The organism is Vagococcus hydrophili (assembly GCF_011304195.1).
Lineage (GTDB): Bacteria > Bacillota > Bacilli > Lactobacillales > Vagococcaceae > Vagococcus > Vagococcus hydrophili.
In genome coordinates, this window is sequence record NZ_CP049887.1 from 692,055 (window position 1) to 807,397 (window position 115,343).

Here is a 115,343-nt window from a genome sequence, read left to right on the forward strand (position 1 = left end):
TGACAACGACTCAAAAACTTACACGTTTATTCCTTTCTAGGGATAAAACTGTTATGAATCATAAGGCCTCACCCCTTCTTCAAGAGATTAGCCACCATCTTTTCACTTCTTTATTCTACAAGGAAAGTATAACATAAAACGTAGGATATAATTAAGATACTGTCATCATTTATTCCGCTTTAACATCTCAGTCAAAATCACAGGCTGTATCAAAGGATAGGTATATTCCTCTGGTTCTCCTTTTAAACACATGACTTCTTCTATTTCATGGGTCAATTGAGTATCAAATTCTTCAACCTCTGCCAAAAATACTTGTCCGAAATCTTCTTTTCTATTTTTTTCAACACCGTAAATAAACTTTGCCACAATAGTATATTTTTTAGCACCAGTCTCTTCTTCTAACTCCCTTTTAGCACAAGCTTCAATCGTCTCATTTAACTCTCGATGTCCACCTGGAATTTCAAATGTTGTTCTTTCTTTATGCCGAACATAAACATTCTTATTTTTGTACCTAGTAAAGATGACTGCAAAATCAAGAAAGTTATCCTCAATTTCTCCTAATTCATAAATATTGACTTTTATCATTTTGACACCTCGGGATACATATAAAAGGTTAATTCTTCTGGCGTATATGCTCTATCTTTCCTTGGACCAGAAAAGGAAGTATCAGCCAAATCAAATCCCAATAATTGAGCAACTTTCACTGCAAATTCACGATAAGCAAATCCAATAGCTGTCACTACTCCAGCAGATTCATCATAAACAAGAGGTTGTCTAACTATCTTTTCCTTTTCAAAGAAAGAAAATTCATTTAAGGTTTCTTCAAAAAGACCTGATGTGAAGGCAACACCTTTCAAAATACCAGCTTTTGCGAGGAGCATAGGAGCAGATGATATCGCTGCAATCAATGGTCGAGTTTCCATCTCTACAAGAGGTTTTAAGAAATTAATTAGTGCCTCATCCTCTGCAATAGGATACGGATTCATAATTCCTGTTAAGATGATCACTTGATATTCAGAAAAAACAACCTCTTCATATTCTTTGTTAGGTAAGATCAAAAAACTATCTTCTGTTTTTATCGGAACCTTTTTGTTGGCTCCTACCATATCAATTGTCCACCACTCACCACATGGCTGAAAAACAGTCAAATAATCCGTTAATAACGTAACCTCGCTTAGAGACATCCCTTCATACAGTAAAACTAGTGCTTTCTTGTTCATCATTTCAGCTCCTTTTTCTGATTAGTTAAACTCTTCTTTAAATCCTCTACATATTTTTTTTGAATCTCTTTTAAGTGTAATTTAAAAAAAGACATTAAATATACCAAAGGGTTCCTAAAATAAATTTTTTCAAAAAAGATAATTTTAGTAGATTGATCTCCTAGTTGAATAAATTCACCATACCAATAACCTTTAAAAAAAGAACTTTCCATATCAAAAGCATAATACTGGTTTTCCATTATTTTTGTAATTTTAAATGTCGTCTTAGCTCCTAATACGCTATATTCTTTAAAAGTATGCTCGCTTAAAATTTCAGTTCTAATTAAATCGCTTCGCCAACTTGTTTCTTCCTGATTAATGACAATATTCCAAATTTCTTCAACATTAAAATTTAATATTTCTTGATAAATCGATTGCCTCTTCATCTTCTTCACCCTAACTAACCTTTCCTCAACGCCACATATGTTTCAAAAAAATAAAAACAAAGAATAATCCCTACAATAACAAGAACAATACTTAGATACGCCCAAATAGCAGGTCGAATGGTTCGATTAGAACTGAGTCTCGTGAATTTCGTTTGGATAGACAAACCTAGAAAAATCAAGATTGTTCCAAATAAACTTCCGAATAGATTTGCCATATCATCACTCCTTCACTTTGATAACATTATTATATCATGTGTCTATAAAACTCCGAACAAAAAGATTTAAAACGCTACATATGTTATAATTTACTATAATCTAATTTAAGGAGTGAACACCTCATGATGGAAGAAGACTTTATTATGCGTCAAATAAAATTAGTAGGGGAAGGCATTGCTGTTCTGCTGAAAAAAGATATCTCACAAGATACTTTAGGTGAAATTCAAAGAGAAGATGGTTCTTTCACGTCTCGATACGACCTTGTTTTAGATTATTTAAATGAAGGTAGAATAAACGAGGCTTTTTTACTCATCAACTCTCTAAAATATAAAATGTCCTACTATGACTTTGAACAAACATCTAGTTGGTTTTGCCGATTATTAAGAGAGTATCAAACACGTAATCCTGAACAACTCACAGAAAAAACTTATCTATCCTATAAAGAAAAATTAAATGATTTACTATAATAATTTCCATCATTCGGTTTAAACAAATAAAATTTAAGCTATTTTTCAGCTAAACTTCTTAATATTCCTTTAGAATTCAAACATTCTGCACTTTTTCATGCTATTATAACAATAGTTTAATTTCCAAAGGAGCCTTATTTATGTCAAAAAAGAAAATTGTTGCACCCTTTTTAAAACCTATCGCTATCCTGAGTATTTCTACAGGGATTGGGGCAACAACTGTTGTTTTGGATAGTAATAATTACAAAAGTCCAAAACCAGAAAAAATAGAACAAACTACCCCTTCCACAAAAGAAGAAACAAAGAAACAGAAAAAAATCACTGAAGAAACAACCTCGGAAGATAATACTAAAAAAACAAAAAATAGTTTTAAAGAAGAAGTCACCGCGTCTACTGATATGGAAAAAAATCAGACAAACGATAACAACAATAATAATGAAAACACTAAACGCGAAACGAATCCTAGCAAAAAGAAAGAAGAACCAAAAACAGAACAAACAACACCACCGTCTAGTGAAGAACCTACGCAAGATTCAAACGTTGTGAATAATAACAATAACCAACCTCCCCAATCACCAACTAAACCAGATGAAGGAGGGAACAAATAATGGAAGCACTAACCGCCATACTCTTAGCCAATATTGGTAAGTTTTTAAATTACTTGAACATTAATCCAAGACTACAAAATAAAATTATGACAATCGTAAGTATTTTCCCAACACTTTACATTTTACGTATCGTTCGTGGGTATTTCTCAAATGACAACTATGTTAAAGGATCCATCTATTTAATTATTTTCATTGTATTAACTTACTTTATTATCATCAATTTCGTTTACTATTTTAAAAATCGAAAAGTGAAGTGGGATGTGACAAATTTAATTGAAGACATTGTTCCAGAAGATTTAACCTTTGATAATCCTGATAATATTTTAAAAACGACTGCTACTAGTGGTTTACAAGGAAAAAAATTACCTTTAATCTTTAATGAGGATAGTCCTATTCTTATTGAACAAGTTATCGAAGAATTAATTCGTGACGGAAAAATCCAAAAACAAGATTTAGAAGTCAATGATTACTTAATCGGAAAATACGAATTGATCCCTTTTTACAAAATAAGAAATCAAGCGCTTTGGATTGGTAGTAGTTACCGTGATATGAAGGAAGTTGCTAAAATTAAGCTCTCTAGTGACGCTGACACGCTTATTCCTCTTGGTGTCTTTATCTTAGGAGGAACCTATCAAATTGATGGTATCACCTATAAAGAACCTTATACAGTCCAATTACGAGTTAAAGGCGAGGAAGATAGTCTTGAAGGAATGACGCGCTCCTCTCGAAGTAAAAAATAGTCTGGAATTCAGACTATTTTTTTGCGTAAATATAAGGTATTCTATAAGTAACTAATATAGTTGAAAAGCTATATTAAACATAGTAAAAAAAGGAGCTTCTCACCCATGAAAGATTTTACACATCCTAAGTTTCCAACGATCCATATTAAACTATTAACAACTGATGCTCATTTAAGCCAATTAAACGATTTATTAAACAATTCAGACGCTGTATCAGAATTCATTCCAGAAGGCACTTCATCTGATAACAAATATCTTTATGGTATTTTTGATGACGCTAAACTAGTTGGCGTGATTGATTTAATTGAAGATTATCCGACTAAACAAGCCGCTTATATTCACCGATTTATTTTAGAAGAAGATTATGTAGGAAATGATTTACCAAGCATCCTTTACCTATCTCTTGAAAAAACAGCTCAAGAAACTGGCATAAAAGAAATGATTTTAGATGAAGAATTAGCTAAAGAAAACACTTGGACTGACTTTGGTTTTGTGAACAATAAAAAAGAGATTTAATTCAGAGTTGTGAAAAATCATTTATTCAAAGTAAGTAGAGGAAACAGTTAAACAACTTTTCCCCTCCATACCATCGTGCATATGATTCACTATTTGAAGTGTATAAACTGGTATTGTTTGGTTATAAAGATATAGCCAAACAATACCAGTTCTTTATTTGTTAAAGATCTATTTAGAATACTCTTTACGTTACACGTTATTTCTTTGGCAACAGATTTCTTCCCTTGTTTTCTGAGATTGTCGTACTTTCCACTCCTCCTGAAATTCTTAAAATTACTGTTTTTCAGTCCTTCGTAGTTTATCAAGATAGCTTCTTACGATTCATCTAAATTTCTCCATGCAGATTCATTACTATTCATTCACATTTGATACTCTTAATACCTTTCCCAATAAGAGATACAACTTTCATTCCATGTAACTACTAAATTTACTGTATAATTTTCGGATGATATTGATTTTTTTGCAAACACATCCTATTTATGACAATAACAAAAAAATGACTAACAAATCGACAGTTGATTTATTAGTCATACAAATTATAGATTCATTTTTACCTCAGGGGTATCTTTTTAATTTACGTCACCTATTTTTTTATAAACAATTGTTTCTGTCATTCCACCTGCTACCATTTTTCCAATTCTACCTTTGTAGTCTATTTCTTTATATCCAACAATATCAATTGGGTATGTTACGTATGTATACCCAATTTTCACATCTTCTTTTTTAGATTCATGAATTTCATTTCCAGCTTCATCAACATATTTAGTTGTTAAAACTGCCATTCCTTCTAATGGATCAATTCTCTTATACTTGAAAGTAACCGTTGTCCCTACTTCTGTTGTAACTTCTTTCGTTGCTTCATCATCTAAGATATAACCTTTTTCTGTAAAGTCTTTAGCTTCGACCTTAAATGGTTTACCTTTTTCGACCATTTTATTTTCATCTTCTATAAGGAATCCATCATTAACTACATATTTTATCCAAACATTTACAGTTTCTGCTACTGGTTTAGTCTCTATTTTTTTGTATTTAAAGGTAATCGTTGTATTTTTATCTGCTTTGATTGTTTGATTTGATTCTCCTACTAATTCATAACCTCTGTCAGAAAAATCTAAAGATTTCTCCGTAACTGTAGAACCCTTTTCTACCGATTTAGATTCTTGATTTAAAACTACTCCATCAGTTCCTATATGTTCAACTGATATATTTACTTTTTCTACTGGTACAACTATTTTCTTACGGTAAGTAAATTCAATTATATTCTTAGCATTGTCTGTATCAACTGTTATAGTTTTTTCTTTTGTCCCAACAACTTCATAGCCCTCATATTCACCAGCAGTATAAGAGATTTTTTCACCTACTAAAATATCAAAATCAGTCTCAGTAAATTCGCCTAGAACTTTTCCATCTTCTGTTATATCTCTAACAGTAACTTCTCTAGCATCCTTATGAACATAATCAAAAATAATTTCTGCATTGTTCTCAGCTGTTACAGTTACAGAAGACTCACTAATTAAATTCATGTTGTCAAACTCTTTGGCTTTAATAGTGATTTTTTCACCTTTCTTTGCTTTAACTGTTTCTTCTTTTAACACTACTGCTTCCTCTAAGTTATCTTTAGAAGCTACTTGTAAATAGTAAATTTTCATAGACACTTCTTTAACATCTGGTTTCACTGGTGGTTTTGGTTTGTTTGGGTCAGGTTTTATTGGTTTAACCGGTTTAGTTACTGTCCCTGTTCCATCCCCATTATCATTTACTATTATCTTAGAATCTTTATTTTTTTTAGAATTTATTTTAGTTGCACGATTAACTTTTTGAGCATCAGCTTTTTTAATTCCTTCTTTATCAGCTGGAGTCAATGGAGTTTTTGCTATTATGTTTCCTTTAGAATCTTTAACCACAGCATTCACACCATCACCAAAGAAAATAATATTTCCTTCATAAATAAGGTTAGCATCAATAATAGAATCGTTTAATTTCATCAAAGTTCCAATTGTTAATCCCGAGTCTCTAGAAATTAATTCTAAATAATCTCCCCACTTAATTGTATATTGTTTATCACCTTGTTTAATTGTTGTTGAAGTGTTCGGTGCCCACTCTTTATCCTCTGCTTTAACAGTTGTTGAATTAGCAAGCACTACGCCTAATCCTAAACTTGTTAAAACAGTAATTCTTGCATAGTTTTTATGACGTTTCTTTTGTTGCATCAATTTTTTATGATCAAACCTATTCATACACTTCTCTCCTTTTATACACATTTTTATTTTAATTATACATAAAAAGTAGATATTAATATTTTGGAGATTGAACGTTAATTTCTTTGATACCGTTTAATCATGGGTATTTTTTTATTTCTTTCTAAAAATTATTGCTCCTATTGAAGACATTAAAGTTCCTATAGCTACAAAAATAATAGAATTATTTTTCTCACCTGTTTTTGGCAACTCAGTAGGTAAGATACTTGCTTTATTAACTTCTATATCTTTCACTTCTCTAGAAACTTGATCTACTTTTATTTCTGATTGTGTTATCTTTTTAGGAGGTGCAACCTTTTCCGGAACCCATTTGGCAAATAAAGTGAGATCTTCCGTTATTTTTGACAAAAAGTCCCATTTCAATGTCAGCTCCTTATCCTTATACCAATCTGAAAATATAAATCCTTGTTTTATCGGGATTACTGGATATATTGCCACTCCTCCCTTTTCAATAGTCTGACCTTCTATAATTGTCCCACCATTTGAGTTAAACGTAACAACAATATCATCTAATGCATTTAAATTTGTAAAGAAGGTCCACTTAGAAGGATTACCATCATTATCTTTCCCTGCAGTAAAAATTGACTTCACTTCACCTGCGGGTATAATCAATATGTTTGTTTTTGTATCAAATCCAGATTGTTTATTTTTTTTAAACACACTTAAAAGATTAGCTGAAATGATATCTTCCATATTGACTATTTTATTTCCATTCTTATCTAATGTGTAATGTCCGTTCAGATCAATAACAATATTACCTGTATGATCTTTAACATTGTAACATCCTATATAATTAAGCATTCCCGCAGAAATATAAACTACTTCTTGATTAATAGAATGCCAAGCAGAAATTAAGTTAGGAGTATTTCTTAAATCTAATGTTTTTAAGTCCTTATTCCCTAAAAATGAAATAGATGTTAAATTTTTCATACCGTTAACATCTATTGCTGATAAGCCTGTTTTTTTTACGTCTAATGTTTCTAGACTCGTTAAATATTTAACCCCTTCCATAGTTTTTGTGCCATAAGGTAAATACAATGTTTTTATTTTAGATAATTCCTTTTCTGATAATTTGCCATCACCATCTTTATCAAAATAAGTTGATATATACTTTCTAAGTGTATCATCCTTAAAAACATCTAATGCAACAAAATCATTAGTCTGAACACTTTCTTTCTCTGACCGAACTTGTTTTGAAGTGTCACTATTCATTGTCGATTTTTCAGTTGGTATTTTTTCTTTTGTCGATGATGTTTCTTTTGAAGCTACATCTCCATCATTTTTTATCGTTTTTTCTGAACTAGTTAGTTCTTTTTTTTCACTGCTTGACACTTCAGTTTTTTCATTGCTCGATACTTCAGTTTTTTCTTCTGATTTAGGTTGTTCTACTACTTCTTCTTTTGCTGTTGACGTAGACGTGGTAGAATCCATAGTTTTTCCAGCTTCTTCTTTATTATCTATTTGTTCTACTTTAACTTCTGATTCAACACTTTTTTCTTTCACTAATTCCTCCGCGTGAACATTAATTACTGGCATCAGTAATAAAACCGATGAACACAGCAATATTTTTAAATGCGACTTATAAACCATTTCTCTCTCCTCGTTTCTTAAAATATACATTTCACAATAAAACAGACTCTAAAAACTCTTCACATATACCATACTATACCTAATAAATCTGTTCTGTCAATAAAAAATAAAACATAAAAAAAACAAATGACTATAAAACTGTTTGTAACACAACATATAAAAGCCTTACATCGTCAACATATACATTTTTTATACATCATCCGCATTATTAAATGGGTATTTTTTTCTAATTTATATTTTTTAAAATCCCCTTAAAACCATAAAAAAACATCTTATAAAAATCGATAAGATGCTCTTTTTTTATTCTGTTCGTTATTTAACAATTATTTATTTTCAAATTGAGAATTATAAAGATTAGCATAATGACCCTTAGTTTGTAACAGCTCTTCGTGTGAGCCTTTTTCTTTTACTCTACCACCATCAATGACTAGTATCTGATCACAATTTTTAATCGTTGATAAGCGGTGAGCTATAATGAAAGACGTTCTATTTTTTAACAACTCATTTAACCCAATTTGCAGAAGTTCTTCTGTTGCTGTATCAATATTCGCTGTAGCTTCATCCAAAATTAAAATCTTCGGATCAGCTAGTAAGACTCTCGCGAATGAAATTAACTGTTGCTGTCCACTAGATAAAGTACTTCCTCTTTCTTCGACGATTGTATCGTAGCCATTAGGTAGTTTTTCGATAAAGTCATGCGCTCTAACTAGACGGCTTGCTTCGATTATTTCATCTCTTGTAGCATCTAATTTTCCATAGCGGATGTTTTCTAATATCGTACCTGAGAAGATAAATGTGTCTTGTAACATAACACCAATTTGTTTTCTTAACGATAATAGTTGGACATCTTCCACATTAATGCCATCAATCATAACTGACCCATCTGTCACATCATAAAAACGATTAATCAAATTAATGACTGTCGTTTTTCCTGCACCAGTCGGACCGACTAAAGCAATACTCTTTCCTGCTTCCACTTTAAAATCTAAACCATTTAAAATTTTAGCACCCTCTGTTTCATACTGGAATACTACCTGATTGAAGACAACATCTCCTTTGATTGGTGGTAATTCAATAGCATTTTCCTTATCTTTAATCAAAGGTTCTTCATCCAATGTCTCAAAAATACGTTCTAAATACGCAGTAGCAGTCACCAGTTGATTGTAAAAATTACCAATATTAATAATTGGGTTCCAAAAATTAGTCATGTACGCCATAAACGCAATTAACGTTCCTGTTGTCACTTCAATCCCAATTTGTTTGGCTCCTATATAGTAGAGAAAACAAATCGTAAAGACCGAAGTCAGCTCAACTGCTGGCCATAGTAACCTCATAATCTGAACAGCCTTCATCCAAGAAGTACGGTATTGATTCGATAAGTCTTCAAAAATTTCTTGTTTCTTTTCCTCTTTCGTAAATGATTGTGTAATCCGAACCCCTGCAATGCTTTCATGAATATAGGCTGTTAAATTAGATTGCTTATTGCTTAGGGTTTGATAAGCGACTCGTTGAAATCGTTGAATGACAAAGGTCGCAATAATTAATAATGGTAAAAATATCAAACTATATAGTGCTAATTTCACATCAATCATAAACATCACTACTAGCGTAATCAGCATATTAATAATGTCTGATAAAAAATTAATTAAGCCATTACTCAATAAATCGCTTAATGTATTAATGTAATTCACCACACGAATCAAGATTTTCCCATGAGGTTTTGAATCATAATACGAAAAAGGTAATTTCTGAATATGAGTAAAAATATCTGCACGCATGTCTTTTAATATTTTTTGTCCCAATTCAGTGATTTTTAAAATGCGATATCTCATGCACCATGAAATGATTAATAGAGAAACTAAATAAACTGCTCCCATTTGTAGTAACTTTACTTTTTCTTTATTAGGAATAAACTCATCGATGGTTAGTTTCATAAAGTAAGGTCCTAACATCCCCACTAAATTAGCAATAACTATAATCAGAAGAATTCCAATAACAGCTTTTTTGTATGGTTTAATATACGTTCCCAATCGTTTATAGTCCTGCCAACTAAATGATTTACTTAACTCTTCGTCTGTTTGATATGTGTTTCTTTTTGCCATGTCTACTCACCTACTTCAGTCCTAATTGTTTTTCGTACAGTGTGTGATAAATACAATGTTCATCTGCCATTAACGTTTCATGATTGCCTCTTTCCACAATCTCACCCTCATCTAAAACCAAAATAATATCGGCTTCTTTTACAGAGCTAATTCGGTGCGCAATGATAAAAGTTGTTGTTCCATCAATCGCTTCTTTTAGTCCTTCTTGAATTTTAGTTTCTGTGGTCATATCCACAGCTGAGGTCGTGTCATCTAAAATCAAAATAGCTGGCTTAGTCATAAGCGATCTAGCAAGTGATATCCGTTGTTTTTGACCGCCAGACAACCCGACTCCTCTTTCACCAACAATGGTTTGATATCCTTCAGGAAGTCTTTCAATAAACTGGTGGGCATCCGCAATACTAGACATTCGTTCCATATACCCCATATCTATTTGATCCACACCAAATGACAAATTTTCTTCAATTGAATCTGAGAATAAAAACGCGTCTTGCATCACAAGGGAAATATTTTCCCGAAGTTGTTTTAATGACCACTCATTAATATCTTTTCCACCAATTTGAATGGATCCTGATGTTGCTTCATAGAAACGTCCAATCAAATGAACTAAGGTTGTTTTTCCTGAACCTGTTTTACCTAAAATCCCCACAACTTGTCCTGGTTCAATCTTAAAATTAACATCTTTTAGAATAGGTATTGTACTATTATCCGGAAATGAAAAATTAACTGAATCAAAAATAACTTCCCCTGTAAACTGATTTTTTTCTTGGTCTCCTTTTGATTTTATCTGAACTGGCTCATCTAACAGAGCACGAATTTTAACGGAACTTGCAAAGAATCGCTGTGTATCACTAATAATCCATCCACTATTTCTAAGTGGATTATTTAACATCCACAAGTAGTTGGTAAATGTCACGAGTGCTCCAATGGATAAGGTAGAATTAATCGCTAAAAAACCACCTAAAACTAAAGTAATAACAGATAACACACCTGAAAAAAATTCTAACCATGGTAAATACGTGCTTAAAACTTGTGCGGACGCCATATTTTTCTCCATGTAATCATCATTTACTTTGTTAAATTTTTCAATCTCATACTCTTCTCTGGCAAATGCTTTAACTACTCGATTTCCACCTATATTTTCTTCCACCATCGAATTTAAACGTGAGAAAGATTCCCGAATTTCATAAAATTTTGGATAAATCCCTTTTGACAATTTGCTCTGAAGAATATAAATAAATGGTGTGATGAGCATCATCGCTAGTGCTAACATTGGATCAATCTTAAACATGACAATAATCGCTAAAACAAACCACAACACATTTTCCACAATCGTCGAAGCTAGCCACGACACAAAATGGCGCACCGCATCAATATCTCCTGTCATATGAGCTAAAATATCCCCCACACGTGTATGATTAAAATAATCAAAATCTAAAACATGTATCTTTCGGTACATATCATTCCTTAAGTCAAACAACACATTTTGCCCAACTTGCTCAAACATATTTTGATAAGCGTAACGTGTAATAATTTTTAAAACGGTTACACCAATTAAAATACTTAAGTACAAAACTAAATTTTCATCTCCCTTACCCGAAACAATATTGTTAACAATCAAACCAATGACAATTGGATTAATGACTTGAAGTCCTGAGCTGATAATTAAAATAATACTTGCGATAATTTCTGTTTTTAGATAGGGCTTAATGTAGCCAGATATCCATTTTAAATGATCCATTTTCTTCACTCCCTTAATGAAATACTTGTCTTATAATACCTGTAAACCACTCGCTTAAACATGGCATATCTTACCCTTTTGATGTACTATATTATTATAGTTACTTTGTTGTTTAGTCTATAGAAAGAAGGTGCAGCGTATGAATCAAGAGAAGTTTATTAAATACTTAAGTTGGGTGGCAACTGCCATGTCGATTATGATGTATGTCTCTTATATCCCTCAAATTATAGATAACTTAAACGGCGCCAAAGGAAATCCTATTCAGCCACTTGTTGCAGCACTTAATTGCTCTTTGTGGGTTCTTTACGGACTAGGGAAAAAACCACGTGATTTCCCGATTGCTATTGCTAATTTACCAGGGATCATTTTTGGTTTAATTGCTTTTTTAACTGCTTTATAAATTCAAAATTAACCACTTAATTAAGGAGCTTTTCCATGTTAGAATCTGCTAAATCGACTTTTAGCCCTGATATTCTTTATGTTGCTGATGGCTATTTCAAAAAAGGGGAAAAAGCCCCTCTTCATTATCACGATACTATCGAAATTAGTATTGTTTTAAAGGGACCTAGTCATTATTATATTAATCACCAACATTATTTAGTTAATACAGGGGATATTATTATTTTAAATCCTTATACCTTACACTATGAAGAAGAGACAGAAGATGTCAGTCATCACATGCACTTAGGGATTGATAATTTTCAATTTCTAGGCTATGACAAAAATGTTATTCCTATTCAAACTCCGATTATTCGACCTCAACATTCAAATTACTTGAAACAACTCGTTGAGAGATTATTGGACGAAAAAAAAGAAGCTCGTTTATATCAAGAAACCACGATTCAACTTCTAACAACGGATTTTCTCATTTTAATCTTAAGAGAAATCGACAAACAACAATTACCCATTCATCCAATGAACCAAAAAGAAAAAGATAAAACAATCTTAGCCAACTCAATTAAACACTATCTTGAAACTCATCATTCTGAGGATATTAGTTTAGAAAGTTTATCTAGTTCTATGTATATTAGCCCCACTTATATGTCTAAATTATTCAAACAAGAAACGGGAGAAAGTCCAATTAACTACCTCATTAAAGTCCGAATGGAAAAAGCCAAAGAACTACTTAAACAAAATCAATATAGTATTAAAGAAATTGCTAATTTAGTTGGTTATCAAGACGCGTATCACTTTAGTAAACTCTTCAAAAAATCTACTGGCATCTCACCAAGCGAATATATGAAAGGATTACCATTAATTTCATAACTTAATTTTTAAAAGGAGGATTTATAATGATTAGAAAAGAATTACCTTTAGGCTGGACGCTACGACTACCTTCAGATAAACTAATTGTTCTTACAGATGGAATAACTCATGTTGGTGTTTTATATGATGGGAAAGAGTTTGGTGATCCACAAACCTTACTACTCGAATTATCAGAGAATAGCGTCCAAGTAAAATCACTCCCTCATTATATTCATGGTGTGGAGACTACCACTGAAAAAGAAATTATTATCCATCTTAATGAGTTCTTCTCAAACATAGAAAACACAGAAGAGTAAGATAAAAGCAGATTGACTCAACTCGTCAATCTGCTTTTATGTTTTTTCTAACTTTACTCTTATCATAAAAACTAAAATACAAACTACCATTAATGTATTCACCCAAATACACATTCGAAAGGTCTGTCCCTTGTTTTTCCAACTCTTTATTTAGCCACTCCCGGTCTTTATCGAAGGTATCTAACAAATCATCATCTACAAAGCCATTCGTTATAATTGGATATCTCACTAATTCTTCTCCGTAGAGAATAATAGTTAACTGGCCATTTTGTTCTTGGATCGCTCGTTTCACTTGTCTTGTATCATACACATTAGCCGAACGTAATTTAAACATTAAATCACTGGCTGAAATCCCTTTTTTTGCACAACTTTCGACTAACACTTCACCATTTTTTATTAAAATTACTGGCTGTCCATCGATTAAACGTTTCACGAGGCTCACATTTTCCTTTAGATATTTAAACAATGTCACTAAAAAAGTCCAAACAATCAAGACTAAGAAAAATTGTAAAATGGAGACTTGGCTATTATAAATCATCCCACCAATAATTCCCCCAAGGACAAAATTTTGTAATTGATCTAAGGAAGACGTTGGGGCTAAATTGCTTTTTCCTAGTAAATTCATTTGAAATATTAATGAAATCAAACCTATCGCTAATTTTATACCTATTTCTAAGTACTCTTTCATCTAACTCACTCCTCCACTAATTTGACTTGGCTTGCATTCATTAAGTAGGTTTCCTCTAATTTAAAAGAAGACAAATCTGCATTCATATTGATTTGATAATACACATCATCTAACTTGATTAACATCTCATCTTTCACATATTTAGAATTAACCGAAATTTCCTTTGGGTTTTTATTTTGATTCTCACTGATATTTTCAATAAAATTAACCATCTGAGTAGAATTATTTTGATTGGTTTTCCCTACTTCGTATTCATTAATTTGGATCCCGGCCGTAAAAACAATGGCCAAAGAAACTAAAATAATTAAATCTCGATACTTCATTTTATCTTTGCTACGAAATTCCTTTAAAATCACCCAAAGTAATAAACCGAGTAAACCAATAAATAAAACATATTTCCACATATGGCTCTGTGATGACTGATTAACAAAATACTCATATGTATAAAACTCCATTATCCAACACTCCCCTCATAAATTACCTTCCCTTAATTACTTTTATTGTAACACCTGAGTTATTTGAATAACAATTTTAGATTAATTTATTCAGATCAGCTTTTTATGATCATTTCATGGTAAAATAAACCTACTTTGTTAGTGGAGGTTATTATGAAAAAGCGAAAGAAGCAACCTAAGAAAAAAATACGCCAAAGTATTTATAAATACAGTTTTATTTTTACCCTTATTTATTTCACTTTAATTTATTTTCAAAAAAGAATTCTATCTGGGCTTTTTCAAACCCAACTCTCCTTTTCTATTCCAGATACCATCGCCATCTTAACTAGTAGTCATGCTTTAGATGAGCTCACTACAAGAGGTACCAATGGCGCAATACTAGTCGGTGTCTTTCTTATTATTGAAGTTCTCATTTTCGTTAGTGCGATTATCTATTTTCTAATCAAACTTTGGAAAGTTCATTCCTCAAAATATTGGAAAAAATATGATTATGTTCTTGTTTTAGGACTATTCATTTTGTTAATTGGCAGTTTCTATTATGCTTTTGTGACAGCCAACACTTCCCTTGAAACCTTTACAACTGTCCAAAATGCCTTGAATCACTTAGGACCAAAACAACTGGGACAACTAGGTGACAAATGGAAAAACTTTATTTATCATTATGAGTTCTCCTTAGGTTATTTACCTAGAGATATTTCAATTGTTATCGATCAAGTCAAAACGATCGTCTCAAGTGTCAAAGAGATTGCCCAACTACCTGATGTGATTAACGGATGGCTAAACCAGTTAAGTTTATTTAAATTCCATTACTTCCTTGTCATTTGTTCAGGTTCATTTTTAGTGATTCTAGCACAATTATTTGAAAGTCGAAAAATTTGGAATAGATATTTTAAGTTTAATTTCAAAAAGAAAGAACCTAAAGTAAAAACAGAGGATTTAATTAAAGACATGAAGGAAGAACAACAACTCTTAATCAGTCAAATTTACACCTACCAAGAGGACGCTTCTAAAGAAGAACAAAAAAAAGCTCGCAGTAAAAACTATCATCGAAAAAGATAATAAAAAGAGGAAATTGACAGCAAAAGCGTCAATTCCCTCTTTTTATTCTTTAATCATCATTGGAACTAAGCGCCTTTTTCATCACTCTGATTTAGTCCGGGTTCAAAAGGCAGATCCTACGGCAACTTCGCAAATACTAATCAACCCCAAAAGCACGGATTGTTTAGTATTCGCTCCAGTTGCTTGGACCTAAACGCCTTTTTCACCACTCTGATTTACTACTGCTTGTATTTCTTTATAAATTTCTGCGACTTCTTCTAAATCTTGAGCATTGGCACCACTTGCTAATGGGTGACCGCCACCGTGATGACGCTTAGCGATTGTATTAATCACAGGTCCTTTAGAGCGTAAACGGACACGGTAAGTGCCATTTGGTTGTGCCACAAAAATTCCCCAAGCATTAATATCTTTAATTCGTCCTGGCACTGAAATGATGGCTGGTGTTTCTGAATCCACTACATCAAATTTATCTAAAACCTCTTGTGTTAAAAGGACCATCGCAGCTCCCTTTTCATCCACCTGAATATTTTCAGTAACATATCCAGATAAACGAGCGATTTTCACGGTAATTTCATCAATTTGACGATTTAACTTGGCTGCATCAAAAGGAAATTCTCTTAACTTACTTGCCACGTACAGTGTATGACTCGTTGTTGCTGGGTACATGAAACGACCAGTATCCCCAACAATCCCCGCATAAAGAAGACGAGCGGCTTCTGGCGTCATCGTTAATTCTTCTTGATGGGCTTCATAGAAATCATAAATCATCTCACTCGTACTACTTGCTTCCGTATTAATCCATGACAAATCTCCATATGGCTCATCGTTTGGATGATGATCAATCTTAAGTAAGTAATCACCGAGATTGTACTGATCACCACTAATTCTTGGCGCATTTGCTGTATCCGTTGAAATCACCAAAGCACCTTGATACATCTCATCTTCCACTTGATCCATTGTAATCAGATAGTCTAAGTCGTTGACTGAACCACCGATAACATAAATTTCTTTTTCCGGGAAAGTTGTTCTCAAAATTTCTGCCAATCCACCTTGAGAGCCTAATGCATCTGGATCCGGACTTTGATGACGATGAATCATGATTTTTTGATATGCTTTAATTTTTTCTAGAATTTGCTGTGTTATTTCCATTAGAATCTCCCTTTTTATGTCTGTTCCATTAATTGACAGACAATCATTGCTTTTGCCACAATCACATTATCAATATAAACTTCCACATCCATTTTAGCTGAGCGTCGCCCCACTTCAATAATTCGTGGCTTAAGTTCAATCTCGCTATCAATCTGAATCAATTTAAAATAATACAAGCTCATTTGTTCAATCACCGAATTATGATGATAAGTTACCATCATAGTTCTTTGAGCCACAGTTGAAATAATTTGATTTAACACACCAAAGGATAGGGTTCCCATATTATTCACCATTTGTGGTGTCACAACAAATGAAAAATCAGGAATCAAACCATTGTCCTTACTTTCTTTTTCAATTACTTCATCTGTAATTTGATCAGATAATGTATTCGAAACTTGTGGTTGTCTTTGAGCTAACTGCATAGCTTTCATAACATCTCGTCTTGAAACAATTCCTGTTAATGTTAAATCATCTTCGACTACTGGAATAATCTCTAACCCATCCCAAATCATTTGATGCCCAATACTTGCTACACTCATATGATTTTTAGCTCGTCTTGGGTCTTTGGTCATGATTTTTTCAATCGGTTGGGTCGCTTGTTTATTGACCACATCTTTTGATGTAATAATCCCGACTAACCGGTTAGATTTATTCACCACTGGAAAACGAGTAAAGCCACTTGTTTCAGATAGTCGATGATACTCTTCAATCGTATCCTTCACATTTAAATACACCGTTCTCTCAAAAGGCGTCTGAATATCTTCTACGGTCATAATATCTTTTTTAATCATTTGATCACTGATTGCTCGGTTAATCGTTGTCGCTACGGTAAAAGTATCATACGTTGTTCGAATAATCGGCATCTCCATCTCGTCTGCTAAAGATAGAATATCCTCTGATACATCAAATCCCCCAGTTAAAAGGACCGCTGCCCCGTTTTCAAGTGCTAAACGCTGAACACCTTTACGGTCGCCCACAATCATCAGAGAACCTGACGTAATATAGCGCAACATATTTTCTTCTGTCATCGCACCAATGATAAATTTTTTCAATATTTTATCTAAGCCTTTGCGCCCCGCTAAAATATCTCCTTCAATAATTTTAGATACTTCACCAAAGGTTAGTTTTTCAAAATTTTCTTTAATTTTTCTTTCAATTCTTATCGTACCCACTCGTTGAATGGTTGAAACTAAACCAACTGTCTCGGCTTCTTTAATTGCTCGGTAGGCAGTTCCTTCACTTACAGATAACTCTTTAGCTATCCCACGTACAGAAATCTTCTCCCCCACTGGTAAGGTCTCTATGTATTCAAGAATTTGATCATGTTTGGTTACACTCACTGGATTCACCTAATTCTTTCATATTTGTGTTGTTATAGTTGTAAGAATAATCTGTTTCAATTCTCCAATCTACTAATCTTATCCATTTTATCATGATTTTTCATAAAAATGAATTACAACGATTGTAACAGTTTTTTCTATTTTTTTGAAAAATTAAAAAAATATGAAAAAAAGAAAAGTTTGTGTTTCCAATAATGATATGTTAAATTATTGTCACCTTCTTTTTTTATGAAGGTGACAATTTTAGGAGGATTTTTATGCACAATAATATTTATTCAACTCGAAACACACAGACAATAACTAAAATGGGACTTTTTTTAGCAATAATTATCGCGACTGGTTTTTTCTCCATTCCCTTACCCTTTATTGGTGTCCCTATCGTTATACAAAATATGAGTATTATGCTCTCTGGAGGATTTTTAGGTAAAAAATATGGGTTTATAACTAATGCTATCTTTTTATTCTTAGTCTTTATTGGGTTTCCTTTATTAGCTGGAGGTCGTGGTGGTGCCGCTGTCTTTTTAAGTCCTAGTTTTGGTTTTTTTATTGGCTACTTACTTTGCCCAATAGTTATTGGCTTTATTCTCGAAAGAAATACAAAGAAAAGTTTTGTAGTAACCTTCTTAGCTTACTTAATAGGTGGAGCACTTTTTATCAATATCATGGGTAGTTTCTCGATTGCTTATTATAGTCATACATCTCTAATAAACGGACTTAAATCAATCACTGTTTTTCTGCCTTTAGATATCGTTAAAGCGATTATTGCAGCGATCATTCACCAACGTTTGCAACACCTAACACTAAACGGCATAAAAAATGATTAATTTTCCAGATAATAAAATAGATACAGCTGCTATTTTATTTAAAAAACAAACTATTTCTTATCGTGACTTAAAAAATAGCGCTCAGTATTACCAACAAACCATCGACTCTTTAACAGAAGAATTCATTTTTATACCCATGTTTGAAACACCTGAAACAATCTATAAAATAGTGGCTTGTATTTTTTCAAAAAAAGTCTTTATCCCAATCAATCCACTAGATATTTCAGATCAGGTGAGCAAACTATCAAAAAATTTCCCCTCATCTTTCTTATGGGAAACAAAAGATGAGGGGAAATTTTATAAAACCTCACACCCACCCTTGAATTTATCAAAAAACACCTTATTTATTGGGTTCACTTCTGGTTCGACTGGTGAGCCGAAAGGTTTTATTAGAGATAAAAAGAGTTGGCAAAATAGTTTTGATATCTTTCATTCCGTTTTTCCAACAAAAAAATATGTCACTTGCTTAACGCCTTTACACTATTCTTTAGGATTGTATGTTCTTATGCAAACTTTATCTTCTAATCAAACTTTTTTGATGGGAATAAAAAAACTTGACCACCCCTTACTAACAACATCAGTTAGAAATAATCTACAAATCTTTTCAGTTCCAACTGTATTTACTCATTGTTTAACAGCACTCAATAAACAGGTAGATGGCACTTTTGACGTTATTTTAGGTGGAGAACAAACGAATCAACAACATTTAAATTTATTTTCAAAAAAATGTCCTGAAGCAACGCTCTCAGATTTCTACGGAACATCTGAGACGAGTTTTATTTCTTATCATCAAGGACTAACTAGATTAGAAAATAGCGTTGGAACTCTTTTCCCCAATGTTAAAGTGACCATTGATAATCCAACTAATGGAATTGGTGAAATCAACGTCTTTAGTCCCATGATCTTTCAAGGATACTTACAACAGGGAAAAATTGAACCACCTCAACATTTCTTCAAAACAGGTGATTTAGGCAAATTCAAAGATAAACTTTATTACTACGGGAGGAAAGATTCTCGTATCAATCGAAAAGGTGTTAAACTTTTTCCACAGCTTTTAGAAAATATCCTCAGAAGCCATCATAAAATTAAAGATTGTTTTATCTATGGAGAACAAGATACTGATTTTGGAGAACGCGTTGAAGTTCAGATAATTTTTAAAGACACTCAAATTTCTTTACTCGAGTTAAATAGATATTTAAAAAAATTTAATCCTAGTTATAAAATAGATCGACTATACACCGTTACAAAACTAAATATGCATCAAAGCGGAAAGCGAAAAAAATAATTATAAATAGAGGAGTATTATATGGAATCTGTCATGATCATTGATAGCTCACGTTTACCTATTGGAAAATATGGTGGTGCTTTATCACAGTTTCTTCCTGAGCAATTAGGAGGATATTTACTAAATAAGATGATTAATAATATTAACGTTAACCTTCATGATATCGATGAACTTATTGTCGGAAATATTATTGGCGGAGGTGGAAATATCGCTAGAAGAATTGGTCTAACGTCAGGTTTACCCTTGGAAATACCTGCTTTCACGATTGATCGGCAGTGTGCTTCTGGATTAGAGAGTGTCATTACCGCAACAGCAAAAATAAAAAGCGGAATGGCACAATGTATCATCTGTGGAGGTGTTGAAAGTTCCAGTCGAGCACCTTGGTTAATTGAGCGACCTCAACAACTTTTTGGTAAAACTCCTAAAATTTTGGAAAGAGCGCCTTTAAGTGTTGAGCCTTACGGAGATCCTTCAATGGGAGAAGCTTGTGAGTTACTAGCCAAAAAATACGATATCTCTAGACATGATCAAGATCACTATGCTTTTAATAGTCAATTGAAATACCAGAGCGCACTGACTGAAGGGCGATTTACTGAGGAGATAACACCTATCGATCATATCAGCCAAGACGAAAGTCCTCGTTCAAATACAACCCTCGACAAACTAAATTCATTACCCTCTGTATTTAGTAAAAACGGCACCCTTACAGCTGGTAATAGTTGTCCTATCAACGACGGTGCCTCTTTTATGATTTTAGCTAGTAAAGAATTCTGCCGTTTAAATAATATTCAACCTATAGCTGAAATCATTGATGGCGTGTCTTGTGGTGTAGAACCTATCTCTTTTGGTATCGGACCAGTTAGTGCTACTGATAAATTACTTAATAAAAATAATCTAACTATTAGCGACATCCATCGTATTGAATTAAATGAAGCTTTTGCTGCTCAAACCCTCTCTTGTATAAAACTAGGGCAATGGCCCATTGATAAAATTAACGTTTCAGGAGGGGCTTTAGCTTTTGGTCATCCTTTCGGCGCAACTGGGGCAATACTTGTTAGACGATTAATCACTGAACTCCATAGACAAAACAATCTAGAGTTAGGACTTGTCTCAATGTGTGTCGGTGGTGGACAAGGAACGTCGCTTCTTATCAGAAAGGTATCATATGGCAACTAAAGAAATTTTTATTAATTCAAAAGAAATCAATAGCTTCAATCAGTTAGTCCATTATTCTGGATCAACTTTTTCTAAAGCTTACTTTTTAACTCTTTGGCGGTATTTTACTGTTGATGACCTAAAGGATACGCAACATCTACTAGTTGAACAGCATATTGACGACTTCATCCCGATTATTTTAGACGAATATTACTCAGTTACCCTTAATAAAATTGATGTACTAACCAAAAATGACATAAGTTTTTGGACATATGAACTCTTAATAAAAAAAGGAGAAAAAAACTATGCCAGATGTCTCTCAAAGATCTACATTAAAGAAAATAGCTAGTTTTTCTTTTACCCAGGAGGATATTTTAGCCTATAGAAATTTCTCTATGGATCTAAATCCTATTCACTTAGAAGGCGTTGTTTTTGGCATACAATTAATGGCTACCATAGAGAATCACCTACTTAATTATCTAAGATGTCCTATTTTTAATAACTTATCTTACTACTATTTGGATAAAGTTTACGCAAATGACACCATCGATCTCTATTTGGATGAATATTCTCATGATTTTACAGTTTGTAGTTTAGACAAAACAATTGGGAAAGGAAAGATTTCTATTGAATAAAGTAATTGTTATAACAGGAGGTACAAAAGGGATTGGTCGTGCCTTAGTTGATTGGTATTTAAAAAAAGGATTTTGTGTGGCAACTTTTTCTAGCCAAGAAAAAAATACCCAGCATCTACAAAGTTGCTATCCGGAGCACCCGAATCTGCTCATTGAGACTTTTGATATTAGGCATCAATCGGCTGCTATTCAATTTGTAGAAACAGTTATTCAAAAATTCCACCAGATTGATACGTATATTTTTAATAGTGGCATTTGCGAAGATAAGACTTTTCTTAAAATGACTTATGAACAATGGAAAGATGTCATAGAGATTAACCTCACTGCTCATTTTTCTATAACTCAAGCTATTTTTAGACAAATGACACTACAGGACGGGCAAAAAAATATCTTCTTTATGACTTCTCAAGCTGGGATAACAGGATCTTTTGGACAATCCAACTATGCTGCTAGTAAGGCTGGATTAATTGGATTATCACACACATTAGCATTAGAAGGGAAAGCTCATAATATTAAAGTAAATGCTATTTCTCCTGCCGCTGTTACTGACATGACTTTACCTGTTATTGAAATGATTGAACAAAAATGCCAACAAACTCACCAACCTTTTCCTAAAGAGTGGCAGATTGGTTCTGCAAGAGATATCGCAGCTGGAATCTATGAGTTAACCTTGTTAAATCCTGCTCCATCAGGTGAAATTTATTCGATTAACGGGAACGCTATTCAAGTATATTCAAAAAATGAGAAAAAAAGAGATTCCAAAAATTACTTATAATTTTTGGAATCTCTCTTTTATGCTATTTTTTTGCTTGTCTAAAACGTCTTATCGTTACGACAGTTGCCAAAAGACAAATGATAAATGAAACAATATAAGTAATATGCATCCCGTAAACAAAGATATCTGGTCTACCTTCTACATACCCTACTACTTTTTCACCTAAATTAGAACTCATGGATTGATATAGAATAGTTGTTGATAAAGAAATACCAATAACCATTCCTAAATTTCGAGCCAGTGAATTCAAACTACCCGCAATCCCGTACTCTGATTTATCCACACTAGACATGATGATTGTGTTATTAGGCGCTTGGAACATGGCATTTCCTGCACCCACAAGTGCCATAATTACTACAAATAAAAAGACTGGTGAACCTTCACCTAAAACTAAATAACCAATCTGACCTAAAGTTAGTAACACCAGCCCAACTAGAGTAATCATATGTGGCCCTTTTTTATCTGTTAAGTAACCACTTAAAGGTGCGCCAACAATCATCACTAAAGGAAAGACCATCATTAAGAATCCTGCTGTTTTAGCTTCTAACCCTAACACATTTTGTAAATAAAAAGGATTAATCACATTCGCAAAAAAGTTAGTAATAAAAATTAGAGTAGCTGTAAATAAGCTAACTGAGAACATTTTATTTTTAAATAATTTCAACTGAACAAGAGGCTTCTCATGATTTGACTCATGACGATAAAATAGATACAAAGTGAGTAAAGATACGACAATCATCCCTAAAATCAATGGGTTTAGAAAGCCTTTTTCTTGCCCTAAGAAGATACCACCAAAGAATAACATGATGAAGAGAGCAAATAAGATAAAGCCTAGATAATCAATACTTTCACCACTTTTTTCTTCTTCTTTAGGTAAAAAGTACCAACCGAATAGTAAGGTAATAATTCCAACTGGAACATTGATCCAAAAAATATATGACCAATTAAAGTGAGATAAAATGACGCCACCAACACCCGGTCCTGCAATGGCACCTAATGAAACAAAAGAACCAATTAAACCAAGAGCACGTCCTCTTTCACTTGCTGGGAATATTTCAGTAATAATCCCTGTTCCTGTCGCCATTGTCATACTAGCGCCTATCGCTTGAACGATTCTTGAAACTAAAAGTAAACTCAGACTTCCTGGAATCCCACATAAAAAAGATCCAATCACAAAAACAATCGTGCCGATTTTAAAGACTTTAATCTTACCAAAACTATCGCCGATTTTACCAAAAAACAACAGAAACACACAAATGGCCATCAAGTAAACTGAAACAACCCATTCCGATTGATTCATAGGTACTCCAATACTTTCTGAGATGGTTGGTAAGGCAATATTAACAATACTACCATCTAATGTTGACATAAATGTAAATAAACCAATCGCCGCTAAACTAAACCAACGATACTTTAATGTTTTTTCTTGATTCACTCTATAACTCCCCCTACAAATTGAAGAGGCTGACAAATTAATAGCGTCAGCCCCTAATGATTAATTATTTATTTTCTTTTTTGACTTGATTCCATGATAACTGGTAAAATAACCGGTCTTCTCTTTGTTTGTTCATACAAATGACGACTTAGTTGATCTCTGATTTCTTGTTTTAAAACGCCCCAGTCAAAATCTTGTTTTTCTAAGTTTTCTAAAACAACTGTCTCAACAATCGCTTCACTTTCTTTCATCAAGTCAGTGCTTGTCTTAACATAAACAAAGCCACGCGAGGTAATTCTTGGTTTTGAAATAATTTTCTTAGCGCGACGATTAATCGTTACTACTGCGATAAAAATGCCATCCTCAGATAAAATCTTACGATCTCTTAAGACAATATTACCAATATCACCCACACCTAAACCATCGATTAAGACATTATCAGCATCTGTTGAACCTGTCATTCTTAAACGACCTTTTTCAAATTCAAGAATATCTCCTCGACCTGTAATGAAAATATCTTGGTAAGACATGCCTAGTTCATGAGCCAAATCAGCATGAGCTGCAAGTAATCGGTACTCACCTTGAACGGGTACAAAGTATTTTGGTTTCATTAAGTTAAGCATTAATTTTAAATCATTTTGATTCCCATGACCTGAAACATATAAGTTATCTGAAATTGTTTTAACCGTTCCACCAGCACGGTAAATCATATCTTCCGTCTTAGCCACTGTTGTTTCCACAGAAATAGCTGGTGTTGTCGTGATGTAAACTAAATCACCTTCTTGAATCTTGATACTACGGTGACGTTTACTTGCCATTTTTTGTAGTGAGTGAAGAGGCTCACCCATACGACCTGTTTCTAAAATCAAAATGTTTTCTGGATTTTTGTTTTTCATTTCTTTTTCAGTAATAATTAAATCTTCATTAGGTAATTTCAATTTGCCTAATTTAATCGCTGTTTTAACGATTTGTTCCGCATCTTTCCCAGTTAAGACAACTTGACGCTCTGACTTAGCCGCTGCATTCAATACTTGTTGCACGCGTTTAATGTTACTAGCAACACTTGCCACAATAATACGGCCTTCCCAGTAGCGAATCGTATCATAAACTTCTTCTGCCGTTTGATTTTCAGATGCAATCAATTGGGCACTCTCTGCATTAGATGAGTCACTTAGAAGCGCAAATACGCCTTCTTTACCAATTTCTGCTAATCTTGAAAAATCTGTTTTGTAATCATCTGTGGCACTTTGATCGAATTTAAAATCACCTGTGTAGACAATGCTACCTTCTTCTGTCTTAATCGAAATTCCAATTGAATCTGGAATAGTATGTGTCGTGCTAAAGAAACTGATAACCGCATGACCAAAATCAATTTCAGTAAACTCATCTACCACATGGAAATCTTTGAAATCCTTGGTATTCGGGTAATTTTTAACATTTATTTTAGCTAGTTCTGTTGTTAACTCTGTTCCAAAAACGGGCACTTTTATATTTTCTAATAAATAAGGTAATGCACCGATAGCATCCGCGTGTCCATGACTCAAAAAGACACCCGCAATTTTATCTTTGTTCTCAATCAAATAAGAAAAATCTGGTATTACCATATCAATTCCTAATTGTTCATTCTCTGGATATTTCAGTCCGCAGTCTAACACAAAAATTTCGTTCTCTACTTCGATAACATAGATACTTTTCCCATTTTCTCTAACTCCGCCAAGAGGGACTATTTTAATTTGACTCACTCTTTTTTCACCTCATCAATTTTTGATTAATCTCACTTAATCAAAAGTTCTTTCTTTTATTATTAAGAGATACTTTTTTCTATCTCTATTGTTTACTAATTATTTACTCTCACAAGAGACATCGCATGTAATCTTTCAGCGATTTGAACCGAATTCCAGGCAGCACCCTTGAGTAAGTTATCTGATACTACCCACAGATGGAAACCAGTCGTCACATCTAAATCACGACGAACTCGTCCTACAAAGACTTCTTTTTTGTCTACTGAAGTTAAGGCTTGAGGATAAATTTGTTCTTTTGGCTCATCCTCTAAAATGATTCCTTCAGATTGACTTAAAATATTTTTGATATCATCTGGCGTCACTTGATCTGTTTTAATCTCAATATAAACAGATTCCGAATGCCCCGTCATGACAGGAATCCGGACACAGGTTGCTGACACTTTAATTGTGTCATCTTCCATAATCTTTTTCGTTTCATTAACCATTTTCCACTCTTCATTTGTATAATCATCCTCTGAAAACACATCAATTTGTGGTAAGGCATTGAAGGCTAACGGGTAGTGTTTCTCATCTCCAGAACAAGGTAAAATATTTGCTTCGACTTTTGTTTCTCCCGCTAACATTTGACTCGTTTGTGTTTTCAGTTCATTAATTGCTGACATACCCGCACCACTAACCGCTTGATACGTTGAGACAATAATTCTATCCAACCCATAAGCTTGACGAATCGGCTCTAGTGCGACCATCATTTGAATAGTTGAACAATTTGGATTAGCGATAATGCCTTGATGATTTTTTAACGCTTCTGAATTCACTTCTGGTACAACAAGCGGGATATCTTTTTCCATTCTAAAGGCACTTGTATTATCAATGACTACGCAACCACGTCTGACTGCTTCATTGGCATATTGTTTAGAGATAGAGCCTCCTGCACTAAATAAGGCAATATCGACACCTTCAAAAGAATCATTTACTAACTCTTCAATCAGATATGTTACACCTTTAAACGAAATTTCTTTACCCGCTGAGCGTTTTGAAGCTAAAAACTTAATACTTTCAATTGGTAATGAACTATTTTCAAGCATTTCTTTCATCTTCGTACCCACAGCTCCAGTTGCTCCAACAATTGCTACGCTGTATTTACCCAATAAAAACTCCTCCTTCATTTTTACATAATTCTCCCGATTTTACTTATCCTCTATTTTAGCATAAATTTTAAAAAAATTCTTTATCTAATATTTTACGAACTTAAAGAAAAAAAGAAACGAAAAAGTCGCTAAACTTTTTCGTTTCTTTTAATCAATTTAGTTAGTTTCTTTCTTGTAATAAATTTTACCAAATAGCATTAACATCAACATACCTAAAACGGCAGCCATGATATTTTCTTCTTCACCTGTTGCAGGTAAAGCACTATTTGATTTAAGAACAATCGGTTTTGTTGCTGATTTGTTCGTGCTAGTAGTAACAAATTTGATTTTTTCTTTAGGAACGACTACTGGATCTACTTTAATTCCAGGTTTAGGTTTAACAATTGTTGGTTCTATCGGCTTCACTGGATCTACCGGTTTAATTGGGTCAACCGGATCTACTGGTTTCAATCCATCAATAATAGCTCTAAGTTCCTGCATGATTGCTTCCATCTCTTCTAATGAATCCACTGAGTTTAAATAATATAACCATTCAGTTTCTTCTTCAGCTGAAATTAAACCACTCGTTACCCAACTTGTAATTTCATCTTCATACCCTTTAACAACTGCTTCGTCTTCTTGTTGTTTAGGTACAACGACTTCATCATAAAATTTAGTGAACAACGCATCAATATCAGCTGCGTTATCTAACACACTAATTAAAAGCATTAGTGAAATATACTCTTCATATGAAGCATAACCATCAACCATCCAGCCGAATGCAGTCGCATCAATCGCTGCAATTTGTTCACTTAACTCAGGATGAGGTGTTGCTTCGTCCATTGCTGCTCGTAACATCTCCATAATAACGTCTAATTCTTCAAGTGAAGTTGCGCTGTTTAAAAAATGTAAGTAAACAACTTCACTTTGTCCATTAATTAACCCTTGCGCTACCCACGAAGCAATTTCATCTTCATAACCTTTGATTAACTCTTCAATAGGGAAATTTTTTGGTACAACAACTGTATCATAGAAATTAGTAAAAATTTCATCAATTTCAGTTTGTGTTTTAGCATTATTAATTAATGCCATCACAGCATTGTACTCTTCTACTGTTGCATACTTACTATTCACATAACCTTTAATTGTTGCATCTAAATCTGCTTTTTGTTGTTTCAATGCTTCTTCTTCAGCTTTTATATCTGGCTTTACTTCTTCCGGTTTTGTCTCCGGCTTCACTTCTTCCGGTTTCGTTTCCGGCTTCACTTCTTCCGGTTTTGTTTCCGGCTTAGCTTCTTCCGGTTTTGTTTCCGGCTTCACTTCTTCTGATTTTTTAGAATCAACTTTAACCAGGTTAACCACTTTTTCATCGTTAACTTTTGTTTCCGTTGTATTTTCTGCCATTGTTGTTACTGTACCTAACATAAAAGCGCTAGATAATAAAACAATTGAACTCATAAATTTATTTCCCTTCATAAAATCTCCTCCTAAAATACATGTTACCTTATAAAACGTTCCATTTCTACAGAAAACAGATAAAAAACACCTTAAATATATTTTTAAAACATAAAAAAACGACATCATAAAGACATCGTTAGTTAAATTGAGCATTATATAATTTTTCATAGACTCCTTTTTGATTTATCAGAGCTTCATGTGTGCCATCCTCCACAATTCCTGCTTCATCCACTACAATAATCCGTGTTGCATGCTTAATCGTAGCTAATCGATGAGCGATCATTAACGTGGTTCTTCCTTCAGATAACGACATCAATGATTCTTGAATAACTTTTTCCGTTTCCGTATCTAACGCTGAGGTCGCTTCATCTAAAATTAAAATAGGCGGATTCTTTAGAAACATTCGCGCGATAGCTACACGCTGTTTTTGACCACCGGATAATTTAACCCCTCGTTCTCCAATAATGGTTTCCAACCCATCTGGCATATCTGAAACAACTTTACTTAAATGAGCCAGTTCAACCGCTCTTTCTATTTCTTCTTCTGTTGCCCCTAATTTTCCGTATGCCACATTCTCTTTAATACTACCTGGAAACAAGAAAACATCCTGTTGCACAATCCCTATTTGCTGGCGTAATGAGGACATTTTTATATCTTGAATACTGTGACCATCAATCTGAATACTCCCAGAATCTATCTCATAAAATCGTGGCAACAAATGACATAAGGTTGTTTTCCCGGCGCCACTTGGACCAACAAAGGCTATGGTTTCACCACGCTTAATTTCTAAATTGAGCTGATTAAACACTTCTGTTCCATCATCATATGAAAAAGAAACATTTTGATAGCTAATATCACCTGCTAAATAATCAACTTCTTTAGCCTCTTTTTTGTCCTCAATGGCAGGCTTTTTATCTAATTCTTCTGTAAAACGTTTAAATCCAGCAAAACCTTTTGGATAGCTTTCTAACATCGCATTTATCTTCTCAATTGGGCGAGCAAATACATTCGATAAAAGGATGAATCCTACGAAATTCCCATTCGTAATTTCTCCTTGAATCACGTAGTAAGAACCAAATAATAAAGCAAATAAACTAATCAAACGAATCAAGAAATAATTATAGGAAGAACTCACTGCCATCGTTTTATAAAAGGCTAATTTTGATTGACGATACAGTTGATTAAGTTTTGAAAAACGTTGTTGCTCATACTCTTCATTAGCAAAGGCTTGCGTTACTCGAATCCCACTCACACTCGCTTCGATGCCTGCGTTAAACTCTCCTAAATTTTCATAAATCTGTGTATTAACTCGTGTCATTTTTTTATTAAAAAAGGCTAATGCTAACGTGATAAACGGAACTATCACCGCAGTTGCAAGAGCTAAACTACTATGAATGTTATACATCAAGGTAAATGAACCAACTAGCGTCATAATAGTTATAAAAATATCTTCTGGTCCATGATGGGCCACTTCTGAAATTTCAAATAAATCAGTTGTCAGACGACTCATTAGTTTACCTGTCTTTTGATTATCATAGAACGAAAATGGTTGTTTTTGAAAATGACGAAACAATTCATTACGCATATCTGTTTCAATGTTTGTCCCCAATTTATGTCCAAAATAAACAACAATATACTGAAACACAGTATTAATAATGTAGAAAAATAATAGCATGGCACTGACCATAAAAATCAATCGTAAATTCCCTGTAGGCATTATTTTATCAATCACTTGATTCACAATCACCGGAAAACTTAACTCTAAAATAGCTGCAATAATGGCACAACTAAAATCTAGTATAAAAAGCGCCCTATATGGTTTGTAATATGAAATAAATCTTTTTAACACCCTAATTCCCCCTTATTTCCTTAATAACTTTCTATTCTATCAAAGAATCTTTAAAAAAACTCATTAAATAACTCGTTGTTTTTTTATAGACTCTTTTTTATAACAAGTAACAAAATAAGTTACTTATTTATTGTAAGACTCTTTGTTATATGGTTTAATTAAAAAATCTTATTGAAGGGAGTTTTTTTATTATGACACAATCACAACGCATCAATATAAGTTTTATTATTTTACGAGTTTTCTTAGGAGGGACGATGGCTATTCATGGTCTGCAAAAAGTGATGAATCTTGCTGATACAACTGATTTCTTTGTTAGCTTAGGGTTACCTAGTTTCATGCCTTTAATTATCGCTGCTATTGAAATTTTTGGTGGTATTTTTATGATCATTGGTTTGTTAGTTCCTCTTGTTTCACTTGGATTCATCGCTATCTTAGTTAGTGCTACTTTCATGCTAAAAGCAGGAGCAGGTTTTGTAAACGGCTATGAATTAGAAGTTTTATTAATTGCTATGAGTCTTGTTGCTGGACTTTCACATTGGAGCAAAAAAATATTTTTACCTTTTTCAATCAGTGAATAGAAAATAAGAGGTTGTGACAGAAGTGTTCAGCTTCAAGAAATAAGAAGGAAATCACGAAAATTGCTTTTCAAATTTTTGTGATTTTCGGCTTATTTCCGAAGAAGCTACTTCTGTGACACCGCTTTATTTGTAAAAAGAGGGACTGTGACGTACTTATGTCACAGTCCCATTTTTTTATTCTATCCCCACATCCAAGATATCTTTAATATCTTCCATGGTCATTTTACCTAAATCTTTGGCACTTTCTGAGTTTAGAACTTGTTGGAACAATTCTTTTTTCTCAGCTTGAAGTCGGTTCATTTTCTCCTCAACCGTTCCTTCTGAAATCAAGCGCCAGACTTCAACTTTTTTCTTTTGACCCATACGGTGAGCACGCCCAGTTGCTTGATCCTCTACTGCTGGGTTCCACCATAAATCGTAAAGAATAACAGTATCCGCACCGGTTAAGTTCAGGCCTGTTCCACCTGCTTTTAGCGAAATCAAGAAGACATCTTTGGCCCCACGATTGAAACTATCAACCATCTCTTGTCTCTTAGCTAAAGGTGTACTACCTCGTAAATAAAACGTCTCAATATCTAATTTAGCTAATTCTTCTTCTAAAATACTTAGCATACCTGTAAATTGAGAGAACAGTAAAATTCGACGTCCATTAGCTTTTGCCGTTTGAATCATATCAAGTGCTTGATTCATTTTACCAGAATCACCTTCATAGTCTTCAATAAACAACTGTGGGTGACAACAAATTTGTCTTAATCTCGTTAAACCAGAAAGAATTGAAATCCGGTTCTGATTTAATTCTTGTTTCGTCATACCAGCGACACTTTTTTGCATTTGTCTTAGATGTGCCACGTAGACTGTTTTTTGTTCTTCAGTTAAATGACTGTATAAATCAGTCTCCACTTTATCTGGTAAATCATCTAGAACTTCTTTTTTCTCACGTCTCAAGACAAATGGTTTAATCATCATCGCAATTGTTTCAGTCGTTAATTGTTTGTAACGTCTGAGTGGTGGGAAAAATCCTGGCATTAGAATTCTAAACAACGCCCATAACTCTTCAATTTTATTCTCAATTGGTGTCCCACTTAAAGCAAAATAATGTTCTGCTTTTAGCGTTTCAATCGTTTGGAACGTTTTGGTTGCTGCGTTTTTAATCATCTGAGCTTCATCTAAAATTAAACTATGGAAGGTCATTTTTTCGTAAACATCATAATCTTGTCTTAACGTCGTGTATGATGTCACTAAGATATCTGTTTCAGTATAATTCTCAATAATCTCGGTTCTTTCTAACTTACTTCCGATAACCACTTTAACCTTTAAATCTGGGGCAAATTTTTGAATTTCAACTTGCCAATTGTACAACAGACTGGCTGGTGCGACGATTAAAACAGGTTCAGTTAATTTACCTTCTTCTTTTTCAGACAATAAATAAGTAATGGTTTGAACTGTTTTACCAAGTCCCATATCATCGGCTAAAATACCACCAAATTGATAATGACTCAACATTTTCAACCATTTAAAACCGGTCACCTGATAATCTCGTAAGGAAGCATTTAAGCCCTTAGGTAGTGCCACCTCATAGTTACTCGGATGAGTTAAATTCGTCACCATCTCTGTAAATAGATCCGTCGTCTCAACGTCTTTCATCTCTGATAATGCCTGATTAACCATTAAACCACGGTAACGAGGAACTTCTAGTTTTCCTTTACGAACTCTAATATCGCCTCTTAATTGTTGTAAGACTGAGCTGGTCTCTTTAAACCCTTGTTCGTCTAAGAACAGGATTTGCCCACTCTTAAGCTGATGGTAATCTTGTTGTTTCATCAAACTTACTAATACGTCATTGATTTCATTTTCTTCAATGTTTGAAATATCGAACTGAATATCTAACCATGAACCATCTTCAATCACTTTGACTTTTGGTTGATGCTCTGTAGAATTTAAGAAAAGTTGCGCCACATTTGGAGCAATCCCCACTTCAGCATAACGTCGAATCGTTGGTACTTCTTCACGAATAAAGGCATATAATTCTTGCTCTTTTGGTAATTGTTTCAGGTAAGCATTTTTTCTTTTAGCATACCCAAAATGTTGTAATAACTTCTCGATTCTTTTCTCTTGGACTTGATTTCTAATCACTTGTGATTCTTTACCAAGTGACGTTGAGTGCTCTTTATGACTAGAGAAAACAAACTCTCCGTAAACATAATCCACTCGTGCTTCAAGTTGACCTTGTACTTCTTCAATCCAAATTTTCGACCTTAAGGGTACTCGAATCATCTCACTTTGTAAATCATCAGAGACATACACTTTCGCGACAGAATCTAAGTTGGGTAAGATATAAGAAAATAGATCTCCTACATTATCTTTTGTAAAGACAATCTCAGGTTCTTCTAAACGTTTTAATAATTGAAGGAGTAATTCATAGCGCTCCGATTGCTCATTGGTCAATTCATAAATTGAATGATTGCCAATCGCCCATTGGTATTTTTCTAAATACATCTCAATTGGGTCTTTAATTTCCATTTTATAATCCGTTGTCCCAACAGGTGAAATACACACATCAATAGGTAACTTACCCTCTTTGAAGTAAATCGTTTGTTTTTTATCTTCTGGTGTATTAAAAATTAACCTCTCCGTTTTAGTTAATTCTTCAACGAAAAACTTAACTGTTTCACTACCTAATATCAAATAGCGACGATTGATTTTCCCTTTTTGTTGGACGCTTGTTTGATCCAATAAATCTTGTGCTTCACGTATTTCAAGAAGCTTATCTAATAGCGTGATATCTCGTTGTGAAAATGAGTTTTCACCAATCACAAATGATTTTTCATTTAACTTGTAAGTCGCTTTTTTTTCATAACAATCTAAAAATTCTTGGATATTTTTCACCACGTAAGTTTTGCTACCTGGAAAACGACTGCCTAATTTTAAAGAAACAGCAATAACTGACTGTTCTGGATGAAAAGATAAGGTTTCTACCACATCCATAACAAACTCCATTTTTAATGGATCGCTTGTTAGTAGTGTTTTCTCCGTCTCGGCTTCTTGTAATCTTTCAAAACTTTTTGAAAAAATATCTGCGTGTGATGGTGGTGTGTATATTTTTTGTGTGTTAACTTGTTTCTTAATGTATCTGTTCAAGCCTTTTTCTCTTAAAGCAAGTTCGGTTGCTACGGTGTGCTTACAAAAGCCATGCTGTTGCCAGTACTGACATTGACACACATCTTCTTCTCTTGCTGTTCCATCTAATTCAATGTGAAACACTTCTGACCCTACAACATCAGCATACCAAACTTGTTGTTCTTCATTTTTACTGATCGATACGACACGCCCATCTTTGGCGTACTCTCGACCTTCTTCAACTACTTTTTCAGGGATGGACCATTTCATACGTATCACTTCCTATTCAAATTCTAGTCGCTCTTCTACATAACTCTTACCGTCTAGTGTTGATTTTATTTGTAATTGTTGCGGAATTCGTTCTTTTAATTCTCTAACATGAGAGATAATTCCGATTAATCGGCCATCCCCTTCAATACTCTCTAATGACCTAATTGCCATCTCTAAAGCATCTTCATCTAAAGAGCCAAACCCTTCATCAATAAACATGGCATCAATTTTTATTCCCCCGGCTTCTTCTTGAATCACTTCTGCAAGGGACAAAGCCAGAGATAATGCTGCGATAAAACTTTCTCCACCTGATAATGTATTAACACCTCTTAAAGAGCCTACATTATCATCAAAAATATTAATTTCTAAGCCCGTTTTTTTCTTAAAAGAACCTTGCTCTTCTTTCAGTTCAAATTGATAGCGCCCATGAGTCAGTAAGACTAGTTTTTCATTGGCTCTCTCCAAAATTCGCTTTAAATAAGTTTGCAGAACAAAACGCTCCATACTTAGTTTATTGCCACCGTCTCCCGTTAACACATTCGTTAACTCGCTTAATTCTTCTAGTTCCTCTAAATCTGTTTTCATTTCTTGTTCTTTGGTTGAAATAGTGCTTAGTATTTTCTGATTTTGTTTCATACGGTACTCTAATTTAGTTAACCGTTCCTGTTGTTCTTTTTCAATCGTTGTTATCTTTTCTTGTTCCTTTAGTAATTCCTTAATATCAGGTTCTTCTTTGTTTTCTAACTGACTAACTACTTCTTTTAAGTTAACTTCCAAAACATAGGTCTCTTGCTCATAAGCTTTAACTTGGTTTTCCATTGTTGGTAATTTTTCTAAATTTTGAATCAACTCATTTAAGGTTTCCTCATCTAAGTTGCTGTCTTTTAAAAACGTTTTAACTTTTTCTGCTTCTTTTTGAACTTTTGCTTCTCGTTCATTTTTTTGAACAAGAGTATTTTCTAAATTAGTTTTATCAATTAGTGCTTGTTTGGTTTGATTGCTGATTGTTTCATTAAGCGTTGAAACTGCTTCTTCCCACGTATTCACTTGGTTCTGCAATTTAAATACTTCTTGTTTCATTTCACTAACACTTTGCCATGTTTTAGGAAGCCTTGTCAATAACTCTTCATAAGAAACATTTAGCTGTAAAATTTTGTTCTCATCATCCCTCATTCGACTTTCTTGTGAGCTGATTGTCTCCACTAGCTTGATGTGCTCTTTAGTTAACTCCTCTAATTGTTTTTCTTCTGTTTCAATTTTAAGTAGCAACTTTCTTTGCGCTTCTAGTTGTTTACCTACTTCTTCTTGGAGTTGATTTAAACTGGATAGCCACATGGTTTCTTTTTCTGTTATTTCAAAATAAGCCTGAACTTTTCCCTTCGTTTCTGCTACTGATTTTTCAGAAGATACTAATTCTTCTTGTTTAAACGCTATCTCTTTTTCTAAGATAATTAGTTGTTCCTTACAGGCTACCGCGTCATTTTCAGCTGTTTCTAATGATGACTCCAGTGCACTCATTTCTTCTTTTGATATTTCTTGTCCATGGAAAGGTTTTGGGTGGTCTAAAGAGCCACAAACAACACATGCCTCGCCCTCAATTAAATCTAAACTTAATTTGGCTATTTGAGCTCTGGCTACATCGCTTTTCAATTGTCTCTGTTGTTCTTGTTTCTTTTGCCAAGTTGACATAAGCTCAATCTTCTCAGTTTCAAATGTTGCTAATTTTTCAGATAAAAGAGTCACTTTCTGACATTCCTTTAAATAACCGTGCACTTCTTCTTGCTTTCTAATTAACTCTGCTTCTTGTTTTTCAAGGCTGAAACGCTCTTCAATAACCACTGTTTTAGTTTTTATGAACTCTTTGGAATCTGATATTTTTTTTTCTAAATCCAGTAAGTTTTTCTGCAGAATTTCTTTTTCTTTTGTTAAGAGACTTAACTGTTCCACTGTTGCTTTTTTCTGAACATCAATGAGTTGTTTTTTCTCAAATAAGGGAATACTATCTTGAATTTCTTGCAAGTTTTTACTAGCTATTTTAACTTGCTCTTCTTCCAACGTTAACTGTTCTAATTCAATGTGCTTTTCTTTTAAATCAGCTTCATTGGTTTCAATCCTGTTTCGTAACTCTATCTCTTGTCTTCTAGTTACTTCTAATTGTTCCTTCGATTCACTTAAAGTTTTTATCGTCTCTTCGATTTTTGTTACTTTATTTAGTGTTTCAATATATGTTTTAAGCTCGTTAATTTCTGGTCTTTGCTCATTCAACTTATCTAATTTAACCATTAATTCTTGCTGTTCTTTAAACAACTCAGATAATTTAGTCGCTACTTGGATTTTCAGTTGTATCTTTTTAACCAGCTCATTACTTGTCTCTAATTCTTTAGCCAATTCTGCTGTTTCACTTTTGTACACACTCGCCTGTTCTTCATACAAGGCTAAAATATCTTGGTAGTACATTTCTGCTGTTTTTTGTTCTTCAAATACTTTTTGCCATTCTAACTGTGCGGTTAAAACGATCAGTTCTTGTTTAATATCTTTCAAGTTTGCTTCTTGCTGTTTTTTCTTTTGCCTTAAAATATCTGCTATATTTTGATAAAAATACGTATTAAATAATTTTCTTAACACTTTTTCTTTACTGTCACTGTCTGCATTTAAAAAGCGTCTAAACTCCCCTTGTGGTAACATGACGATTTGTGAGAACTGCTGCTCATTTAATTGAATTAAATCACTTAGAAAAGGTCCCACATCTTTTTGCTTCGTTAGTTGGTTGATTTCTTCTTTATTTTCATCAAAGACAGTCAGATTAACGACGGCACCTTGTTCTCTAAACCCTTCACCTCTTTGCTTTTTCACAAGTTGTTCTGGCTCTCGCATCACTTCATAGGTTTTCTGACCTTGTTTAAAGGTAAAAATGACTTTGGTTTTCTTTCCCATTTCAGCAAAATTTGAGCGCATTTCTTTTCCTTGGCGTAAGCCCCCGACGTACTCCCGTAAAGGGCATAGCACATACCGTCAAAAATTGTTGTTTTCCCTGCCCCTGTTTTTCCAGTAATCAGAAATAAAGACTGAGCATAGAAATTAGAGAAATCAATTAAACTATTTTCATATGGCCCAAAGTTTTCTAATTTTAAGCTAATTGGTTGCATGACTTCCTCCTATTTTTCAGCCCCAGTTTCAATCATGGCTGCTTCCAACCACTGAACCTGTTTTTTGGTTAATTCTTTATCTGTCACTTCTTGATAGTATTTTTTTAATAACTCTTCTGGTTTTAGTTGAACAAAATCCGCTTCTTTTTTGGCTTTTTCTCCTCTAATTCGTTCATTTTGAGTTCTCTCTAAACTAATTAAATGAGGATAAATATGCCTCAACTCATGAATCGCATTAGAAATAACCGTCGTATCTGTTAAAGTTATTGCTAAGTAGTCCTCTCTTTCAACTTGATCGTAAAAGTTAGGATCTGTTAACTCTTTAAAAGATGCTTCTAATCGTTTCACATCTCTTAAAGGTTTTATTTCAACAAAGGTATTCTTTAATTTTTTTTCAGATAGTTCAATAATCCGAACACCTTTTTCTTGTTTCTCCTCAGATAAAGAATACTTCAAAAGTGCCCCACTGTATTGAACCTTTTCAGTTTTGGTAATAGCATTTTTATAATGTAAATGACCGAGTGCAACATAATCAAAATCAAGTAACATATCAATCGGTACGCTGTCTAATCCACCGACTTCAAGGGTTGTTTCTGACTCACTCTTAGTGGCTCCAGCTGCAAAAAAATGACTGACTAATACCTGTTGTTTTTTAGGATTAAAACTTTCTTTCATTTTCTGAATAACTAATTTCATACTAGATTGAATATCGCGAAGACTATCATCTCCAAAATACTGTCTAGCATGAAAAGGTTCAAAATAAGGCAGTAGATAGAATTGAGTGTCTAATATTTCCACAGGTTCAAAGGCCTGACTTAATTGTGTATGTAAATGGAAATCTTGTGTCTTTAACCACGGACTTCCTGTTTCTAAACGTGTAGCACTGTCATGATTACCTGAGATTGCTAAAATTGGATAATTTGCTTTTAAATTCATCTCAACCATCATCTCATTAAACAAAGCAACGGCTTCTACTGAAGGAATGGAGCGATCATATAAATCTCCCGCAATAACAATCCCGTCTACTTGTTCTTTTTTGGCAATTGCCATAATTTCTAAAAAGGCAGCTTGTTGTTCTTCCAATAAAGAAAAGCCATTTAATTTTCTACCAATATGCCAATCTGCTGTATGTAAAAATTTCATCTTGTCCCTCCTAAAAAAGGTCTTCTTACTATTATATCAAATTTATGAACAAATTAACGGAATAATAGACTAAATAAAAAAACTTTCCACAATTACATGTAGAAAGTTCGTTGTTATTTTAAAAAACCAGTTTCTAGGATACGCAATTGTTTTTTCCCATCCACCAACATCTGATCAAAAAAGTGAAGATCAACCACCTTTTGATTCATCATTTTAAGTTTAGCATTTTGTTCAATTTGATTAAAAACCATTAACACTAAACTAACCACATCAGCTACTTGGATCTCTTCTTTAATCGGCATCTTACGAATAATTTGAGCTGTGACTTCATAACTGCTCTCTCTAACCGTCTCAATGTACGTCATAATTTCTTCCTTTAAGTCCAAAGGCAGATGGTCTAAATCGCTGTAAATATCTAACATCAGTTGCATCTCTGCTTGGTATTCTTCCGCTATTTCAAATTTTTTTTTGATAGAATAATCAAATAAGTTAATCAAACTGTCGACCGGAAACTCATTGAAATCAAAGGTCTTTTCTAATCGTCTAATCGCTTCTCTAATTGCCTCGACATATAAATTCTTCTTTGATTTATAGTAGTGAAAAACTAACCCTTTAGACACATCAGCTTTTTCGGCAATGATTTCCATTTTCGTTTTATAGTAACCATTTGTCGCAAACTCTTTTATAGCAACACTCAGCATTTCTTGTTGTCTTTCTTCCATTAAATTTCTAGATCCTTTCTTTGGTAAATTAGAGTCGCTACAGCAAAACAAACCAAACTAATCAACAATAGTATCCCTACTAAACCAAACATAGTATCTTTTTCTAAAATAGCTGCTGGATTGGCTTGTGACATAGGCGAAATGTCTTTTAAAAAGGAAAATTTGTCTTCTAAATCTCCCACAATACCAAACAAATAAAAGATAAACACCAACCCCATACTAATCCCTTGATTCACTTGTTTCAAAAAACTTGAAAGTAAAAAACCAATACTTAGGAAGAATAGTAAAACAAAAAATTCTGTGATAAATATTTGAGAAATTCCTGAGATTATCTCATTTGATGTCATGACACCATGATTAAAAAATAAAGAAGCTCCTATACTAACTAAGAAAGTCACACCCCAAAAGACAATCAGCATACTAATCGTTGCCGCTATTTTTTCTAAAATAATTTTTCTACGACTAACTGGTTGCGCGTATAGAAACTCAATCGTTCCTTCAGTCTCTTCTTTAACCAACATTTTATTGCCTAACATAATAGAAAAAATACTGGCAGCAATAAAAATATACTGAAAAACATAAGCAAAAAAGCCAGTCGTTTCAACCAAACTAGGTCCACTATTCAAATGAAAAGCTTTCAACATATTTTGTGGCAATGTTTCTAACTTCGTGGTCATCATTTCTTTCATGCCTGAGGTTTCCATTGAAGGAAAGATACTCATAAACACCGTAATAATCACAGATAAAGCAATAGTCCAAACCAAGATATTCTTTTTATTATTTTGCCATTCGATTTTAAATATTGTCATCTTCCTCACCCCTACTCATACATTGATAGAAATTTATCTTCTAAATCAAGTGGTTTTATTTCTAAGTCTTCCACATGATGTTTAGCTAAAAGCTGAATCAATTGATCTAGCTCTTGATTAAAAATAAATTGCCATTTGTCTTCCTCTTGCTTAATTTGAATCGCTCCAATTCCAATCAAATGAGCTTCTTCTAACGTATGCGAGGTCAACGTCACTTTTTTCTCAATATCTTTACCTTTATTAATCTCTTCAATCGAAATAATTTCACCATTTTTTATAAAGGCTGCTCGGTCACAATGAGTTTGAATTTCATGCAAATCATGACTTGAAAGAAAAATCGTCATTCCTGCATGGCTTTTTTCTTCCAATACTTCAAACAAACGGTGTTGTATCATAGGATCAAGCCCATTGGTTGGTTCATCTAAAATAAGTAGCTTAGGATTTTGAAGTAACGCTGACACAATGGCTACTTTCTTTTTATTTCCTAAAGATAAATCAGCGATTTTTTTACTGGGTTCAATTTCAAAATACTCCAAATAATGTTGAATCACTTCTTGGCTATTTTTTATCCCGTGAAATTCTGCTGTGTAGTTAAAAATATCCAGGGAAGTCATTTCGTGGTAGTAACGCACATCACTAGAAACATAACCGACTTGTTTTTTTATCTCGATGCTTTGTTTCACACAATCCATCCCCAAGATACTCGCTGTACCACTGGTTGGAAAAATAAAATTGAGTAGCATTTTAATCGTTGTTGATTTTCCAGCCCCATTAGGACCAATAAATCCATAAATCTCTCCTTCTTCTATTTCAAGAGAAATATTATTCACTGCTTTCATGTTTTTATATTTTTTAGTTAAGCCTTTGATTTCAATAATTGATGCCATAAAAAACACCCGCTTTCTTCAATTGACTTTCTAGTCAACAACAGAATAAACCTAATTGACCGGAAAGTCAATTAGGTTTATTATTTAAAATTTTACGTTTTTATTCGTCTAAACAATTGTCTAATTTTTAAAATACTGATTATAATTTGCTAAAACTAAATTTTCATTCAAACCATCAAAAACAGAATTATTGGTTAAAAAGCTCGTAACACTTCCACAATAACCTAATTGCACTATTTCTTTTCTTGTATACCTATTTTGCAATTTCGCCCATATCATAGCACTAGTTAAGACAGCTGTTGAGCCATTTCTATTATAGGCAGGGACTACATCACCTTTAATCTCGTAGGAATCCTCCTTTGAAAAGTAAAGCACATTTCCATTTCCTTTTATCACTATGACTTGCCCAACTCCCTGACTAATTAAATTCATTGCTTTTGGCTTTATTTCGCCTCCATCCTTTTGAGTTAACTCTTTTAATTCTGATTCGGATAAAACCAACAATTCAATTTTAGGCAATAAACACATTAATCGCTTTACTTTATTAACTGAAACAGATTTTGCAATGATGGGTACATTCACATTATTTTCAATATATTGGATTGTTTCTATTGGTAAATTATCATCAATCACACAGTATTTAGATTGGTTAATGCGTTGAAGATAACGATTAATAAATTCAGGAGTGATATTTTCTAAAATTTGCATATCATCCACTCCAACTCGAAAATGATTTTCCTGATCTTCTAAATACATAAAAGAAGACGTGCTATATCCATTAATTCGTTCGCAACATTCAATATTGAACCCTATTTTTCTTGATTCTGCGACAAAGCGTTCTCCGTTAACATCTGACCCATAAACAGACATCAAATTCGTATTAATTTTTAGTTTCGATAAGGCAAGTGCCATGTTACGACCTGCGCCACCAACATAATAATTAATTTTCCCAGGATTGGAGTTATTGCTGATTAATCCTTCGTTTGGTGTTCCCACAATATCAATGTTAATACCACCAATCACACTAATAAATTCAGGAACTTTAACAATATAACCTTTCCCTTGAATATAGCCTTTTTTCATCAAATTATGAATATGAGCCGCCACACCTGACCTTGATATTCCTAACTCAAAGGCAAGCTCTTCTTGAGATATTGTAGGATTATTTCTAATTAATTCAAGAATCTCGATTTCTCTTTCAGTCATTTTATCCACCTCTAAATATAAACATTTGTTTATTCACTATACATTAGTTTGATTTATTATGAAAGCGGATACTATAATTAACTTACAAATAAAATTACGAGGTGATTTTAGTGGAGGAGAAGTACATTGTCGTCATTGGCGGTTTAAATATGGACATCGCTGGCTTATCTGGAAAAAATTATCACGAGCAAGATTCAAATATTGGAGAAATCAATTTGAGTATTGGTGGCGTTGGTCAAAATATTGCTCAAAATCTTACCCGTTTAGAGGCGCCTACTTATTTAATAACCGTTTATGGAGATGATAGTTTCGGGGGTATTCTAGAAGATGAGTGTCTTAAAAATCAGATTAATCTTGATTATGCTAAAAAAATTCCTGGTGCTCATAGTTCTACCTATCTATACGTTGCCAACAATCAAGGCGACATGGTGACCGCAATTAATGACATGAGCATTGTTAAGCAAATGACCCCTGATTTTTTAGCTGAACGTTTAGATTTTATTAACCAAGCTGAGATTGTTGTGATTGACGGCAATGTTTCTAAAGAATCCGTTGAATTTTTAGCAAGTCACGTCACTCCACCTATTTTTGTTGATCCTGTTTCAATCGCTAAAGTCGACCGTTTTGAAAATGTCTTAGCTAACATTGATACCATTAAGCCCAATGTTTTAGAAGCTGAATTGTTAACAGGGATTCAAGTGACAGATATTGAAACTGGTAAAAAAGCTGCCCTTTGTCTCAATCAACGTGGAGTAAAAAATGTCTTTATTTCATTAGGAGAAAAAGGAATTCTTTGCTCTAGACATGATGAAGAGCCAACTCTTATCTCACCCATTGCTGATCAAATTATTAGTACCAATGGAGCTGGTGATTGTACTATGGCGACGATTGCTTGGGCGAGATTTTATTACGGTGACTGCCTAGCGCTGAAAGAGATTGGACAAATATCCCAAGCTGCCGCGAGCATTACGATGGCATCACCTCTTGCTGTTTCACCAGAGCTTAATATTAAAAACGTGATTCATCGCACAACCCAATACATGGAATTCATTTAAAGGAGAAGATTACTATGGTAAAAAAACAAATTTATTCAATCGTTAATTATAATGAGGCTGTTCAAACAATGGATGCTGGAGCAGATCATATTGGTTTAGTTCCAATGCAAACAGGGGGTATCCCCGCTCACCGTGTTCCTTTTGATGTGGTAGATAAAATTTACGCTGAATGTAAACGTCGTGGAGTAAAATCGATTGCCATCATGTTAAATAAAGACGTGGAAGAAATGTTCTTTATTATTAAAAGAGTTCAGCCTGATATCGTTCACATTGCGGGAATGGATTACACAGCAAACCAATCTTTCGCTGATCGTCTTCATGAAGAATGTCCCGGTGTTGAGTTAATGCAAGCTGTTTTAGTGGATGATGAATCTGCGATTGATCGCGCCTTAGGTTACGCTAAATTCTGTGATTACATTTTAACTGATTCTGGACTAGCAAAAGACACTGGAATCGGAGCAAGCGGGTTAACTCATGATTGGAGTATTGACCGTAGAATCGTGGAAACTGTTGGCATTCCTGTTATTATTGCTGGTGGTTTAGGTGCTGAAAATGTTGCTGAATGTATCAAACAAATCCAACCATTTGGCGTGGATTCTTTAACAAAAACTTCTTATAAATTTGAAGACGGTGTTACTGAAAAAAATATTCCAGAAGTCAAAAAATTCTGTGAGCGCGCGGATCAAGCAGCGATGGAAATTGGCTTAAAATAAACTTAAAGGAGCATGACCCTTGGATTATAAATTAGAACAATCAGTGAAGGTTTTAGTAGCTGATCATTTAGCGGAAACAACTTTAGATGTTTTAAACAATTTAGGTTATTCACACCCAATGATTGTGATTGATTCATTTTTACTACAATCCACACCTATTAATGACTTATTAACAGCTTTTAAAGAAAACAAAAAACAATTTACGCTTTATGACAAAGTTATCCCCAACCCACCTATTGAATTAATTAACAAAGGTGCTCAGATTTTTACTGAGAATCACTGTGATTCGATTATCGCCATTGGTGGTGGGAGTGTGATAGATGCAGCCCGTGGTATTAATATTGTTCGTCATCTTGGTGGCAGTATTGCTGATTACGCTTACGATAAAGAAATAACCGCATTTTGTTCAGGTCTAATTGCGATTCCCACAACTTCTGGAACTGGTAGCGAGTTATCCAACGCTTTGATTGTTACTGATACTGAAAAAAATGAGAAAATTGCGGTTTTATCTAACGAAGCCGTTAGCGAAGTCGCTATCTTATGTCCAGATTTATTAGTGTCTTTACCTGAACAACTAACTATTTCAACTGGACTGGATGCTTTTTCTCATGCAGCAGAAGCTTACACTTCGACTTTATCCACACCTGTTGTGGATGCCATTTGCGAGAAAATTATGTTTTTAATTTATAAGTACCTTCCTCTTGCTACTCAAAATGGACAAAATAAAGAAGCTCGTGAACGAATGATGGTCGCTGCGGCTCTTGGCGGTTGGGTATTAAACAACGGTGGCACTCATATTGGTCATTCTCAAGCTCATATTATTGGAGCAAAACTTAATATTCCTCATGGACAAGCCTGTGCTTACGCTTTACCTGGCACTTTAAAAGCAACTGCTTCAGTGAAACCTAAAAAAATTAAAGAAATCGGCTATATTTTAGAGGCTTCTTTTCCTGAAAATGCTACAAATGAGCAAATTGGTGAAATAACAGCTGCTCGTTACCGCGATTTTAGAGACAGTATTTTAGGTTTAACTCCCTTTGAAACCTTAAACATTTCTCGCGAAGATATCACAGCTCTTTCAAAAGAGGTTCAAACTGAACGATTCTCTGGAAACACTCCGTTTGAATTAACAGATGAAATTGTTTTACAATTAATGAAAGAATTTGGTTAAATAAAAAAGTTATCCACTTCTATTTTTTAGATAGTGGATAACTTTTTAGTTTAAAAGCCAAAATAAGCAGATCCTATAAACATAATGGGAAAAAATAAAATAATTACGGTGTGGCAACTTAATAATAGAGGTTTAAATTTACTAGATTTTATGGCAATTAATAAACCAATCACCCCAATAAAAGAATTAATCATTAAATATTTTGCGCCAATTTCAGGCTGATAATTGATAAAATAAGACATCAAAATAATTACTTCTAAAATCAAAAGAGACACACTTAAATTCGAATAAAGATTTTTAGTTTTATTCACTTCCATCCACTCCTTTTACGGGCCAAAAAGCAACGTGCCAACTAGAAATACTAAACCAAAACTCAAAGTAACAGTCAAATTCATGAACATTAGAATCCCTTTAACTACTTCTTTCTTTTCCTTTAGGGCAAGTACGATTCCCACACCACCTATTATTGGCGTTAAAAGAATAAATATTGGCGGGTTATCTGAATGGTAGAAAAACAGATTAGGAATCCAACACGAAATACCTAGAAAAAAACAGATAATACTAAGTTTAGACCACCATGTCATCTTCATGACCAACACCTTTTCTTAGATATACCAATTTTATCATAATTATTAATAAAACTGAAATATAAACCTATTCTAGACAAAATAAAAAAAGACCAACGATTAAGTTGATCTTTCATATACTTATTTTTTCTCTTTTTTGACTGGTTTATGGTAGACAAAATCTGGGTTAATTTGTGTATCTAACTCTTTAAACGCTTTTTGCATACGTCGTTCAACTTCTGCAATACCTTCTTTGTCTAATTTCTTAATATCTGAAATATCAATAGGTTCACCAAAAGCCATTGTGACACGTTTTTTTGTAAATAAACCACCAAATGTTAAAGGTCCTTGATAAACAGCAGGGACAATCTTCACTTTTGCCATCTTCGCAATTACCGCTGCCCCACCTTTTAAATCATCGGAGTAGCGACTGCCACTTGGAAACACCATAACGCTTAAATCAGTATTTTTAAGGGCTCTCACTGGAGTTTTAATGGCGCTTGGTCCAGGATTTTCACGGTCAACTGGGAACACATGGCATTTTTTCAAAATAAAACCTAAAAATTTATTATTAAATAATTCTTTCTTAGCCATAAAAGAAAATTTTCTTGGCCAAGCTCCCATAGCAAAATAAAGAGGTTCAAACCACGTTCTGTGTGGTCCTACTAGCACATAATTTTCGTCTTTTGGTAAATTATTACGACCAATATAACGGGCATTTGTATTAATTAAAAACGTTAAGACGCGTACAACGCCTAATAAAAATCGATACATGAATGTCATGTCCTTTCCTTTTAAATTCCTTATTAGTATGCCGAAATTTTTAAAAACATGCAAGCTTTTCTTATCTAAACTTATTTTTACATGCTATAATAAATGCACTGATTTGAAAGGAAGTTTTCAATGGATCATTTATTACAAGAGGGAGAAAGAATTGACCAACTGGTGTCTCAAGGCGTTCAAATTATCCAAAGCCCTGATGTCTTTTCTTTTTCACTAGATGCTGTTCTTTTAGCCCACTTTGCTTCTATTCCTAAAAGAGGAACGATTGTGGATTTTTGTTCTGGGAACGGAGCTGTGGCACTTTTTATGTCCCCAAGAACACAGGCTAAGATTATTGGTATTGAGCTTCAAGAACGCTTAGCTGATATGGGTAAACGAAGCATCATTCTTAACCAATTAGAAGAACAATTAGAAATGAAACAACTAGATATTAAAGAAATTACACCTGAAATAAAAAGTGATTCGGTAGATTTTATTACATGTAATCCGCCTTATTTTAAAGAGCAACCTAATAGTAAGAAAAATCCAAATCCCTATTATGCGATTGCCCGTCACGAAATTCACCTGCAATTAGATGACGTCTTTTCATCTGCTTCTAAGATTTTAAAAATGAATGGGAAAATTGCTATGGTTCACAGGCCAGATCGCTTAATGGATATTTTGGATAGTATGAGACGGCATAGAATCGCGCCTAAACGAATTCAATTCATTTACCCTAAAGAACATAAAGAAGCCAACACGATATTGATTGAAGGAATTAAAGACGGGAAAACAGATGGCTTAAAAATATTACCCCCTTTATATGTTTATGGTGAAGATAATGAGTACCTACCAACTATTAAGGAAATGCTTCATGGCAGTCGCTAAAGAGCATTACTTCTATGTTTTAGAATGTAAAGACCTTACTTACTACGGAGGCTATACCACAGACTTAGCTCGTCGACTAGAGGAACATAACAGTGGTAAAGGCGCTAAATACACCAGATTAGCTAAAAGACGGCCTGCACAGATGATTTATCACGAAACTTTTACGACTAAAAGTGATGCCATGAAAGCAGAGTATGCCTTTAAGCAATTGACCCGACCACAAAAAGAAAAATATATACAAGAAAACAGCTAAATCTATGATGACTTAGCTGTTTTTTTGTATACTTTCCCATATTTATCTCGTTCTAAAAAATGATAATCCACTAAATAGCGACGAATAATTGAATAATCATCATAAAATGCCATAATCACTTCGTTAATTTCGACTTCAGAGTACTCTTTATCTTCTTCAAAAAAACTGGCACAATAACTAAAAACTTCTAATTTATTCTTTTCTTTCTTTGGAATCACAGTGAGACGGTTATCTTTAAAATATTTCTTTTTGATTTCATCCATTTTCTCGTACTCCTTACTTAATTTCTTGCAAAAAAAGTAATTAACGACGCAGTATTATTTTTCTCATAACCTACTCTATAAGAAATATCAACAAAACCAACGCGTCTAAGTAATTCTTCAAATTCTTTTATTCCATACCAGTACAACGTAAAATTAGAAATTTCAGTTTCCTTAACGATTCCTTTTTCAATTAGCTCGTATCGATGAATATATGATACTTTTTGCTCATGCCAATCCATTTCTTGTGCAGTACTAGTAAATAATAAACCCTCATCATCTGATAAAGGAAATTCCGAAACAGTAACTTCTCCTGGATTAAACCATGCTGGTAATTCAATATCTAAAATCAATGTTCCTTTATCCTTTAAATGATTTCTTAATGAGGTTAAAACATCTTTTATAATCACTCTAGGTAATAAACAAAAACTTCCTGTTGGCATAATTATCGCTTCATACTGCTTTTCTAAATCCAGCTTGGTTAAATCACCTTGGTAGATGTTGCCAGAAACGTCTGCTTTATCCATATTCAACTGACATTGATTTAACATTTCTCTAGATAAATCAACCCCTTCTACTTGCAATCCTTTTTGAATAAAAGGAATCATCATACGCCCAGTTCCTACACCAGCTTCCAAAATCAACCCTTGCACGTTTTTAAGTTGTTCATAATAATACTCAATATCGCCATCAATTGAATGGCCAACAGGTTTTGTTATCTCATACATTTTAGTGCTTAATTTTCCGTACTCAACAAACATATTATTCCTCCTCATCCTACTAAATTCATCTTAACATAGGAAAATAAAAAACCAAGACCGAATTATTTTTTTCGGCTCTTGGTTTATCCTTAATCTAAAGGTTCATAAAAATTACCCATAATCGTGACATTCTCAGAGATACTCACAAATGCTTTTGGATCAGATTTTCTCATAGCTACTTGGAGTACTGGAATTTGATCACGAGTAATAATAGTAATAAGTATTGTTTGTTGATTATGATTAAACGCTCCTTCCGCGTTGTTTAGAATCGTAATCCCACGACGGATTCTTTTTTGCACCTCATTAACAACTGCATCTGGTTTTGTTGTTACAATCATAATTTGCATTTTCTTTTGTCTTGTAAAAACCATATCAACAACTTTTCCATTAACAAAAATAGAAAAAGCACTGTAAAACGCATATGGCCAACCAAAAAGAAAACCAGAAGTCATAATAATACACGCATTAAAAATAATATTTAAAGAACCAACATTTCGACCAGTCATTTTTCTAATCGTTACACTCACTATGTCTAGTCCACCAGATGATAGACCGCCTCTTAAAGCAAGTCCCACACCCAATCCACAGATTGCCCCACCAAAAATGGCGCAAATAATTGGGTCATCAGATAAAGCCGTAACAGGGATAATCTGAATGAAAAACGACGTCATAAAAACAGATATCATTGTAAAAACGGTAAATTTCTTACTGATTTTAAACCACGCTAGAATAAATAACGGGATATTCAAACAATATAAAACCACTGACATAGGTAATTGAATCTGAGCTAAATCTTCTGACAAAGTAACAATAATTTGCCCTAAACCAGTGACACCACTTGCATAAATATGCCCTGGTTGCCAGAACATATTTAAAGCAACAGCTTGCAGCATACCATTAATAACAGCCATCGAAATTTTTTCTGTGTACTCATTTTCAATAAATAGGTCTTTAATTTCCTTTATTTTTAACATTTCCTTATGAACTCCTTCAAGTAAAAGAACATTAATAACTTCTTAAAAATCCACTATTTTTCGTCCGTTGCAATATTCAAATGTAACTCTTCTAATTGAATCTCTGACACAGTACCTGGTGCATTTGTCATTAAATCCACCCCTCGATTATTTTTAGGGAAGGCAATGACTTCACGAATGTTATCTTTTTTAGCAAGCAACATGATTAAACGGTCTAATCCTAAAGCGATTCCTCCATGTGGTGGGAAACCATATTCTAAAGCATCCATTAAGAAACCAAACTGTTCTTGAGCTGATTCTTTTGTGAATCCTAGCGCTTTAAACATATCTTCTTGAACGTCACGTTGGTAAATTCTTAAAGATCCCCCACCTAGTTCATAACCATTTAATACGATATCATAGGCTTCTGCATATACTTTTTCAGGATTTGTTTTAAGTAATTCAACATCACTTGCTTTTGGCATAGTGAATGGATGGTGAGCTGCTGTGTAACGACCAGCTTCTTCATCGTACTCTAATAATGGCCAATCAACGACCCATAGGAAATTAAAGGTATCATTATCAATTAAGCCTAACTCTTGACCTAAACGATTTCTTAACGCACCTAATGAAGCTGCGACGACTTCTTTTTTATCAGCCACAAACATTAATAAATCGCCAACTTCAGCATTTGTTGCCTCAATAATTTTATCTGAATGATCCACTAAGAATTTAGCGATTGGACCTTTCAAGCCATCTTCTTCAACTTTGACCCAAGCAAGACCTTTAGCACCAAATTGTGCTAACCATTGACCTAATTGATCCATGTCTTTTCTTGAATAATTTCCAGCAACACCTTTAGCATTTAAGGCTTTGACAGCACCACCGTTTTCTAAAGCTGATTGAAACACTTTAAATTCGATGTCAGAAACGGCTTCTTTCATTTCAATTAATTCCATCTCAAAACGAGTATCAGGTTTATCCACACCAAAACGTGCCATCGCGTCATCATAACTCATACGTGGGAATGGTAAAACCACTTCTTGCCCCATAACTTCTTTCATAACTTTTGCTAACATATTTTCTGTGTATGTTTGAATTTCTTCAGCTGATAAGAAACTTGTTTCAATATCGACTTGCGTAAATTCTGGCTGACGGTCACCACGTAAATCTTCATCTCTAAAACAACGAACGATTTGGTAGTATTTATCAATCCCTGCACCCATTAACAATTGTTTCGTTGTTTGTGGTGATTGAGGTAGTGCATAAAAATGACCTTCATGGACACGAGAAGGCACCAAATAATCACGAGCTCCCTCAGGTGTTGATTTATTTAAGAAAGGTGTTTCAACTTCCATAAATGCATTGTCGTTTAAGAAATTACGCATCACTTGACTTGTTTGGTGACGTAATTTTAAATTATTAAACATTTCAGGGCGACGAATGTCCATGAAACGATATTTCATACGTGTATCTTCATTAACGGTTTGATTGTCATCAATGACAAATGGCGGTGTTTTTGCTTCATTGTAAATAACAATATCCGTCGCGATAATTTCAAATTCACCCGTCTTCATATTAGGATTAATCGCACTTTCACGTTTAACCACTTTACCTGTTACACCAATAACAAACTCGCTACGGCATTTGTCCGCTATTTCTAAAGCTTCTTTTGATGTTTCTGGGTTGAAGACGATTTGAACGATGCCTTCACGGTCACGTAAATCAATAAAGATTAATCCTCCAAGGTCACGTCTTTTTTGAACCCAGCCTTTAACTGTTACTTCTTGCTCTAAATGCTCAGATGAAACTAAGCCACAATACGTTGTTCTTTTTTCCATTTTGTAAAACTCCTTTATCATTTTTTACGTACAAAAAAAGTCCTTGTCAAAAAACAAGGACGAATGACTTCTCACACGTGGTACCACCTAAAATTCGAGAAGTACGCACACTTCTCCTCTTCATACGATTAACGCTCGTAACGGAATGACTTTTGATCATTCATCTCCAGAGTGTCTACACTTTTTTATAGATTAATTTCAGCAAATTTAATCTTCTCTTATGGCAAAAAAGTTCTTTCTCTTTCACGGATATTATAACTAAAAATTACTAGAAAAACACCTAAAAGTCAAGGCATTTTATAACAATTTCTGAATACTACTTTTATTTTCTATTTTTTGCTATAATTGGTGTTACATAAAAATAAATTATTGGAGTAATGAATGTGAGAAATACAGACACAAGTAAAAATACATTAAAACTTTTGCTTTTCAATCTTCTCATTATTGGGATGGTTTTTGCTGGATTTTATTTCATGCGAGGAACCAATCAAATAGTTGAAGTCCAAACTGTCGCCTTAAACGTTCGAGATAAACCTTCCGTTAAATCCCACGTCATGACACAAGTTCACCAAGAGGACCGTGTCACGATTAAAGAAAAAAAAGACGGCTGGTATAAAATTCAAACCCCTGATAAAACAGAAGGTTGGGTTGCCGAATGGTTAATTTTTGACGGTAAGTCAGGACCATATACCTATTTACCTGGAATTGTCACTCAACGAAGTACAGAGCTTAAGAAAAGTAATAGTGAAAGCAGTAAAACTTTAACTACTTTAAAGAAAAAGCAAAAAATCTTCGTTACCTTAGAATTAAACGGCTGGAGCCGAATTTACACAGATGATACTTACGGTTGGGTTCCAACTGAGTCTATTCGAATCAGAAAAAATCAACAACCTAAATTTGAACTAGATTCGACATTACAAGTAGCTATCGATAATGCCCCTCTTTATTCTAAAAAGGCAGAAACTGGCTCACCTTTAGCAACTCTTCACTACGCTGAAAAAGTTACTTTAAAAGCGGATGAAGAAGGCTGGTACCAAGTTAGAACCGAAAAAGGGCAAACTGGTTATTTAAAAGGTTGGGAACTGACTGACAACAAACTAAGTGAGAAAGATAAACGACCGGATGAGCCTATGGCAGAGTATGTGGTCATTCTTGATCCTGGTCATGGCGGGAACGATCCTGGTGCCAATACAAATGACGAGAAAGTCTACGAAAAAGAACTAACCCTAAAAACAGCCCAAGTTGTTAAACATGAATTAGAAGATAAAGGCTACACCGTCTTAATGACGCGTAACAAAGACGAGTTTGTCTCTTTATCAAAAATTGCTGATATTAGCAATAAGAGTAATGCCGATGTCTTTTTAAGTTTCCACTATGATTCAACAGGAAGCCCTAACGAAGGCTCAGGCACAACGACTTTCTATCGTAACAAAAACGGACAAGCCTTGGCACAATCTGTCAATGATCAAATTGCTAGTATCTTACCACTTGAAAATCGTGGTTTCGGTGTTCAAGATTATCAAGTCCTAAGAGAAAATGATAAACCAGCTGTGTTACTAGAGCTTGGCTATATCAATAATGATTCTGACGCAGCTTATGCTCAAAGTAATAAGTATCATAAAAAAGTCGGCGAAGCTGTTTACCACGGTGTGACGAACTACTTTTTAGAAATGAATAAGCAAAATTAATAAAAAGCGTTTAGCTCCGATAAACAGGAGCTAAACGCTTTTTTTATTCTTTATTATAATCCGGGTTCAAATCGCAACTTTGTTTATGCGATAAGTCCCCATACTAAAGCTGCTAAGATTCCGCCTAAGAATGGTCCTACGATTGGTACCCATGAATAACCCCAATCAGATTCACCTTTGTTTTTAATTGGTAACAATTGGTGAGCGATACGCGGACCTAAGTCCCTTGCTGGGTTGATGGCATATCCTGTAGGTCCACCTAATGATAAACCTAGAGATAAGATTAACACACCAACGATTAATGGATTCATGCCATCAGCAAATGTGTATTTAGAAAATGCTAATAGTGTAAATACTAAAACAAATGTTCCAATTAACTCAGTAATCATATTAGAAATAGGTTTTCTAATGGCTGGTCCTGTAGCAAACGTTCCTAAGATTGTTGCTTGATCTTCTGTTGCATCATAATGAGGTAAATATGTAATATAAACTAACATACCACCCACAATACCACCGACTACTTGCGCGATGATAAATGGTACGACTAAGTTCCATGAGAAGTTACCTGCCACTGCCATCCCAACTGTTACTGCTGGGTTTAAGTGAGCTGGTCCCATAAAGCTGGACATGTATACTGCCATGGTTACAGCAGCACCCCAACCTAATGTGATAACAACCCAACCAGCACCTTCTGCTTTACTCTTTTTCAAGCAGACAGCTGCTACAACGCCATTCCCTAATAAAATTAACATCATTGTTCCTAAAAATTCACTAAAAATCTGTAAAGTATCCCCGCTCATATCCTCTTCTCCTTTAAATCAGTGGATTAGCTCCTACCGTTATTTTTTCACACGTTTGAACATTTGTGTTGCAGCCACTGCATCTTTCCAACCTGCGTACAAGTCGTCACGTTCTTCTGCTTCCATTTTTGGTGAGAATGTTGCGCCTTCACCTTGGAATTGTTGTAAGTCATCTAAATCTTTCCAGAAACCTACTGCAAGACCTGCTAAGTATGCAGCACCTAATGCTGTTGTTTCTAAATTAGGAGCACGTGTTACATTTGTGTCTAAGATATCTGCTTGGAATTGCATTAATAATTCGTTCTTAGCTGCGCCACCATCCACTTTAAGAACAGGAATATCGATACCTGAATCTTCTTTCATTGCTTCAATCACGTCTTTTGATTGATAAGCAATCGATTGTAGTGTTGCTTTAACAAAATCTTCTTTACTTGTTCCACGAGTTAAACCAAAGACAGAACCACGGGCATCTGAATCCCAATATGGTGCGCCCAATCCTGTAAAGGCTGGAACAACATAAACACTATTGTCTGATGTTGATGCTTTCGCTAACGCTTCTGATTCTGGTGCTGATTCAAACATTCTTAACCCATCACGTAACCATTGAATCGCAGAACCTGCCACAAACACACTACCTTCTAAAGCATAGTAAACTTTGCCATTAATTCCGTAACCAATTGTAGTTAATAAATTATTTTTAGAAATTTGAGGTTTTTCACCTGTATTCATAACGATAAATGCACCAGTACCATATGTATTTTTAATCATACCTGGTTCGAATGCCAATTGACCAAATAATGCTGCCTGTTGATCTCCTGCCATACCAGCGATTGGTACTTCATGACCATAAAAATGATAGCTTTGAGTATAACCATAAATTTCTGAATTACTTTTTACTTCTGGAAGTAAGGCACTAGGAATATTTAATAAGTCCAAAATCTCTTGATCCCATTTGAGATCCATAATGTTATACATCATTGTTCTTGCTGCATTTGAATAATCCGTTACATGGACATTCCCATCTGTTAATTTCCATAGTAACCATGTATCGATTGTACCAAAGGCTAATTCACCTTTTTCAGCTCGCTCTTGTGCGCCTTCAACATGATCTAAAATCCAACGAACTTTCGTTGCTGAGAAGTACGCATCGACTACTAAACCAGTTTTACTATGAATCATGTCAGCGTGACCGTCTTCTTTTAACTGATTAGCAATTGGTGCTGATTGGCGTGATTGCCAAACAATTGCATTATAAATTGGTTTACCTGTTTTTCGGTCCCAAATAATTGTTGTTTCACGTTGGTTAGTAATCCCGATTCCTTTAATATGATCTGGACGAACACCTGACTCAATGAGAGCTCCTGCGATAACAGATTGCACAGAGTTCCAAATTTCATTTGCGTTATGCTCTACCCAGCCTGGTTCTGGGAAAAACTGTGTGAATTCTTTTTGTGAACTTCCAACTTTATTTCCTGATTTGTCAAAAATAATTGCTCGTGAACTTGTTGTACCTTGGTCAATCGCCATAATGTATTGTTGTTCTGTCATATTTTTTCCTCCTCTAAAAGATAACGCTTTCTTTTGATACCTATATCATACCATTTTTTCACAATTTAAATAGTCATTTGCTCAAAAAAAATGAAAAAAAATAGAAAAAACTAATCAAATTAGTCTTTTCTACTTATGTTATTTATAATCTGTATCAAAGAAGATAGTCACGGGGCCGTCATTCTCTAAAGTGATTGACATATGGGCTCCAAATTTACCTTCAATAACGTCTAACTTGTTTTTTCTAAGTTCTTGATTAAAGTATTGGTATAGTTCTGAAGCTATATCTGGATGGGCTGATTTAGTAAAACTCGGGCGATTGCCTTTCTTCGTATCAGCTAGTAATGTAAACTGAGAAATCGACAATATTTTTCCACCGACTTGATGGATATCCAAATTCATTTTCTCATTCTCATCTTCGAAAATGCGCAATTGACTAATCTTTTTAGCCAGATAATCTGCTTCTTTTTTAGTATCGCCTTCTTTGATACCTACTAATAAAACATACCCTTTTTCAATTTTACCTAGTTCTTCATTTTCAACGACAACATTTCCATGATTAACCTTTTGTAAAACAACTCTCACTTAAATTAGCTCCTTTTAGCCGTTTGTTCGACGAACACTATAGACTTCTGGAACGGCTTTTATTTTTTCAACAATCTGTTCTAAATGACTCAAATTTTGAATCGATATCGTTAAATGAATGACAGCCATTTTATTCTTAGCTGGTTTTGCTTCCACGCCAACTAAACGTTTTGTATGAGCGTTAACAACAAGCAGCACATCATTTAGTAAACCACTGCGATTATAACCATAAATTTCTAAATCAGCATTGTATTCTTGTTTACTATTTGCGTCAGCATCTTCCCAGTCAACATCAATCTGACGGTTTTGAACATCTGGCGAGCTATTCATATTGGCACAGTCTTTTCTATGGATGGAAATTCCACGACCCTTAGTAATATAACCCACAATTTCATCACCTGGAACAGGATTACAACAACGACTGATTCGAACAAGTAAATTATCCGCTCCTTGAATTACCACGCCACCTTCATGACGAATCTTCATTTTCGTTGCATCTTTCTTTTGAACAGGTTGATTCATTAATTCTTCGGCTTCTTCTTGTTGTTTCTTAACCCCACGCTCTTTACGTTCCTTTTCAGTCAAACGGTTATAAACAACTTGAGTCGTCACCTCACCAAAACCAACTGATGCAAATAAATCATCCACCGTTTGATAATTAAAACGCTCAATGGCATCAGCTAACTTATCTTTTGATAAGAAATCTTTTGGTGCAAAATCATTATCTAATAGCATTCTTTCTAAAGCTGTACGACCTTTATGAATATTTTCATCTCGATCCTTATCTTTAAAGAAACGTTTAATTTTATTTTTAGCTCGACTTGTTGCCACTAAATTAACCCAATCGCGACTTGGACCAAATGAATTGGCAGACGTTAACACTTCAATGATATCTCCATTTTTAAGTTTATAATCAAGAGGAACCATTTTACCGTTTACTTTAACACCTGTTGTTTTATTCCCAACTTCTGTATGGATATTGTAAGAAAAATCAAGAGGGCCTGATCCTTTAGGTAGCTCTGTTACATCACCTTTAGGCGTAAACACATACACTTTATCACTAAAGATCTCACCTTTTACATTTTCCATAAAGTCTGAGGCATTGTATCCTTCATCCTGAAGTTCAATAATTTCACGTAACAAACTGATTTGGTTCGCGTTATTATCTTCTTGCTTTTCTGTTTTTCCTTCTTTATAAGCCCAGTGAGCAGCCACCCCAAATTCAGCAATTTGGTGCATTTCATGAGTTCTAATTTGAATCTCAATTGGGTTTCCTTTCGGACCAATAACAGTTGTATGGAGAGATTGATACATGTTACTCTTAGGAACGGCAATGTAATCTTTAAATCGACCTGGCAGAGGTTTCCACTTACTATGAATTGCCCCTAAAACTGCGTAACAGTCTTTAATTGAATCAACCAACACACGAATCGCTAGTAAATCATAGATTTCAGCAAATTCTTTTTTCTTATCTTTCATTTTACGGTAAATTGAATAAATGTGTTTAGGACGACCATAAATCTCAGCGTCCATATTCATCTCTTTGGTTGCTTCACCAATTTCTTCAACAGTTTGATTCACGTACATTTCACGCTCACCACGTTTTGAATTCATTAGGTGAACAATTCGGTAATACTGTCTTGGATTTAAGTAACGTAACGAACGATCTTCTAATTCCCATTTAATCAAACTAATCCCTAAACGATGGGCAAGTGGTGCATAAATTTCTAAGGTTTCTTTGGCAATGCGACGTTGTTTGTCTTCTCTTAAATGGTTAAGTGTTCGCATATTGTGCACTCTATCTGCTAGTTTTACCATGATTACTCGTAAGTCTTGAGACATGGCAAGTAGCATTTTACGGTGATTTTCTGCTAGTTGTTCTTCATGAGATTTATATTTTATTTTACCTAGTTTAGTTACACCATCTACTAACATAGCAACATCTGGACCAAACTCTTTTTCTAAATCTTTTAACGTTATGTCTGTATCTTCTACTACATCATGTAAAAATCCAGTCGCAACCGTATGTGGGTCCATTTTTAACTCCGCCAAAATCCCAGCTACTTGGATGGGATGATTAATATACGGTTCTCCCGACTGTCTAAATTGAGTTGAGTGAGCTTCTGTTGCATAATCACATGCTTTTTGAACAAAATCTACATGTTCTTGACTCATATAACTAGCGACAATTTTCATGACATCCTGGTCTGTTAATACTTTTTCTTTTGGCATATGACCCCTCCTTTTTTAATATTAAAAAAAAGTACTATTGTAGTACTTTTACTGTTTTTAGATTACATTAATTATACTCACTTTATTTTGTTATTTCAATCATTTAAAACGAGACTTTCATGATACTTTCTAAAAAAACATTCAGAGATATCTTTGAATGTTTCTTTTTTTATGTTAATATACACTCAAATAATAATTAGTTCTAGAAAGGAAGTTAATGCATGATAAACACCCAAAAAGACTCTGCTACAAAAATGTTAGAGAGTTTTGACCCTAAAAGAATTAGTACTTTTTTTAAATTAATGTCCGAAGAAATTCGGTTTAAACTGACCTTAATTTTAGCCTATGAAGGAGAGATGTGTGTCAGTGATTTAGCTAAACATACGGAGACTTCTATTTCTACAACGTCTCATCACTTACAAATTCTAAAAAAAAATGAAGTCATTGAAAGCAGGCGTGAAGGAAAGCAAATTTTTTATTTTATTCAAAATAAACGCGTGCTTCACTTTATCAAAGTCGGTTTAGACTTTAGTAATATTCCCAAATACTAGAAAGGAAGTTTCCTATGAAAAAAAATAGTTTACTCATTAGAATCATTTTTTACGGTCTACTCTTAAGTTGCTTGATCGGTATCATCTCTTTTATCTTTATTTTCTTAGAAAGTAATATCTCTCATTATGTTTGGGGAAACTTACTACCAAGCTCACCTTTTAAAACAGGCTTCACCTTAGTCTTTTGCTTAATCGGTGGCGTTTTAATCGGGAAGTTAAGAGAAAAATGGGGCGATTACCCAGAAACAGCTCATCACACGATTGATGACTTAAAAAAGAATCGCACAGTGGATTATCGACCTGTCTTTAAAAGTTTATCCGTTGCCCTTCTTATTTTAATTTTTGGTGCAGGGGTTGGTCCTGAGGCGGCTCTTTTAAGTGCGATTGTCATGCTTTCAATTTGGGAAGCAGATAAAATGCGTTATCTCTTCTTTAATCAGGAAACTTTTTTACAACTTACACCAACTGAAAGAATGAAACGAATGCTCCACCCAACAAAATATCTCGTTACTTTCAATTCAGAAACATCTATTAAAGATGAACACCTGTTAACAACTAAAAAAAATATCAATCGTTTCTTTATTGTAAATGGCTTAGTTAGTTTCGTGATTCTAATGAAATTAACCAAACAACCTTCTTTCATCAGTAAAATGGGAGATTCCAACTGGCAAATTAAGGAAATCCTTTTACTGATTCCTTTAATTATTTTAGGTCTATTTTCTGGAAAATTATACCGTATCTTCCAAAAACAAATGAAAGTTTGGTTTTCTTTTTGGCCAGATAAACCAGTTTATAAAGCATTAATTGGATCTATCGCTATTTTCTTAATTGGAACATTTACGCCTAATTTATTGTTTTCAGGTCAAGTTACCTTGGGTGATGTACCCACGCAACACGCTAAATTATCCGTTATTGTTTTAATTTTAGCTGTTGTCGTTAAATTAGTCTTCTTACAAATTTGCTTAAACACTGGCTGGATTGGCGGAGATATTTTCCCAATTGTCTTTTCTTCTATTTTATTAGGCTTTGCCATCTCACAATTACTACCAAGCTTTGATGCTATTTTCATTGTGGCTACAATTGCGACGGCTATGGCCGTGACCATCTTAGAAGCACCTGTTGCTGTGGCGATTTTTACCGCACTATTTTTCCCACTTCACATTACTCCGATTATTTTAGTAACAGCCTTTATCTTGAAATTCGCTAAACAAGCTGTCACTAAAATGAAAACAGCGAAAGGACTTAACTAATGTTTGGTTTATTACTTGGATTTAAACGTCTTGGTCAATGTTTAGCTCGTTGTTTCAAAAAAGATGAGGTCAAAGCTTTACTGATTACAACTGGCTCTGTCCTTTTACTTGGTACTATTTTTTATCATAATGTAGAAAAAATGGCTTACATTGATTCCTTTTATTTTAGTTTTGTAACCTTAGCTACGATTGGTTATGGAGATTTATATCCAGTTACAGTTCTTGGAAAACTTTTCACCGTTGTTTACAGTATTCTAGGACTTGGATTGGTTAGTTTATCTGCTGGGATTATCGCTCGTGAAGTGATTCAACTTAGACAAAATGAAACATGCGAGGACAAAGAAAAAAGAACCGATGACAAATAATTTTGTCGTTGGTTCTTTTTTGGATTCTTACTTTTCAAGCTCATTACGAATTGCCAGCATCTCTTCTTCTAAAATAGATAAAGATTGAGCCGTTCTTTCTAAACGATGTGACAAATTTTCATCTGTCACACCTTCCTTATATCTTAATCCATGCTCTAAACTTGCCCAGTAATCCATGGCAATTGTTCTAAATTGAATTTCCACTTTAATATGCTTCGTTTCTTTAAAGAAAAAGACTGGAATTTCTAAAATCACATGTAGACTTCGGTAACCACTTGGTTTGGGATTTTTGATATAGTCTTTGATTTCCAAGACATTAATATCCGTCTGTTCCGAGAGCGACTCCAACACCATGTAAATATCATCTGCATAAGCACAAATCACACGAATACCCGCTACATCAGCCAGTTCTTCAGCGACAACTCCTTTAGAAAAAGGCAGTCCTTTACGGTCTAATTTTAAGACAATACTTTTCAATGTTTTTACTCTACTTTGAATTTGATGGATTGTATTATTTCGCCCCATATTGGATGAACTGCTTAATTCACGGTCAATAATTCTTAATTTGGTTTCGACCTCATCAATAGCTGATTGATAATAAATAATTAATTTTCGATAAGTTTCTAAAGCTCCTACATAAAAATGAGATTTTGGATCCACATCATTGACTAACTTAATTAAATCTTCTGTTAAATACTCCATGATTTACACCTCTTCTAATCTTATATATTTATCATAACCTGTTTTTATGACTTTTTCTCGATTAAATTAATTAAAATTGTATAAAAATTAGAGTGGTGAGAAAAGCGTTTAGCTTCAAGCAACTGGAGGAAATCAAAAATAATTCACGCTTTTGGAATTAATTTTGATTTTTGAAGTTGCTGTAGAGCTGCTTTTTGAACCCGGACTAAATCAGAGTGGTGAAAATAGCGTTTAGCTTCAAGCAACTGGAGGAAATACTGATCCATTAACATTTAGATTATTATAATAACTAATTTATCTACTACATTCTCTCTTAAAAAATCGATCTAAATGATGAGCTAAATTAGAAATATCTTCAATTGCGAGTTCAGTAATTATTCTAAATTCTTCTTCTGATACGAGTTTTGTATAGCCTACATATTTATTAGTTTTTTCATAATGTTGATCCATTCTATCTCTTACATCTTTTGGAATAATTTCATAATTTATACGTGAAGGATAACTCTTACCAAAATACCATTGCAAGTTCCCTTTAAAAGATTCTACCCCCTCTTTTATGATTTGATTGTGCCTTTCTGTATTTTTATCTTCATTTAAACTAAAGTATAAGGACGGAATTTGCTTGTTTTTACAACCTGGAGTATAAATCAAACCACAATTTGTTTGAATGCTAAAATAGTCAATCAGTATTTCCGTGATTTTTTTCTGTGTCTGTCCCATTATTTTTACCTCCAATTTTTTTATATTAGTTATCCTCAATAAAAATATACGTGGTTCACTTTAGATTTAGCTATTTTTAACAAAAAAACATCAACAACAAAACTACCTCTTTAGGTAACTTCATTACTGATGTTCTTCAAATTTATTGTAATAACTCCCACTGATAACTCATAGCTGATAAAGCGTAAAGTGGGGCTGTTTCTGCTCGGAGTATTCGTGGTCCTAAGCCACATAAAACGCCTTGATGCTCTTCAAAAAGAGCAATTTCTTCTGGTGTAATACCACCTTCTGGTCCAAAGATAATTAAGAGTTTCTCGCCTTTTTTGACCTCTTGCAAGACTTTGACAAAACTCTTCACTTCCCCTTCTTTAGCTGATTCTTCATAGGCAACTAAGACGTGATCGTAATCAGATAAACTTTCTAAAAAAGGTTTAAAGCTAGCTAATAAAGTTACTTTGGGAACTCTTTGACGATGAGATTGTTCCGCTGCTTCTTTAACAATTTTATCAAAGCGTTGCTCTTTTTTAGCTAATTTTTTTTCATCCCATTTAACCACAGAAGTTTTACTTGGAAAAGCAATCAATTCCGACATACCAAGCTCTGTTGCTTTTTGAGCCACCCACTCTAGTTTGTCACCTTTAGTAAACCCACAAGCAATCGACACAGTCACTGGCATCTCTTTTTCCATTTGTTCTTTACGAATTTCTTTTAAGACAATGCGCTCAGCTTCAATATCAGTTATCTCTGCCACAATCGCAATTTCATTAGTAAAAATCAGGAAACACTTATCCTCAGGTTTAACTCGCATCACATGAGCGGCGTGATGAAAGTCGTCACCAACTAATTCAAACTCAACTTGCTCTAGATAATCCTCATCAATAAAGTATCGTTGCATTATCTTAGTCCTCAGTACTTTTCTTAATAATAAAGGCTAACCAATCTTTTTGTTGGAATCGTTGGTCCACTTCAAAGCCATTAGCGTAAAGAACTTCTAACACGTCTGACTCTTTGTCTTCAATGATACCTGAAATAATAAACGTGCCACCCTCATTTAAACAACGGTACGCATCAGGAATTAAGGCAATAATAATGTCTGCCAAAATATTTGCCACAATCACATCTGCTTTTTGATCAACACCCACTAATAGGTTATTTGCTGAAACATGCACATCTTTTGCCACTGGGTTTAAGTTCATATTTTCTTTGGCTGAATTAACAGCTACCTCATCTAAATCATAGGCAAAAACCTCACCTGCACCTAAACATTTACTGGCAATACTTAAAACGCCAGACCCCGTTCCCACATCAAGGACTGTTTCACCACCACGTAATACAACTTCTAAAGCTTGTAATGTTAAACGAGTCGTTGGATGTGTTCCTGTACCAAACGCCATGCCTGGATCTAATTTCATCACATGTTCATCTGCTGAATGAGGTGTGTATTCTTGCCATTCAGGAACAATCGTTAAATAACGACTAATATTTACTGGATGATAATATTTTTTCCATGCTGTTGCCCAATCATTTTCCACCACTTCTGAGGTTTCAATTTTATTTTCACCAATATCTAAGCCGAATGTTATTAACTCTTCAACTCGTGACTTAACAGTTGGTAAGATTTCTGGTAAAAAGATCGTTTCAGGGTAGTAGGCAATCACTTTTGCGCCTTCTTTAATATGATCAAAGGTTGCTGCATCTAAAATTTCGCCAAAGGCATCACTTTCAAAATTAATCACATCCATCGCGTCTTCAATGGCAACACCGTTTGCTCCTGATTCCATTAAAATATTAGAAACAGCTTCCACTGCTTCACTTGTTGTTAAAACTGAGACTTGATTCCACTTCATGATTTGACCTCTTTCTTAGTATTTCGGATATGATACCCATGTATTATTGTTGATAGCTACTGTTTGTTTGCTAAATTCTTCTTCATTCCAATTTAATTCGAACACTTCTTGAGATTCGTCAGAAAGAAAATCTAATAAATCACTTTGACCTTCTGTTAAGCAATCATTTAAATGTTTAGCAAAAACACGAATCCATTCTTTTGATAAACCTTTTTTACGGTCAAAAAGAATTGTTGTTAAATACTCTTCTTTATCGATTTCATCTTGTGGGTTTGTGTAGAAAAGAACCGTATCTTCAAATTCAATGACTTCTTCTTCACTAACAATACCTTCTTCATCTTCAATCGACTCTTGGTCTTTATTTTCAGCAAATAACACAACAATCACTTCAAATTGATGTTTCTTAGGATGCCAATCAATGGCAAAATCAAACTCTTTTAATTGTTTTTCTAGCTCTTTTTCTAAAACTTCTAATAAATGTTCTTTTTTCATTATTTTCCCTCTTCTTCTTTGATTTTCTTTCCTTATCATACATAAGAATGAGCGATTTGCCAATGGAAAGATATGCTATAATGAGGGAAGAAAAAATTAGGAGGGATAGAATGCAAAAACCACTGGCTTACCGCATGCGACCAAATACGATCGACGATATTGTGGGACAACAACATTTAGTAGGCGAAGGAAAAATTATTCGCCGAATGGTTGAAGCAAAGATGCTTTCTTCCATGATTTTATACGGCCCTCCTGGTACAGGAAAAACAAGTATCGCAAGTGCTATTGCTGGCTCAACTCATTACGCCTTTCGCATGCTAAATGCGGCAACAGATACTAAAAAAGATCTTCAAGTCGTTGTTGAAGAAGCTAAAATGAGTGGAACGGTGATTTTACTTTTAGATGAGGTACACCGCTTAGATAAACCAAAACAAGATTTTCTGCTTCCTCATTTAGAGAATGGTCGAATTATCATGATTGGTGCCACAACAGAAAATCCTTATATTGCCATTAATCCAGCGATTAGAAGTCGAAGTCAAATTTTTGAAGTCAAATCACTGACTGAAGAGGATATCGAAAAAGCCGTTGAACGTGCCTTAACCGATAAAACTCATGGACTGGGAGAATTAAATATCCAACTAGATAAGGAAGCTCTCACTCATTTAACAAGAGCGACTAATGGGGACTTACGAAGTGCTTTGAATGGTTTAGAGTTAGCTAGTAAATCCACCGCACCTTCTGAAGATGGTTTGATTCACTTATCACTACCCATTTTAGAAGAATGCATTCAGAAAAAAGCCTTCTCTCATGATAAAGATGGAGATGCTCATTATGACGTAATTTCTGCTTTTCAAAAATCTATCCGAGGAAGTGATGTGGATGGGGCTCTTCATTACTTAGGACGCTTAATGGAAGCTGGTGAGTTGTTGATTGCGTGTCGAAGACTTCTTGTCATCGCCTACGAGGATATTGGTCTAGCTAATCCAGGTGCTTGCTCTAGGACCGTTTCAGCCGTTCAAGCTGCTGAAAAATTAGGTCTACCAGAAGCTCGTATCCCTTTAGCACAAACCGTGATTGATTTATGCTTATCCCCTAAATCTAATTCTAGTGTGATGGCCATTGATGCCGCACTCACTGATATTCGTTATGGAAACATTGGCGAAATCCCGGATCATTTAAAAGATGCTCACTATAGCGGGGCCAAAGAATTAAACCGAGGTGTAGATTATCAGTACCCTCATAATTTTCCTGGTGGCTGGGTTAATCAACAGTACTTACCCAACAAGATCAAAAATAAAATCTATTACGAAGCTAAAGAGACAGGAAAATATGAAAAAGGTCTAGCCCAACGAAACCAACAAATCAAACAGCTAAAAAAATAATTTAAATCCTAAGACAATTAATTGATGAATTAAAAATCTTGTGTTAAGATATGTTTATAGATATCTGTAATGTGCGTCGTGTTCACTTTAGTGTTGAGCTAACAATTAATAATACCTTGGGAGTTAAACAACGATATTGTCAAAAACAAGCCTTATCATTTGGTAGTTTGCGATTATACAAATAATTCCCACCTGCATATACCGCGGGTTCAACCATAACGAGCATAAAACGGCATCGACGGATATTTTTTATTTTAAATTTTAGGCTGGTCCATTTGGTGGATCAGCTTTTTTAATTGGTTGATGTAAAAAAACTAAATACTATTTTCAGATTGGATTGTGATATAATTGATTAAAGTAATACTTATTATTTTTGCTGTACTACTGCTCTTTATTGGTTGGTATGTTAAACAAAATATCACCAAATTAGAAGTGCTGTTTTCAACAGAGAATCACCAAAATTTAATTGGTTTTTCATCAAGCTATTTAATTCTTGGAGTACTTGGTCTACTTCTAGGTATTTTTTTAGCAACACAAACCGCCGCACTATTTTTTGTCGCGATTGTTTTAATTATTTCTGGTTTTTTCTCAGTTCAGTTAGCAAAAAAAATGAAATAAGCATTAAACAGAAAGGGTGTTTCCTATGTTAAAAGAATACAAAAATATCTTAGTTGCGGTCGATGGTTCTGACGGATCTGAGCAAGCATTTAAAAAAGCAGTCCATGTTGCAAAACGAAATAATTCTGTTTTGTATATTGCTCATATCATTGATATTAGAGCTTTTGAATCTGTTTCAAGTTTCGATGAATCTCTTGCTGAAGATGCTGCTAAAGTCGCTAGAGAAACTTTAGATAAATACGCTGATTACGCAAATGAACACGGTGTAACTGATGTTCACTGTCTAATTGAGTACGGGGCACCTAAAACAATCATTACCCAACGACTTCAAAAAGAATATCACATCGATTTAATTATGCTTGGAGCAACTGGTTTGAACGCCATGGAACGAATCTTGATTGGTTCTGTTTCAAGTTATGTTTCTCGTCATGCGCACTGTGATGTTTTAATTGTTAGAACTGATATCCAAAACAAACTACTAAAAAAAGAAAAATAAACCAAAAGAACTGATACTCTCTTCTTTCATCAAGTGAGTATCAGTTCTTTCTTTTTATTATTTTAAGCATTTCTTTATTTCCTTCGACTATTTTTTTGATCTTCAATTCCAGCTCCCATGCTGTCTACTCCACGACCAGCGTTATGACTACCACCAGTACCAAAACCGCTATCTACTAATGGTGTACTTCCTTTTAATGGGTCTTTTCCTTTTTTACGTAGTTCGTCATTTTTTTCTCTAATTTTCTCGGACTTCAGTTTCTTTTCAGACATTTTACTCACCTCTTTCTAATAAAATAATTATATCACATAAAAAAAAACAAACGATACCTAAAATAGATATCATTTGTTTATATAAATTATTTTTTTAAAGCTTCTACGTCGCGACAGATCATTAATTCTTCATCTGTTGGGATTAATAGAATTTTAACGCTTGAGTCGTCTGTTGAGATGACACGTTCTTCACCACGGATGTTGTTTTTCTCTTTATCGATTTCACAACCAAACCAAGTTAAACCTTCCATGATTTTTTCGCGGATTTCAATTGAGTTTTCACCGATACCAGCTGTAAAGACAATCGCATCCACACCGTTCATAACACTTACGTAACTTCCGATATATTTACGAACGCGGTCAGCAAAGATTTCGATTGCTAATTTAGCATCTTCTTTATCTGAAGATAATAAATCACGCATATCACTTGAAATACCTGATAAACCTAAAAGTCCTGATTCTTTATTTAAAATATTGATCATTTCTTTAATGTCAGTAATGTTTAATTTTTCCATTAAGTATGGCAAGATTGAAGCATCAATGTCCCCTGAACGAGTTCCCATTGTTAAACCTGCTAATGGAGTGAATCCCATTGATGTATCTACTGATTTACCACCATCAACGGCAGTAATAGAAGCACCATTACCTAAGTGACAAGTGATGATTTTTGTTTCTGCTAGTGGTTTACCTAACATATCAGCAGCTCTTTCAGAAACATAACGGTGACTTGTTCCGTGAGCGCCATATTTACGAGCTGAGAATTTATCATAATATTCTTTTGGAATACTGTATAAATAGTTAACAGCTGGCATAGTTGTATGGAATGATGTATCAAAGACACCAACGTTTAATGTATGTGGTAAAACTTTTTGGAAGACACGGATAACTTGTGCTTCAGCTGGGTTATGAAGTGGTGCAAATTCAGCTAAATCATCGATTAATTTTAATGCTTCGTCATCAATGATTGCTGATTCTTTGAAGTGCTCACCACCGGCCACAATACGATGTCCAGCTCCTGTAATTTCTTCAAATGAATCGATGATGTTTAATTCTGTTAATTGTTCTAATAACATGTTAACAGCGATTTCGTGGTTTTCGATATCTTTGATTACTTCATATTTTTGACCTTCGCCATGTTTGATTGTAAAGATTGAATCATTTAAGCCGATTCTTTCTACGATCCCTTGAGCTACGACGATTTCTTCTGGCATTGTATATAATTGCCATTTTAAACTTGAACTACCTGCATTGATTGCAATTGTTTTTGACATGTTTGTTTCTCCTTTTTATTTTATATTTGTTTGACGCCAAGTACTGAAGGAATTGATAAATGTTAACACTGCTTTATTATCCTTAAGTGATGGCAACTCTGCTAATAAAACTTCTTTAGCCTGTACAGCTGCTTCTCCTCTATTTTGAACAATAAAAATCGATTTACTGATTCCTTTTTGACTAAATAGTGAATCTGGCAATTTAAGAACAGACTGCAAATACACTTTTTCTTGTAACCATTTAGTTAAAAGAGGGGCTTGCTCTGTTTCTAATAAATTGCTTGGTACTAAAAAGATACCAAAGCCATTACTTTTTACATGATCCATTGCTTTTTCCATTAGTAAATGATGAGCATAAGTATGCCCTTCACTTGCTGCTACTGTAAAAATTTTTGCTTTTTCATCGACTGGATAAAACCCAATCGGTAAATCAGCAATTGCAAAATCCACTGGATCAACTAATAAGGGATCAATACTATCTTGATGGAATAACTGGGCATTGATATCTAACCATGCTTGGTTGACTGCAGCCACATTTAATAAGGTATCATCCACATCTACACCGTATCCTGTTGCCTTGATTCCTGCCACATTAAGATTAGAAATGATGGTATAAAGTAAATTTCCCATTCCAACTGAAATATCCAAAAGAGATGTCTCTTTTGTCTTACCAGCTAGTTGTTCTAAGATATAGACAAATAAAAAGCCGATACCATCAGGCGTTAATTGGTGATTCGCTTGAATACCATCTTTCATAGAACCTTTCAGTAAGACCAATTGCGTAATTTTACGACGATCTTCTTGAGTTAATTCTAGCTGCTCAATAGCATTGTAGAGGGTTTCAATTTTTTCCACCGCATCTTTATTTGGCACACCATCAATCACGCGAACTTTTTGACCATCCATTCGGTTCTCGCTATTTTCGATGTATGCATCAAAAAAAGAAGTATCTAGCGCATCCTGTAACAGTTCTACTGATTCAAGCAAATACTGAAAGCCTTTTTCAACATCAGTTTGAGACAACACATCCACCTCTTTCGTTAGTGTTAACTATTTATGTTTCACTGCTTTATTCTAACTAAAAAATGCGAATAATACAAGGAAAAGTCCATATAAAAAAGGCAAGAATACTGTGATTTCTTACCTTTACTCTTTTATTGTTCTATTTGTTGTTCGTTTGTACTGATTATTTAAACTTGTCGTAATTTTATGATTCTTCTTTTCTTTGTCATATGAAATATCAACTGTTCCGATATTATACTGAAACAGTTTTTCACCCTGTTTCATATCCTCTTTAAACTCTAAAATCGCCATTTCTTCGATGGATTTTGCTAGGTAGAAGTCTTGCGTACTAACTAACATTTTTCTTCTTACTGAATAATCTTGAAGTACATATAGAGTCATCGTTGTAAACATCACTAATATAGCTAAGACAGGAAGTAATATCCCACCATCCTTATTTCTAATAAAAGAAAAAATAGCAATAACTCTCCTCTCCAAGGGTTATGACCTCCATTTTAATCCAGCCTATTTCATCAATAAACTGAACATCTTTAACACCCGTAATAATCGGTTGATGCCCGTGAACACTACTTGTTTTTCTTATCATTTGTTTATATTGTTCAAAAATAATTGTTTCATTATCTTTACCATCATAATATACTTTATTCTCTTCTACTTTAATAAAGCTTGTCGACATCATCTCTTTTTCCATTTGAATCTTACCTATTTGAAGTTCTAAGTAATCATCATTCTTTATGTGATTTTCCATTCGTGTAATGGTTACTAAAAAAGGATTCAAAAATAGTAGTAACCCCATTAGAATAACTAAAGATATTAAACATTCTATTAAAGTAAATCCCTGATTTTCTATTTTCTCTTGATTTCTAACAATACTTCTTCACTCTCGATTCTTATACTTTTTTTATTCCATTCTTTTATTAAAATATTATTATCAATCGCTTTTTTTCTAATTAGTGTTTCATCAACTAAGCCATTTTGTTTAAAAGCTGCCATTTCATAAGCTTGTGTCGCCACTTCAAGTTCTTTTTGCTTATCTCTAACTTCTTCCAACAAAAAAATCATAGTTGACATTAAAAATAATATAGAAGTCACAATAATAAACATTGCAACCATACACTCAAGAAGTAAATACCCATCATTATTAGAGATCTTTTTCATATCGAATGACCTTACCACTTCCTAATTGAAAACTATATTTAATTTCATGGTTTCTGGATTCATCCACAAAACGAATTCCTTGAATTTCTTTAATATTTCCACTTTCACCTTTAAATTCAATTGTTTCTGTACTTTTTAATACAAGTGGTTTTTCAACATATAAATAATCATATTTTTTCGTTCCTCTAAAATAATTTTCAAATTTTATAGATTGCTTACTAGATTCCGGACTCACTTTAGTATTTAACCCTGCAACAATCGCGCTTTGATGCGTTTCTTGAATCTTCCTTTCTACCTGGCTTAAAAACATTTCAACTTTATTTTTTTCTCGCCATTTCTGAATACCAATAACAGGTATAGTAATAAATATCCCCATAATTAGTAATACTAAGAGACATTCGATTAAAGTAAAACCTTCATAAGATGATGTTTTCATTATTTAACCTCAATACTTAATTCATCTGCTTTTTTCTTTTGCTCTTTTGAGATATATTTTCCATCTACTAATTGTTGAGTTGTTTCAGGTCGTTTATTATTTTCTAAAAAATACATCTCACTCTGAGCTTCAATTACTTTCTCTAAAGCAATATCACCATCACTACTAATTTTCCCCGTTTGCTTCATCAAATTAGGCACAAACAAAACGATTAAAACGGCAATAACAAACATCACTATCAACATCTCCAACAACGTAAATCCTTCATCGTTAGTCTTTTTCAGCTTCCTCAACTAAAATCCCCCATTCCACTATAAATTGGTAGAAGTAACGCTCCGTAAATCGAGACAATCAAAACAGCGATTAGTAAAAACATAATGGGTTGTAAGAAAGCCATTCGTTTTTCTGATAATTCAATCAATGCCTCCCATTCACGATTACCATAAATAAGTAGCTCTTTCCCTAAATCCCCTTTTACTTCCCCTTGTAAAATAATTAAATTCAGTTCCGGCCTTAAAAATTGCCATTTCATAATCGTCTGATTAATCGGTTGACCTTTTTCGATTTGCTTTTCAATCGCTACTGCCATCTCCCTCATGAGTGGTGTATAGCCTTTTTTATTCATAACTAAAACAACTTCTCGAAACTCCATTCCCTGTGTTAATAACTTTCCCCACTCAGTCGCAAATAAAGAAGTGTAGTAATGAATTAAAAAGGTTTTTACGACAGGCAATTGACACAGCCAATTCGCTTTACCTATCTCTGTTTTCTTACCTAAATAGGATTTCAAAATTAAGTAACCCATGCCCATTAACACTAGTGAAACTAAAATAATTTTTGGGCTTTGATTAATTAAAATTAAACCGATATTTACACCATTGTCACTTTCATATAAATCACCTAATTGAGGTAAAATATACCACTTCATTCCCAGTACCATTCCGAATAGAAAAAGTAATAACAATACGGGATAACTGACTACTTTCTGCAAATGTTGACGCTGTTTCTCCTGATCTTCTAAGTGTTTTGAAAGGCGGTTTAAGGTTCCCACTAAATCACCATGAACTTCGGAAAAACTTAATTGGGCTTGTTGAGAAGGAGTCAATTTCAACTCTTTCAAACATTTATTCAATCTCTTTCCTTTCAACAAAGCCCGCTCCATGTTTTTTATTTCTTGTTTCTTTTTAGGGAGCACGGTTGCCATAAAATTTAAACTTCTCTCCAACGTGAAACCATTATCTAATAATTCGGCTAATAGATTTAAAAAGACATGTTTTTCTTTTCGACTAAAACTCTTTTTTGGAGAATTGAAGAACTTCTTTTGAGATAATTTTTTTTTGATAGGCTTTTTCAAGATTTTCTTCCCAATTAGTTACCACCCCATTAATCGACATATCATATAACACCTCATACTTACTTTCCCTTAAAACAGGTAACAGTTCTTGGTACACAATCCCTCTTAAACTCTGATTCATTTCCACTTCTGGAATCCCTAAATCTTTTAATCGAATCAAGACACCTTCCTTATCCTGAGAATGGATCGTAGAAAAGACCATGTGTCCTGTTAGTGCGGCTCGAATCACCATTTTCGCCGTCTCATGATCTCTAATTTCTCCAATAATTAAAATATCTGGTCGGTGTCTTAAACACACTTTAATCAGTTCTTGATACGTCAAATCTATCTTCTCGTTCACTTGAAATTGTAAAAAATCGTGATTTTCAATTTCAACAGGATCTTCAATCGTAATAATCTGTTTGTCACTGTGCTTATTTAAATAATTGGCTAAATAGTACATACTTGTAGATTTCCCCGCACCTGTAGGACCAGAAAACAAGTACAAACCAGGAATACATACCAGTTGCTCAAGTAATTTTAGTTGTTCCGTAAAAATAAAATCTAGTTGTGTAATTTCTTGCTTATTTTGTAAAAAACGAATCACCAATGTCTCTCTATTTTTAAAATCAGCCACGCTAGATAATCTGATTCTATGAGAGTTTTCTTCAATTTTTATACTCGCACTGCCCACTTGCGTTTTTCTTTTTTCTGAGACATCCATTCCTGCAAGATACTTCAAATAAAGAATTAATTTCTCCCCTTCTTCTAATGTAACTTGTTGATGAAACATTACTTCATGGTGACAACGAAAGGACAACTCATATCCTTGATAATTTGGGGAAATATAGAGATCACTAGCACTTAATTTGAAGCCTTTTTTCAGTAAACGATGTGCCTTTTTCTTAACTGACATCTCTCACCCCTTTTCATATTAAATATTCGGTAAATTCTCAGACTTGAACGAAAAAAAGAGACTAAATACAAAATTTGTAATTAGCCTCTTTTTCCTATAATTAAATATTAGCCGATGTGTAAACATCAGATACATCATCATCATCTTCCAAAACCTCTACAATTGTTTGAAGAATATCTTGGTGTTCTTCTGATAACTCTGTGACAACCTGTGGGACCATTGTCAATTCTGCTTGAGCAAATGTGTACCCTTCTTCTGCTAAAGCATCACGCACACTTGGAAAGTCACTCGGTTCTGTATAAATTTCGAATACTTCTTCACTTGTTTCTAGTTCCTCTCCACCAGCTTCTAGCACACTCATTAGCATCGTATCTTCATCAACATCTAAGTCTTCACGCAGAATAACTAGGTAGCCTTTGCGGTCAAACATATACGCAACAGAGCCCGTCTCGCCAAGGGAACCGCCATTTTTATTAAAAGCAACACGCACATTAGTTGATGTTCTGTTTTTATTATCAGTCAGTGTATGAACTAAAATGGCTACACCTGCTGGACCGTATCCTTCGTAAACAATCTCATCATAATTTTCACCCTCGCCAGCTGAGGTTGCTTTTTTAATCGCTCGATCCACATTATCATTTGGCATGTTTGCAATTTTAGCTTTATCTAGTGCTAAACGAAGACCAGGGTTAGACGTAGGATCAGAGCCACCATTTTTAGCAGCTACATAGATTTCTCGTGATAGTTTTTGAAACAACTTACCACGCTTAGCATCTTGTGCCCCTTTTCTCCCCTTGATATTATTCCATTTTGAATGTCCTGCCATGTAAAAAAACCTTCTCTCTAAATAATATGTCTACTTGCATTCTAACATATTGCCTAGATAAAAAAAGCGTTTACTTCCTTTTCTTAGGTTTCTTTCTGTTTGAGAACCAAAAGAAAAAGATACAAATTAAACAAGCAAATAAAGCACCTGAGCTATCCAACACCACATCTTCAAACATCGGGCTACGACCACCTGTTAACATTTGATGAAACTCATCTAATGCTGCATAACCTGTTGCGGCTAACCAAGCATATAAAAGGGCTAGTCCAAGATGTTTTATTCGTGGAATAAGCGCCATAAACAGGCTGCTACCTAAAATAAAGTACGTTCCAAAGTGGGCTGCTTTTCTAATAAAGAATTCCACAAACTTAAAATAGCCGCTGTCTTTAATACTGACCGGTGAATCACCATACATAAAAGAAACACCGGATAATGCTTCTTTAAACGGCTCATTTTTCAATATTTTTTCTAATACTGGGATGCTACTTTGTTGTTCATAGGTTTGAGAGGAACTATAAAAAAGAATTCCCATCATCACAAACGCTACTATTAAATAGATATTTCCATTTTTTAAATTTTTCTGCATAAAGTCACTCCTCATAATCTTATTTATCGTACCTTGTCTGATACAAATTATCAAATTATTTATGAATAAATTTAGTTTCGTGTATAATGGTAATAATACACGAAGGGAGAGTTTTATTGTATGAAATATTCAATTACATGGGATTTAGATTCATTATTTAAAGGTGGCGTGGATTCACCTGAGTTAGCAGCAAGATTAACACTTTTAGATCAACAAATTTTAGATTACACTGCGTCAATTAACAACTGGTCAGTTGAAGATGACGCACCTGAATTTGCTGATTTTACTAACATCATTACGATTCAAGAAGCTGTAACAAATGGTTTTGGGCAAACAATTAGTTTTGTTAATGCCATTCAATCAGCTGATGTAACTAATAAAAAAGCCGGTACTATGTTAGCTAGCCTTTACAATAAATCAACTGACTTTGAAAATGCCAATGTTATCTTGACTAAAAAATTAACAGCTATGTCTGATGAATTATGGGCTAAATTAGAAAAAGTTGCCGTTTTAAAAAAACAAGGTGTAGCGTTTATTTTAAATGAAACTCGTGAACACGGGAAAAGATTACTTAGCGAAAATGAAGAAAATATTATTAACCAACTTTCAACAGATGGTTTCAATGCGTGGAGCACTCATTACGACACATTAGTTACTCAAATTACGATTCCATTTACTGAGAAAGATGGCACAGAAGTCATGCTCTCAGCTGGTCAAGCCTTCAATAAAATGATGGGAGACGCTGATAGTGCTGTTCGTGCTGAGTTATTTGAAAAATGGGAAAAAGCTTGGTCTGAAAAAGCACCACTTTTTGCTGACACATTAAATCACTTAGACGGCTTTAGATTAAAAGCTAACGAGTTACACGGAATCACTAACCACTTGCAAGTTCCTTTAGAATACAACCGTATGAAAGAAGAAACATTAAACGCGATGTGGGGAGCTATTTCAAATAACAAACAACCATTTGTTGATTTCTTAACTCGTAAAGCACAATTACTAGGCAAAGAGAAAATGGAATGGCAAGATCAAGATGCACCGATCATTTTAGGTGAATTTGAAGAAAAACGTTACACATTTGATGAAGCGGCTGAATTCATCGTAGAAAACTTTAATAAATTTAGTCCTAAAATGGCTGATTTTGCTCAAGTTGCTTTTGATAAGAGCTGGATTGAAGCAGAAGACCGCCCCGGAAAACGTCCTGGCGGCTATTGTACAAGTCTTCCAGAAAACAAAGAATCTCGTATTTTCATGACATACGGTGAATCAATCAATGAAGTCTCTACTTTAGCTCACGAATTAGGTCACGCTTATCACTCTCATGTGATGTGGGATTTGCCTGTAATGAGTCAAGATTATGCGATGAACGTTGCTGAAACGGCTAGTACTTTCGCTGAATTAATCGTAGCGGACGCGACTCTAAAACAAGCTAAAACAAACGAAGAAAAAATTAATTTAATTGATGTTAAAATGCAAAACGCGATTGCAATGTTTATGAATATTCATACCCGTTTTATCTTTGAAAATAATTTACATAAAGCTCGCAAGAAAAATGTGTTAACTGATGAAGAAATGACTGAATTGATGTTGGATGCACAAAAAGAATCTTATTGTGACTCTCTAAGTTCATACCATCCTCATTTCTGGGCAAGTAAACTACACTTCTTTATTGATGATGTGCCTTTCTATAACTTCCCTTATACATTTGGCTACTTATTCAGTTTAGGAATTTACGCTCACGCTCAAAAACAAGGTTCTTCATTTGAAGATGAGTATATTTCACTATTACGTGATACAGCATCAATGACGACAGAAGAGCTAGCTCAAAAACATCTTGGTGTTGATTTGACTAAACCAGATTTTTGGCAAGACGGAATTGATATTATTAAAAAAGATATCGAAGAGTTTATGACAATTACAGAACAATATATGTAGAAAAAACCTGAAATCACATTCGAAGTAACTCTTCGTGATTTCAGGTTTTTCATTTTTTTATTTTATATTATCTTGATAGTAAGTATATAACTGATCTATTTGATTGCTTAATAAAAGAGGGATTACTGGTTTTACTTCTGATTCTTTCCAATCAAACCAGCGTATTTCAAGTAATTTTCCAATTGTCGCTTCGTCAAATCTCTTCTTGATGACTTTCGCTGGATTTCCACCTACAATTGTATAAGGCTGAACATCTTTGACAACCATTGAACCAGTCGCAACTATGGCTCCCTCACCAATGGTTACACCCGGCATAATTGTCGCTCCCATACCAATCCATGCATCACTGTTAATTACCGTGTCTCCTCTTTTTTCAAAGGAATCCTTTATCCCTTCTTCAAAAGGATAAACTGTTAGCCAATCTGGATGATGGTTATGATTCCCACCTAATAAAATAGTTACCCCACTTGCGATACAAACATAGTTTCCAATAATTAATTTATCAAGTTCCCAACCAAAATCCTTTTCTGGATGAAACAAATCTCTCGTCGTTTCATCTCCCCATAGATACCTAACACACCCATTTTCAAAATTTGAATTCTCATAAAAACCTGAATAATAAGATTTTTTTCCAACTCTAATCAAAGGATTCGTGATAATATCCTCTAAATATTTTACTTCCGACCAATTTTTATAATGATTATTTTCCATTGTTTTCGCTCCTAAGTTTGATTATTACTAGTTCCTTACTTAGAAGCTACTTTCACTGAAACTTGTTTTATTAATCTCAATCTTTTCCTCATTTTTTTATTCTCCATAAAAAAAAAGACTAACTTTTTCAAGTCAGCCTTTAAAATTTTAATTACATGCGTACTCCAAAGTCTGGTGACCAATAAGCCATGCTTTGTACAGTTACGTTTTCACCTGGTTGTGGTGCGTGGATGTATTGTCCGCCACCTACATAAATACCAACGTGATGAGTTGCGCCTCTAGCTCCCCAGAATACTAAATCTCCAGGTTGTAATTGGCTAAGTGAAATTTGAGCGCCAGCACTTTCTTGTGGTACTGTCCATCCACCAATTTCTCTTCCTGCTGCGACACGATAAACATAAGATGTAAATCCTGAACAGTCAAATGAATCTGGTCCTTTAGCTCCCCAAACATAAGGTTTACCAATATGTTTGTAAGCTTCTGCTACTACTGCACTACCATTTGATGAAGCAGGAGGTGCTGGAGTTTCAGCTGGTTGTTTAGGTGGTGTTGTTTGTTGTCCACCATTGTTATTATTATTGTTGTTGTTTGTATTAGTATTTGTTTCAGCTGGAGTTGTTGCTCCACCATTGTTTGAAGCTGGTGCTTCAGTACTAGTTTCTGTTTTAACTTCAGTTGTTGGTGCTACTGGAGCTACAGTTTCTTTAGCTGCTTGTTTTTCTGCTTCTGCCGCTGCCTTAGCTGCTGCTTCTGCTGCCGCTTTTTCAGCTGCAAGTTTAGCTTCTGCTTCTGCTTTTTCGTTTAAGAACTGATCTTTTTTTCCTTGTTCAGTTTCTTTTTCAGCTGCGATTTCACTAACTGCTACTTGTTGAGTTAACTCTTGAGCAACTAGTTCACCTTTTTTCTGTTCTAATACAACTGCATTAGCTTGTACTTCAGATGCTTTTTCTTCTGTTTCAACTTTTTTATCTTCTACAGCTTGTTTGTCTTCTTTTTGTTGTTGCATCATGTCATTGTTAGCTCCAACTAATTTAGAAGCTGCCATTACTTTAGTTACAGCGTCTGATACTGAATCAGCGTTTAAAACTAAATCAACAACGTTTGAGCTTCCTGAGTCAACTTGAACTGAACGAGCTTGTTCTTTAATAGAAGCATCACGTTTTTCGATGCGTTTTTCTAAATCTTTAACTTCACCATTTAATGAACCAATTTCAGTGTTTAACTCTGCTTGTTTAGCTTGTAAAGCATCTGCTTGGTCTTTGATTGAAGTAATGTTACTTTGGATTGAAGCTAATTGTGATGATGCTGAAGCTTCTTTTCCTTGTAAGTCACTAATTTTTTTGTCTTGTGATGCAATCTTTTGATCAACTGAGTCAGCGCTAGCCATTAATGGAAGAGCTGTTGCTGATAAGATCATTGTACTTGTTAATAATGTAGATAAAATCTTCTTTTTCAATTTAATAGTCCCCCGTGTAATTTGTAATTTCTTATATTTTTTAAGTTTTATTTAATATTTAAATTTAACGATAAATGAATTGTAGCATAGAGACATGTCAGTCATATAATAGAAATGTTACAAACATATTTCAATCCACATAACATTTATTTTTTAACATTAAACATACTCTTTAAAGGCACTACTAACACTGCTATCAGTATGATATTCAAGCACAGAGTTGGTGCTAATGTTCTTGCAAAAAAATCTAAAATAGTGGTACTTGTTAACTTAAATAGCACTAATAAGAACACTCTGCCCACTGAAATGGCTGTAACAAAAACAATGAAACTCAAAATAATCGTAAATGTATTTGGATAAACATGCTCGAATAAACTATAAATTAAGATGACTAGTATTGGAAACAAAATCAAATTGATCCCAATCACATTATAAAAATAAGAATCATAAAGTAGTCCGATGACACTTGACCAAATCACTAGATAGGTTTTTTCCATTTGGAACGTTGCAAACATCAAAAACATCAACAATAGATTACTTGTAAAATCCATTGGCACTGAAAAAGCTGATAGAAGTGAACTACTTACATGCCCATCTATAAGCATCATAAAAAAGAAAATAAGCGGTAAGGTATAGGATAGATACTTTCTTTTTTGCATCATTACTCTGTACCCGCTAATCGTTTAACAACCGTCACAGAATTCACATCGTACATATCTGATACAGGCGTTACTAACACTTCTGCATCTAGCCCTGTTTTATTCTTCTTAATTTCTTTAATATTCCCTACTAATAATCCTTTAGGAGAATTGTTACCTAAACCAGAAGTCGTAACAGGGGTTCCTTCTTTTAAGCCTTCTGTTGAAGTTAACTGAGACACGACTAATGTGTGAGTTTTATTATTGTAGCCTTCCATTAAACCGTAAATCATCTTATCTCCCTCACCTTGCAACATCACAGGAAAGTGGTTCGTATTTTGATTAATCGTTGTTAAGAGTTCTACTTTTGAACTATTATTTTCTGCAATAATGACACGACCAATCAATCCTTTATCGCCCATGACCGCCATGTTGACTTCAATACCATCTTTTTTACCTTTATCAATGATTAATACATCTTGCCAACTATCTGGGGAACGATTAATCACTCCAGCGTTCACTACTTCATAATTTGATAACGTCGCATTTAATTCTAATTGACCTCTTAATTTTTCATTCTCTTTTTTTAAATTAGCAACTTCCGCTTCAAGGGACGCTGTATGATCTATTTTTTTCTTTAGATTATCATTTTCTGTATAGGTATTAAATAAATTATTAATCGATTTAACCCCATTTTCGACACCTATAAATGGTGCTTTAACTACTCGATCAATGCTTGCAATGACACCATTAGTTTGAGATTGACCTGGTAAACTTTGCTTTTTATTATCTCGCTGCATGGCACTAAAACCAATTAAAAAGACAACAATAATGACAATTGTTAGCGCAATAATAATATTTCTACTTGAATTAAATTTTTTCACATTTCCACCTCGACAAAAGTCTTGAATTTTAGATACACATAACGTTTATTCTAACATTATTTACTTGAAATCACTAGAAGATAGCTGGTAAAATTCATTAACTCTTTATTAATTTTTATATCAAAAAAGTGGAGAATTTATTTCCCCCACTTTTTAATTATTCATTTAAAAAAATATAATACGATTCTTCATCATATACTCGATCAATTTCACCAATAAATTCTGTTGCCTTATCACTACCAACAAAACCACGTTTAAACTTATATAAACCATCTTCTTCATTCATTTCAAAAATACCACCAAAATCGTAATACTTAGTTCCTCTTTCTAGTCCCCATTTAATCATTTCCCACTGCATTAAATAATTAGGCATCTTATTACGGTGTAGATTATTAGAACCACCATACATATACCAAGTAACATTACCATAACTTAAGCATAATGCACCTGCCAATACTTCTCCTTCAAATGTAGCAATAAACACTTTGGCGTTATCACCATAAGCTTTTAGCACTCGTTCAAAATACTCGTACGGACGGTAACTAATACCTTGACGTTCACTCATGATTACATGAGTATCATAAAAAGCCTTCAAATCTTCTAAACTTCTAGAAGAATGAACCTCAATTCCTTTTCTTTTCGCTAAACGTATATTGTAACGTGTTTTAGAATGAAATTCTGAGAGTAATTCTTCTTCTGTCTTATTTTCCGTATCTAACCTCATATTTAAACGTGGCTGAATTGTTGAATGAGGGTTAATATCTTTGTTACGTACTTTAAACCCTGCAGCTTTATATGCATCAGATAATTCTTGATTATAAAAAACTTCTGGATCTGTTCTAAGCAAGAAAATATTCTCATTTGATAATTGTTTTTCTGCCTCATCATATAACTCTGTGACTAATTGGATATTGTTAACATCACAGACAGGACCTCTTGTTGCATAAGCTATTTTTTTTTCACCTACAGAAGCCACCGTTAAAATTGACATTGCTGCTATTATCTCATCTTCTTTTTCTAGATAAATATAAAAAGGTTCCCAATTGTTTTTTACTTGCGCCCATGCCATATCCTGTGTTGTTGCGGTATATGGACTATTTAAAATAAAATCCTCATATCTTTTTATTTCTTCAGGATTAGCTAAATTGACTAATGCCATTTTCTATCGTCCCTTCTTTTTAAACCATTTTTCATAACGTTCCACATAGGATTGATAGTATTTTTTCATACTTAAATTTCTAACAATAGATTTATCTTGATCATAAAATAAAGTATAACCATAGTCATCTCTATCAATCATCTCTTTGGCTACTTGTTTACATGTATCATCCTCTGTATAAGTTAGCACTACTTCTTTTGGAACACCTAACCATAGTTTTTCTTCTCTACTTAAAAATGCTTCTTCAACTTTTATTTCTTCAACTAAATCTTTAATCGCTTCTTCAATTAAATTACACCCAGCTAACGTCGAATAAAAACTGCTTCGTCCCGGTCGCAAGTTAATCTCAAAAATTTTAAATGTCTGATCACGCTCGTCGTACTTCATATCAAAATTAGCAAACCCTGTATAACTGATTCCTTCTAAAAAACGAGTATATGTTTCATAAATATCAGCATCAAAAATACTTTTAATCGCCACATAATTTCCTACTAGTGTTGGTGTAACATCTTCTAAAAAAGGATGTCCTAAACACATCGAGTGGACTTTACTGTTTGATCCAACATAAGCATTTAAGACACGCATGTTACTATCAGGACCAGGAATAAAATCTTGCATTAACATCGTGTCGCCATATCCAGAAGTAAAGATATTAAATAAAGTTTCCGTAACTTCTTCTTCACTATTTAAAATATAGGCTTTTTTCTTATCTTTAAATTCTGCTAAAGCATATGTCACACTATTACTTGGTTTAACAACCACAGGATAAGTAAAAGGTACTTCGATTTCTCGATAGTTGTCTTTAGTTACTTTCATTGTTTTTGGATAAGGTAACTCTAATTTCTCACATAAATCATAAAAATCTTCTTTTAAAATTAATTGTTCTTTCAATTCTTTTTTTACAAAAGGTAACCGACAATATTTAGATAACTCCTCTTGGTTATCAATCACTAATTCAGCATAACCGTCGCTTGCCGCAAATAAAATTAGTTTGTCATAAGCTTCTAATTTATTCTTTAATAGTGGTATCATAGCTGTTGAAAAAACAGATGGATTAGCTAAATCATTAACCACTTCTATGTCAACAATCTTAGAATGGTTAGTCATTGGTAATTTGCCTTGACCAACACATAAACTTTTAATTCCATATGCCATGTGGATTGAACGAGCAATTCCATATGCATTAACATCTGTTCCTAAAATAATAGGTAAAAATTTCATCGTTTTTTTCCTTTCCAAATAATTATTAATCTGTTAACTCTGATACTTCTGGTTTGTGACCATCATTGATAAAGTAAACATTATACCAAGTTAAGAAAGTGAAAATAGTCCAAATTTTACGACGTTCATCCACTTTTTCTTCATAGTTATCATCTAGCAATTGAATAATTTTGTCTTGATCAAAAAATTCTTTTACCCATTCATTAGAAAATAATTCTCTTACATGTTGGTAATAACGTTCTTCACGTAACCAATCTTTAATTGGTACTGGGAAGCCTAATTTTTCTCTATTCGACCACTCTTCAGGAAGATGTCTTCCTGCGGCTTGACGAAAAGCATATTTAGTATTTTCAGAATTAATCATATATTTTTCAGGTACTTGCTCTGAGACTCTCATCAACTCAATATCAAGTAATGGCACACGTAATTCTAAAGAATGAGCCATTGATAATTTATCAGCTTTTAATAAAATATCTTTTGGCATCCATTGATGAAAATCTAAATATTTTTTCTTCTTAAGTTCAGATAATCGACTTACTTTTTTGTATTGTTTGTTCACAATGTCTGAGACACTTGGTGACTTAGAATACTCACTTGTCAAATACTCTAATGCTTCTTTTTCTTCAAAGACTTTCGCGTTACCAATAAAGCATTCTTCAGCTGGTGCTAAGTTAGAATACATATGTAAGCTACCAGGGAATTGTTTTTCTTTAATAAAACCTGCTAAAGAGTATCTTGCTTTTTCAGGTAATTTTTTAAGTAAACTGGTTGTTTTTCTAATGAATTTTGATTTAGTATAGAATCCATATGTTTGATAGCCACCAAACAATTCATCCGCACCTTCACCGCTCATAACAACTCTAACATCACGACTTGCTAACTCTGATAGGAAAAATAAAGGAACACAAGATGGATTTGAATCCGGTTCGTCTAGATGATACTGAATAAGAGGAAAATTTTTGAATGACTCTTCCCCTTCTATGATACGCGACTCATTGTTCAATCCAATCATATCAGTCAACGCCTTAGCCTCCACTGACTCATTAAACGTCTTATCACCAAAACCAATAGAATACGTTTTATCGGGGCGTAAAACACTTGCTACATAGCTTGAATCTACTCCTGAAGATAAAAATGAACCAACTTCAACATCAGCGTTTTTATGAATATCGATTGATTCTTGGACACTTTTATCAATTAAATCCACTGTCTCTGATAAAGACATTTTCTTTTCATTATCTTTAACATCCCAATATTGCTTGATTTCTAATAAACCATTTTTATACGTAAAGAAATGACCTTCTTTAATACGATAAACGTTTTTAAAGAAAGTTTCATCTAATGCTGAATATTGAAATGTCATAAAAGGACGTAAAGCTTCTGTATTTAATTCTTTTTTAAAACCTGGATGTTGCAAAAAGCTTTTAATTTCTGACCCATAGATAAAACTACCATTCATCTCTGTGTAGTAAAGTGGTTTTATTCCAAAATGGTCTCTAGCTCCAAACAATTCATTAGTTTCTGTATTCCAAATGACAAAAGCAAACATGCCTCTAATTTTTTGTAATAATTCAACTCCGTATTCTTCGTAACCATGAAGTAATACTTCTGTATCAGCATGGGTTGTAAATATATGACCTTTTCTTTTTAAATCCGCTCTTAATTCTGAATGGTTATATATTTCTCCATTAAACGTGATAACCATCGTCTTATCTTCATTATAGATAGGTTGAGAACCACCCTCTAAATCGACAATACTCAACCGTCTAAAACCTAAAGCTGCTTGTGTATCAACATGACTACCAGAACTATTTGGACCTCTATGGGCAATAGTTGCCATCATATTTTCTATTATTTCATTTTTTGATTCTACTGACTTGGTATCAATAAATCCAACTATTCCGCACACACCAATTCCTTCTCTCATTATAGAATTTATTAATTCATTTATATTAGTTTTTATTTTTAATTTTTCTTATTAACAATCTTTAAATTATATATGATTATCCCTTAATTGTCCAACTTTCCAAACAATACCATCCTATTAATCGGTTATTATAAATAAATAAAAAAACACCTATAATCATTCCCTGACCCACAGGAAACAATTAAGAGGTGTTTAAATATCACAAATGATTATGCATTATATGAATCAATAATAATTTGTTTTAATTCGCTAATTAATGGTTCTTTAGGGTTAGCAGTTGTACATTGATCTTCATAAGCAAGCTCAGCCATACGATCTACTGTGTTGTCTAATGTTTCTTGAGACAATCCTTGTGCTTTAAGGTTCATGTCAATTCCAACACGTTTTCCTAATTCATCTACTTCTGTTGCTAAAGCTTCTACTAATTCAGCAGTTGTGTTTCCTTTAAGACCTAAGAAACGAGCTACGTCAGCGTAGTCTGTGTCCGCTCTAAAGTAATCATATTTAGGGAACAATGCATGTTTTGAAGGATCTTTCGCATTGTAACGGATAATATGAGGTAAAAGAATCGCATTTGTACGTCCGTGAGGAATACCGTATTCTCCACCAATTTTATGAGCGATTGAGTGACATATACCTAGGAAAGCATTCGCAAATGCCATACCAGCCATTGTTGAAGCATTGTGCATTTTTTCTCTGTTTTCTAAGTTAGGGTTTTTCACTGAATCTTCTAAGTTATCAAAGACTAATCTGATTGCTTGTAAACTTAATCCACGAGTATAGTCAGATGCCATTACTGAAACATATGATTCTAAAGCGTGAGTTAATACGTCCATCCCTGTATCTGCAGTTACTCCAGCTGGTACACTCATTACAAATTGTGGGTCAATAATTGCCACGTTTGGTGTTAAAGCGTAATCTGCTAATGGGTATTTCACGTGTGTTTCACTATCAGTAATTACGGCAAATGGTGTTACTTCAGCACCTGTACCAGATGTTGTTGGAATACAAACCATTTGAGATTTTTTAGCTGATTGAATTTTGTACGTACGTTTTCTAATATCTAAGAATTTTTGTTTAGCGCCAAAGAATTCTGTATCTGGGTGTTCGTAGAATAACCACATACCTTTAGCGGCATCAATTGCAGATCCACCACCGATAGCAATGATTGTATCTGGTTTGAATTTATTAATCATTTCAGTTCCTGCATAAACAGTGTTTGTTGAAGGGTTAGGTTCAACATCTGAGAAGATTTCATAAGTCACTTTGTTGTTACGTTTGTTTAACTCATCAATTACTTTTTGAGTATAACCAAATTGAACCATTCCAGGGTCACAGACGATGAATGCACGTTCAATGTTTTCCATTTTTTCTAAATATTGGATTGAATTTAATTCAAAATAAATTTTTTCTGGAAGTTTAAACCATTGCATATTATTTCTCCGTTTTGTTACAGTTTTTGTGTTGATTAAGTTAATTGCTGTTACGTTTTTAGATACTGAGTTTTTACCGTAAGATCCACAACCTAATGTTAATGAAGGAATCATTTCGTTGTAGATATCACCAATCCCACCTTGTGCTGCTGGTGAGTTGATTAAGATACGACAAGCATTCATTCTTAAACCAAATTGAATGTGTAAATCTTCATCTTCTGAATGTAAAACAGCAGTATGTCCTTCTCCACCAAGTTTTAACATTTTTTCACATAATTCTAAACCATGTTCACGGCTGTTAGCTTTAAACATTGCTAAAACTGGAGATAGTTTTTCACGAGATAATGGGTAATCAGCACCCGCATCTTCTAATTCAGCGATTAAAATTTTAGTTCCTGCTGGGACGTTAATTCCTGCGTCTTTAGCGATAGATACAGCAGAATGACCAACGATTGCTGGGTTAACAGCTGTTTTAGCTTCGTTCATGACTGCTTTTTCTAATTTAGCTAATTCATTAGCTTTAACGATGTATACTTGATGTGCTTCAAATTCAGCTTTCACTGCATCATAAACTTCAGCATCAACAATCACACCTTGTTCTGAGGCACAAATCATTCCATTATCAAATGATTTTGAAATAATTAAATCGTTAACCGCACGTTTGATTCTTGCTGTTTTTTCAACGTAAGCAGGTGTGTTACCAGGTCCTACGCCAAGTGCTGGTTTACCAGTAGAATATGCAGCTTTAACCATTGCAGAACCACCTGTAGCTAATACAATTGCCACGCCTTCATGATTCATTAATGTGTTTGTTCCTTCGATTGAAGGTTGCTCAACCCATTGAACACAGTTTTCAGGTGCGCCAGCTGCAACGGCTGCATCACGAACGATACGAGCTGCTTCTGCTGAACATTTTTGTGCGCTTGGATGGAAAGCAAAAATGATTGGATTACGTGTTTTGATTGAAATCATTGCTTTAAAAATGGTTGTAGATGTTGGGTTAGTTGTTGGTGTTACCCCACAAACCACACCGACTGGGTCAGCAATTTCAATAATTTGTTTTTGTTTATCTTCGTTGATTACGCCAACTGTTTTATCATATTTAATGCTGTTCCAGATACTTTCAGATGCGAACATATTTTTAATTGCTTTATCTTCATAAATTCCACGGCCAGTTTCTTCGACTGCCATTTTTGCTAAAGGCATGTGTTGATTTAAAGCTGCCATCGCCATTTGATGAACGATATGATCTACTTTTTCTTGATCGAAAGCTTTCATTTCTTTTAATGCTTGGTTACCTTTTACTACTAATTCATCAATGACTTGCGCCACGTTACTTTCTTGTTTCTCAACTTTTTTATCTTTTGTCTTTACCATAATAGCCTCCTGAAATAATTTGTTATTTACTTCACAAATGTAATATACATCATTTTTTCATAATTGTAAATACTTTTTTGTGACATTTTTCACTTTATTTTTAAATTAACTCTAACTATTGTTAAAATACACTTTATATCATGAACCATACCATTAATTTTTTATATCAAACTAAAAGATTGATACTATTTTCACATTTATTGATAAACACATTTTCATAAAAAAGATCGATTCTGATTGTCCCACTATTAAATATGATTGACTCATCCTCTCTTCAAATTTATACTTCTTTTATAAATAAAAGTCGTATTTTAAAAACAAAAAGAAAGGAACTAACAAATGAAGAAAAAAATTCTTTTGTTCCCACTATTTATATTTATCTTTTGCTTATTGATGTACAAGATTTTAGTAGAAACACCTGTTGATAGTTTCAACAATCAAAACAAAGAACTTTTAATTACTCAATCCAAAGAAAATTCTACTGATATAGTCATTACTAATTCTTCAAGTCGTCGTTTAATTTGGGAAACTTCTAAAACAGAAGTAATGACACAATCGAAAAACATGTGGCTACCTGTAGAAACAGTTTTACCTAAAGTAGCCATTAAAGAATATATTGATAGCGGTGCTACCTCTATCTTTTCTTTAAAAGACTACATAGCTAATAATAGTAAAGAAAATTACAAACTAGTTTTTTTCTTTTCATATGACAACGAACCAGAATTCTCATATGAATTTGAACTAAAGATTCCATAAAAACATCTCAATAAAACAAAAACAAACGGACTACTTTTTCTAAGCAATCCGTTTGTTTTTAATTTGAAAGAAAATCTTATTGATTTTCTTTTTCTTCTTCTTTAGTTTCAACAACTTCAGTTACTTCTTCTGTTTCAACTGTTGCTGCTGGAGCACTTGCTGCTGCAGGTGTTACAGTTTTGATTGCAGCACGTTCAAACACTAAATAAATACCTTCACAGTCAATTGTTACAGTTCCTTTGTCTGTGTTTAATTCATGAACCACACCGTATAACCCACCAATAGTCACAACTTCGTCTCCAAGTTTCATGCTATTTAATAGCTCTTGGCGTTGATTTTGTTGTTTCTTTTGAGAACGTGTCATGAAAAACATCATCCCACCGATAATAATTAACGGAAATAAAAATCCTAATCCACCTTGCATTTGATCTACCTCATTTTCTTTTTATAAGTCACTATCCACTTTATCAAATTTTATTAGATTACACTAGTTTAATTTATGATTTTTTAGAAATTCTTCGGATTTTCTTCATTAAATCCATATTCTTCGAAAAAGGCTTGTCTGAATTCTAGTAAATTGTCATCCATAATCGCTTGACGGACTTGTTTCATCACATTTAATAAGAAGTATAAATTATGATAAGACGTTAAACGAATACCGAATGTTTCATCACATTTAATCAAATGACGAATATAAGCACGGGAATAATTACGACATGTGTAACAATCACATTTTTCATCCAATGGTCTGAAGTCACGAGCGAATTTAGCGTTTTTCACAACTAAACGGCCTTTACTCGTCATACACGTTCCATTTCTCGCAATACGTGTTGGCAAGACACAATCAAACATATCCACCCCACGAATAACTCCATCAATTAATGAATCGGCAGTTCCCACACCCATTAAATATCTTGGTTTGTTCTCTGGAATAAGTGGTGTTGTGTATTCTAACACTTTGTTCATTTCTTGTTTAGATTCACCCACTGACAACCCACCAATAGAATAACCTGGGAAGTCTAAACTGACTAAATCACGAGCACTTTGCTCACGTAAATCTTGGAAGCCAGCTCCTTGTATAATTCCGAATAACCCTTGACGATCTGCATTGGCATGCGCATTTAACCCGCGTTCTGCCCAACGAGAAGTTCTCTCGATTGATTTCTTCACGTAGTCATGACTTTGCTCAAAAGGCGGGCACTCGTCAAAACTCATCATAATATCTGGACCTAATTTATTTTGAATTTGGATTGCTTTTTCAGGAGATAAAAACATTTTTGAACCATTTAAATGGTTTCTAAAATGAACCCCTTCTTCTTCAATACGGCGCATATCACTTAATGACCAAACTTGGAAACCGCCTGAATCTGTTAAGATCCCTTGATCCCAGTTCATAAATTTATGTAAGCCGCCTGCTTCTTCCACTAAATCTTCGCCAGGACGTAACCATAAATGATACGTATTACTTAAAATAATTCCTGCACCCATATCTTTTAACTCTTCTGGAGCCATTGTTTTAACAGTTGCTAATGTTCCTACTGGCATAAACATTGGCGTTGGAAATGTTCCATGTGGCGTAATAATTTCACCTAATCTTGCGCCAGTGTGTTTTTCTTTTTTGATTAATCTGTATTTAATTGCTGGTTCGCTCATTGTGATCCTCTTTTCTATTATTTTACAAACATCGCGTCCCCAAAACTAAAGAAACGATATTCTTCTGCTACAGCATGGTTATAGGCATTTAAAACATGGTCTCTCGTTGAAAAAGCACTCACTAACATGATCAACGTTGACATTGGCAAGTGGAAATTGGTTGAAAAAGCATCCACTAGTTTGAACTTATAACCCGGTTTAATAAAGATTTCAGTCCAACCACTATCCGCTTTAATCTCACCATTAAATTTAGTTCCAATCGTTTCTAAAGTTCTAATTGATGTTGTTCCTACAGCCACAATTCGACCGCCATTTGCTTTAATTTGACGCAAGCTTTCAGCCGATTCTTCTGATAAGGCATAAAACTCACTGTGCATGTTATGATTTTCTAAATCTTCGACATTCACAGGTCTAAACGTTCCTAAGCCAACATGTAGCGTTAAGTAAATAATTTTCACACCCTTAGCTTCGATTTTAGCCATTAACTCTTTTGTAAAATGAAGACCTGCTGTAGGGGCTGCCGCTGAGCCGTTTTCTTTAGCATAGACTGTTTGATAACGTTCTTGATCTTCCAGCGTTTCTTTAATATATGGTGGTAATGGCATCTCACCTAAAGCTTCTAGATTTTCTAAAAAGACACCCTCATAAGTAAAATCGATGATTCGACCGCCATGTTCTAGTTCTTCCTTCACCACAGCTTTCAGTCGACCATCACCAAATGAAATTTTTGTGCCGACTTTAGCGCGTTTAGCTGGTTTGATTAATGTTTCCCACGTGTCATTTTCAGTATTATTTAATAGTAACACTTCTAAATGACCGCCTGTTTCTGGTTTTTCACCATGTAATCTTGCTGGTAAAACACGAGTATTGTTCATCACAAGAGCATCTCCTGGATGTAGCTCATCTAAAATATCATCGAAATGTTTATCTTGTATTTCACCTGTTTTTTTATCTAAAATTAATAATTTAGACGCCGTTCTGTCCTTTAAAGGCGTTTGTGCTATCAGTTCTTCTGGTAGATGAAAATCAAAATCTGACGTTTGTAATGTCATAGTCACCTATTCCTTTCTATATCTTCCTGTTGTATTTTAACATCTTTAGCCCAAAAGAAAAAGCGTTCATGTTTTCTAAAACGCGCTAAAAAAAGAGATTCAGTTATTTTCATCTGAAATCTCTTTTTCCTTATTTTTCTTCGTAAGTATACCCTAAATGCTCATAACCAAATTCAGTAACCACTCGACCTCTTTGTGTTCGTTTGATAAATCCCTTTTGAATTAAATAAGGCTCATACATGTCCTCAACAGTTTCAGTTTCTTCACTAATATTAACCGCAATCGTTGTTAGACCAACGGGACCACCGTTATAAAGTTCAATCATCGTTGTTAAGATTTTTTGATCCACATAATCTAAGCCCTTGTGATCGACTTGCAACATTTTCAAAGCTTCATCTGCTACGTATTCATCAATTTTTCCGTTACTTTCAACTTGAGCAAAATCACGGACTCGCTTCAATAAACGGTTGGCGATTCGAGGGGTCCCTCTTGAACGTCTAGCAATTTCAAAAGCTCCTGTTTCTTTGATTTCTGTGGCAAAAATATCCGCAGAACGCAGGACAATCTCTTTTAAATCATGGTCTTCATAATATTCCATGTGACAAATGATCCCAAAGCGATCCCTTAAAGGTGCTGATAACATTCCTGCCCGAGTTGTTGCTCCTACTAAGGTAAAGGGGGGTAACGGGAAATGAACAGGGTGGGCACTTGGACCTTGCCCCACTATAATATCCACAAAAAAATCTTCCATTGCCGAATAAAGTAATTCTTCTGCTACTCTTGGCAAACGATGAATTTCATCAATAAATAGAACATCCCCTGGTTCTAGCTCATTTAAAATAGCCACTAAATCACCCGGTTTTTCAATGGCTGGACCACTGGTTGTTTTAATATTAACTTCCATTTCATTGGCAATTACCATAGCCATGGTTGTTTTACCTAATCCCGGTGGACCATACAACAAGACATGATCCAAAGATTCTTCTCGTTGTTTAGCGGCTTTAATGTAGATATCTAACTCTCGTTTCACCTTATCTTGACCGATATACTGGGCTAAATATTGAGGCCGTAATGATTTTTCTAAACCGTCTTCTGCTTCATCTAAATCAGCTGATACCAAGCGATTTTCTTCTTCGTTCATTACAAATCCTCCCTATTTTTTCATTAACAATTTCAAACCAAAGCGTAAAATTTCATCCGTTGCTTTACCTGTCATTGTTTCAAGCTCTACCTTAATGCGTTTGATTTCTCGCTCAGAATAACCTAATGCTTTCAGTGCTTCAATCGCTTCTGTTAAGGAACTATCATCGATCGTACTAAATAAATCATCTTGCTTGGCGTAAACTTGCTTCGCTTCCCCTGTGATTTCTAATTCATCTAATTTCCCTTTTAAGTCTAAGACCATTTGTTGCGCTGTCTTTTTCCCAACACCTGGAAATTTAGTTAAGTACTTCGCGTCTTCATTTTCAATCGCACTTACTAATCCAGCATGGTCATCTAAAGCCATAATGGCTAAACCACTCTTAGGTCCAATACCTGAGACACTAATTAATTTTAAGAATAATTGTTTTTCTTCTAAGTCTGAAAAACCATATAAGACATGAGCGTCATCTCTGATAACTTGATGTAAATAAACGACCACTTCTTTTTCTAAATGAGCTGAATAGCGAAACGGATTTGCCACAGCTATTTGATACCCAATGTTGTTTGTTTCGATAACTATATAATACGGACTCACATAAGTGACCACGCCTTTAATGTATTCGTACACTTTTTCTCCACCTTCCACGTACGCATGTTCCCTAAGATTGTAACATAGTTTAGGAAGATTTAGCCATGATTTACGCATTAAACAATGTAGCAAGAAAAAGAGCGTATGATATAAGCATAAAAACTTATACCACACTCTCTTATTTTGAGTAACGACGCGTTATAAACCATGTGGAAAATGTTGATAGAATAAATACTAGGGATATTTCTGTCACATAGTTCAATTTCCAAGAGGCTTCGTTCTCTTCAAAATCATTATTCACTTTTTCTTCCCTAACCTGTTCAACATCAGTTGTTTTCTTTTCATGATGGACGTTCTTTTCTTCTGAACTCATTAACGCATCTATCAAACACTCTTCATGATATCTTACTTCCTCTAATTGATTAGAAGTTACTGTCGGCATTTCTTTAATGAGCGTCATCATATCTAGAACATTTTCGGCTAATTGTTTAGTCACATCGGTTGAACTAACTTTCTTTTCAGCTAATTTAGTCTCTACACATGGCTCATTAGTTGGTACATTCAACTGCTCTTCCATTAGTAAATCAAATAAATCCACACTTTCTGTTTTTTCTTGATGTTTTTCACTCACTATTTGAAGAGCTTGCTCTTTTTTTACATCCATCATTTTTAATAACTCAATAAAATAACTTTGAATGGTTGCTGGGTTTACTCCGTAGTAATTTTCAGTGTCTACATCATAAATAATTTGACCCACGTTATTAACTGAATCATAGCTAACATTGGGACTTAGCTTCCTCGTATAAGAATCTATAGAACGATCACCTATAAGTATCTTTCCACCTTTTTTTTCAAACGTTTGACACAGTCGTTTTACTTCATCAAAACTCAAATCCGTAGTATCTCCTAACGTATCCAACGCCTTAGTGATATTATCTAGATGTAAATTAGTAAAAAGTGATTTACCTGTGAACATCATCAAAGAACTCTCCGCTGATAACTCTATTTTTTTATTAACCACGTCATTAAGTTTATTTTCTAATACCATAAGATAGTTAAATCCAGTTTCTTCCGGTATGACTTCTGCGTTCATTAATATAATATTACTAGTGCCTTTAATTTGTTTTAGACCCAAGACTTTCAAATACTTCCCTTTATCTAAGATAACCTTATCATCTTCAACAATAATTGGTAATTCATTTCTTTTAATTTTCAAATGAAGATGATTTGGTAAAAAATCGAAAGAGGTTGTCCCTTTTAAAAAATGGTCTAATTTAAGAAACGTTAACTTTTCTTCTATTTGTTTGAAATCATATTTTCCAGATAACGCAATGGGTGCATAGACATAATCGATTCTTTCATTCTCTTCATATACATCTACATCAAGTTTATTTTCTATCACATCAATTAATTCGACGATATCTTGATTGGCAGAATCGCTCCCTTGAATTACTCTGTTACAGCCTTTTTTTAATTGTTCATTCATCTCGTTAAACAATTTATTCCCCTCTGTGTTGGGGCTAAATATTTCTTTTACCCACTCAGAAGAATTATCCATCGGCTCTTCTTCATCAAATTCATCACTAGAAATACTGTTGATGTCATCGTTGATATAATCATGCTGGCTGATACTCTCTGTAAAATTTTCTGTCTCTTCAGATTCGACTAAATCTTGATTTTCTTCTTGCTCCTCATTATTAAAAATAATTTTTATTTTAGAGACATCCAATGTTTCTTCCTCTTTTCCCTCGGTTAAGATCCCCTTCTGGTTCAACTGGTTTTTTTCTACCGTAATTTTGGTAGTGTCCACCCCCTCCAAAAGTGACATGGCACTAACACAATCAGGCATAAAACTACTCCCAACTAAAAATGGAACAGCTAGGGATTTCCACGGATTTTTCAATTTTAATAGACTCATTTACCACCTCTACTTATAAATAACGCTACAGCACTTGAGCAAGATAGCAAAACAAGTAAAACCGACATCAAACCAAAGGGATTTTTCTTTGGGTATTCCCTATTTTCTTTAAGCAACTGTTTCCCCTCTTCCATTAAATGAAAAAACTCTTCTTTTTTGGTAGTATCCTCAGCATAACTAACCTCTGTTAACAACAAACTACTCAAAACTAGTACACATAATAAACGATATTTCTTTCTCATTTTTCACTTAACCTTTCTCATTAAAACAAGCCAATCTATCACTCACGACTTTTCATTTCTTAAAAGTCAGTTATGATAAACTAGCTTGTCCTTAAAATTTAATCTTTTCTACTTTAAATTAACCAAAGAAGGTAGAGTATTACTAACTTCAACATCATCATTCTTCCCTCCATCTCTTAAACTCAGATAAATAATAAAATATAAAACACAATTAATGCATATGTCATTTTTAATCACACCCTTTTTCTATGTTTATGATAGGCAACAATCCTAATAAAAGTGGATTACATACCAATTCCCAGAAATATTTATTCATTGTCATTATTCATTTACCTCACTTTATTTAGGTTGAACTATCATCACAATCCGGGACAAGTGTTGTTCCCCAAATAGTAATGGTTCGATTATTAGTTAGTGGTAGATTGTTCTTGTCATAGACTACTTTCCACCAATCCCAAGCTAATCCTGTACATTCTTTGATTTTCACTTGAATATTTCTAGCGTTTGCAGGTAAAGGAATAGTTGTTGAAAAGCCCATTGTTTTATCTTGATCGTTTTCTATCCAACTCTTAGGAGTTAGTACTTCTTGACCATTCCCATCATAAGAAATTTCATCCCAATTAATATAATATCTAGCCACATACCATCCACTATGAACTAAATTTATAGCTCCACCGCTAAACTCTTTCACGGTTGTTTCAATGTAATCAGTCGTATTTTTAGTCACAGCTTGAGCATTGTCTTTAAGAAACACAGTTCCAAAAGAAATCGGTACTGCAGGTGTATCTCTTGTAAAATATTTCCCCTCGTCAATAATCTCTTTAATACTATCTAAGTTACCTTGAACTACTTTACTAGCAGATCCTGCTCCACCACCATAAGCGACTGCCTTGAAAGTTGAGTTTTCAACTATTTGTTTCAATTCCACATCTGAGGAAATATCTTGTCCTTTAATAACTGCTTGAACAGCTAACTTAAATTTGTCGCTGTTACTATTTGTTTCTACAGCAGCGTAAACAGTTCTACCATAGGACACATTTGAAACATAAGCAGGCGGAGAACTTTGATTGACTCCTCGACGCTCTAAATCACTAGCAGTTACATTGTTTCCAAAATATTGACCCGGAGACGTTTTTAAATCAGCATTGACTGTAAAATAAATTTGTTTAAATTTAAGAACAATACAGCGTGATTCCCCATTACTAATTGCTTCAAAATTAACATTTAGTTTTTGTGCGGCCTGTTCAAATCCTAAACCAAATTGCGTTTTTAATTGAGACATACTGTAAGCTTCTGACTGTTGAAACTCAACTTTTGATGGTACCTCTTTATACTCTGGATAATTTTTTATCCATCTTTCTATAAGTGTTTGAACCGCGCCATTCACATTTCCATAATTTGGTTTTTTAACAGTTTCCTGATTATCTTTTTCAGTCATTCCTGGTAAATCAATGGACAGTGTGACTCCTCTTCTATTAGCTGAAACCGCTGTAGGTCGACCTTCAGCTAAATCTCTGTTAGCCAGTAAAATAGAACCTGGGTATAAACATCCTTCATTGTTAGATAGAACTGAAATATCTGCACTCCCATCCGTCATACTGCTTTTCTTTTTTTCAATCACATAAAATTTACCTTCACGCCAATCCGTTTCAGTAGGAGGGGTTGTTTTTATTGTCTCACCTTGAAAACTCAGAATTTTTAAAGGGTCATAATTCAAGCCATAGATATAGTCATCTAATTCATTATTTTTCCCTTTTGAGTCAACGACGCTTTCACTTTGTTTTATCTCTGGCTCAACGATACGATCCTTAGCGTAAACTTTTGTTAAACCACAACTAGTCACCGGCAACATGATCATTCCGCTTATTAGTACTCGTTTTAGAAATATTTTTTTTGATAACATATCTCTTCAGTCCTTTCTCCTTTGAATAACCTAAGTATAGGTTTAACCTAACTTTTTCTCTTTAACAAAAGTTAACTAGTTTGATTTTTTTTACAAAAAAACTAGTCAGTACCATTTACAATACTAACTAGCTCTTTCTATATTCTTTTCTTATGGCTTCTACTGAAACATATAATATAGCTCATATAATTCATTTACGATTAACATCACTTTGTTCACTATTTCCATGTATCTTTCCTCCTAATTTATTTATCTTTTACTGATTCATTCATTTAATTTCGACCATTTCTCTAATTCGTTTAATTTAAACCATTCTTCAATTTTAGGTGAGTATTCTTTTAATTTTTCTAAATCCAATATACTTATTTGACCCTTTTGAACCCGAATTGCATTCTCTTTTTTTAAGTGTGCTAACAATCTAGATACTGCTGAAATATGGGCAATACCGCATGCATATCCCAAGTCTTGTAACGTCACTTTTAGTTGAATCGTAATTTCTGTTTCCCGTTTTTCCCCAAACAGATAAGACCAAATCAACAACTGACCACATAAAGATCCGATTTTCCCATTAATCGAAAAATCGCTTAATTTTGACCATAAGAAAGTAACTTGCTTTTGAAGACTATTCACCGTGTAAAGTAAAGCTCCTTTTGAATGACACACAAAATATTTTAAATCTTCTGCTGTAATAAAATAGATTTTAACAGTCTCAGATACGACTTCCAAATCGTACTTACACATCACTTCGTCATCTACAATCGAATTGGAGAGGATTAGCTGCTCTGAACTGATATGTTGTAAGTTAAATACAGTACCCGAAGAATCATCACTTGTCATTTTTAAGATACCTTCCTCTACAAAAATACTGGCATAGTTATCTTTCCAATGACTCATAATAACTTCACCTTGAGTAAAGCTTCTAGGCATAACATGACTTTCATGAAGTTCTGTAATAAATTCTTTTTTGTTAGTCACTAAAGCTGTTCCCATATCAACCTCTCCTTTATTAACAGTAGATTTTTTGAAAATATGTAACGTTTTCTAAATCACTCGATACACTTTTGGTGAATTTCTGATTTCTTTTGGAGTAATACCGGGATGAGCCCAGATATGCTGAGACTCCAAGTCAATACCAGAATTTTTATAGGCTGCCCAAACTAATAAAGAACAATACCAACTTGCCTTTTGATCATCCGAACTATGAGAAAAGTCTAAAGAATAACTTTTCCCTAATTGAGAGACACAAAAAGCGATTACCTCATCTACCAAATCTTCTGTTCTTTCTTTATATCGGTAAACTTCCACTTTTCGCTCCTTTATTCGTTGTTCATCTAAAACTGAGCGAAATACTTTTGCGACTATTTTCCCTTTAAAATAGCCACTGGCTTCAATCAACCTGACATACTTTGTTTGATAAGCCTCGTCATAATATATTCCTTATAGCAATAGGTAAGTCTTTGAAGTGATCGCTAACTTTTCCCCTGCTCCACACCGTGCATGCGACTTTCACCGCACACGGCGTTCCACCAACTAAAAAAGTTCAAATAACGGATTTTAATTCAACTTAATCATATCACAAAAAAACTCTTGGGTGAATTTTTTGTTTATTCATTGAACTTTTTTTAACTTGTTGGCTAGTGGCTATTTCTCCTGCTTCATTACAAAGCACTCATCGATCCTACCACCGCTCTCACTAAAACTATTTCACTTTAGCTTTCGACGTTCCTTTAGCTCTATCCATCCTAAACTTAGGTGCCAGTTATACTCCATTGATTCTAGATATGCCTATAACATACCAAGGATTTTTGGGTCGTGTCCGCTACTCATCCTCTAATCAATCAACACATTTCTATGCTTGGCAATAAAAGTTTTCATTCACTGGTTCGTCAGACAATGTCATACTCACCTTATTTAGTTTTCTACGACCTCCGATTTATCCAACACAAGATTTAAACAATCATCTCTTTCGTTTACATGACGGTGTTGTTCAATCGACTTTATCGAGCTTCATACAAATAAATGCATGTCGAAGTTTAAGGGAGATGTTTCCAATCGTTACTTTTTCATTCCATCTCTCAAGCTAAAAGTTCTCAATGACTCATTGGCATAACCTTTTCAGTTATGAACGTCTCGCACCCACGATTGCCATATGACCTGTTAGACCACCAAACCCTGTTGCTTCATAAATAATATCGCCCTTTTGAATAATCTCTAATAACCAGTTTTCTCCATACACTGGTTGTTTAGGCAATTTTTCACCTGTATTGTAATACCATGAATAGCCTATTGACCAAAAAGAACTCGCTATTTCTGTGTCTGCTTCTTTAACTGTCTGTTCTCTTGCTTTCGTTATTTGTGAAAACGACAATAGGCAGCTACCTAAAATTAAAAAGATAACCCATAACTTCACTTGTTTCATCCAGTTTATAGAACGTTTCACCTTAATCTCTCCTTTCTATCCATAAGCAATTTTGCTTATAATTTATTTTACAAAAAGTCTTTTTCACAAACCTTAACAGATGTTAACAAAAAAACTGAGTTAAAACAGATTACTTTCTGTTCTAACTCAGTCTATCTATTCAAACAACACCAAATATTCCTCATACCCAGCCTCTGCCATTTCAGACACCGGTACAAATTTCAACGCAGCGCCATTAATACAATATCTCAAGCCACCACTTTCACTTGGTCCATCTGGAAAAACATGCCCCAAATGGGAATCTGCTTCCTGACTTCTCACTTCGGTTCTCATGCGGCGTAAGCTATTATCTTCTAACTCTTGAAGTGTTGCGATTGGCTTTGTAAACGAAGGCCAGCCACAACCAGCATCGTATTTATCTTTTGATGAAAACAAAGCTTCACCACTAACAATATCCACATAAATACCTTCTTCAGTAAATTGATCGAACTCACTAGAAAAAGGATGTTCTGTTCCGTTTTCTTGAGTGACTTGATATTGTAAGGGTGTTAATTCTTTACGTAATTCTTCTTGTGACTTTTTCATAACAACCTGCCTCCTTAAAGAATTTCTTTTAACACTTGGTGAACGTAACCAATTGGGAATCCCACAATAGAATAATAATCCCCTCTAGTCTCTTTCACAAATAAAGCACCTTGTCCTTGAATACCGTAGGAGCCCGCTTTATCACGGTGTTCTCCAGTCGAAAGATAGTTTTCAATATCTGTTGAAGTTAGCTCGTAAAAATCGACTTCTACTGTTTCTGTTTTCTGATAAACTTTTTCTTTCGTATAGATATAAACACTCGTTAAAACATGATGAATTGTACCACTTAACTGAGCTAACATGCTTCTTGCATCGTCATCTGTTTTAGGTTTTCCCATAATCAAGTCACCTAAAACAACCGTTGTATCGCAACCGATGACGATATCATCAGGATGTTCACTCACAATAGGTGCTGCTTTTTCTTTTGCCATGCGTTCCACATAATCTAAAGGTGATTCGTGTGGCGCTACTGTTTCATCAATATCCGCTGGTTTAATTAAAAAGTCGGTCACTGATTTTTGGAGTAACTCTTTTCTTCTTGGTGAACTTGAAGCAAGTATAACTGTCATCTGAACCTCTCCTTAATGTGGGTCTTGAATTCTCTTAAACATTTTTTCCATGTCATTGTTAGTAAAACGAATCAAAACTGGACGACCATGAGGACAATTAAAGGGATTTTCACAATATTTTAAATCCTCCAATAAGGCTCTTGCCTGTTTTTCATCTAAGTAGTGATTGGCTTTAATTGATCGTTTACAGCTCATCATAATCGCTGTATCTTCTCTAAATTTCGCCACACTAACTTTTCCTGTTTCTAAAAAGATATCAATCATCTCTCGAATGATACTCTCTTCTTGCCCTTTGATGTACCAAGTGGGATGGGCTCTGACGATTAAACTATTATTACCAAAATCTTCTAAAATAATGCCCACTTCTTCAAGAACAGGTAGACTTTCTTTGATTCGAATTAAATCATCCGCCGAATAATCCAGAACAATTGGCACAAGTAATTCTTGTAAATCATTGGTTACTTCACCGATTTTTTTTCTGAAATATTCATATTTCACTCGTTCTTGTGCGGCATGTTGATCAATGATAAATAGCCCTTCTTCATTTTGAGCAAACAAATAAGTTCCGTGCATTTGTCCAAAATAATCTAAATCTGGAAAAACATCTTTCTTTTCAGAAGGATTTGTTTCACTCATTGTTTGATTTAATTCTTCTGATACATGATCTTCTTCCACATGAAAAGATGTTTTTTCTTCCGTAAAATGCGGGCGACTTTCTTTTTCATAAGTAATCACAGGTTCTTTTGATAATGAGTTCGTCTGGTCCTTTTTCACGTAGAAATCACCCGTTGTTTGATCAAAAATCAAATCACTTGGTACAACGTCTTTAGCTGGTTCTATTCTTGGTTTTCTTTCCGAAAAATTAAAGCCTAATTGTTCGACTTTATCTTCTTGCGCGAGACGTTTTCTGTAAGGCGCACTGTCACTTGCGTTTGGAATTAGCAGCTGATCACTTAACACCTCGCGAATCGCCTCACGAATTAAGACAACCAATTCTTTTTCCTTGCTCAAACGAACTTCTTGTTTGGTGGGATGAACGTTCACATCCACCAGTAAAGGGTCCATTTCAATTTGCAGAACAACTAAAGGAAAACGCCCCACCATTAATTTAGAGCCGTAACCTTCAACAATTGCTTTATTGAGGACATAATTTTTGATATAGCGACCATTAATAATCAAAGACAAGTAATTACGACTCGCTCTAGTGACTTCGGGTAGCGAAATATAACCTGATAAATGAAAGTCCAAATCTTCTCGGTTAATTTCTAACATTTTCTTAGCTGTCGCTACCCCGTAAATTCCCGCAATGGTCTGTTTTAAATCCCCACTACCTGTTGTTGTTAGCATTTTATTACCATCATGAACAAGACGAAAAGCCACATTAGGATGACTCATGGCTAGTCGATTAACAATATCTCCCACATTAGCTAACTCAGTTTGAAGGGTTTTAACATATTTCAAACGAGCTGGCGTGTTGAAAAATAAATTTTCAACAGTAATATTCGTTCCTTTTCTAAGAGAATGAGGTTTATGCTCCTTCACCTCACCACCAGATAAGAAAAGATAACTCCCGTCGCCTACTCCTGTGGATGTTTCCAACGTTACTTCTGAGACTGAGGCAATACTGGGTAAAGCCTCCCCACGGAATCCTAGTGATCTAATTCTAAACAAATCATCTCGACTATGAATTTTACTTGTGGCGTGGCGCTTGAAAGCATTCAACACGTCATCCGCTTCAATGCCTTCCCCGTTATCCACGATTTGAATTTTCTTTAAGCCTGATTCTTCTAAAAAGATATCAATTTGAGTACTCCCAGCATCAATGGCATTTTCTACTAATTCTTTGACAACTGATGCAGGGCGTTCAACTACCTCACCTGCGGCAATCTGATTGGCAAGCGTTTGAGATAATTCTTCAATTTTCGTCATGACACTTCCCTCCTATTTACTAAAGTTGTTTTTTTAGATTAAACAAATAATTTAGCGCATCCATTGGGGTCATTTCAAGTAAACTTAACTCTTTCAATTCATTTAGCACAGCTGTTTCTTTTTCAGAATTTCCGCTAAATAAAGAAAGTTGCTCTGTTTCTTCTACAACAATTGGTGCGACTTCTTTAACTTCTGGTTTTATTTCTGTCACCATCTCTGGCGTTTTACTTTCTAAGTGCTCTAAGATTTCTGACGCTCTGGTTAACAAATTATCTGGTAATCCTGCTAATTTGGCGACATGAACCCCGTAACTCTTATCAGCCGGTCCTTCCATCATTTTATGTAAAAAGACCACTTCTCCATCCTTTTCAACAGCGCCAACATGAATATTTCTCAAACCAGATAGCTCTTCTTCAAGAACCGTTATCTCATGATAGTGAGTTGAAAATAGTGTTTTGGCTTTGACATTTTTATGAATGTACTCAATAATCGCTTGCGCTAAGGCCATTCCGTCATAAGTAGCCGTTCCTCGTCCAATTTCATCAAATAAAATCAAACTTCTCGGTGTGGCATACGTTAAGGCTTGATTGGCTTCCATCATTTCCACCATGAACGTACTTTGACCTGAAATTAAGTCATCTGACGCCCCGATTCGAGTAAAGATTTGATCAAAAATTGGTAAGGTCGCTTTCTCACACGGAACAAAACAGCCAATTTGCGCCATAATCACAGTTAAAGCTAATTGTCTCATGTAGGTACTCTTACCTGACATATTCGGTCCAGTAATCAGTAACATAGACGTGTCTTCAGCCATCATGACAGAGTTTGGCACGTATTCCTGATGTCCCAAGACCTTCTCAACTACCGGATGTCGCCCTTCCACAAGTTCCAAATGGTGCTTATGACTAACTAACGTCGGTCTCACGTAATGATAGTGTTCACTCACATCTGCAAAACTCTTAATCACGTCTAAACTTGCTAATGATTTAGCTAATTTTTGCAAGAAATCAATTTCTTTTTTGACTTCTTCCCTTACACCAAGGAATAATTGATATTCCAATTCTTGAGATTTTTCTTCTGATTCTAAAATCAAGGTTTCAATCTCTTTTAATTCAGGAGTGATATAGCGTTCAGCATTGGCTAAGGTTTGTTTTCTTTCGTAACGACCTTCTGGCAACTGATCAATGTTACTTTTCGTCACTTCGATAAAATAACCAAAGACACGGTTAAATTTAATTTTTAAGGTTTTAATTCCTGTTGCTTGGCGCTCTTTGGTTTCAAGTTCAGCTATCCACTGTTTGCCATTCTTCATGGCATCTCGGTAAGTATCTAACTGCTCATTGTAACCATCACGAATCACATTTCCTTCTGTAATCGCAAGGGGGGCTTCTTCGTTAATTGCTCCTTCAATCAGAGCAACCAATTCAAAAGCAGGGACTAAATCAACCAATAATTCATCCCATTCTCCCTGATTGATTCCTTCAAGAACTTCTCTGATGCTTGGCACTTGGTTAAGTGAGGTCATTAATTGGATTAAATCACGACCATTAACCGTTCCAAACGCCACGCGACCTGCTAAACGTTCTAAATCATAGACTTTACGTAATTTCTCTTTTAAATCCATTCGTTCAAAATAAGCATTTAGTAAACTCTCCACCATATTTTGACGTGTCACAATTCCTGACTCTTCCACTAAAGGACGATCTAACCATTGTTTCAGAAGTCTTGCGCCCATTGCTGTGTTGGTTTCATCAAGCAACCAAAGCAAGGTACCTTTTTTCTCCCCGTTCTAATCGACTGAGCGAGTTCTAAATTATATTTAGAATAATAATCCATTTTTAAATAGTGATCTGTTTGATAACTCACTGCTTGTTGCAAATGGTCTAAACTTCTTTTTTGGGTAATTTGTAAATATGAAATCAGGGTTTTGGCACCTAAAATTAAGTCTTCACTTTCTAGTTTAGCAATTAAGGCACTCATCTCTGAAGTGATGGTGTCTGTTGCTTGGTGTTTTGAAATCAAAATACCGTGTTGTTCTAGTTTTTCTTCTAAATCTTCACCAATCGTTGAACCCACGACAATTTCTTTGGTCTGTAAACTTTCACATTCATTGATGATACTATCCACCGAACTAAGCAAGGTTACTTTAATCTCCCCAGTACTTAAATCAGCATAAGAAAAACTATAGTTATCTGTGTTTTCAATCAACGTAATCGCTGTTAGATAGTTATTTTCTTTTGATCCCATGTCATTATTAGTTAACCGCGTTCCTGGTGTCACTAGTTGAACCACTTCACGTTTAACCATTCCCTTAGTTGTCTTAGGGTCTTCAACTTGCTCACAGACAGCTACTTTATACCCTTTTTCAATCAATCGATCGATATAACCAGGGGCTGCATGATGAGGAATGCCACACATTGGGATTGGATCATCTGCATTTTTATTGCGACTTGTTAAGGTTAATTCTAATAATTGTGAGACTTGTTCTGCATCGTCATAGAACATTTCGTAAAAATCACCTAATCGGTAGAACAAAAAAGCATCTGGATAGCCTTTTTTAATATTAAAATATTGTTCCATCATTGGTGTGTGTTTTGTTTTTTGCGGCACCGGGCAACACCCTTTCTATTTCTTGTGCTCTATTTTTTCTTCTAAACCATCATTCACGTTTTTTTCTAATAAATGAGTCACATATTGAAGTAAATCATTGGCTTCCACTAGTTTTTCTCGGTAAACAATCACTAAAGGATGTTCATCGAATTCTTTTTGTTTGGTATTAGCTAAACGAATCGCCTCTTTTTCAGCTTCCGGCTTATCGTAATGAGCGTATTGAACCGCATCTTTTTGATGACGTTTAATACTTTCAACTAATTCTTTTAAACCTTCGTGTTGATCGACTTTTTGAGCAATCTCTTTGTATGACTTAATCACTTCATTTTCCCCAAGTTGGGTTAATAACATATCTAAAGATTTAGCTATTTTTTCTTCATATTGAAATTCACGATTTTCCATAGTCAGTATCCTCTATTCTTTAAATCGACGATCTGGGTTAATCATATTTGCTTCAATTTTTTTCGTCTTACCTGTGGCATCATCAATATCAATCACACAATAAGATAGTAACTCGCGACCTTCTGTTACGACTTCAAAACGATGTGGTAACGCTGTTCTAAACTTCTCAATTACAGCTGTACGGTCCATCCCTAAAATCCCATCATAAGGACCAGTCATCCCAACGTCAGTAATATAACCTGTTCCCTGTGGTAAAATTCTGGCATCATTGGTTTGAACGTGGGTATGAGTTCCCACAATTGCTGAGACACGACCATCAATATACCAAGCCATGGCTTGTTTTTCACTAGTTGTTTCTCCGTGGAAATCCACAAAAATATTCGGTGTTCGCGCGCTCGCTTCTTCGATTAATTCATCAATTACAGTAAAAGGGTCGTCAATCGCTGTCATAAAGGCTCTGGCTTGTAAATTAATCACCGCAAGTTCTACTTGATTAACCTTAACAAACACCATTCCAACGCCTGGTGTTGTGGCTTTAGGGAAGTTAGCTGGACGCACCATTTTTTTAGCTTCGTCAATAAATTCAAAAATTTGATGATTGTCCCACGTATGATTTCCTAGAGTCACCACATCGGCCCCATCTTGAAGGAATTTTTTATATATTTTTTCAGTAATACCGCGACCTGCTGCTGCATTTTCACCATTTATAATGGTAACTTGTGGGCGGTACTTCTTTTTTAATTTTGGTAAATAAGTGGTAATTGTGTCTCTTCCTAATGATCCTACTACGTCTCCGCAAAATAAAATTCGCATGAATTTTGTCCTCTTTTCTAATTAGCTACTTTGTACATTCTATCAATTTTTTAGCTTAAATAAAAGTAAACATCATCCTTTTCAAGCTTTGTTTTCTCCCTTACTTTTAAAGAGTATGTTAAAATGAGTACCATATAAAATAGGATAAAAGGAGTGACCTGTTATGAAGCCCACTTTTGTCGTTTTTGGCGGCAGTGGTTTTATTGGACAAGCCGTCTGTCAAGAAGTGATTAATCGAAACCTTCCAGTTGTTAGTATTTCAAAACATGGTAAACCTAGAGAAGAAGAACTTTGGATGTCCTCTCCTCTGATTACTTGGCTAAGTATCGACATTTTTAAGGATAACTCTTGGAAACAGTATATCTCGGATAAAACATGTTGCATTAATCTTATTGGCATCTTTTTTGAAAATAGAAAAAAAGGATTAACCTACGATAAAATGATTCTTCTTGCCAATCAATTAATCAGTGATGAAGCAGAAGAAAAACAAGCACCTTATCTTTTCTTATCCGCAAAAGCTGGTCCCTGTGGTTATATTGAGGCAAAGAAAAAAGCCGAAGCTGATTTATTTATGAAGAAAAACCAAACTATTATTATTAGAAGTGGTTTAGTGACAACTAAGAAAAGACCTTTTGTTTACACACAAGGTGTTGCCATAAAAATCTCTACTCATTTACCTATTATCAAAAGGACTGCCAACAAAGTATACCCAGTCCCTTTGAAACATTTAGTTACAACTATTATCAATGAATCTTTAGCACCTAGTCACAAAATAATCGAAGACATTCGTTAACTATAGGAGTTTTATACAATGAATATTTTAATTACTTCTGGCGGGACATCTGAAAAAATAGATGATGTCCGCCATTTAACAAATCATGCAACAGGTCGTTTAGGAAAAGAAATTGCACAAGCCTTAGAAGAAGATGGCATTACCATTCACTATGTTCACGGTCCAAAAGCCGTCTTACCTAAAGCTAGCAACTGTCAATTTTACCCAATTGCCTCTGTTTCAGAACTATATACGATCATGGAAAAGCTTTTAACAACGATTTCTTTTGATTACGTAATTCATAGTATGGCTGTCAGTGATTATGAGCTAGATGCAGCAACAGACGAAGTATTACTAGCTCAGACCATCGCTCAATATGTGATGAAGCAGTCATTTACAACAGAAGCTGAACTGACAGAAATTATTAAAAATAGCTTATTTGATTCGGAAGCCCTTCAACAAAAAGCTCAAAAGAAAATAAGTTCAAAAAACGAGAAACTCATTTTAATGATGAAGAAAGCACCAAAAGTAATTGGTCATATCAAACAGTGGCAACCTGAGACTCATTTGATTGGCTTTAAATTACTGGTGGATGTTTCAGAAGAACATCTCGTTTCGATTGCTCAAGAAAGCATCACAAAAAATCAAGCAGACTTGATTCTTGCCAATGATTTAACTCAAATTAGCGATAATCAGCATCATGCGTTACTGGTTTCTAAAAATGGGATTGAACAACGTTTTTCAACTAAACAAGACATCGCTCAAGGTATCAAAAAAATTATTTTATCAAACTAAAAAGGAGTCTGACATATGCCTACTGTTTTACTTGGTATTTCTGCTAGTATATCGGCCTATAAAGCGGCTGATATCACCAGTCAATTAAAGAAAAGAAACATCGATGTGGAAGTGATTATGACACAAAATAGCACAAAAATAATTCCAGCTTTAACACTCCAAGTTTTATCTAAAACTCACGTTCACACGGATGTGATGTTAGAAGAAAATCCCATGGAAATTAATCACATTGATCTTGTTAAACGAGCAGATTTATTTTTAATCGCCCCAGCTTCAGCCAATATTATCGGAAAAATCGCTAACGGTATCGCTGACGATATGCTCTCAACAACCGCTTTAGCTGTTCATGATATTCCAAAATTAATTGCTCCAGCCATGAATACTTATATGTATGAAAATCTTGCCATGCAAGATAATTTGGAAACATTAACTCGCTACGGTTATCAACTGATTGAACCTAAAACGAGTCTTCTAGCTTGCGGCGATTATGGTAAAGGTGCCTTGGAAGATGTGGATGTCATTGTTAACACTGTATGTCAGATTTTAAATCAACCTAAGGAGTAACTAGCTTTGAAAACGAAACAACTCACTTTAACGGCAATTTTTATGTCGATTATTTTTCTATTTTCCTTTACACCACTTGGATTTATCAATTTAGGTTTTATTAAAGCCACACTTGTCCATATCCCTGTAATCATTGGAGGCATTGTTTTAGGACCTCGCATTGGGGCTCTTTTAGGTTTAACATTTGGTGTGTTAAGTATTGCTATCAATACCACTGCACCTTCCGCTTTGTCTTTTGCTTTTTCTCCCTTTATTCCGGTACTTGGTACGAACGAAACCAGTCTTTGGTCTTTAGTGATTGCCTTAGTTCCGCGAATACTAACGGGTGTCGTCCCCTTTTACGTCTTTAAATGGTTACAAAAAAGAGAGCTTAAAACTAAGACGTCACTTTTTCTAGCAGGGGTTTCTGGGTCATTAGTAAATACGATTTTAGTTATGAACCTCATTTACTTTGTTTTTCAAGATGCTTATGCCACCGCTAAACAAATGGAGGTTGGTGCTGGACTTTATAAAGCAGTGCTTTCTGTCATCTTGATAAACGGCGTACCAGAAGCACTTGTAGCAGGAATTGCGACAAGCGCCGTAGCTTTTATTCTGCTAAAGGTCTACCATAAAAATCGGACTTAAGCATGACGTCTCTTCTGAAAACTGATGCTATTATTAAGACATCAACAAGACAGGAGAGAAATCAGATGAATGAAAAAAGTAGCTGGCTTCGCGTGATAGTCATTGCACTAATCATACTTGTAGGCCTAAAAGTATTACCTTTTATTGTCGGAATAGTAGCAGTTCTTATCAAACTCGCGATGGTCTTAGTTATTGTTTATTGCTTAACGCAATATTTTTCTAAATCATCACGACGATATAACTCCTATAAATAATTTAACGATGAGAAACACCCAATGATCCCCCTCATTGGGTGTTTTATTTTTTCTCAAGCATATAAAGTGACATTTTGTCACTTTATATGTAAACTACTAATTATCAGAAAAATAAAGGGGATTTTTTACATGAAAAAATTAGTACGAACAAGCATGACATATATGATTGCAGGGCTTGCTTCAGGATTATTTTACCGAGAATTTACGAAAATAAATGATTTCCAAGGAAAAAGTCAATTAGGTACACTGCACACTCACATTTTAATTTTAGGGATGTTTTTCTTCTTAATTGTTTTACTACTTGAAAAAGCCTTTAAATTAAGCGAGCACAAACACTATAAAAAATTCTACGCGCTTTACAATAGCGGTTTAGGAATCACGCTACTTATGATGCTGACTCATGGAATTATGACCGTTTTAGGTAAAGCTGATTCACCCATGATTGCCGGAATTGCTGGACTTGGACATATCTTCTTAACAATCGGTTTAGGATTTTTCTTTGCTGCTTTAATGGGGCAAGTTGGAAAACAGGAAAAAGCATAAAAAAACATCTCACGAAATTGATAATTCATTTCGTGAGATATTTTTATTCTTTTCTCATTTTCCGTAAATTTATATACATCGATCCGTAAATTAAAACCACGATGACCACAATAAAAATTGTTTTATTCGTGTTAGAAGCAAGTAACCCATTAACACTTGGTATATGTTGAACGGTTGGAATGAAATTTAGTAAAGCTAAACTTAAAATCGAATAGTAGTACTCCTTTTTCTTCTTTAAGAGAATCCACAACGCATAAATTACTAGACCTCCCCAAGTCAGAAATAAGCCTGTCATAGAAGGCACATGTATACTTAGCCAAAAACCACCTAAATAATTTGATACAAAAGTTAGACCAAAAAATAGAAAACTAATTAAGAAAACAATAACATACTCCTTTTTTTTACTCGCATTTGGTTTAAAGGTAAACTGATTCATCATTGAAAAGATAATCTTTACAAAGACCAAACTAATTAGTCCGTTAAATAATAATGCCAAAAAATTAATACTTGGATTGATTCTCGTTAAGCTGGAAAACAACGAGAACAGTGAGCTAATTCCAAAGACCATTAAGACTAATTTTATTCTTTTTTTACTATCTACAGTCGGTAATTGTTCCAGCAATTTATCTAACATTGGTTGCGGATTTTTCCCGAAAAAACTTTCTGCACTTTCACTGTTTTCTTGTGCTTCTAAGATATCTTGCAACAGCTCCATTAAAATCAGCTCTGTATCTAATTCCTCATGAAATAAAGATTTTGTTCTAATATAAATTAAGACTTTTTCATAATACTCTTTATTTTCAACCGTTAATTGTTCTCGCAACTGATTATTTTTTTCAATTAATTTTTCTTCTTTAGTCATCTTATTTTTCTCCCTCTTCTTTTAACATATGATTCACATTTTTGGTTAACTCTTGCCACTGCTCTTTGAATGAAATTAATCTTTCCTCACCCATTTGGGTTAATGTATAGTATTTTCGATCTGGTCCATCAGGAGACGGTTCCATTTCACCTTTGATTGCTTCTTGTTTTTCTAACTTTTGTAGTAAAGGATAAACCGTGCCACCAACAATATCATCAAATCCTGACTTTCTGAGTTCTTGTACTAATTCATAACCATAAATTTTTTCTTTTTGAATGATGGCTAAAACACAACCTTCGAGAACTCCTTTTAATAATTGCGTCTGCTTCACGTCACCCCTCCTAACTAGTTTGTTTTACATAGTAGTTGTAATATAGCAAATTTTAACTAGTATGTAAAGCAAACTAGTTAAAATAATAAACGTGCAGCCAAAATAACTGCACGTCTTAATCTATGGTATAAAAATTTTAGGACTCTTTTTAGCTAGTAACAACACAATTGCATAGGTTGCTAATGACGTTAAAACTGCACTTGTTCCATTGATTACTAATGAATAAGTCACTGGACTTAACCCCCATAGCGCGTATTTCCCCCAGAAAATAACCCCTGCTAAAAAATGACAAACATAACGCGCCAAGGTTCCTACTACGGTTCCCATTAAAAGTGTCAGCCAAACTTTTCCACTTTTAGAGCGCAGTTCTTTTTGTAATTGGACATGAAATAAGCCAGCAAACCCAATAAATGTATAGGCTAATAAATACTCAATCAACGCTTGAGACACAGTTAATATATAGGCTTTCCCGAGCAGAAAATGTAGTAATCCCCAAATCAAACCGCTATATAAGCCCGGTTTAAATCCCCTTCTTAAAGAGTAAACGATGATGGGTAGCATGCCGATAGAAATCGAGAAACCCGGTCCAAACTTGAGCGGTATAAATGATAATGCCATAGCAAATGCTGCGGCGATTGCTCCTTCTAACCAACCTCTTGATGTTGATGATTGCATAATAAAAACTCCCTTTCTATTGTAGTGTCACTGACCATACAACAAAAGAGGAGTAAAAAGATATTTTCACTCCATCACAATTCCTACGTTTGTCCTAACAAATTCAGGTTCGAGGGTTTAGAGTAAATACATACTCAATCTCAGCTAATGCTCCCCTTTGCGATGGTAACAGTATTTAGTTTTATTACATAACGAGTATCTCATTGATACTAATTATCGTCAATGAGTTAATACGTGCGTTATTTCAAATAACTATTTTAAAAATAAAAAAACAAGACTAATCGCTATCAGTCTTGTTCTAATAATATTATTTAACTGTAACACTAACTGTTTGACGTCCAAATTGACGACATTCTTCAATGGTATTAAAGTGTAAATCAATACGATTACCTTTAATATCGCCACCAGTATCTCCTGCTACGGCAATTCCGTAACCTGATACTTCAACCACAGATCCTAATGGGATTGTATTTGGATCAACCGCAATCACACGAGAATTTTTACGTAAATCAATACCAGTTGCTGTAAAGTAGCTTAAACCAGGTTGTGTATATGAATAACCTGTTGCTTCCATTTGCATTGAGTTACCGCCACCAGTACTTGGTTTAGTTGGTTGTTCTGGTGTCGTTGGTGGTGTTATATTGACTGACTCTTCTGTTGTTTCTGAAGTATTATTTTCTTTTACTTCACTAGAAGATGTATTAGTTTGTGTTTGTTGTTTCTTAGCAGCACTTGCTTCGATTTCTTTACGGTTAGCTACTTCTGCTGCCGCTTTCTTGGCTTGCGCTTCTTTAACCACTCGTTCATTAGATAATTTCTCTAATGCGGCTTGATTATTACTTAGTTCTGTTTTTAAAGATGACACATCTTTTTCTAAAGTGCTTGCTTCTTGTTCCATTGACGTTTGTTTTTCAGTCAACGTTGTTTGATTTTCTTCCAAACTTGTTTTTAATTCATCTAACTTTTCTTTATCTTCAGCTAGTGAATCAACTTTAGATTTTTCAGCACCTTGTAAAACTGTCATAGCATACGCACGGTTGAAGAAATCTGAGATATTTTCAGAAGATAACAAGGCATCTACTAAATTGAAAGATGAACCATTTGATTGGATGTTTTGCATACGTCCAGCCATCGCTTCTGTTCTTTTAGTAATACTTGCTTCTGTTTTTTCTATATTTTTTTCTGTATCTTTAATAGTCGCTTCAGTTTCAGAGACTTCTGATTTTAAAGTTTCTACTTCTTGATATTTTACGTTAACTGATTCTAGTGCTTTATCTATTTTATTACTGATCACAGTGCTTTCTTTTTTGACTGCTTCTTCGCTAGATGCAGCTAAAGATAGAACTGGTGACACTGACAAAGCCACAACAGATAAAAGCATTACGGATAACCCTTTTACTTTCAACAACGACAACACCTTTCATTTATACCGTCCAATTTAATTCTTCACTAATTATACAAGAAGAGCACCCACTCTTTGTAACAATCTCTTTACAAATTATTACAGTTTGAGCTAAGCTATACATAATCATGTAACAGTTAGGAGTTTTACTATGACAAAACAAATTTACTTTGCTAGCCCACTTTTTTCAGATATGGAACGCAGATATAACGACTACCTTGTAAGTAACATTCGTAAAAAATACCCAAATGAACAAATTTATGTTCCTCAAGAACAAGGTGATATTAATGATAAGGAAAGTTATGCTGATTCAATGATGATTGCTAAATATGATACTGATGCTTTGTTAAATAGCAAATTAGTCGTTGCTGTTTTAGATGGTGCGAGTATTGACGTTGGTGTGGCTTCAGAAATTGGTGTGGCTTATCAAGCAGGTATCCCTGTCCTTGGTTTATTCACTGATTCTAGACAACAGGGAGCAACAAACAAGCAAAAAATTACAGCACTTAATGACGTCGCTGAATCTCAATTTCCTTACGTTAATTTATATACTGCCGGCTTAATTAAACTAAACGGGCAAATTATTAATAACGAACAAGAGTGGCTTGAGGTAATTGAAACGTATCTTTAATATTTTTTCACAGATTGATTGTATAACTTTTGGTTATGCGACCAATCTGTTTTTTTATAAATTAAGCTAAGGCACTTCCTTTTAAAAAAAGGTACTCTGGCGTACAATATGACTAGTTATAAAAAATTTCAGAAAGGATGCTTCTATGATTTCACTTTTACATTATGCTAGTAAGTATAAAAAACAGCTTATTTTAGGCCCCTTCTTCAAATTACTTGAAGCCATTCTCGAATTATTTCTTCCCTTTTACATGGCAAAATTAATTGACCAAGGCATTAGCCAACAAGACACACAATACACCATAAAAATGGGGATTTATATGCTTCTTATGTCAGTTATTGGTTTAGTTTGTGTCATGATTTGTCAATATTACGCTTCCATTGCCTCACAAGGATTTGGAACAGAACTTCGAAACGCTGTCATGAAAAAAATCAATCAGTTCTCCCATCACGAGCTTGATATATTTGGTTCTTCTACTCTGATTACCCGATCAACAAGCGATATTAATCAACTACAACTGGCTCTTGCTATGTTGATTCGTTTGGTTATCCGAGCGCCGTTTCTTAGTATCGGTTCCATCATGATGGCTTTTTATATTGATGCCAAAATGGGGCTTATCTTTTTACTAACGATTCCTATTTTTTCCATTATTTTATTTTTTATCATGAAAAAAACCGTGCCCTTATATAAAAAAGTTCAACAAAAAATTGACTATTTGAATGCGACAATTAGTGAAAATTTAAGTGGGGTTCGAGTGATTCGCGCCTTTGCTAAAAAAGAAAAAGAAATCGATGAATTTGGAGAGGTCAGTGATGATTTAGCCACAGCTTATAAAAATGTAACCAATCTTTCTGCATTACTTTCGCCAAGTACCATTCTTATCATGAACTTAGCCATTGTTTCTATTTTATATTTTGGTGGAATTAATGTTAATTTAGGTCATTTACAATCCGGTCAAATTTTGGCCTTGATTAATTATATGACCCAGATGTTACTCGCACTTGTAGTGGTCTCAAATCTAGTTGTTATTTTCACACGTGCTTTTGCTTCTGCAGATCGAGTGAATGAAATTTTGGAAACAACACCTACTATTGAGACGAGTCAAAAAGCAACAATCTATACACCATGGAAAAACAACCAATTAGTAAGTTTTAATAATGTGTCCTTTAGATACACTGAAAAAAGTGGGGATGTTCTTAAACATCTTAATTTTACCCTAGCTAAAAATGAGACTCTTGGTATTATTGGTCCAACTGGTAGCGGTAAAAGCACTCTTATTCAGCTAATCCCTTATTTTTATGCTCCTACTAAAGGGACACTCTTAGTTAATGGGCAAGATATTACAACTTATGAAACAGGTTCGTTACGAGATCATATTGCCATTGTCCCTCAAAAGAGTTCCTTGTTTAGCGGAACGATTCGTAGCAACTTGCTCATTGGAAATCCTAATGCTACAGATGCAGACTGTTTAGAAGCCTTAGAGATGGCTCAATGCTCAGATTTTGTCGATTCGTTACCTAAAAAATTAGATGCTGAAGTATTAGCTCAAGGTCAAAATTTTTCTGGTGGGCAAAAGCAACGATTAAGTATCGCCCGTGCCTTAATTAAAAAACCAGATTTACTCATTATGGATGATTGTTTAAGTGCCTTAGATTACCAAACCGACCTTTTGATTAGAAAAGCCTTGAAAGAGAACTTTAAGGAAACAACAGTGATCATCATTTCTCAACGCGTCTCATCTGTTAAAGATGCCACAGCTCTTTTGGTCTTAGATGAGGGACAGCAAGTTGGGTTCGGTTCACATGAGTCTCTATTGAAAGAATCTCCTATCTATCAACAAATTGTCCATTCTCAAGCAGAAAAGGAGGTCTTCTAAACATGCGTAGAAAAAGTTTTTCTATTCACAGCCCTCGACGTTTTTTTGATTATTTAACTACTTTTAAA

118 protein-coding genes, 1 other RNA gene, 2 pseudogenes and 1 riboswitch (1 of these 122 only partly in view) are annotated in these 115,343 nt (G+C 34.3%); of the genes and pseudogenes, 39 read left to right on the plus strand and 82 right to left on the minus strand.

The window, feature by feature from the left end; all coding sequences use genetic code 11:
• Nucleotides 1–165: 165 nt before the first annotated feature.
• Genes G7082_RS03330 through G7082_RS03345 form a run of 4 tightly spaced genes read right to left on the minus strand, consistent with a single transcriptional unit; the run spans nucleotide 166 to nucleotide 1,860 of the window.
• A complete protein-coding gene (locus G7082_RS03330; protein ID WP_166033808.1) occupies nucleotides 166–585 on the minus strand; it encodes an NUDIX hydrolase in 420 nt (139 codons plus the stop codon).
• Nucleotides 582–1,220: a DJ-1/PfpI family protein gene (locus G7082_RS03335; RefSeq protein ID WP_166033809.1), complete on the minus strand. Its 639-nt coding sequence runs from the start codon at nucleotides 1,218–1,220 to the stop codon at nucleotides 582–584. Before G7082_RS03335 ends, G7082_RS03330 begins: the two co-directional genes overlap by 4 nt.
• Nucleotides 1,220–1,645: a hypothetical protein gene (locus tag G7082_RS03340; RefSeq protein WP_166033810.1), complete on the minus strand. Its 426-nt coding sequence runs from the start codon at nucleotides 1,643–1,645 to the stop codon at nucleotides 1,220–1,222. Before G7082_RS03340 ends, G7082_RS03335 begins: the two co-directional genes overlap by 1 nt.
• Before the next feature lie 14 nt (nucleotides 1,646–1,659).
• Nucleotides 1,660–1,860 carry a hypothetical protein gene (locus G7082_RS03345; RefSeq protein WP_166033811.1) on the minus strand — a complete coding sequence of 67 codons (201 nt, stop codon included), beginning with the start codon at nucleotides 1,858–1,860 and terminating at the stop codon, nucleotides 1,660–1,662.
• 123 nt (nucleotides 1,861–1,983) lie between these two features.
• On the opposite strand from G7082_RS03345, the gene G7082_RS03350 reads away from it, so the two are divergent.
• The 4 genes from G7082_RS03350 to G7082_RS03365 all read left to right on the plus strand — a co-directional run bounded on the left by G7082_RS03350 (nucleotide 1,984) and on the right by G7082_RS03365 (nucleotide 4,192).
• Nucleotides 1,984–2,328, plus strand: a complete 345-nt coding sequence (locus tag G7082_RS03350; protein WP_166033812.1) for a DUF6483 family protein — start codon at nucleotides 1,984–1,986, stop codon at nucleotides 2,326–2,328.
• Nucleotides 2,329–2,468: 140 nt separating this feature from the next.
• Nucleotides 2,469–2,936 (plus strand): hypothetical protein, encoded by a 468-nt coding sequence (locus tag G7082_RS03355; RefSeq protein ID WP_166033813.1) that lies wholly within the window; start codon nucleotides 2,469–2,471, stop codon nucleotides 2,934–2,936.
• Nucleotides 2,936–3,676 (plus strand): DUF6681 family protein, encoded by a 741-nt coding sequence (locus G7082_RS03360; protein ID WP_166033814.1) that lies wholly within the window; start codon nucleotides 2,936–2,938, stop codon nucleotides 3,674–3,676. Before G7082_RS03355 ends, G7082_RS03360 begins: the two co-directional genes overlap by 1 nt.
• A gap of 105 nt (nucleotides 3,677–3,781) precedes the next feature.
• On the plus strand, nucleotides 3,782–4,192 hold the full coding sequence (locus G7082_RS03365; RefSeq protein WP_166033815.1) for a GNAT family N-acetyltransferase: 411 nt from the start codon (nucleotides 3,782–3,784) through the stop codon (nucleotides 4,190–4,192).
• Between the two features lie 569 nt (nucleotides 4,193–4,761).
• On the opposite strand, the gene G7082_RS03370 is transcribed toward G7082_RS03365, so the two are convergent.
• From G7082_RS03370 to G7082_RS03385, 4 genes are all read right to left on the minus strand, one after another.
• On the minus strand, nucleotides 4,762–6,429 hold the full coding sequence (locus G7082_RS03370; RefSeq protein WP_166033816.1) for a MucBP domain-containing protein: 1,668 nt from the start codon (nucleotides 6,427–6,429) through the stop codon (nucleotides 4,762–4,764).
• 114 nt (nucleotides 6,430–6,543) lie between these two features.
• A complete protein-coding gene (locus G7082_RS03375; protein WP_166033817.1) occupies nucleotides 6,544–7,953 on the minus strand; it encodes an InlB B-repeat-containing protein in 1,410 nt (469 codons plus the stop codon).
• 410 nt (nucleotides 7,954–8,363) lie between these two features.
• Nucleotides 8,364–10,142: an ABC transporter ATP-binding protein gene (locus tag G7082_RS03380; protein WP_166033818.1), complete on the minus strand. Its 1,779-nt coding sequence runs from the start codon at nucleotides 10,140–10,142 to the stop codon at nucleotides 8,364–8,366.
• Nucleotides 10,143–10,152: 10 nt separating this feature from the next.
• Nucleotides 10,153–11,883: an ABC transporter ATP-binding protein gene (locus G7082_RS03385; RefSeq protein ID WP_166033819.1), complete on the minus strand. Its 1,731-nt coding sequence runs from the start codon at nucleotides 11,881–11,883 to the stop codon at nucleotides 10,153–10,155.
• A gap of 139 nt (nucleotides 11,884–12,022) precedes the next feature.
• Between G7082_RS03385 and G7082_RS03390 the strand changes: the two genes are divergently transcribed.
• From G7082_RS03390 to G7082_RS03400, 3 genes are read left to right on the plus strand one after another with little or no spacing between them, the layout of a single operon-like run.
• Complete coding sequence (locus G7082_RS03390) at nucleotides 12,023–12,283, plus strand: SemiSWEET family transporter (RefSeq protein ID WP_166033820.1); 261 nt, start codon at nucleotides 12,023–12,025, stop codon at nucleotides 12,281–12,283.
• A gap of 35 nt (nucleotides 12,284–12,318) precedes the next feature.
• Complete coding sequence (locus G7082_RS03395) at nucleotides 12,319–13,149, plus strand: AraC family transcriptional regulator (protein ID WP_166033821.1); 831 nt, start codon at nucleotides 12,319–12,321, stop codon at nucleotides 13,147–13,149.
• A 26-nt stretch (nucleotides 13,150–13,175) separates the two neighbouring features.
• Entirely contained in the window at nucleotides 13,176–13,445 is a 270-nt protein-coding gene (locus G7082_RS03400; RefSeq protein ID WP_166033822.1) for a hypothetical protein, read from the plus strand.
• Between the two features lie 25 nt (nucleotides 13,446–13,470).
• Here the strand turns inward: G7082_RS03400 and G7082_RS03405 are convergent, their stop codons facing one another.
• Together G7082_RS03405 and G7082_RS03410 are read right to left on the minus strand one after the other, a co-directional pair.
• Nucleotides 13,471–14,133, minus strand: a complete 663-nt coding sequence (locus G7082_RS03405; RefSeq protein WP_166033823.1) for a DUF421 domain-containing protein — start codon at nucleotides 14,131–14,133, stop codon at nucleotides 13,471–13,473.
• A gap of 5 nt (nucleotides 14,134–14,138) precedes the next feature.
• On the minus strand, nucleotides 14,139–14,588 hold the full coding sequence (locus G7082_RS03410) for a DUF3290 domain-containing protein (RefSeq protein WP_166033824.1): 450 nt from the start codon (nucleotides 14,586–14,588) through the stop codon (nucleotides 14,139–14,141).
• Between the two features lie 153 nt (nucleotides 14,589–14,741).
• On the opposite strand from G7082_RS03410, the gene G7082_RS03415 reads away from it, so the two are divergent.
• Nucleotides 14,742–15,647, plus strand: coding sequence for a hypothetical protein (locus G7082_RS03415; RefSeq protein ID WP_166033825.1), 906 nt, complete (start codon nucleotides 14,742–14,744; stop codon nucleotides 15,645–15,647).
• A gap of 189 nt (nucleotides 15,648–15,836) precedes the next feature.
• Here G7082_RS03415 and G7082_RS03420 read toward each other — a convergent pair whose 3' ends face one another.
• Complete coding sequence (locus tag G7082_RS03420; protein ID WP_166033826.1) at nucleotides 15,837–16,796, minus strand: DHH family phosphoesterase; 960 nt, start codon at nucleotides 16,794–16,796, stop codon at nucleotides 15,837–15,839.
• 14 nt (nucleotides 16,797–16,810) lie between these two features.
• Nucleotides 16,811–18,136 carry a DRTGG domain-containing protein gene (locus tag G7082_RS03425; RefSeq protein WP_166033827.1) on the minus strand — a complete coding sequence of 442 codons (1,326 nt, stop codon included), beginning with the start codon at nucleotides 18,134–18,136 and terminating at the stop codon, nucleotides 16,811–16,813.
• 257 nt (nucleotides 18,137–18,393) lie between these two features.
• Here G7082_RS03425 and G7082_RS03430 point away from each other — a divergent pair, with 257 nt between their 5' ends.
• From G7082_RS03430 to G7082_RS03455, 6 genes are read left to right on the plus strand one after another with little or no spacing between them, the layout of a single operon-like run.
• Nucleotides 18,394–18,960 carry a biotin transporter BioY gene (locus G7082_RS03430; RefSeq protein ID WP_166033828.1) on the plus strand — a complete coding sequence of 189 codons (567 nt, stop codon included), beginning with the start codon at nucleotides 18,394–18,396 and terminating at the stop codon, nucleotides 18,958–18,960.
• Complete coding sequence (locus G7082_RS03435; protein WP_166033829.1) at nucleotides 18,953–20,245, plus strand: AMP-binding protein; 1,293 nt, start codon at nucleotides 18,953–18,955, stop codon at nucleotides 20,243–20,245. The genes G7082_RS03430 and G7082_RS03435 overlap by 8 nt, the downstream gene beginning before the upstream one ends.
• 21 nt (nucleotides 20,246–20,266) lie before the next feature.
• A complete protein-coding gene (locus G7082_RS03440) occupies nucleotides 20,267–21,421 on the plus strand; it encodes a thiolase family protein (RefSeq protein WP_166033830.1) in 1,155 nt (384 codons plus the stop codon).
• Nucleotides 21,411–21,749 carry a hypothetical protein gene (locus G7082_RS03445; protein ID WP_166033831.1) on the plus strand — a complete coding sequence of 113 codons (339 nt, stop codon included), beginning with the start codon at nucleotides 21,411–21,413 and terminating at the stop codon, nucleotides 21,747–21,749. Before G7082_RS03440 ends, G7082_RS03445 begins: the two co-directional genes overlap by 11 nt.
• A complete protein-coding gene (locus tag G7082_RS03450) occupies nucleotides 21,706–22,035 on the plus strand; it encodes a hypothetical protein (protein WP_166033832.1) in 330 nt (109 codons plus the stop codon). Before G7082_RS03445 ends, G7082_RS03450 begins: the two co-directional genes overlap by 44 nt.
• Nucleotides 22,028–22,810, plus strand: a complete 783-nt coding sequence (locus tag G7082_RS03455) for an SDR family oxidoreductase (RefSeq protein WP_166033833.1) — start codon at nucleotides 22,028–22,030, stop codon at nucleotides 22,808–22,810. Before G7082_RS03450 ends, G7082_RS03455 begins: the two co-directional genes overlap by 8 nt.
• Nucleotides 22,811–22,832: 22 nt before the next feature.
• Here G7082_RS03455 and G7082_RS03460 read toward each other — a convergent pair whose 3' ends face one another.
• From G7082_RS03460 to G7082_RS03480, 5 genes are all read right to left on the minus strand, one after another.
• Nucleotides 22,833–24,245: an MFS transporter gene (locus G7082_RS03460; protein ID WP_238842687.1), complete on the minus strand. Its 1,413-nt coding sequence runs from the start codon at nucleotides 24,243–24,245 to the stop codon at nucleotides 22,833–22,835.
• A 68-nt stretch (nucleotides 24,246–24,313) separates the two neighbouring features.
• The gene (locus tag G7082_RS03465; protein WP_166033834.1) at nucleotides 24,314–25,987 is read right to left on the minus strand and encodes a ribonuclease J; all 1,674 of its coding nucleotides are present in this window, start codon (nucleotides 25,985–25,987) and stop codon (nucleotides 24,314–24,316) included.
• A 95-nt stretch (nucleotides 25,988–26,082) separates the two neighbouring features.
• Nucleotides 26,083–27,135, minus strand: coding sequence for an aspartate-semialdehyde dehydrogenase (locus tag G7082_RS03470; RefSeq protein ID WP_202983128.1), 1,053 nt, complete (start codon nucleotides 27,133–27,135; stop codon nucleotides 26,083–26,085).
• A 156-nt stretch (nucleotides 27,136–27,291) separates the two neighbouring features.
• Nucleotides 27,292–28,590, minus strand: coding sequence for an LPXTG cell wall anchor domain-containing protein (locus tag G7082_RS03475; RefSeq protein ID WP_166033836.1), 1,299 nt, complete (start codon nucleotides 28,588–28,590; stop codon nucleotides 27,292–27,294).
• A 118-nt stretch (nucleotides 28,591–28,708) separates the two neighbouring features.
• A complete protein-coding gene (locus G7082_RS03480) occupies nucleotides 28,709–30,421 on the minus strand; it encodes an ABC transporter ATP-binding protein (RefSeq protein ID WP_166033837.1) in 1,713 nt (570 codons plus the stop codon).
• 191 nt (nucleotides 30,422–30,612) lie between these two features.
• On the opposite strand from G7082_RS03480, the gene G7082_RS03485 reads away from it, so the two are divergent.
• Both G7082_RS03485 and G7082_RS15205 read left to right on the plus strand, forming a co-directional pair.
• On the plus strand, nucleotides 30,613–30,999 hold the full coding sequence (locus G7082_RS03485; RefSeq protein WP_166033838.1) for a DoxX family protein: 387 nt from the start codon (nucleotides 30,613–30,615) through the stop codon (nucleotides 30,997–30,999).
• A gap of 17 nt (nucleotides 31,000–31,016) precedes the next feature.
• Nucleotides 31,017–31,115 (plus strand): annotated as a pseudogene (locus G7082_RS15205) (DUF3788 family protein); the annotation flags it as partial.
• 58 nt (nucleotides 31,116–31,173) lie between these two features.
• Here G7082_RS15205 and G7082_RS03490 read toward each other — a convergent pair.
• The 8 genes from G7082_RS03490 to G7082_RS03525 form a co-directional block, all read right to left on the minus strand.
• A complete protein-coding gene (locus tag G7082_RS03490; protein ID WP_166033839.1) occupies nucleotides 31,174–34,386 on the minus strand; it encodes a DEAD/DEAH box helicase in 3,213 nt (1,070 codons plus the stop codon).
• A gap of 12 nt (nucleotides 34,387–34,398) precedes the next feature.
• Nucleotides 34,399–37,341 (minus strand): SbcC/MukB-like Walker B domain-containing protein, encoded by a 2,943-nt coding sequence (locus tag G7082_RS03495; protein WP_238842688.1) that lies wholly within the window; start codon nucleotides 37,339–37,341, stop codon nucleotides 34,399–34,401.
• Nucleotides 37,260–37,532: an AAA family ATPase gene (locus tag G7082_RS03500; RefSeq protein WP_238842689.1), complete on the minus strand. Its 273-nt coding sequence runs from the start codon at nucleotides 37,530–37,532 to the stop codon at nucleotides 37,260–37,262. The genes G7082_RS03495 and G7082_RS03500 overlap by 82 nt, the downstream gene beginning before the upstream one ends.
• A 9-nt stretch (nucleotides 37,533–37,541) precedes the next feature.
• A complete protein-coding gene (locus tag G7082_RS03505) occupies nucleotides 37,542–38,675 on the minus strand; it encodes an exonuclease SbcCD subunit D (protein ID WP_166033840.1) in 1,134 nt (377 codons plus the stop codon).
• A gap of 113 nt (nucleotides 38,676–38,788) precedes the next feature.
• Complete coding sequence (locus tag G7082_RS03510; RefSeq protein WP_166033841.1) at nucleotides 38,789–39,397, minus strand: TetR/AcrR family transcriptional regulator; 609 nt, start codon at nucleotides 39,395–39,397, stop codon at nucleotides 38,789–38,791.
• Entirely contained in the window at nucleotides 39,397–40,206 is an 810-nt protein-coding gene (locus G7082_RS03515) for an ABC transporter permease subunit (RefSeq protein WP_166033842.1), read from the minus strand. Before G7082_RS03515 ends, G7082_RS03510 begins: the two co-directional genes overlap by 1 nt.
• An 11-nt stretch (nucleotides 40,207–40,217) precedes the next feature.
• Nucleotides 40,218–41,093: an ABC transporter ATP-binding protein gene (locus G7082_RS03520; RefSeq protein ID WP_166033843.1), complete on the minus strand. Its 876-nt coding sequence runs from the start codon at nucleotides 41,091–41,093 to the stop codon at nucleotides 40,218–40,220.
• A 120-nt stretch (nucleotides 41,094–41,213) separates the two neighbouring features.
• On the minus strand, nucleotides 41,214–42,299 hold the full coding sequence (locus G7082_RS03525) for a PfkB family carbohydrate kinase (RefSeq protein ID WP_166033844.1): 1,086 nt from the start codon (nucleotides 42,297–42,299) through the stop codon (nucleotides 41,214–41,216).
• Between the two features lie 110 nt (nucleotides 42,300–42,409).
• Between G7082_RS03525 and G7082_RS03530 the strand changes: the two genes are divergently transcribed.
• From G7082_RS03530 to G7082_RS03540, 3 genes are read left to right on the plus strand one after another with little or no spacing between them, the layout of a single operon-like run.
• A complete protein-coding gene (locus G7082_RS03530; protein ID WP_202983129.1) occupies nucleotides 42,410–43,354 on the plus strand; it encodes a PfkB family carbohydrate kinase in 945 nt (314 codons plus the stop codon).
• A gap of 14 nt (nucleotides 43,355–43,368) precedes the next feature.
• Nucleotides 43,369–44,067, plus strand: a complete 699-nt coding sequence (locus tag G7082_RS03535) for a phosphoribosylanthranilate isomerase (protein ID WP_166033845.1) — start codon at nucleotides 43,369–43,371, stop codon at nucleotides 44,065–44,067.
• A 19-nt stretch (nucleotides 44,068–44,086) separates the two neighbouring features.
• Complete coding sequence (locus G7082_RS03540; RefSeq protein ID WP_166033846.1) at nucleotides 44,087–45,238, plus strand: iron-containing alcohol dehydrogenase; 1,152 nt, start codon at nucleotides 44,087–44,089, stop codon at nucleotides 45,236–45,238.
• A gap of 50 nt (nucleotides 45,239–45,288) precedes the next feature.
• Here G7082_RS03540 and G7082_RS03545 read toward each other — a convergent pair whose 3' ends face one another.
• From G7082_RS03545 to G7082_RS03555, 3 genes are all read right to left on the minus strand, one after another.
• Nucleotides 45,289–45,549, minus strand: a complete 261-nt coding sequence (locus tag G7082_RS03545; protein ID WP_166033847.1) for a hypothetical protein — start codon at nucleotides 45,547–45,549, stop codon at nucleotides 45,289–45,291.
• A 15-nt stretch (nucleotides 45,550–45,564) separates the two neighbouring features.
• Entirely contained in the window at nucleotides 45,565–45,828 is a 264-nt protein-coding gene (locus tag G7082_RS03550) for a hypothetical protein (RefSeq protein ID WP_166033848.1), read from the minus strand.
• Nucleotides 45,829–45,945: 117 nt separating this feature from the next.
• Complete coding sequence (locus G7082_RS03555) at nucleotides 45,946–46,578, minus strand: lysophospholipid acyltransferase family protein (protein ID WP_238842690.1); 633 nt, start codon at nucleotides 46,576–46,578, stop codon at nucleotides 45,946–45,948.
• A gap of 129 nt (nucleotides 46,579–46,707) precedes the next feature.
• On the opposite strand from G7082_RS03555, the gene G7082_RS03560 reads away from it, so the two are divergent.
• Together G7082_RS03560 and G7082_RS03565 are read left to right on the plus strand one after the other, a co-directional pair.
• The gene (locus G7082_RS03560) at nucleotides 46,708–47,454 is read left to right on the plus strand and encodes a tRNA1(Val) (adenine(37)-N6)-methyltransferase (RefSeq protein WP_166033850.1); all 747 of its coding nucleotides are present in this window, start codon (nucleotides 46,708–46,710) and stop codon (nucleotides 47,452–47,454) included.
• Entirely contained in the window at nucleotides 47,441–47,707 is a 267-nt protein-coding gene (locus G7082_RS03565; protein ID WP_166033851.1) for a GIY-YIG nuclease family protein, read from the plus strand. Before G7082_RS03560 ends, G7082_RS03565 begins: the two co-directional genes overlap by 14 nt.
• Nucleotides 47,708–47,709: 2 nt before the next feature.
• Here G7082_RS03565 and G7082_RS03570 read toward each other — a convergent pair whose 3' ends face one another.
• The 4 genes from G7082_RS03570 to aspS form a co-directional block, all read right to left on the minus strand.
• On the minus strand, nucleotides 47,710–47,970 hold the full coding sequence (locus tag G7082_RS03570) for a DUF2087 domain-containing protein (protein WP_166033852.1): 261 nt from the start codon (nucleotides 47,968–47,970) through the stop codon (nucleotides 47,710–47,712).
• A 17-nt stretch (nucleotides 47,971–47,987) separates the two neighbouring features.
• Nucleotides 47,988–48,728: a class I SAM-dependent methyltransferase gene (locus tag G7082_RS03575; RefSeq protein WP_166033853.1), complete on the minus strand. Its 741-nt coding sequence runs from the start codon at nucleotides 48,726–48,728 to the stop codon at nucleotides 47,988–47,990.
• 89 nt (nucleotides 48,729–48,817) lie between these two features.
• Nucleotides 48,818–49,693 carry a YitT family protein gene (locus G7082_RS03580; RefSeq protein WP_166036011.1) on the minus strand — a complete coding sequence of 292 codons (876 nt, stop codon included), beginning with the start codon at nucleotides 49,691–49,693 and terminating at the stop codon, nucleotides 48,818–48,820.
• 62 nt (nucleotides 49,694–49,755) lie between these two features.
• Nucleotides 49,756–51,522, minus strand: a complete 1,767-nt coding sequence (aspS, locus tag G7082_RS03585; protein WP_166033854.1) for an aspartate--tRNA ligase — start codon at nucleotides 51,520–51,522, stop codon at nucleotides 49,756–49,758.
• Between the two features lie 383 nt (nucleotides 51,523–51,905).
• On the opposite strand from aspS, the gene G7082_RS03590 reads away from it, so the two are divergent.
• Entirely contained in the window at nucleotides 51,906–53,210 is a 1,305-nt protein-coding gene (locus tag G7082_RS03590) for an N-acetylmuramoyl-L-alanine amidase (RefSeq protein ID WP_166033855.1), read from the plus strand.
• 83 nt (nucleotides 53,211–53,293) lie between these two features.
• Here the strand turns inward: G7082_RS03590 and G7082_RS03595 are convergent, their stop codons facing one another.
• The 4 genes from G7082_RS03595 to G7082_RS03610 all read right to left on the minus strand — a co-directional run bounded on the left by G7082_RS03595 (nucleotide 53,294) and on the right by G7082_RS03610 (nucleotide 58,375).
• Nucleotides 53,294–54,010 (minus strand): MIP/aquaporin family protein, encoded by a 717-nt coding sequence (locus G7082_RS03595; RefSeq protein ID WP_166033856.1) that lies wholly within the window; start codon nucleotides 54,008–54,010, stop codon nucleotides 53,294–53,296.
• 39 nt (nucleotides 54,011–54,049) lie between these two features.
• Complete coding sequence (gene glpK / locus G7082_RS03600) at nucleotides 54,050–55,558, minus strand: glycerol kinase GlpK (protein ID WP_166033857.1); 1,509 nt, start codon at nucleotides 55,556–55,558, stop codon at nucleotides 54,050–54,052.
• Between the two features lie 138 nt (nucleotides 55,559–55,696).
• The gene (gene dtd, locus G7082_RS03605) at nucleotides 55,697–56,143 is read right to left on the minus strand and encodes a D-aminoacyl-tRNA deacylase (RefSeq protein WP_166033858.1); all 447 of its coding nucleotides are present in this window, start codon (nucleotides 56,141–56,143) and stop codon (nucleotides 55,697–55,699) included.
• Nucleotides 56,144–56,158: 15 nt separating this feature from the next.
• Nucleotides 56,159–58,375, minus strand: a complete 2,217-nt coding sequence (locus tag G7082_RS03610; RefSeq protein ID WP_166033859.1) for a RelA/SpoT family protein — start codon at nucleotides 58,373–58,375, stop codon at nucleotides 56,159–56,161.
• Between the two features lie 221 nt (nucleotides 58,376–58,596).
• Between G7082_RS03610 and G7082_RS03615 the strand changes: the two genes are divergently transcribed.
• The 3 genes from G7082_RS03615 to G7082_RS03625 are packed head-to-tail and all read left to right on the plus strand — an operon-like array spanning nucleotide 58,597 to nucleotide 60,541.
• A complete protein-coding gene (locus G7082_RS03615; protein ID WP_166033860.1) occupies nucleotides 58,597–58,926 on the plus strand; it encodes an ArsR/SmtB family transcription factor in 330 nt (109 codons plus the stop codon).
• Between the two features lie 14 nt (nucleotides 58,927–58,940).
• Nucleotides 58,941–60,176 (plus strand): chloride channel protein, encoded by a 1,236-nt coding sequence (locus G7082_RS03620; RefSeq protein ID WP_166033861.1) that lies wholly within the window; start codon nucleotides 58,941–58,943, stop codon nucleotides 60,174–60,176.
• Nucleotides 60,176–60,541 (plus strand): potassium channel family protein, encoded by a 366-nt coding sequence (locus G7082_RS03625; protein ID WP_166033862.1) that lies wholly within the window; start codon nucleotides 60,176–60,178, stop codon nucleotides 60,539–60,541. Before G7082_RS03620 ends, G7082_RS03625 begins: the two co-directional genes overlap by 1 nt.
• A 27-nt stretch (nucleotides 60,542–60,568) precedes the next feature.
• Here G7082_RS03625 and G7082_RS03630 read toward each other — a convergent pair whose 3' ends face one another.
• The 5 genes from G7082_RS03630 to G7082_RS03650 form a co-directional block, all read right to left on the minus strand.
• Nucleotides 60,569–61,243 carry a GTP pyrophosphokinase gene (locus tag G7082_RS03630; protein WP_166033863.1) on the minus strand — a complete coding sequence of 225 codons (675 nt, stop codon included), beginning with the start codon at nucleotides 61,241–61,243 and terminating at the stop codon, nucleotides 60,569–60,571.
• 294 nt (nucleotides 61,244–61,537) lie between these two features.
• Entirely contained in the window at nucleotides 61,538–61,963 is a 426-nt protein-coding gene (locus tag G7082_RS03635) for a hypothetical protein (RefSeq protein ID WP_166033864.1), read from the minus strand.
• 142 nt (nucleotides 61,964–62,105) lie between these two features.
• On the minus strand, nucleotides 62,106–62,858 hold the full coding sequence (locus G7082_RS03640; protein ID WP_166033865.1) for a 16S rRNA (uracil(1498)-N(3))-methyltransferase: 753 nt from the start codon (nucleotides 62,856–62,858) through the stop codon (nucleotides 62,106–62,108).
• Nucleotides 62,859–62,862: 4 nt separating this feature from the next.
• The gene (prmA, locus tag G7082_RS03645; RefSeq protein WP_166033866.1) at nucleotides 62,863–63,810 is read right to left on the minus strand and encodes a 50S ribosomal protein L11 methyltransferase; all 948 of its coding nucleotides are present in this window, start codon (nucleotides 63,808–63,810) and stop codon (nucleotides 62,863–62,865) included.
• A gap of 15 nt (nucleotides 63,811–63,825) precedes the next feature.
• The gene (locus G7082_RS03650) at nucleotides 63,826–64,302 is read right to left on the minus strand and encodes a DUF3013 family protein (RefSeq protein WP_166033867.1); all 477 of its coding nucleotides are present in this window, start codon (nucleotides 64,300–64,302) and stop codon (nucleotides 63,826–63,828) included.
• Nucleotides 64,303–64,412: 110 nt separating this feature from the next.
• Here G7082_RS03650 and G7082_RS03655 point away from each other — a divergent pair, with 110 nt between their 5' ends.
• The 4 genes from G7082_RS03655 to G7082_RS03670 all read left to right on the plus strand — a co-directional run bounded on the left by G7082_RS03655 (nucleotide 64,413) and on the right by G7082_RS03670 (nucleotide 66,798).
• Nucleotides 64,413–65,684, plus strand: coding sequence for a replication-associated recombination protein A (locus tag G7082_RS03655; protein ID WP_166033868.1), 1,272 nt, complete (start codon nucleotides 64,413–64,415; stop codon nucleotides 65,682–65,684).
• A gap of 58 nt (nucleotides 65,685–65,742) precedes the next feature.
• A non-coding RNA gene (gene ssrS / locus G7082_RS03660) (6S RNA) lies at nucleotides 65,743–65,933 on the plus strand.
• 99 nt (nucleotides 65,934–66,032) lie between these two features.
• Complete coding sequence (locus G7082_RS03665) at nucleotides 66,033–66,302, plus strand: hypothetical protein (RefSeq protein ID WP_166033869.1); 270 nt, start codon at nucleotides 66,033–66,035, stop codon at nucleotides 66,300–66,302.
• Nucleotides 66,303–66,327: 25 nt separating this feature from the next.
• A complete protein-coding gene (locus G7082_RS03670; protein ID WP_166033870.1) occupies nucleotides 66,328–66,798 on the plus strand; it encodes a universal stress protein in 471 nt (156 codons plus the stop codon).
• Between the two features lie 74 nt (nucleotides 66,799–66,872).
• Here G7082_RS03670 and G7082_RS03675 read toward each other — a convergent pair whose 3' ends face one another.
• The 12 genes from G7082_RS03675 to G7082_RS03735 form a co-directional block, all read right to left on the minus strand.
• Nucleotides 66,873–67,070 (minus strand): hypothetical protein, encoded by a 198-nt coding sequence (locus G7082_RS03675; RefSeq protein ID WP_166033871.1) that lies wholly within the window; start codon nucleotides 67,068–67,070, stop codon nucleotides 66,873–66,875.
• Between the two features lie 86 nt (nucleotides 67,071–67,156).
• Nucleotides 67,157–68,341, minus strand: a complete 1,185-nt coding sequence (locus G7082_RS03680; RefSeq protein WP_166033872.1) for an acetate/propionate family kinase — start codon at nucleotides 68,339–68,341, stop codon at nucleotides 67,157–67,159.
• A 15-nt stretch (nucleotides 68,342–68,356) separates the two neighbouring features.
• Nucleotides 68,357–69,364: a class I SAM-dependent methyltransferase gene (locus tag G7082_RS03685; protein ID WP_166033873.1), complete on the minus strand. Its 1,008-nt coding sequence runs from the start codon at nucleotides 69,362–69,364 to the stop codon at nucleotides 68,357–68,359.
• Between the two features lie 123 nt (nucleotides 69,365–69,487).
• The gene (gene comGG / locus G7082_RS03690; RefSeq protein ID WP_166033874.1) at nucleotides 69,488–69,841 is read right to left on the minus strand and encodes a competence type IV pilus minor pilin ComGG; all 354 of its coding nucleotides are present in this window, start codon (nucleotides 69,839–69,841) and stop codon (nucleotides 69,488–69,490) included.
• Nucleotides 69,804–70,235, minus strand: coding sequence for a competence type IV pilus minor pilin ComGF (gene comGF / locus G7082_RS03695; protein ID WP_420825024.1), 432 nt, complete (start codon nucleotides 70,233–70,235; stop codon nucleotides 69,804–69,806). Before comGF ends, comGG begins: the two co-directional genes overlap by 38 nt.
• The gene (locus tag G7082_RS03705) at nucleotides 70,211–70,522 is read right to left on the minus strand and encodes a hypothetical protein (protein ID WP_166033876.1); all 312 of its coding nucleotides are present in this window, start codon (nucleotides 70,520–70,522) and stop codon (nucleotides 70,211–70,213) included. The genes comGF and G7082_RS03705 overlap by 25 nt, the downstream gene beginning before the upstream one ends.
• Nucleotides 70,506–70,958, minus strand: coding sequence for a competence type IV pilus minor pilin ComGD (comGD, locus tag G7082_RS03710; RefSeq protein ID WP_166033877.1), 453 nt, complete (start codon nucleotides 70,956–70,958; stop codon nucleotides 70,506–70,508). The genes G7082_RS03705 and comGD overlap by 17 nt, the downstream gene beginning before the upstream one ends.
• Nucleotides 70,958–71,251 carry a competence type IV pilus major pilin ComGC gene (comGC, locus tag G7082_RS03715; protein WP_238842691.1) on the minus strand — a complete coding sequence of 98 codons (294 nt, stop codon included), beginning with the start codon at nucleotides 71,249–71,251 and terminating at the stop codon, nucleotides 70,958–70,960. Before comGC ends, comGD begins: the two co-directional genes overlap by 1 nt.
• Nucleotides 71,248–72,312 carry a competence type IV pilus assembly protein ComGB gene (comGB, locus tag G7082_RS03720; protein WP_166033878.1) on the minus strand — a complete coding sequence of 355 codons (1,065 nt, stop codon included), beginning with the start codon at nucleotides 72,310–72,312 and terminating at the stop codon, nucleotides 71,248–71,250. Before comGB ends, comGC begins: the two co-directional genes overlap by 4 nt.
• Nucleotides 72,245–73,207, minus strand: coding sequence for a competence type IV pilus ATPase ComGA (gene comGA / locus G7082_RS03725; protein ID WP_166033879.1), 963 nt, complete (start codon nucleotides 73,205–73,207; stop codon nucleotides 72,245–72,247). Before comGA ends, comGB begins: the two co-directional genes overlap by 68 nt.
• Nucleotides 73,208–73,307: 100 nt before the next feature.
• On the minus strand, nucleotides 73,308–74,033 hold the full coding sequence (locus tag G7082_RS03730; protein ID WP_166033880.1) for a YebC/PmpR family DNA-binding transcriptional regulator: 726 nt from the start codon (nucleotides 74,031–74,033) through the stop codon (nucleotides 73,308–73,310).
• A gap of 70 nt (nucleotides 74,034–74,103) precedes the next feature.
• Nucleotides 74,104–74,619, minus strand: a complete 516-nt coding sequence (locus G7082_RS03735; protein WP_166033881.1) for a VanZ family protein — start codon at nucleotides 74,617–74,619, stop codon at nucleotides 74,104–74,106.
• Nucleotides 74,620–74,739: 120 nt separating this feature from the next.
• Here G7082_RS03735 and G7082_RS03740 point away from each other — a divergent pair, with 120 nt between their 5' ends.
• Nucleotides 74,740–76,554, plus strand: a complete 1,815-nt coding sequence (locus tag G7082_RS03740; RefSeq protein WP_166033882.1) for a M3 family oligoendopeptidase — start codon at nucleotides 74,740–74,742, stop codon at nucleotides 76,552–76,554.
• 57 nt (nucleotides 76,555–76,611) lie between these two features.
• On the opposite strand, the gene G7082_RS03745 is transcribed toward G7082_RS03740, so the two are convergent.
• The 8 genes from G7082_RS03745 to adhE form a co-directional block, all read right to left on the minus strand.
• Nucleotides 76,612–77,265, minus strand: coding sequence for a CatB-related O-acetyltransferase (locus G7082_RS03745; protein ID WP_166033883.1), 654 nt, complete (start codon nucleotides 77,263–77,265; stop codon nucleotides 76,612–76,614).
• Between the two features lie 151 nt (nucleotides 77,266–77,416).
• A complete protein-coding gene (locus tag G7082_RS03750; protein WP_166033884.1) occupies nucleotides 77,417–78,721 on the minus strand; it encodes a C40 family peptidase in 1,305 nt (434 codons plus the stop codon).
• A 146-nt stretch (nucleotides 78,722–78,867) separates the two neighbouring features.
• Nucleotides 78,868–79,383 (minus strand): rod shape-determining protein MreD, encoded by a 516-nt coding sequence (gene mreD, locus G7082_RS03755; protein WP_166033885.1) that lies wholly within the window; start codon nucleotides 79,381–79,383, stop codon nucleotides 78,868–78,870.
• Entirely contained in the window at nucleotides 79,383–80,243 is an 861-nt protein-coding gene (mreC, locus tag G7082_RS03760) for a rod shape-determining protein MreC (RefSeq protein ID WP_166033886.1), read from the minus strand. Before mreC ends, mreD begins: the two co-directional genes overlap by 1 nt.
• A gap of 157 nt (nucleotides 80,244–80,400) precedes the next feature.
• Nucleotides 80,401–81,402, minus strand: a complete 1,002-nt coding sequence (locus tag G7082_RS03765) for a lipid II:glycine glycyltransferase FemX (RefSeq protein WP_166033887.1) — start codon at nucleotides 81,400–81,402, stop codon at nucleotides 80,401–80,403.
• 3 nt (nucleotides 81,403–81,405) lie between these two features.
• A complete protein-coding gene (locus tag G7082_RS03770; RefSeq protein ID WP_166033888.1) occupies nucleotides 81,406–82,623 on the minus strand; it encodes a carboxylate--amine ligase in 1,218 nt (405 codons plus the stop codon).
• A 25-nt stretch (nucleotides 82,624–82,648) separates the two neighbouring features.
• Entirely contained in the window at nucleotides 82,649–84,532 is a 1,884-nt protein-coding gene (asnB, locus tag G7082_RS03775) for an asparagine synthase (glutamine-hydrolyzing) (protein ID WP_166033889.1), read from the minus strand.
• A gap of 227 nt (nucleotides 84,533–84,759) precedes the next feature.
• Nucleotides 84,760–87,360 carry a bifunctional acetaldehyde-CoA/alcohol dehydrogenase gene (gene adhE / locus G7082_RS03780; protein ID WP_166033890.1) on the minus strand — a complete coding sequence of 867 codons (2,601 nt, stop codon included), beginning with the start codon at nucleotides 87,358–87,360 and terminating at the stop codon, nucleotides 84,760–84,762.
• A gap of 339 nt (nucleotides 87,361–87,699) precedes the next feature.
• Between adhE and G7082_RS03785 the strand changes: the two genes are divergently transcribed.
• Nucleotides 87,700–88,116 carry a hypothetical protein gene (locus G7082_RS03785; RefSeq protein ID WP_166033891.1) on the plus strand — a complete coding sequence of 139 codons (417 nt, stop codon included), beginning with the start codon at nucleotides 87,700–87,702 and terminating at the stop codon, nucleotides 88,114–88,116.
• Between the two features lie 76 nt (nucleotides 88,117–88,192).
• Here the strand turns inward: G7082_RS03785 and yajC are convergent, their stop codons facing one another.
• From yajC to G7082_RS03870, 17 genes and pseudogenes are all read right to left on the minus strand, one after another.
• Entirely contained in the window at nucleotides 88,193–88,540 is a 348-nt protein-coding gene (yajC, locus tag G7082_RS03790; RefSeq protein ID WP_166033892.1) for a preprotein translocase subunit YajC, read from the minus strand.
• A gap of 83 nt (nucleotides 88,541–88,623) precedes the next feature.
• Nucleotides 88,624–89,769 carry a tRNA guanosine(34) transglycosylase Tgt gene (gene tgt, locus G7082_RS03795; protein WP_166033893.1) on the minus strand — a complete coding sequence of 382 codons (1,146 nt, stop codon included), beginning with the start codon at nucleotides 89,767–89,769 and terminating at the stop codon, nucleotides 88,624–88,626.
• Between the two features lie 17 nt (nucleotides 89,770–89,786).
• Nucleotides 89,787–90,821 (minus strand): tRNA preQ1(34) S-adenosylmethionine ribosyltransferase-isomerase QueA, encoded by a 1,035-nt coding sequence (gene queA, locus G7082_RS03800; RefSeq protein WP_166033894.1) that lies wholly within the window; start codon nucleotides 90,819–90,821, stop codon nucleotides 89,787–89,789.
• Between the two features lie 130 nt (nucleotides 90,822–90,951).
• On the minus strand, nucleotides 90,952–91,962 hold the full coding sequence (ruvB, locus tag G7082_RS03805) for a Holliday junction branch migration DNA helicase RuvB (RefSeq protein WP_166033895.1): 1,011 nt from the start codon (nucleotides 91,960–91,962) through the stop codon (nucleotides 90,952–90,954).
• Between the two features lie 12 nt (nucleotides 91,963–91,974).
• A complete protein-coding gene (gene ruvA / locus G7082_RS03810) occupies nucleotides 91,975–92,592 on the minus strand; it encodes a Holliday junction branch migration protein RuvA (RefSeq protein WP_166033896.1) in 618 nt (205 codons plus the stop codon).
• Between the two features lie 139 nt (nucleotides 92,593–92,731).
• Complete coding sequence (locus G7082_RS03815; protein WP_166033897.1) at nucleotides 92,732–94,471, minus strand: hypothetical protein; 1,740 nt, start codon at nucleotides 94,469–94,471, stop codon at nucleotides 92,732–92,734.
• Nucleotides 94,468–94,713, minus strand: a complete 246-nt coding sequence (locus G7082_RS03820) for a hypothetical protein (protein ID WP_166033898.1) — start codon at nucleotides 94,711–94,713, stop codon at nucleotides 94,468–94,470. The genes G7082_RS03815 and G7082_RS03820 overlap by 4 nt, the downstream gene beginning before the upstream one ends.
• A 343-nt stretch (nucleotides 94,714–95,056) precedes the next feature.
• Nucleotides 95,057–96,616: a thiol-activated cytolysin family protein gene (locus G7082_RS03825; protein WP_166033899.1), complete on the minus strand. Its 1,560-nt coding sequence runs from the start codon at nucleotides 96,614–96,616 to the stop codon at nucleotides 95,057–95,059.
• 264 nt (nucleotides 96,617–96,880) lie between these two features.
• Nucleotides 96,881–97,606, minus strand: a complete 726-nt coding sequence (locus G7082_RS03830; RefSeq protein WP_166033900.1) for a Crp/Fnr family transcriptional regulator — start codon at nucleotides 97,604–97,606, stop codon at nucleotides 96,881–96,883.
• Between the two features lie 51 nt (nucleotides 97,607–97,657).
• On the minus strand, nucleotides 97,658–97,921 hold the full coding sequence (locus G7082_RS03835; protein WP_166033901.1) for a YiiX/YebB-like N1pC/P60 family cysteine hydrolase: 264 nt from the start codon (nucleotides 97,919–97,921) through the stop codon (nucleotides 97,658–97,660).
• Nucleotides 97,922–98,735: 814 nt separating this feature from the next.
• Complete coding sequence (locus G7082_RS03840) at nucleotides 98,736–99,056, minus strand: hypothetical protein (RefSeq protein ID WP_166033902.1); 321 nt, start codon at nucleotides 99,054–99,056, stop codon at nucleotides 98,736–98,738.
• 135 nt (nucleotides 99,057–99,191) lie between these two features.
• Complete coding sequence (gene msrB, locus G7082_RS03845) at nucleotides 99,192–99,620, minus strand: peptide-methionine (R)-S-oxide reductase MsrB (RefSeq protein ID WP_166033903.1); 429 nt, start codon at nucleotides 99,618–99,620, stop codon at nucleotides 99,192–99,194.
• 14 nt (nucleotides 99,621–99,634) lie between these two features.
• Entirely contained in the window at nucleotides 99,635–100,189 is a 555-nt protein-coding gene (locus G7082_RS03850; protein WP_166033904.1) for a Maf family protein, read from the minus strand.
• Between the two features lie 12 nt (nucleotides 100,190–100,201).
• Nucleotides 100,202–102,118 carry a DNA mismatch repair endonuclease MutL gene (gene mutL / locus G7082_RS03855; RefSeq protein ID WP_166033905.1) on the minus strand — a complete coding sequence of 639 codons (1,917 nt, stop codon included), beginning with the start codon at nucleotides 102,116–102,118 and terminating at the stop codon, nucleotides 100,202–100,204.
• 19 nt (nucleotides 102,119–102,137) lie between these two features.
• Nucleotides 102,138–104,728 (minus strand): annotated as a pseudogene (gene mutS, locus G7082_RS03860) (DNA mismatch repair protein MutS).
• A 15-nt stretch (nucleotides 104,729–104,743) separates the two neighbouring features.
• Nucleotides 104,744–105,130 (minus strand): YlbF family regulator, encoded by a 387-nt coding sequence (locus tag G7082_RS03865; RefSeq protein ID WP_166033906.1) that lies wholly within the window; start codon nucleotides 105,128–105,130, stop codon nucleotides 104,744–104,746.
• Nucleotides 105,131–105,142: 12 nt separating this feature from the next.
• On the minus strand, nucleotides 105,143–105,943 hold the full coding sequence (locus G7082_RS03870; RefSeq protein ID WP_166033907.1) for a TIGR00282 family metallophosphoesterase: 801 nt from the start codon (nucleotides 105,941–105,943) through the stop codon (nucleotides 105,143–105,145).
• Nucleotides 105,944–106,106: 163 nt separating this feature from the next.
• Between G7082_RS03870 and G7082_RS03875 the strand changes: the two genes are divergently transcribed.
• The 5 genes from G7082_RS03875 to G7082_RS03895 all read left to right on the plus strand — a co-directional run bounded on the left by G7082_RS03875 (nucleotide 106,107) and on the right by G7082_RS03895 (nucleotide 109,498).
• Nucleotides 106,107–106,736 (plus strand): NAD-dependent epimerase/dehydratase family protein, encoded by a 630-nt coding sequence (locus G7082_RS03875; protein ID WP_166033908.1) that lies wholly within the window; start codon nucleotides 106,107–106,109, stop codon nucleotides 106,734–106,736.
• 18 nt (nucleotides 106,737–106,754) lie between these two features.
• Nucleotides 106,755–107,510 carry a phosphopantothenate--cysteine ligase gene (coaB, locus tag G7082_RS03880; RefSeq protein ID WP_166033909.1) on the plus strand — a complete coding sequence of 252 codons (756 nt, stop codon included), beginning with the start codon at nucleotides 106,755–106,757 and terminating at the stop codon, nucleotides 107,508–107,510.
• 15 nt (nucleotides 107,511–107,525) lie between these two features.
• A complete protein-coding gene (locus G7082_RS03885) occupies nucleotides 107,526–108,074 on the plus strand; it encodes a phosphopantothenoylcysteine decarboxylase (RefSeq protein ID WP_166033910.1) in 549 nt (182 codons plus the stop codon).
• A gap of 42 nt (nucleotides 108,075–108,116) precedes the next feature.
• Nucleotides 108,117–108,701 carry an ECF transporter S component gene (locus tag G7082_RS03890; RefSeq protein WP_238842707.1) on the plus strand — a complete coding sequence of 195 codons (585 nt, stop codon included), beginning with the start codon at nucleotides 108,117–108,119 and terminating at the stop codon, nucleotides 108,699–108,701.
• 383 nt (nucleotides 108,702–109,084) lie between these two features.
• Nucleotides 109,085–109,498 (plus strand): DUF2871 domain-containing protein, encoded by a 414-nt coding sequence (locus tag G7082_RS03895; RefSeq protein ID WP_166033912.1) that lies wholly within the window; start codon nucleotides 109,085–109,087, stop codon nucleotides 109,496–109,498.
• A 43-nt stretch (nucleotides 109,499–109,541) separates the two neighbouring features.
• On the opposite strand, the gene G7082_RS03900 is transcribed toward G7082_RS03895, so the two are convergent.
• From G7082_RS03900 to G7082_RS15100, 4 genes are all read right to left on the minus strand, one after another.
• The gene (locus G7082_RS03900; protein WP_166033913.1) at nucleotides 109,542–110,360 is read right to left on the minus strand and encodes a DUF1129 family protein; all 819 of its coding nucleotides are present in this window, start codon (nucleotides 110,358–110,360) and stop codon (nucleotides 109,542–109,544) included.
• A gap of 1 nt (nucleotide 110,361) precedes the next feature.
• Nucleotides 110,362–110,691 carry a PadR family transcriptional regulator gene (locus G7082_RS03905; RefSeq protein ID WP_166033914.1) on the minus strand — a complete coding sequence of 110 codons (330 nt, stop codon included), beginning with the start codon at nucleotides 110,689–110,691 and terminating at the stop codon, nucleotides 110,362–110,364.
• Nucleotides 110,692–110,811: 120 nt separating this feature from the next.
• Nucleotides 110,812–111,366 (minus strand): energy-coupled thiamine transporter ThiT, encoded by a 555-nt coding sequence (thiT, locus tag G7082_RS03910; RefSeq protein ID WP_166033915.1) that lies wholly within the window; start codon nucleotides 111,364–111,366, stop codon nucleotides 110,812–110,814.
• Between the two features lie 63 nt (nucleotides 111,367–111,429).
• A riboswitch (TPP riboswitch) is annotated at nucleotides 111,430–111,533 on the minus strand.
• A 140-nt stretch (nucleotides 111,534–111,673) separates the two neighbouring features.
• Nucleotides 111,674–112,774 (minus strand): 3D domain-containing protein, encoded by a 1,101-nt coding sequence (locus G7082_RS15100; protein WP_166033916.1) that lies wholly within the window; start codon nucleotides 112,772–112,774, stop codon nucleotides 111,674–111,676.
• 145 nt (nucleotides 112,775–112,919) lie between these two features.
• Here G7082_RS15100 and G7082_RS03920 point away from each other — a divergent pair, with 145 nt between their 5' ends.
• The 3 genes from G7082_RS03920 to G7082_RS03930 all read left to right on the plus strand — a co-directional run.
• Entirely contained in the window at nucleotides 112,920–113,399 is a 480-nt protein-coding gene (locus G7082_RS03920) for a nucleoside 2-deoxyribosyltransferase (RefSeq protein WP_166033917.1), read from the plus strand.
• A gap of 145 nt (nucleotides 113,400–113,544) precedes the next feature.
• The gene (locus G7082_RS03925) at nucleotides 113,545–115,275 is read left to right on the plus strand and encodes an ABC transporter ATP-binding protein (RefSeq protein WP_166033918.1); all 1,731 of its coding nucleotides are present in this window, start codon (nucleotides 113,545–113,547) and stop codon (nucleotides 115,273–115,275) included.
• A gap of 2 nt (nucleotides 115,276–115,277) precedes the next feature.
• Nucleotides 115,278–115,343 carry the beginning of an ABC transporter ATP-binding protein gene (locus G7082_RS03930; RefSeq protein WP_166033919.1) on the plus strand. The gene runs 1,695 nt beyond the window's last position, so 66 of the gene's 1,761 nt are visible here — the first part of the coding sequence; its start codon is at nucleotides 115,278–115,280; the stop codon falls past the right edge of the window.

Excerpts from the sequence above, each read along its gene's own strand:
- G7082_RS03330 (WP_166033808.1), bottom strand. The coding sequence starts at position 585 with ATGATAAAAGTCAATATTTATGAATTAGGAGAAATTGAGGATAACTTT.
- G7082_RS03335 (WP_166033809.1), bottom strand. The coding sequence starts at position 1,220 with ATGAACAAGAAAGCACTAGTTTTACTGTATGAAGGGATGTCTCTAAGC.
- G7082_RS03340 (WP_166033810.1), bottom strand. The coding sequence starts at position 1,645 with ATGAAGAGGCAATCGATTTATCAAGAAATATTAAATTTTAATGTTGAA.
- G7082_RS03345 (WP_166033811.1), bottom strand. The coding sequence starts at position 1,860 with ATGGCAAATCTATTCGGAAGTTTATTTGGAACAATCTTGATTTTTCTA.
- G7082_RS03350 (WP_166033812.1), top strand. The coding sequence starts at position 1,984 with ATGATGGAAGAAGACTTTATTATGCGTCAAATAAAATTAGTAGGGGAA.
- G7082_RS03355 (WP_166033813.1), top strand. The coding sequence starts at position 2,469 with ATGTCAAAAAAGAAAATTGTTGCACCCTTTTTAAAACCTATCGCTATC.
- G7082_RS03360 (WP_166033814.1), top strand. The coding sequence starts at position 2,936 with ATGGAAGCACTAACCGCCATACTCTTAGCCAATATTGGTAAGTTTTTA.
- G7082_RS03365 (WP_166033815.1), top strand. The coding sequence starts at position 3,782 with ATGAAAGATTTTACACATCCTAAGTTTCCAACGATCCATATTAAACTA.
- G7082_RS03370 (WP_166033816.1), bottom strand. The coding sequence starts at position 6,429 with ATGAATAGGTTTGATCATAAAAAATTGATGCAACAAAAGAAACGTCAT.
- G7082_RS03380 (WP_166033818.1), bottom strand. The coding sequence starts at position 10,142 with ATGGCAAAAAGAAACACATATCAAACAGACGAAGAGTTAAGTAAATCA.
- G7082_RS03385 (WP_166033819.1), bottom strand. The coding sequence starts at position 11,883 with ATGGATCATTTAAAATGGATATCTGGCTACATTAAGCCCTATCTAAAA.
- G7082_RS03390 (WP_166033820.1), top strand. The coding sequence starts at position 12,023 with ATGAATCAAGAGAAGTTTATTAAATACTTAAGTTGGGTGGCAACTGCC.
- G7082_RS03395 (WP_166033821.1), top strand. The coding sequence starts at position 12,319 with ATGTTAGAATCTGCTAAATCGACTTTTAGCCCTGATATTCTTTATGTT.
- G7082_RS03400 (WP_166033822.1), top strand. The coding sequence starts at position 13,176 with ATGATTAGAAAAGAATTACCTTTAGGCTGGACGCTACGACTACCTTCA.
- G7082_RS03405 (WP_166033823.1), bottom strand. The coding sequence starts at position 14,133 with ATGAAAGAGTACTTAGAAATAGGTATAAAATTAGCGATAGGTTTGATT.
- G7082_RS03410 (WP_166033824.1), bottom strand. The coding sequence starts at position 14,588 with ATGGAGTTTTATACATATGAGTATTTTGTTAATCAGTCATCACAGAGC.
- G7082_RS03415 (WP_166033825.1), top strand. The coding sequence starts at position 14,742 with ATGAAAAAGCGAAAGAAGCAACCTAAGAAAAAAATACGCCAAAGTATT.
- G7082_RS03420 (WP_166033826.1), bottom strand. The coding sequence starts at position 16,796 with ATGGAAATAACACAGCAAATTCTAGAAAAAATTAAAGCATATCAAAAA.
- G7082_RS03430 (WP_166033828.1), top strand. The coding sequence starts at position 18,394 with ATGCACAATAATATTTATTCAACTCGAAACACACAGACAATAACTAAA.
- G7082_RS03435 (WP_166033829.1), top strand. The coding sequence starts at position 18,953 with ATGATTAATTTTCCAGATAATAAAATAGATACAGCTGCTATTTTATTT.
- G7082_RS03440 (WP_166033830.1), top strand. The coding sequence starts at position 20,267 with ATGGAATCTGTCATGATCATTGATAGCTCACGTTTACCTATTGGAAAA.
- G7082_RS03445 (WP_166033831.1), top strand. The coding sequence starts at position 21,411 with ATGGCAACTAAAGAAATTTTTATTAATTCAAAAGAAATCAATAGCTTC.
- G7082_RS03450 (WP_166033832.1), top strand. The coding sequence starts at position 21,706 with ATGCCAGATGTCTCTCAAAGATCTACATTAAAGAAAATAGCTAGTTTT.
- G7082_RS03475 (WP_166033836.1), bottom strand. The coding sequence starts at position 28,590 with ATGAAGGGAAATAAATTTATGAGTTCAATTGTTTTATTATCTAGCGCT.
- G7082_RS03485 (WP_166033838.1), top strand. The coding sequence starts at position 30,613 with ATGACACAATCACAACGCATCAATATAAGTTTTATTATTTTACGAGTT.
- G7082_RS03490 (WP_166033839.1), bottom strand. The coding sequence starts at position 34,386 with ATGAAATGGTCCATCCCTGAAAAAGTAGTTGAAGAAGGTCGAGAGTAC.
- G7082_RS03495 (WP_238842688.1), bottom strand. The coding sequence starts at position 37,341 with ATGCGCTCAAATTTTGCTGAAATGGGAAAGAAAACCAAAGTCATTTTT.
- G7082_RS03500 (WP_238842689.1), bottom strand. The coding sequence starts at position 37,532 with ATGCAACCAATTAGCTTAAAATTAGAAAACTTTGGGCCATATGAAAAT.
- G7082_RS03505 (WP_166033840.1), bottom strand. The coding sequence starts at position 38,675 with ATGAAATTTTTACATACAGCAGATTGGCATATTGGTAGAAAATTAAAT.
- G7082_RS03510 (WP_166033841.1), bottom strand. The coding sequence starts at position 39,397 with ATGGAAGAAAGACAACAAGAAATGCTGAGTGTTGCTATAAAAGAGTTT.
- G7082_RS03515 (WP_166033842.1), bottom strand. The coding sequence starts at position 40,206 with ATGACAATATTTAAAATCGAATGGCAAAATAATAAAAAGAATATCTTG.
- G7082_RS03520 (WP_166033843.1), bottom strand. The coding sequence starts at position 41,093 with ATGGCATCAATTATTGAAATCAAAGGCTTAACTAAAAAATATAAAAAC.
- G7082_RS03525 (WP_166033844.1), bottom strand. The coding sequence starts at position 42,299 with ATGACTGAAAGAGAAATCGAGATTCTTGAATTAATTAGAAATAATCCT.
- G7082_RS03535 (WP_166033845.1), top strand. The coding sequence starts at position 43,369 with ATGGTAAAAAAACAAATTTATTCAATCGTTAATTATAATGAGGCTGTT.
- G7082_RS03550 (WP_166033848.1), bottom strand. The coding sequence starts at position 45,828 with ATGAAGATGACATGGTGGTCTAAACTTAGTATTATCTGTTTTTTTCTA.
- G7082_RS03555 (WP_238842690.1), bottom strand. The coding sequence starts at position 46,578 with ATGTATCGATTTTTATTAGGCGTTGTACGCGTCTTAACGTTTTTAATT.
- G7082_RS03560 (WP_166033850.1), top strand. The coding sequence starts at position 46,708 with ATGGATCATTTATTACAAGAGGGAGAAAGAATTGACCAACTGGTGTCT.
- G7082_RS03565 (WP_166033851.1), top strand. The coding sequence starts at position 47,441 with ATGGCAGTCGCTAAAGAGCATTACTTCTATGTTTTAGAATGTAAAGAC.
- G7082_RS03570 (WP_166033852.1), bottom strand. The coding sequence starts at position 47,970 with ATGGATGAAATCAAAAAGAAATATTTTAAAGATAACCGTCTCACTGTG.
- G7082_RS03575 (WP_166033853.1), bottom strand. The coding sequence starts at position 48,728 with ATGTTTGTTGAGTACGGAAAATTAAGCACTAAAATGTATGAGATAACA.
- aspS (WP_166033854.1), bottom strand. The coding sequence starts at position 51,522 with ATGGAAAAAAGAACAACGTATTGTGGCTTAGTTTCATCTGAGCATTTA.
- G7082_RS03595 (WP_166033856.1), bottom strand. The coding sequence starts at position 54,010 with ATGAGCGGGGATACTTTACAGATTTTTAGTGAATTTTTAGGAACAATG.
- glpK (WP_166033857.1), bottom strand. The coding sequence starts at position 55,558 with ATGACAGAACAACAATACATTATGGCGATTGACCAAGGTACAACAAGT.
- G7082_RS03610 (WP_166033859.1), bottom strand. The coding sequence starts at position 58,375 with ATGCCAAAAGAAAAAGTATTAACAGACCAGGATGTCATGAAAATTGTC.
- G7082_RS03615 (WP_166033860.1), top strand. The coding sequence starts at position 58,597 with ATGATAAACACCCAAAAAGACTCTGCTACAAAAATGTTAGAGAGTTTT.
- G7082_RS03620 (WP_166033861.1), top strand. The coding sequence starts at position 58,941 with ATGAAAAAAAATAGTTTACTCATTAGAATCATTTTTTACGGTCTACTC.
- G7082_RS03625 (WP_166033862.1), top strand. The coding sequence starts at position 60,176 with ATGTTTGGTTTATTACTTGGATTTAAACGTCTTGGTCAATGTTTAGCT.
- G7082_RS03630 (WP_166033863.1), bottom strand. The coding sequence starts at position 61,243 with ATGGAGTATTTAACAGAAGATTTAATTAAGTTAGTCAATGATGTGGAT.
- G7082_RS03635 (WP_166033864.1), bottom strand. The coding sequence starts at position 61,963 with ATGGGACAGACACAGAAAAAAATCACGGAAATACTGATTGACTATTTT.
- G7082_RS03640 (WP_166033865.1), bottom strand. The coding sequence starts at position 62,858 with ATGCAACGATACTTTATTGATGAGGATTATCTAGAGCAAGTTGAGTTT.
- prmA (WP_166033866.1), bottom strand. The coding sequence starts at position 63,810 with ATGAAGTGGAATCAAGTCTCAGTTTTAACAACAAGTGAAGCAGTGGAA.
- G7082_RS03650 (WP_166033867.1), bottom strand. The coding sequence starts at position 64,302 with ATGAAAAAAGAACATTTATTAGAAGTTTTAGAAAAAGAGCTAGAAAAA.
- G7082_RS03655 (WP_166033868.1), top strand. The coding sequence starts at position 64,413 with ATGCAAAAACCACTGGCTTACCGCATGCGACCAAATACGATCGACGAT.
- G7082_RS03670 (WP_166033870.1), top strand. The coding sequence starts at position 66,328 with ATGTTAAAAGAATACAAAAATATCTTAGTTGCGGTCGATGGTTCTGAC.
- G7082_RS03675 (WP_166033871.1), bottom strand. The coding sequence starts at position 67,070 with ATGTCTGAAAAGAAACTGAAGTCCGAGAAAATTAGAGAAAAAAATGAC.
- G7082_RS03680 (WP_166033872.1), bottom strand. The coding sequence starts at position 68,341 with ATGTCAAAAACAATTGCAATCAATGCAGGTAGTTCAAGTTTAAAATGG.
- G7082_RS03705 (WP_166033876.1), bottom strand. The coding sequence starts at position 70,522 with ATGAAAAAGATCTCTAATAATGATGGGTATTTACTTCTTGAGTGTATG.
- comGD (WP_166033877.1), bottom strand. The coding sequence starts at position 70,958 with ATGAAAACATCATCTTATGAAGGTTTTACTTTAATCGAATGTCTCTTA.
- comGA (WP_166033879.1), bottom strand. The coding sequence starts at position 73,207 with ATGTCAGTTAAGAAAAAGGCACATCGTTTACTGAAAAAAGGCTTCAAA.
- G7082_RS03730 (WP_166033880.1), bottom strand. The coding sequence starts at position 74,033 with ATGGCAGGACATTCAAAATGGAATAATATCAAGGGGAGAAAAGGGGCA.
- G7082_RS03735 (WP_166033881.1), bottom strand. The coding sequence starts at position 74,619 with ATGCAGAAAAATTTAAAAAATGGAAATATCTATTTAATAGTAGCGTTT.
- G7082_RS03740 (WP_166033882.1), top strand. The coding sequence starts at position 74,740 with ATGAAATATTCAATTACATGGGATTTAGATTCATTATTTAAAGGTGGC.
- G7082_RS03745 (WP_166033883.1), bottom strand. The coding sequence starts at position 77,265 with ATGGAAAATAATCATTATAAAAATTGGTCGGAAGTAAAATATTTAGAG.
- mreD (WP_166033885.1), bottom strand. The coding sequence starts at position 79,383 with ATGATGCAAAAAAGAAAGTATCTATCCTATACCTTACCGCTTATTTTC.
- G7082_RS03765 (WP_166033887.1), bottom strand. The coding sequence starts at position 81,402 with ATGGCATTAGTCAATTTAGCTAATCCTGAAGAAATAAAAAGATATGAG.
- G7082_RS03770 (WP_166033888.1), bottom strand. The coding sequence starts at position 82,623 with ATGAAATTTTTACCTATTATTTTAGGAACAGATGTTAATGCATATGGA.
- adhE (WP_166033890.1), bottom strand. The coding sequence starts at position 87,360 with ATGGTAAAGACAAAAGATAAAAAAGTTGAGAAACAAGAAAGTAACGTG.
- G7082_RS03785 (WP_166033891.1), top strand. The coding sequence starts at position 87,700 with ATGAAGAAAAAAATTCTTTTGTTCCCACTATTTATATTTATCTTTTGC.
- yajC (WP_166033892.1), bottom strand. The coding sequence starts at position 88,540 with ATGCAAGGTGGATTAGGATTTTTATTTCCGTTAATTATTATCGGTGGG.
- tgt (WP_166033893.1), bottom strand. The coding sequence starts at position 89,769 with ATGAGCGAACCAGCAATTAAATACAGATTAATCAAAAAAGAAAAACAC.
- queA (WP_166033894.1), bottom strand. The coding sequence starts at position 90,821 with ATGACATTACAAACGTCAGATTTTGATTTTCATCTACCAGAAGAACTG.
- ruvB (WP_166033895.1), bottom strand. The coding sequence starts at position 91,962 with ATGAACGAAGAAGAAAATCGCTTGGTATCAGCTGATTTAGATGAAGCA.
- G7082_RS03815 (WP_166033897.1), bottom strand. The coding sequence starts at position 94,471 with ATGAGTCTATTAAAATTGAAAAATCCGTGGAAATCCCTAGCTGTTCCA.
- G7082_RS03820 (WP_166033898.1), bottom strand. The coding sequence starts at position 94,713 with ATGAGAAAGAAATATCGTTTATTATGTGTACTAGTTTTGAGTAGTTTG.
- G7082_RS03825 (WP_166033899.1), bottom strand. The coding sequence starts at position 96,616 with ATGTTATCAAAAAAAATATTTCTAAAACGAGTACTAATAAGCGGAATG.
- G7082_RS03830 (WP_166033900.1), bottom strand. The coding sequence starts at position 97,606 with ATGGGAACAGCTTTAGTGACTAACAAAAAAGAATTTATTACAGAACTT.
- msrB (WP_166033903.1), bottom strand. The coding sequence starts at position 99,620 with ATGAAAAAGTCACAAGAAGAATTACGTAAAGAATTAACACCCTTACAA.
- G7082_RS03850 (WP_166033904.1), bottom strand. The coding sequence starts at position 100,189 with ATGACAGTTATACTTGCTTCAAGTTCACCAAGAAGAAAAGAGTTACTC.
- mutL (WP_166033905.1), bottom strand. The coding sequence starts at position 102,118 with ATGACGAAAATTGAAGAATTATCTCAAACGCTTGCCAATCAGATTGCC.
- G7082_RS03865 (WP_166033906.1), bottom strand. The coding sequence starts at position 105,130 with ATGGAAAATCGTGAATTTCAATATGAAGAAAAAATAGCTAAATCTTTA.
- G7082_RS03870 (WP_166033907.1), bottom strand. The coding sequence starts at position 105,943 with ATGCGAATTTTATTTTGCGGAGACGTAGTAGGATCATTAGGAAGAGAC.
- G7082_RS03875 (WP_166033908.1), top strand. The coding sequence starts at position 106,107 with ATGAAGCCCACTTTTGTCGTTTTTGGCGGCAGTGGTTTTATTGGACAA.
- coaB (WP_166033909.1), top strand. The coding sequence starts at position 106,755 with ATGAATATTTTAATTACTTCTGGCGGGACATCTGAAAAAATAGATGAT.
- G7082_RS03885 (WP_166033910.1), top strand. The coding sequence starts at position 107,526 with ATGCCTACTGTTTTACTTGGTATTTCTGCTAGTATATCGGCCTATAAA.
- G7082_RS03890 (WP_238842707.1), top strand. The coding sequence starts at position 108,117 with ATGTCGATTATTTTTCTATTTTCCTTTACACCACTTGGATTTATCAAT.
- G7082_RS03895 (WP_166033912.1), top strand. The coding sequence starts at position 109,085 with ATGAAAAAATTAGTACGAACAAGCATGACATATATGATTGCAGGGCTT.
- G7082_RS03900 (WP_166033913.1), bottom strand. The coding sequence starts at position 110,360 with ATGACTAAAGAAGAAAAATTAATTGAAAAAAATAATCAGTTGCGAGAA.
- thiT (WP_166033915.1), bottom strand. The coding sequence starts at position 111,366 with ATGCAATCATCAACATCAAGAGGTTGGTTAGAAGGAGCAATCGCCGCA.
- G7082_RS03920 (WP_166033917.1), top strand. The coding sequence starts at position 112,920 with ATGACAAAACAAATTTACTTTGCTAGCCCACTTTTTTCAGATATGGAA.
- G7082_RS03925 (WP_166033918.1), top strand. The coding sequence starts at position 113,545 with ATGATTTCACTTTTACATTATGCTAGTAAGTATAAAAAACAGCTTATT.